The 106,405-nt window shown below is 67.6% G+C and carries 124 protein-coding genes (1 of these 124 only partly in view); 50 read left to right on the plus strand and 74 right to left on the minus strand.

Translation table 11 applies throughout. From position 1 onward, the window contains the following. The first annotated feature begins 136 nt into the window (after nt 1-136). The 3 genes from AC07WJ_RS09325 to plsY all read left to right on the plus strand — a co-directional run bounded on the left by AC07WJ_RS09325 (nt 137) and on the right by plsY (nt 2,651). Nucleotides 137-940 carry an ArsR/SmtB family transcription factor gene (locus AC07WJ_RS09325; protein ID WP_494934279.1) on the plus strand — a complete coding sequence of 268 codons (804 nt, stop codon included), beginning with the start codon at nt 137-139 and terminating at the stop codon, nt 938-940. Beyond that, the gene (locus tag AC07WJ_RS09330; protein WP_494934280.1) at nt 940-1,743 is read left to right on the plus strand and encodes an SRPBCC family protein; all 804 of its coding nucleotides are present in this window, start codon (nt 940-942) and stop codon (nt 1,741-1,743) included. Before AC07WJ_RS09325 ends, AC07WJ_RS09330 begins: the two co-directional genes overlap by 1 nt. A 242-nt stretch (nt 1,744-1,985) precedes the next feature. Next, on the plus strand, nt 1,986-2,651 hold the full coding sequence (plsY, locus tag AC07WJ_RS09335) for a glycerol-3-phosphate 1-O-acyltransferase PlsY (protein WP_494934281.1): 666 nt from the start codon (nt 1,986-1,988) through the stop codon (nt 2,649-2,651). Between the two features lie 83 nt (nt 2,652-2,734). Here plsY and AC07WJ_RS09340 read toward each other — a convergent pair whose 3' ends face one another. Continuing rightward, nucleotides 2,735-3,799, minus strand: coding sequence for a threonine aldolase family protein (locus AC07WJ_RS09340; protein ID WP_494934282.1), 1,065 nt, complete (start codon nt 3,797-3,799; stop codon nt 2,735-2,737). Nucleotides 3,800-4,379: 580 nt separating this feature from the next. On the opposite strand from AC07WJ_RS09340, the gene AC07WJ_RS09345 reads away from it, so the two are divergent. Further along, the gene (locus AC07WJ_RS09345) at nt 4,380-7,661 is read left to right on the plus strand and encodes a caspase family protein (protein WP_494934283.1); all 3,282 of its coding nucleotides are present in this window, start codon (nt 4,380-4,382) and stop codon (nt 7,659-7,661) included. A 48-nt stretch (nt 7,662-7,709) separates the two neighbouring features. Here the strand turns inward: AC07WJ_RS09345 and AC07WJ_RS09350 are convergent, their stop codons facing one another. The 6 genes from AC07WJ_RS09350 to AC07WJ_RS09375 all read right to left on the minus strand — a co-directional run bounded on the left by AC07WJ_RS09350 (nt 7,710) and on the right by AC07WJ_RS09375 (nt 19,856). Beyond that, nucleotides 7,710-10,880, minus strand: coding sequence for a multidrug efflux RND transporter permease subunit (locus tag AC07WJ_RS09350; RefSeq protein ID WP_494934284.1), 3,171 nt, complete (start codon nt 10,878-10,880; stop codon nt 7,710-7,712). Nucleotides 10,881-10,913: 33 nt separating this feature from the next. Then, nucleotides 10,914-12,140 carry an efflux RND transporter periplasmic adaptor subunit gene (locus tag AC07WJ_RS09355; RefSeq protein WP_494934285.1) on the minus strand — a complete coding sequence of 409 codons (1,227 nt, stop codon included), beginning with the start codon at nt 12,138-12,140 and terminating at the stop codon, nt 10,914-10,916. Nucleotides 12,141-12,293: 153 nt separating this feature from the next. Continuing rightward, complete coding sequence (locus AC07WJ_RS09360; protein ID WP_494934286.1) at nt 12,294-12,617, minus strand: hypothetical protein; 324 nt, start codon at nt 12,615-12,617, stop codon at nt 12,294-12,296. Nucleotides 12,618-12,768: 151 nt separating this feature from the next. Beyond that, a complete protein-coding gene (locus AC07WJ_RS09365; protein WP_494934287.1) occupies nt 12,769-13,566 on the minus strand; it encodes an APH(3')-II family aminoglycoside O-phosphotransferase in 798 nt (265 codons plus the stop codon). 6 nt (nt 13,567-13,572) lie between these two features. Then, a complete protein-coding gene (locus tag AC07WJ_RS09370) occupies nt 13,573-17,886 on the minus strand; it encodes a translocation/assembly module TamB domain-containing protein (protein ID WP_494934288.1) in 4,314 nt (1,437 codons plus the stop codon). Beyond that, nucleotides 17,886-19,856 (minus strand): autotransporter assembly complex protein TamA, encoded by a 1,971-nt coding sequence (locus AC07WJ_RS09375; RefSeq protein WP_494934289.1) that lies wholly within the window; start codon nt 19,854-19,856, stop codon nt 17,886-17,888. Before AC07WJ_RS09375 ends, AC07WJ_RS09370 begins: the two co-directional genes overlap by 1 nt. Nucleotides 19,857-20,154: 298 nt before the next feature. Here AC07WJ_RS09375 and AC07WJ_RS09380 point away from each other — a divergent pair, with 298 nt between their 5' ends. The 4 genes from AC07WJ_RS09380 to AC07WJ_RS09395 all read left to right on the plus strand — a co-directional run bounded on the left by AC07WJ_RS09380 (nt 20,155) and on the right by AC07WJ_RS09395 (nt 26,616). Continuing rightward, nucleotides 20,155-21,720, plus strand: coding sequence for an AMP-binding protein (locus AC07WJ_RS09380; protein WP_494934763.1), 1,566 nt, complete (start codon nt 20,155-20,157; stop codon nt 21,718-21,720). 239 nt (nt 21,721-21,959) lie between these two features. Then, on the plus strand, nt 21,960-23,624 hold the full coding sequence (locus AC07WJ_RS09385; protein WP_494934290.1) for a helicase HerA domain-containing protein: 1,665 nt from the start codon (nt 21,960-21,962) through the stop codon (nt 23,622-23,624). A gap of 78 nt (nt 23,625-23,702) precedes the next feature. Next, the gene (gene mdtD / locus AC07WJ_RS09390) at nt 23,703-25,118 is read left to right on the plus strand and encodes a multidrug transporter subunit MdtD (protein ID WP_494934291.1); all 1,416 of its coding nucleotides are present in this window, start codon (nt 23,703-23,705) and stop codon (nt 25,116-25,118) included. 70 nt (nt 25,119-25,188) lie between these two features. Further along, the gene (locus AC07WJ_RS09395; protein ID WP_494934292.1) at nt 25,189-26,616 is read left to right on the plus strand and encodes a DNA-3-methyladenine glycosylase 2 family protein; all 1,428 of its coding nucleotides are present in this window, start codon (nt 25,189-25,191) and stop codon (nt 26,614-26,616) included. 48 nt (nt 26,617-26,664) lie between these two features. Here the strand turns inward: AC07WJ_RS09395 and AC07WJ_RS09400 are convergent, their stop codons facing one another. The 6 genes from AC07WJ_RS09400 to AC07WJ_RS09425 form a co-directional block, all read right to left on the minus strand. Next, nucleotides 26,665-27,075 carry a nuclear transport factor 2 family protein gene (locus tag AC07WJ_RS09400; RefSeq protein WP_494934293.1) on the minus strand — a complete coding sequence of 137 codons (411 nt, stop codon included), beginning with the start codon at nt 27,073-27,075 and terminating at the stop codon, nt 26,665-26,667. Nucleotides 27,076-27,250: 175 nt separating this feature from the next. Beyond that, nucleotides 27,251-28,396 carry an acyl-CoA dehydrogenase family protein gene (locus AC07WJ_RS09405; protein ID WP_494934294.1) on the minus strand — a complete coding sequence of 382 codons (1,146 nt, stop codon included), beginning with the start codon at nt 28,394-28,396 and terminating at the stop codon, nt 27,251-27,253. 38 nt (nt 28,397-28,434) lie between these two features. Further along, nucleotides 28,435-29,046 carry an OsmC family protein gene (locus AC07WJ_RS09410; protein ID WP_494934295.1) on the minus strand — a complete coding sequence of 204 codons (612 nt, stop codon included), beginning with the start codon at nt 29,044-29,046 and terminating at the stop codon, nt 28,435-28,437. 46 nt (nt 29,047-29,092) lie between these two features. Beyond that, entirely contained in the window at nt 29,093-29,887 is a 795-nt protein-coding gene (locus AC07WJ_RS09415; protein ID WP_494934296.1) for an ABC transporter ATP-binding protein, read from the minus strand. Then, complete coding sequence (locus AC07WJ_RS09420; protein ID WP_494934297.1) at nt 29,881-30,885, minus strand: ABC transporter permease; 1,005 nt, start codon at nt 30,883-30,885, stop codon at nt 29,881-29,883. Before AC07WJ_RS09420 ends, AC07WJ_RS09415 begins: the two co-directional genes overlap by 7 nt. A 4-nt stretch (nt 30,886-30,889) precedes the next feature. Beyond that, nucleotides 30,890-32,044, minus strand: coding sequence for an ABC transporter substrate-binding protein (locus AC07WJ_RS09425; protein ID WP_494934298.1), 1,155 nt, complete (start codon nt 32,042-32,044; stop codon nt 30,890-30,892). A 313-nt stretch (nt 32,045-32,357) separates the two neighbouring features. On the opposite strand from AC07WJ_RS09425, the gene AC07WJ_RS09430 reads away from it, so the two are divergent. Together AC07WJ_RS09430 and AC07WJ_RS09435 are read left to right on the plus strand one after the other, a co-directional pair. After that, nucleotides 32,358-33,233, plus strand: a complete 876-nt coding sequence (locus AC07WJ_RS09430) for a dihydrodipicolinate synthase family protein (RefSeq protein ID WP_494934299.1) — start codon at nt 32,358-32,360, stop codon at nt 33,231-33,233. A gap of 171 nt (nt 33,234-33,404) precedes the next feature. Beyond that, nucleotides 33,405-34,424 (plus strand): Bug family tripartite tricarboxylate transporter substrate binding protein, encoded by a 1,020-nt coding sequence (locus tag AC07WJ_RS09435; protein WP_494934300.1) that lies wholly within the window; start codon nt 33,405-33,407, stop codon nt 34,422-34,424. A 500-nt stretch (nt 34,425-34,924) separates the two neighbouring features. Here AC07WJ_RS09435 and AC07WJ_RS09440 read toward each other — a convergent pair whose 3' ends face one another. After that, a complete protein-coding gene (locus tag AC07WJ_RS09440; RefSeq protein WP_494934301.1) occupies nt 34,925-35,953 on the minus strand; it encodes an ABC transporter substrate-binding protein in 1,029 nt (342 codons plus the stop codon). Between the two features lie 49 nt (nt 35,954-36,002). Next, nucleotides 36,003-37,094, minus strand: coding sequence for an LLM class flavin-dependent oxidoreductase (locus AC07WJ_RS09445; RefSeq protein WP_494934302.1), 1,092 nt, complete (start codon nt 37,092-37,094; stop codon nt 36,003-36,005). Nucleotides 37,095-37,365: 271 nt separating this feature from the next. On the opposite strand from AC07WJ_RS09445, the gene AC07WJ_RS09450 reads away from it, so the two are divergent. The 5 genes from AC07WJ_RS09450 to AC07WJ_RS09470 all read left to right on the plus strand — a co-directional run bounded on the left by AC07WJ_RS09450 (nt 37,366) and on the right by AC07WJ_RS09470 (nt 42,860). Further along, the gene (locus tag AC07WJ_RS09450; protein ID WP_494934303.1) at nt 37,366-38,946 is read left to right on the plus strand and encodes a GMC oxidoreductase; all 1,581 of its coding nucleotides are present in this window, start codon (nt 37,366-37,368) and stop codon (nt 38,944-38,946) included. After that, nucleotides 38,943-39,386 (plus strand): hypothetical protein, encoded by a 444-nt coding sequence (locus tag AC07WJ_RS09455; protein WP_494934304.1) that lies wholly within the window; start codon nt 38,943-38,945, stop codon nt 39,384-39,386. Before AC07WJ_RS09450 ends, AC07WJ_RS09455 begins: the two co-directional genes overlap by 4 nt. After that, nucleotides 39,383-40,273: an alpha/beta fold hydrolase gene (locus AC07WJ_RS09460; RefSeq protein ID WP_494934305.1), complete on the plus strand. Its 891-nt coding sequence runs from the start codon at nt 39,383-39,385 to the stop codon at nt 40,271-40,273. Before AC07WJ_RS09455 ends, AC07WJ_RS09460 begins: the two co-directional genes overlap by 4 nt. A 207-nt stretch (nt 40,274-40,480) precedes the next feature. Continuing rightward, nucleotides 40,481-41,344, plus strand: coding sequence for a LysR family transcriptional regulator (locus tag AC07WJ_RS09465; protein WP_494934306.1), 864 nt, complete (start codon nt 40,481-40,483; stop codon nt 41,342-41,344). Nucleotides 41,345-41,513: 169 nt separating this feature from the next. Beyond that, on the plus strand, nt 41,514-42,860 hold the full coding sequence (locus tag AC07WJ_RS09470) for a tetratricopeptide repeat protein (RefSeq protein ID WP_494934307.1): 1,347 nt from the start codon (nt 41,514-41,516) through the stop codon (nt 42,858-42,860). A 31-nt stretch (nt 42,861-42,891) separates the two neighbouring features. Here the strand turns inward: AC07WJ_RS09470 and AC07WJ_RS09475 are convergent, their stop codons facing one another. Next, on the minus strand, nt 42,892-43,182 hold the full coding sequence (locus AC07WJ_RS09475) for a hypothetical protein (protein WP_494934308.1): 291 nt from the start codon (nt 43,180-43,182) through the stop codon (nt 42,892-42,894). A gap of 196 nt (nt 43,183-43,378) precedes the next feature. On the opposite strand from AC07WJ_RS09475, the gene AC07WJ_RS09480 reads away from it, so the two are divergent. Both AC07WJ_RS09480 and AC07WJ_RS09485 read left to right on the plus strand, forming a co-directional pair. Further along, nucleotides 43,379-45,211, plus strand: a complete 1,833-nt coding sequence (locus AC07WJ_RS09480) for a sulfatase family protein (protein ID WP_494934309.1) — start codon at nt 43,379-43,381, stop codon at nt 45,209-45,211. Then, on the plus strand, nt 45,208-45,537 hold the full coding sequence (locus AC07WJ_RS09485; protein ID WP_494934310.1) for a hypothetical protein: 330 nt from the start codon (nt 45,208-45,210) through the stop codon (nt 45,535-45,537). The genes AC07WJ_RS09480 and AC07WJ_RS09485 overlap by 4 nt, the downstream gene beginning before the upstream one ends. Nucleotides 45,538-45,553: 16 nt before the next feature. On the opposite strand, the gene AC07WJ_RS09490 is transcribed toward AC07WJ_RS09485, so the two are convergent. Both AC07WJ_RS09490 and AC07WJ_RS09495 read right to left on the minus strand, forming a co-directional pair. Further along, nucleotides 45,554-46,510 (minus strand): tripartite tricarboxylate transporter substrate-binding protein, encoded by a 957-nt coding sequence (locus tag AC07WJ_RS09490; RefSeq protein ID WP_494934311.1) that lies wholly within the window; start codon nt 46,508-46,510, stop codon nt 45,554-45,556. Between the two features lie 85 nt (nt 46,511-46,595). Continuing rightward, a complete protein-coding gene (locus AC07WJ_RS09495; RefSeq protein ID WP_494934312.1) occupies nt 46,596-47,450 on the minus strand; it encodes a prephenate dehydrogenase/arogenate dehydrogenase family protein in 855 nt (284 codons plus the stop codon). A gap of 332 nt (nt 47,451-47,782) precedes the next feature. On the opposite strand from AC07WJ_RS09495, the gene AC07WJ_RS09500 reads away from it, so the two are divergent. From AC07WJ_RS09500 to AC07WJ_RS09515, 4 genes are all read left to right on the plus strand, one after another. After that, entirely contained in the window at nt 47,783-49,015 is a 1,233-nt protein-coding gene (locus AC07WJ_RS09500) for a hypothetical protein (protein WP_494934313.1), read from the plus strand. Then, nucleotides 49,012-49,608, plus strand: a complete 597-nt coding sequence (locus AC07WJ_RS09505; RefSeq protein ID WP_494934314.1) for a protein-S-isoprenylcysteine O-methyltransferase — start codon at nt 49,012-49,014, stop codon at nt 49,606-49,608. Before AC07WJ_RS09500 ends, AC07WJ_RS09505 begins: the two co-directional genes overlap by 4 nt. Nucleotides 49,609-49,708: 100 nt before the next feature. After that, a complete protein-coding gene (locus AC07WJ_RS09510) occupies nt 49,709-50,437 on the plus strand; it encodes a hypothetical protein (protein ID WP_494934315.1) in 729 nt (242 codons plus the stop codon). A 241-nt stretch (nt 50,438-50,678) separates the two neighbouring features. Beyond that, complete coding sequence (locus AC07WJ_RS09515) at nt 50,679-51,434, plus strand: hypothetical protein (RefSeq protein ID WP_494934316.1); 756 nt, start codon at nt 50,679-50,681, stop codon at nt 51,432-51,434. On the opposite strand, the gene AC07WJ_RS09520 is transcribed toward AC07WJ_RS09515, so the two are convergent. Further along, nucleotides 51,416-53,038, minus strand: coding sequence for a peptide chain release factor 3 (locus tag AC07WJ_RS09520; protein ID WP_494934317.1), 1,623 nt, complete (start codon nt 53,036-53,038; stop codon nt 51,416-51,418). The two genes, AC07WJ_RS09515 and AC07WJ_RS09520, sit on opposite strands and share 19 nt — an antisense overlap. Nucleotides 53,039-53,210: 172 nt before the next feature. Here AC07WJ_RS09520 and AC07WJ_RS09525 point away from each other — a divergent pair, with 172 nt between their 5' ends. From AC07WJ_RS09525 to AC07WJ_RS09535, 3 genes are all read left to right on the plus strand, one after another. Continuing rightward, nucleotides 53,211-54,284, plus strand: coding sequence for a TRAP transporter substrate-binding protein (locus AC07WJ_RS09525; protein WP_494934318.1), 1,074 nt, complete (start codon nt 53,211-53,213; stop codon nt 54,282-54,284). Then, nucleotides 54,284-54,862, plus strand: coding sequence for a HutD/Ves family protein (locus AC07WJ_RS09530; protein ID WP_494934319.1), 579 nt, complete (start codon nt 54,284-54,286; stop codon nt 54,860-54,862). Before AC07WJ_RS09525 ends, AC07WJ_RS09530 begins: the two co-directional genes overlap by 1 nt. Nucleotides 54,863-55,100: 238 nt before the next feature. Next, entirely contained in the window at nt 55,101-56,702 is a 1,602-nt protein-coding gene (locus tag AC07WJ_RS09535) for a glycosyltransferase family 39 protein (RefSeq protein ID WP_494934320.1), read from the plus strand. 67 nt (nt 56,703-56,769) lie between these two features. Here AC07WJ_RS09535 and AC07WJ_RS09540 read toward each other — a convergent pair whose 3' ends face one another. Next, nucleotides 56,770-57,123, minus strand: coding sequence for a DUF1236 domain-containing protein (locus tag AC07WJ_RS09540; RefSeq protein ID WP_494934321.1), 354 nt, complete (start codon nt 57,121-57,123; stop codon nt 56,770-56,772). Between the two features lie 314 nt (nt 57,124-57,437). On the opposite strand from AC07WJ_RS09540, the gene ykgO reads away from it, so the two are divergent. From ykgO to AC07WJ_RS09555, 3 genes are all read left to right on the plus strand, one after another. Beyond that, nucleotides 57,438-57,563, plus strand: coding sequence for a type B 50S ribosomal protein L36 (gene ykgO / locus AC07WJ_RS09545; protein ID WP_136959004.1), 126 nt, complete (start codon nt 57,438-57,440; stop codon nt 57,561-57,563). 97 nt (nt 57,564-57,660) lie between these two features. Then, nucleotides 57,661-58,278 (plus strand): tetratricopeptide repeat protein, encoded by a 618-nt coding sequence (locus AC07WJ_RS09550; RefSeq protein WP_494934322.1) that lies wholly within the window; start codon nt 57,661-57,663, stop codon nt 58,276-58,278. 62 nt (nt 58,279-58,340) lie between these two features. After that, nucleotides 58,341-59,288 carry an alpha/beta fold hydrolase gene (locus AC07WJ_RS09555; RefSeq protein ID WP_494934323.1) on the plus strand — a complete coding sequence of 316 codons (948 nt, stop codon included), beginning with the start codon at nt 58,341-58,343 and terminating at the stop codon, nt 59,286-59,288. Here the strand turns inward: AC07WJ_RS09555 and AC07WJ_RS09560 are convergent. From AC07WJ_RS09560 to AC07WJ_RS09570, 3 genes are all read right to left on the minus strand, one after another. Next, nucleotides 59,285-60,085, minus strand: a complete 801-nt coding sequence (locus AC07WJ_RS09560; protein WP_494934324.1) for an ABC transporter substrate-binding protein — start codon at nt 60,083-60,085, stop codon at nt 59,285-59,287. The two genes, AC07WJ_RS09555 and AC07WJ_RS09560, sit on opposite strands and share 4 nt — an antisense overlap. Before the next feature lie 40 nt (nt 60,086-60,125). Then, nucleotides 60,126-61,565: a pyruvate kinase gene (gene pyk, locus AC07WJ_RS09565; RefSeq protein ID WP_494934325.1), complete on the minus strand. Its 1,440-nt coding sequence runs from the start codon at nt 61,563-61,565 to the stop codon at nt 60,126-60,128. 96 nt (nt 61,566-61,661) lie between these two features. After that, complete coding sequence (locus AC07WJ_RS09570) at nt 61,662-62,663, minus strand: bile acid:sodium symporter family protein (RefSeq protein ID WP_494934326.1); 1,002 nt, start codon at nt 62,661-62,663, stop codon at nt 61,662-61,664. Between the two features lie 109 nt (nt 62,664-62,772). Between AC07WJ_RS09570 and AC07WJ_RS09575 the strand changes: the two genes are divergently transcribed. Beyond that, nucleotides 62,773-63,639 carry a LysR family transcriptional regulator gene (locus tag AC07WJ_RS09575; RefSeq protein ID WP_494934327.1) on the plus strand — a complete coding sequence of 289 codons (867 nt, stop codon included), beginning with the start codon at nt 62,773-62,775 and terminating at the stop codon, nt 63,637-63,639. 129 nt (nt 63,640-63,768) lie between these two features. Beyond that, nucleotides 63,769-64,116: an MmcQ/YjbR family DNA-binding protein gene (locus AC07WJ_RS09580; RefSeq protein WP_494934328.1), complete on the plus strand. Its 348-nt coding sequence runs from the start codon at nt 63,769-63,771 to the stop codon at nt 64,114-64,116. 11 nt (nt 64,117-64,127) lie between these two features. Here the strand turns inward: AC07WJ_RS09580 and AC07WJ_RS09585 are convergent, their stop codons facing one another. Beyond that, nucleotides 64,128-64,748, minus strand: a complete 621-nt coding sequence (locus tag AC07WJ_RS09585; RefSeq protein WP_494934329.1) for a YqgE/AlgH family protein — start codon at nt 64,746-64,748, stop codon at nt 64,128-64,130. 155 nt (nt 64,749-64,903) lie between these two features. Between AC07WJ_RS09585 and AC07WJ_RS09590 the strand changes: the two genes are divergently transcribed. Together AC07WJ_RS09590 and AC07WJ_RS09595 are read left to right on the plus strand one after the other, a co-directional pair. After that, a complete protein-coding gene (locus tag AC07WJ_RS09590; protein ID WP_494934330.1) occupies nt 64,904-65,758 on the plus strand; it encodes a protein-disulfide reductase DsbD domain-containing protein in 855 nt (284 codons plus the stop codon). 125 nt (nt 65,759-65,883) lie between these two features. Then, nucleotides 65,884-66,369, plus strand: a complete 486-nt coding sequence (locus AC07WJ_RS09595; protein ID WP_494934331.1) for a peroxiredoxin — start codon at nt 65,884-65,886, stop codon at nt 66,367-66,369. A gap of 37 nt (nt 66,370-66,406) precedes the next feature. On the opposite strand, the gene AC07WJ_RS09600 is transcribed toward AC07WJ_RS09595, so the two are convergent. The 14 genes from AC07WJ_RS09600 to AC07WJ_RS09665 form a co-directional block, all read right to left on the minus strand. Then, complete coding sequence (locus AC07WJ_RS09600; protein WP_494934332.1) at nt 66,407-66,910, minus strand: cupin domain-containing protein; 504 nt, start codon at nt 66,908-66,910, stop codon at nt 66,407-66,409. Nucleotides 66,911-67,047: 137 nt separating this feature from the next. Then, nucleotides 67,048-68,523: an amidase gene (locus tag AC07WJ_RS09605; RefSeq protein WP_494934333.1), complete on the minus strand. Its 1,476-nt coding sequence runs from the start codon at nt 68,521-68,523 to the stop codon at nt 67,048-67,050. A 43-nt stretch (nt 68,524-68,566) separates the two neighbouring features. After that, a complete protein-coding gene (rnhA, locus tag AC07WJ_RS09610) occupies nt 68,567-69,022 on the minus strand; it encodes a ribonuclease HI (protein ID WP_494934334.1) in 456 nt (151 codons plus the stop codon). Continuing rightward, nucleotides 69,019-69,981, minus strand: coding sequence for a homoserine kinase (locus AC07WJ_RS09615; protein ID WP_494934335.1), 963 nt, complete (start codon nt 69,979-69,981; stop codon nt 69,019-69,021). Before AC07WJ_RS09615 ends, rnhA begins: the two co-directional genes overlap by 4 nt. Nucleotides 69,982-69,994: 13 nt before the next feature. Further along, the gene (gene ispH, locus AC07WJ_RS09620) at nt 69,995-70,957 is read right to left on the minus strand and encodes a 4-hydroxy-3-methylbut-2-enyl diphosphate reductase (RefSeq protein ID WP_494934336.1); all 963 of its coding nucleotides are present in this window, start codon (nt 70,955-70,957) and stop codon (nt 69,995-69,997) included. A gap of 52 nt (nt 70,958-71,009) precedes the next feature. After that, on the minus strand, nt 71,010-71,312 hold the full coding sequence (locus AC07WJ_RS09625) for a DUF4031 domain-containing protein (protein ID WP_494934337.1): 303 nt from the start codon (nt 71,310-71,312) through the stop codon (nt 71,010-71,012). After that, on the minus strand, nt 71,312-71,716 hold the full coding sequence (locus tag AC07WJ_RS09630; protein ID WP_494934338.1) for a bleomycin resistance protein: 405 nt from the start codon (nt 71,714-71,716) through the stop codon (nt 71,312-71,314). Before AC07WJ_RS09630 ends, AC07WJ_RS09625 begins: the two co-directional genes overlap by 1 nt. Before the next feature lie 23 nt (nt 71,717-71,739). Then, nucleotides 71,740-73,104, minus strand: coding sequence for an ABC1 kinase family protein (locus AC07WJ_RS09635; protein ID WP_494934339.1), 1,365 nt, complete (start codon nt 73,102-73,104; stop codon nt 71,740-71,742). A gap of 77 nt (nt 73,105-73,181) precedes the next feature. Further along, on the minus strand, nt 73,182-73,580 hold the full coding sequence (locus tag AC07WJ_RS09640; RefSeq protein WP_494934340.1) for a type II toxin-antitoxin system death-on-curing family toxin: 399 nt from the start codon (nt 73,578-73,580) through the stop codon (nt 73,182-73,184). Continuing rightward, nucleotides 73,577-73,837 (minus strand): AbrB/MazE/SpoVT family DNA-binding domain-containing protein, encoded by a 261-nt coding sequence (locus AC07WJ_RS09645; protein ID WP_494934341.1) that lies wholly within the window; start codon nt 73,835-73,837, stop codon nt 73,577-73,579. Before AC07WJ_RS09645 ends, AC07WJ_RS09640 begins: the two co-directional genes overlap by 4 nt. Before the next feature lie 269 nt (nt 73,838-74,106). After that, the gene (locus tag AC07WJ_RS09650; protein WP_494934342.1) at nt 74,107-74,538 is read right to left on the minus strand and encodes a TMEM70/TMEM186/TMEM223 family protein; all 432 of its coding nucleotides are present in this window, start codon (nt 74,536-74,538) and stop codon (nt 74,107-74,109) included. Nucleotides 74,539-74,653: 115 nt separating this feature from the next. Then, the gene (locus AC07WJ_RS09655) at nt 74,654-75,085 is read right to left on the minus strand and encodes an ester cyclase (RefSeq protein ID WP_494934343.1); all 432 of its coding nucleotides are present in this window, start codon (nt 75,083-75,085) and stop codon (nt 74,654-74,656) included. After that, on the minus strand, nt 75,085-76,929 hold the full coding sequence (locus tag AC07WJ_RS09660) for a M3 family oligoendopeptidase (RefSeq protein WP_494934344.1): 1,845 nt from the start codon (nt 76,927-76,929) through the stop codon (nt 75,085-75,087). Before AC07WJ_RS09660 ends, AC07WJ_RS09655 begins: the two co-directional genes overlap by 1 nt. Nucleotides 76,930-77,076: 147 nt before the next feature. Then, complete coding sequence (locus AC07WJ_RS09665; protein ID WP_494934345.1) at nt 77,077-77,757, minus strand: class I SAM-dependent methyltransferase; 681 nt, start codon at nt 77,755-77,757, stop codon at nt 77,077-77,079. 243 nt (nt 77,758-78,000) lie between these two features. On the opposite strand from AC07WJ_RS09665, the gene AC07WJ_RS09670 reads away from it, so the two are divergent. Then, nucleotides 78,001-78,825 (plus strand): UDP-2,3-diacylglucosamine diphosphatase, encoded by an 825-nt coding sequence (locus AC07WJ_RS09670; protein WP_494934346.1) that lies wholly within the window; start codon nt 78,001-78,003, stop codon nt 78,823-78,825. After that, the gene (locus AC07WJ_RS09675; protein ID WP_494934347.1) at nt 78,822-79,844 is read left to right on the plus strand and encodes a glycosyltransferase family 4 protein; all 1,023 of its coding nucleotides are present in this window, start codon (nt 78,822-78,824) and stop codon (nt 79,842-79,844) included. The genes AC07WJ_RS09670 and AC07WJ_RS09675 overlap by 4 nt, the downstream gene beginning before the upstream one ends. 117 nt (nt 79,845-79,961) lie before the next feature. Here the strand turns inward: AC07WJ_RS09675 and AC07WJ_RS09680 are convergent, their stop codons facing one another. From AC07WJ_RS09680 to AC07WJ_RS09850, 35 genes are all read right to left on the minus strand, one after another. Beyond that, complete coding sequence (locus tag AC07WJ_RS09680) at nt 79,962-80,993, minus strand: site-specific integrase (RefSeq protein ID WP_494934348.1); 1,032 nt, start codon at nt 80,991-80,993, stop codon at nt 79,962-79,964. Next, nucleotides 80,980-81,270, minus strand: a complete 291-nt coding sequence (locus AC07WJ_RS09685) for a hypothetical protein (RefSeq protein ID WP_494934349.1) — start codon at nt 81,268-81,270, stop codon at nt 80,980-80,982. The genes AC07WJ_RS09680 and AC07WJ_RS09685 overlap by 14 nt, the downstream gene beginning before the upstream one ends. Continuing rightward, complete coding sequence (locus tag AC07WJ_RS09690; protein ID WP_494934350.1) at nt 81,267-81,944, minus strand: thermonuclease family protein; 678 nt, start codon at nt 81,942-81,944, stop codon at nt 81,267-81,269. The genes AC07WJ_RS09685 and AC07WJ_RS09690 overlap by 4 nt, the downstream gene beginning before the upstream one ends. Next, nucleotides 81,941-82,123 (minus strand): hypothetical protein, encoded by a 183-nt coding sequence (locus AC07WJ_RS09695; RefSeq protein ID WP_494934351.1) that lies wholly within the window; start codon nt 82,121-82,123, stop codon nt 81,941-81,943. Before AC07WJ_RS09695 ends, AC07WJ_RS09690 begins: the two co-directional genes overlap by 4 nt. Then, nucleotides 82,120-82,350, minus strand: coding sequence for a hypothetical protein (locus AC07WJ_RS09700; RefSeq protein ID WP_494934352.1), 231 nt, complete (start codon nt 82,348-82,350; stop codon nt 82,120-82,122). Before AC07WJ_RS09700 ends, AC07WJ_RS09695 begins: the two co-directional genes overlap by 4 nt. Next, on the minus strand, nt 82,347-82,676 hold the full coding sequence (locus tag AC07WJ_RS09705; RefSeq protein ID WP_494934353.1) for a hypothetical protein: 330 nt from the start codon (nt 82,674-82,676) through the stop codon (nt 82,347-82,349). The genes AC07WJ_RS09700 and AC07WJ_RS09705 overlap by 4 nt, the downstream gene beginning before the upstream one ends. Next, complete coding sequence (locus AC07WJ_RS09710) at nt 82,669-83,142, minus strand: hypothetical protein (RefSeq protein WP_494934354.1); 474 nt, start codon at nt 83,140-83,142, stop codon at nt 82,669-82,671. Before AC07WJ_RS09710 ends, AC07WJ_RS09705 begins: the two co-directional genes overlap by 8 nt. Continuing rightward, nucleotides 83,139-83,480, minus strand: a complete 342-nt coding sequence (locus tag AC07WJ_RS09715; protein WP_494934355.1) for a hypothetical protein — start codon at nt 83,478-83,480, stop codon at nt 83,139-83,141. Before AC07WJ_RS09715 ends, AC07WJ_RS09710 begins: the two co-directional genes overlap by 4 nt. Next, nucleotides 83,473-84,123, minus strand: a complete 651-nt coding sequence (locus tag AC07WJ_RS09720; protein ID WP_494934356.1) for an ead/Ea22-like family protein — start codon at nt 84,121-84,123, stop codon at nt 83,473-83,475. The genes AC07WJ_RS09715 and AC07WJ_RS09720 overlap by 8 nt, the downstream gene beginning before the upstream one ends. Then, complete coding sequence (locus AC07WJ_RS09725; protein ID WP_494934357.1) at nt 84,120-85,064, minus strand: DNA-methyltransferase; 945 nt, start codon at nt 85,062-85,064, stop codon at nt 84,120-84,122. The genes AC07WJ_RS09720 and AC07WJ_RS09725 overlap by 4 nt, the downstream gene beginning before the upstream one ends. 2 nt (nt 85,065-85,066) lie before the next feature. Beyond that, complete coding sequence (locus tag AC07WJ_RS09730; protein ID WP_494934358.1) at nt 85,067-85,252, minus strand: hypothetical protein; 186 nt, start codon at nt 85,250-85,252, stop codon at nt 85,067-85,069. After that, nucleotides 85,249-85,644: a DUF1653 domain-containing protein gene (locus tag AC07WJ_RS09735; protein WP_494934359.1), complete on the minus strand. Its 396-nt coding sequence runs from the start codon at nt 85,642-85,644 to the stop codon at nt 85,249-85,251. Before AC07WJ_RS09735 ends, AC07WJ_RS09730 begins: the two co-directional genes overlap by 4 nt. Further along, nucleotides 85,641-85,937 (minus strand): hypothetical protein, encoded by a 297-nt coding sequence (locus AC07WJ_RS09740; protein ID WP_494934360.1) that lies wholly within the window; start codon nt 85,935-85,937, stop codon nt 85,641-85,643. The genes AC07WJ_RS09735 and AC07WJ_RS09740 overlap by 4 nt, the downstream gene beginning before the upstream one ends. An 8-nt stretch (nt 85,938-85,945) precedes the next feature. Further along, nucleotides 85,946-88,189: a DNA cytosine methyltransferase gene (locus AC07WJ_RS09745; RefSeq protein ID WP_494934361.1), complete on the minus strand. Its 2,244-nt coding sequence runs from the start codon at nt 88,187-88,189 to the stop codon at nt 85,946-85,948. Further along, nucleotides 88,186-88,827: a hypothetical protein gene (locus AC07WJ_RS09750; RefSeq protein WP_494934362.1), complete on the minus strand. Its 642-nt coding sequence runs from the start codon at nt 88,825-88,827 to the stop codon at nt 88,186-88,188. The genes AC07WJ_RS09745 and AC07WJ_RS09750 overlap by 4 nt, the downstream gene beginning before the upstream one ends. Continuing rightward, nucleotides 88,824-89,042, minus strand: a complete 219-nt coding sequence (locus tag AC07WJ_RS09755; protein ID WP_494934363.1) for a hypothetical protein — start codon at nt 89,040-89,042, stop codon at nt 88,824-88,826. Before AC07WJ_RS09755 ends, AC07WJ_RS09750 begins: the two co-directional genes overlap by 4 nt. Next, nucleotides 89,042-89,794: an exonuclease domain-containing protein gene (locus tag AC07WJ_RS09760; RefSeq protein ID WP_494934364.1), complete on the minus strand. Its 753-nt coding sequence runs from the start codon at nt 89,792-89,794 to the stop codon at nt 89,042-89,044. Before AC07WJ_RS09760 ends, AC07WJ_RS09755 begins: the two co-directional genes overlap by 1 nt. Beyond that, nucleotides 89,791-89,988, minus strand: coding sequence for a hypothetical protein (locus tag AC07WJ_RS09765; protein ID WP_494934365.1), 198 nt, complete (start codon nt 89,986-89,988; stop codon nt 89,791-89,793). The genes AC07WJ_RS09760 and AC07WJ_RS09765 overlap by 4 nt, the downstream gene beginning before the upstream one ends. Continuing rightward, the gene (locus AC07WJ_RS09770; RefSeq protein ID WP_494934764.1) at nt 89,985-90,323 is read right to left on the minus strand and encodes an HNH endonuclease; all 339 of its coding nucleotides are present in this window, start codon (nt 90,321-90,323) and stop codon (nt 89,985-89,987) included. The genes AC07WJ_RS09765 and AC07WJ_RS09770 overlap by 4 nt, the downstream gene beginning before the upstream one ends. Beyond that, entirely contained in the window at nt 90,323-90,826 is a 504-nt protein-coding gene (locus AC07WJ_RS09775; RefSeq protein WP_494934366.1) for a hypothetical protein, read from the minus strand. The genes AC07WJ_RS09770 and AC07WJ_RS09775 overlap by 1 nt, the downstream gene beginning before the upstream one ends. Continuing rightward, on the minus strand, nt 90,823-91,221 hold the full coding sequence (locus tag AC07WJ_RS09780) for a recombination protein NinB (RefSeq protein ID WP_494934367.1): 399 nt from the start codon (nt 91,219-91,221) through the stop codon (nt 90,823-90,825). Before AC07WJ_RS09780 ends, AC07WJ_RS09775 begins: the two co-directional genes overlap by 4 nt. After that, nucleotides 91,218-91,847: a lambda exonuclease family protein gene (locus AC07WJ_RS09785; RefSeq protein WP_494934368.1), complete on the minus strand. Its 630-nt coding sequence runs from the start codon at nt 91,845-91,847 to the stop codon at nt 91,218-91,220. The genes AC07WJ_RS09780 and AC07WJ_RS09785 overlap by 4 nt, the downstream gene beginning before the upstream one ends. Next, a complete protein-coding gene (locus tag AC07WJ_RS09790) occupies nt 91,844-92,704 on the minus strand; it encodes an ERF family protein (RefSeq protein WP_494934369.1) in 861 nt (286 codons plus the stop codon). Before AC07WJ_RS09790 ends, AC07WJ_RS09785 begins: the two co-directional genes overlap by 4 nt. Continuing rightward, the gene (locus AC07WJ_RS09795; RefSeq protein ID WP_494934370.1) at nt 92,701-92,961 is read right to left on the minus strand and encodes a hypothetical protein; all 261 of its coding nucleotides are present in this window, start codon (nt 92,959-92,961) and stop codon (nt 92,701-92,703) included. The genes AC07WJ_RS09790 and AC07WJ_RS09795 overlap by 4 nt, the downstream gene beginning before the upstream one ends. Before the next feature lie 9 nt (nt 92,962-92,970). Further along, complete coding sequence (locus AC07WJ_RS09800; RefSeq protein ID WP_494934371.1) at nt 92,971-93,210, minus strand: hypothetical protein; 240 nt, start codon at nt 93,208-93,210, stop codon at nt 92,971-92,973. Then, nucleotides 93,207-93,488, minus strand: coding sequence for a hypothetical protein (locus tag AC07WJ_RS09805; protein WP_494934372.1), 282 nt, complete (start codon nt 93,486-93,488; stop codon nt 93,207-93,209). Before AC07WJ_RS09805 ends, AC07WJ_RS09800 begins: the two co-directional genes overlap by 4 nt. Beyond that, nucleotides 93,485-93,631 (minus strand): hypothetical protein, encoded by a 147-nt coding sequence (locus AC07WJ_RS09810; RefSeq protein ID WP_494934373.1) that lies wholly within the window; start codon nt 93,629-93,631, stop codon nt 93,485-93,487. The genes AC07WJ_RS09805 and AC07WJ_RS09810 overlap by 4 nt, the downstream gene beginning before the upstream one ends. Then, nucleotides 93,628-94,074 (minus strand): hypothetical protein, encoded by a 447-nt coding sequence (locus AC07WJ_RS09815; protein WP_494934374.1) that lies wholly within the window; start codon nt 94,072-94,074, stop codon nt 93,628-93,630. Before AC07WJ_RS09815 ends, AC07WJ_RS09810 begins: the two co-directional genes overlap by 4 nt. A gap of 7 nt (nt 94,075-94,081) precedes the next feature. After that, nucleotides 94,082-94,237: a hypothetical protein gene (locus tag AC07WJ_RS09820; protein WP_494934375.1), complete on the minus strand. Its 156-nt coding sequence runs from the start codon at nt 94,235-94,237 to the stop codon at nt 94,082-94,084. Next, nucleotides 94,234-94,647 (minus strand): hypothetical protein, encoded by a 414-nt coding sequence (locus tag AC07WJ_RS09825; protein ID WP_494934376.1) that lies wholly within the window; start codon nt 94,645-94,647, stop codon nt 94,234-94,236. Before AC07WJ_RS09825 ends, AC07WJ_RS09820 begins: the two co-directional genes overlap by 4 nt. Further along, the gene (locus AC07WJ_RS09830; protein ID WP_494934377.1) at nt 94,647-94,859 is read right to left on the minus strand and encodes a hypothetical protein; all 213 of its coding nucleotides are present in this window, start codon (nt 94,857-94,859) and stop codon (nt 94,647-94,649) included. Before AC07WJ_RS09830 ends, AC07WJ_RS09825 begins: the two co-directional genes overlap by 1 nt. 3 nt (nt 94,860-94,862) lie before the next feature. Then, entirely contained in the window at nt 94,863-95,189 is a 327-nt protein-coding gene (locus tag AC07WJ_RS09835; RefSeq protein WP_494934378.1) for a hypothetical protein, read from the minus strand. 5 nt (nt 95,190-95,194) lie between these two features. Further along, nucleotides 95,195-95,545 (minus strand): hypothetical protein, encoded by a 351-nt coding sequence (locus AC07WJ_RS09840; protein ID WP_494934379.1) that lies wholly within the window; start codon nt 95,543-95,545, stop codon nt 95,195-95,197. A gap of 84 nt (nt 95,546-95,629) precedes the next feature. Continuing rightward, a complete protein-coding gene (locus AC07WJ_RS09845) occupies nt 95,630-95,890 on the minus strand; it encodes a hypothetical protein (protein WP_494934380.1) in 261 nt (86 codons plus the stop codon). Between the two features lie 98 nt (nt 95,891-95,988). Then, entirely contained in the window at nt 95,989-96,570 is a 582-nt protein-coding gene (locus AC07WJ_RS09850) for a helix-turn-helix domain-containing protein (RefSeq protein WP_494934381.1), read from the minus strand. A 93-nt stretch (nt 96,571-96,663) separates the two neighbouring features. Between AC07WJ_RS09850 and AC07WJ_RS09855 the strand changes: the two genes are divergently transcribed. From AC07WJ_RS09855 to AC07WJ_RS09865, 3 genes are read left to right on the plus strand one after another with little or no spacing between them, the layout of a single operon-like run. Next, nucleotides 96,664-96,873, plus strand: coding sequence for a carph-isopro domain-containing protein (locus AC07WJ_RS09855; protein ID WP_494934382.1), 210 nt, complete (start codon nt 96,664-96,666; stop codon nt 96,871-96,873). Continuing rightward, complete coding sequence (locus AC07WJ_RS09860; RefSeq protein ID WP_494934775.1) at nt 96,870-97,235, plus strand: hypothetical protein; 366 nt, start codon at nt 96,870-96,872, stop codon at nt 97,233-97,235. The genes AC07WJ_RS09855 and AC07WJ_RS09860 overlap by 4 nt, the downstream gene beginning before the upstream one ends. Beyond that, nucleotides 97,232-97,357, plus strand: coding sequence for a hypothetical protein (locus tag AC07WJ_RS09865; protein ID WP_494934383.1), 126 nt, complete (start codon nt 97,232-97,234; stop codon nt 97,355-97,357). The genes AC07WJ_RS09860 and AC07WJ_RS09865 overlap by 4 nt, the downstream gene beginning before the upstream one ends. Nucleotides 97,358-97,462: 105 nt before the next feature. Here the strand turns inward: AC07WJ_RS09865 and AC07WJ_RS09870 are convergent, their stop codons facing one another. Then, nucleotides 97,463-97,798 carry a hypothetical protein gene (locus tag AC07WJ_RS09870; RefSeq protein ID WP_494934384.1) on the minus strand — a complete coding sequence of 112 codons (336 nt, stop codon included), beginning with the start codon at nt 97,796-97,798 and terminating at the stop codon, nt 97,463-97,465. Between the two features lie 486 nt (nt 97,799-98,284). Between AC07WJ_RS09870 and AC07WJ_RS09875 the strand changes: the two genes are divergently transcribed. The 14 genes in view from AC07WJ_RS09875 to AC07WJ_RS09940 are tightly spaced (at most 26 nt apart) and all read left to right on the plus strand, a layout consistent with a single transcriptional unit that may run on beyond the window. Next, nucleotides 98,285-98,497: a hypothetical protein gene (locus AC07WJ_RS09875; RefSeq protein WP_494934385.1), complete on the plus strand. Its 213-nt coding sequence runs from the start codon at nt 98,285-98,287 to the stop codon at nt 98,495-98,497. A gap of 26 nt (nt 98,498-98,523) precedes the next feature. Beyond that, complete coding sequence (locus AC07WJ_RS09880; RefSeq protein ID WP_494934386.1) at nt 98,524-99,036, plus strand: hypothetical protein; 513 nt, start codon at nt 98,524-98,526, stop codon at nt 99,034-99,036. 1 nt (nt 99,037) lies between these two features. Further along, nucleotides 99,038-99,583, plus strand: coding sequence for a hypothetical protein (locus AC07WJ_RS09885; RefSeq protein ID WP_494934387.1), 546 nt, complete (start codon nt 99,038-99,040; stop codon nt 99,581-99,583). Beyond that, on the plus strand, nt 99,580-99,930 hold the full coding sequence (locus AC07WJ_RS09890) for a LexA family protein (protein WP_494934388.1): 351 nt from the start codon (nt 99,580-99,582) through the stop codon (nt 99,928-99,930). Before AC07WJ_RS09885 ends, AC07WJ_RS09890 begins: the two co-directional genes overlap by 4 nt. After that, nucleotides 99,930-100,880 carry a GcrA family cell cycle regulator gene (locus AC07WJ_RS09895; protein WP_494934389.1) on the plus strand — a complete coding sequence of 317 codons (951 nt, stop codon included), beginning with the start codon at nt 99,930-99,932 and terminating at the stop codon, nt 100,878-100,880. The genes AC07WJ_RS09890 and AC07WJ_RS09895 overlap by 1 nt, the downstream gene beginning before the upstream one ends. Further along, nucleotides 100,877-101,254, plus strand: a complete 378-nt coding sequence (locus tag AC07WJ_RS09900) for a hypothetical protein (RefSeq protein WP_494934390.1) — start codon at nt 100,877-100,879, stop codon at nt 101,252-101,254. The genes AC07WJ_RS09895 and AC07WJ_RS09900 overlap by 4 nt, the downstream gene beginning before the upstream one ends. Further along, complete coding sequence (locus tag AC07WJ_RS09905; RefSeq protein ID WP_494934391.1) at nt 101,251-101,520, plus strand: hypothetical protein; 270 nt, start codon at nt 101,251-101,253, stop codon at nt 101,518-101,520. The genes AC07WJ_RS09900 and AC07WJ_RS09905 overlap by 4 nt, the downstream gene beginning before the upstream one ends. Continuing rightward, entirely contained in the window at nt 101,517-102,773 is a 1,257-nt protein-coding gene (locus tag AC07WJ_RS09910) for a DNA-methyltransferase (RefSeq protein ID WP_494934392.1), read from the plus strand. Before AC07WJ_RS09905 ends, AC07WJ_RS09910 begins: the two co-directional genes overlap by 4 nt. Next, nucleotides 102,770-102,943, plus strand: a complete 174-nt coding sequence (locus AC07WJ_RS09915; RefSeq protein WP_494934393.1) for a hypothetical protein — start codon at nt 102,770-102,772, stop codon at nt 102,941-102,943. The genes AC07WJ_RS09910 and AC07WJ_RS09915 overlap by 4 nt, the downstream gene beginning before the upstream one ends. Then, complete coding sequence (locus tag AC07WJ_RS09920) at nt 102,940-103,260, plus strand: hypothetical protein (RefSeq protein ID WP_494934394.1); 321 nt, start codon at nt 102,940-102,942, stop codon at nt 103,258-103,260. Before AC07WJ_RS09915 ends, AC07WJ_RS09920 begins: the two co-directional genes overlap by 4 nt. After that, nucleotides 103,257-104,747 carry a replicative DNA helicase gene (locus AC07WJ_RS09925; RefSeq protein WP_494934395.1) on the plus strand — a complete coding sequence of 497 codons (1,491 nt, stop codon included), beginning with the start codon at nt 103,257-103,259 and terminating at the stop codon, nt 104,745-104,747. Before AC07WJ_RS09920 ends, AC07WJ_RS09925 begins: the two co-directional genes overlap by 4 nt. Before the next feature lie 3 nt (nt 104,748-104,750). Then, on the plus strand, nt 104,751-105,530 hold the full coding sequence (locus tag AC07WJ_RS09930) for a hypothetical protein (protein ID WP_494934396.1): 780 nt from the start codon (nt 104,751-104,753) through the stop codon (nt 105,528-105,530). Then, nucleotides 105,530-105,946, plus strand: coding sequence for a hypothetical protein (locus AC07WJ_RS09935; RefSeq protein WP_494934397.1), 417 nt, complete (start codon nt 105,530-105,532; stop codon nt 105,944-105,946). Before AC07WJ_RS09930 ends, AC07WJ_RS09935 begins: the two co-directional genes overlap by 1 nt. Next, nucleotides 105,943-106,405, plus strand: partial view of a hypothetical protein gene (locus AC07WJ_RS09940; protein ID WP_494934398.1) — the 5' portion only. It continues 98 nt past the right edge of the window; 463 of the gene's 561 nt are visible here — the first part of the coding sequence; it begins with the start codon at nt 105,943-105,945; the stop codon falls past the right edge of the window. The genes AC07WJ_RS09935 and AC07WJ_RS09940 overlap by 4 nt, the downstream gene beginning before the upstream one ends.

Consider the following 106,405-nt stretch of genomic DNA (forward strand, 5'->3'; position numbering starts at 1 on the left):
GTTTGAGCCTGCGGCAAGCGGAATTGACGTCTTCGTAACGCGCCGCCGCCGCCCCGCCGAGGACCGCCGGCTCGCTGGAGAACCATGGGCGACTTTGCTCATGGCGCTGTTTTCAGAACGCAGCGGGAGAGCCGGCATGACGACCGGCACTGTCGGCTCGACGGCTTCGCCAGCGCGGTCCGGATGGGCCGGGCGGCCCGAGGCACGGCCTGTCCGGCAATTCCGCTCGCGCATCGCCGCCTGGGCCATCGTGGTCCACCCGGGCTCCGGCGGCTTTGCGCTGTTGACAGACATGTTTGTCAATGGCATTGACGGGAAAATTCGTCAATGTGAGGATGACGTGCTCGATATTGAAGTCATCGATCAGGCAGGCGTGGCGATAACCGCGCTCGAGCCCGTCCGGAGCCAGCTCCTGGCCGAACTGCAGGAACCCGCCTCGGCCGCGACGCTCGCGGCCCGGCTCGGCCTCAAGCGGCAGAAGACGAATTACCACCTGCACGCGCTGGAGGAGCACGGGCTTGTCCAAGTTGCCGACACGCGCAAGTGGGGCGGGTTGACGGAGCGGCTGATGGTGGCGAGCGCCGCCGCCTATGTCGTCTCGCCGAGCGCCCTCGGCCCGATCGGCGTCGATCCGGATCGTAGCGCCGACCGCCTGTCGGCGAGCTACCTCATCGCGCTCGGCGCCCGGCTGGTGCGGGAGATCGGGACATTGCAACGCGCCGCCGCGGATGCCGGCAAGCGCCTGGCGACCTTGGCGATCGACACCGAGATCCGTTTCCGGTCGGCAGCCGACCGTGCCGCGTTCACCCGTGAATTGACCGAGGCCGTCGCGACGCTCGCGGCGCGCTATCATGACGAAACCGCTCCGCAGGGACGGTCCCATCGCCTTGTCGTGGCGGCGCATCCTGCGCCAACCCGTTCGCAAGGGAGGGACTTCTGATGCCGGTCAAGAAGGATGCTGCGGGCAACCGCTCGGTCGAGGCCGAAGTGGATGTCCCCGGGACGCCGGAGGACGTTTGGAACGCGATCGCAACGGGGCCTGGAATCTCTCAATGGTTCGTACCGAGCGAACTCGAAGGCCGTCGCGGTGGAACCGCCGTCTCGCATTTCGCCGCCGATGGAAGCATGGATTCCACCGCCACCATCACCACCTGGGAACCGCTCGGGCGATTTGTCGCTGAAACGCCGGGCCCATCGGGAACGATCGCGACCGAATGGAGCGTCGAGGCAAAGTCCGGTGGGCTTTGCACCGTTCGCGTCGTCCATCGGTGGTTCGCGAGTTCGGATGACTGGGACGATCAGTTCGAGGCGCACAGCCACGGATGGGCCTCCTTCTTCCACCTGCTCCGCCTCTATCTCACGCATTTTCCCGGGCAGCACGGCTCGGCCTTCCAGCTCCTGGTCCCGTCTTCCGATCCCCTGGCCGAAGCCTGGCGAAAGCTTGTCGAACCGCTCGGCCTGGCGAATGGGAGCGAACAACGGCACGTCGCCGCGGCTTCGGGCACGCAAGCATTCGCCGGCGTCGTCGAACGAGCCGGGCCGCAAGACCATCCCGAGCTGGTGGTTCGGCTGGACCAGCCCGCGCCGGGTTTCGCGCATCTCTTCGCCTTGCCGATGGGCGAGAGCATATTCCTGTCGGTGCGGTTTTTCCTCTTTGGCGAAGACGCGGCACGTGTCGCGCGGCGTGAGGAACCAATCTGGCGGACCTGGCTTGAAAGGCAGTTCCCGACACCCGCGGGCTAGGAGCCGGCGCGGGAGGCCGCCGTCCGGTCGAGGTGCGGTTTGCGGGCCAATGCGCCCTGGCTCTTCGTTGGCAGGCGTCTTTGCCTCGGGCGGGGGCTTGCTCTCGTGTCCGGTCGCGGTGGTTCTCAAGCGTCTTCAGTCGGCCGCGTGTTCGTCCTAGGCTTCCGCCCATGGCGTCGGCCGCAACTTTCGCTTTTCGCAAGCGGATGACGGCCTGAAGCGGGAGTGTCGCGGTGGATCCCATGGTTTTCTGGATAGCGAGTGCGGCTGGACTGGCGATCGCCTATCTCTTCGGGTCTATTCCCACGGGCTATCTGGCGGGGAAGCTGCTCAAGGGCATCGATATTCGCGAGCATGGCTCCAAATCGACCGGAGCGACGAATGTGTTGCGGACCCTGGGAAAATGGCCAGCCTTGGCGGTGCTCCTGGTCGATGTGCTGAAAGGTGTGGGCGCGATCGTCTTTGCCCGCTGGTTCTATCCCTGGCTTTCGACACTGTCGTCCGTCGCGCCGCAGCCGCCGGCGCCTGACCTGCAGACCGGGGCGGCTTGGGCTGTTTGCCTGGCCGGACTTGCCGTGTTGCTGGGGCATGGGCGTTCGATCTGGTTGAATTTTACCGGCGGCAAATCCGCGGCAACGGGGCTCGGCGTGTTGCTGGCGATGTCTTGGCCGGTTGGTCTCGGCGCCGCGGCGGCCTTTGGTCTCGTCCTGGCCGTGTCCCGGATTGTTTCCCTTGGCTCGATGCTGGCGGCGTTGACTGCGATCGCACTCGTCTGCGGCATGGAGCAACCGCTGCCCTATCGGTTGCTGGTGATTGCCGGCGGCCTTTACGTCATTCTGCGCCACCTGCCCAATATGCAACGGCTGCTGGCCGGGACGGAACCGCGCCTGGGGCAAAGCATCGGCTGAGGGCCGCTTGCGGCGGCGTTGCGATCTCGTCGGGTGAAAGAGAGGCGATGGCTCCGCATCCGCCCGTTTCGAAGGCTGCCGGGCTAGCGCCGGATGATCCGGCCGATCGCCGCGATGGCCTCCTCGATCATCGGCGCGGAGACGTCGAGATGGGTGCAGGCGCGCATGCGGCCGCCCAGGACGCTTGTCGCGATGCCTTCGGACCGCAGCGCCGCCTGGAGCGCCGTTGCCGTGGTTCCGGCCCTGGCCACGTCGAAGAACACCAGATTGGTGTCGGGCTCCTCGACGTCGACGCCCGGCAGCTGCTTCAAGCCCGCCGCCAGGGCGCGCGCATTGGCATGGTCGTCGGCCAGCCGCTCGACATTGTGGTCGAGCGCATAAAGACAGGCTGCCGCGCAGATCCCGGCTTGCCGCATCGAGCCGCCAAGGCGCTGCTTCCAGCGCCAGGCGCGGCCGATGAAGTCATGTGAACCGGCGAGCACCGCGCCGAGTGGCGCGCCGAGCCCCTTGGTGAAGTCGAGCCAGACGCTGTCGAAGCCCGCGCACATCTCGGCCGGGCCGATGCCGGTGGCGACGCAGGCATTCATCAGGCGTGCGCCGTCCATGTGCGTGGCCCAGCCCTCGCCACGGGCGATCGCGGTCAGTTCGTTGAGCGTCGCCAGCGGCCAGACGGTGCCGCCGCCGATATTGGCGGTCTGCTCGATCTCCAGCAGGGTCTGGGGCGGCGCATAGCGCGTGCGCGCACGGATCGCCGCGCGCAGCGTGTCGGCATCGAACAGGCCGCGCGGTCCGCGCAAGGCATTGATCTGAACGCCGGCGATCGCCGCGTGGCTGCCGCCTTCGCTGGTCAGGATATGGGCGGTCTCGTGCGCCAGCACCTCGTCGCCGGCGCGGCAATGGGTGTTGAGGGCGACGACGTTGCACATGGTGCCGGAGGGCAGAAAGATTGCGGCCTCCTTGCCGAGCAGCGCGGCCATGCGGTCGCAGAGCCGATCCACCGTCGGGTCGTCGCCATGCTGCTCGTCGCCGACCTCGGCCGCCATCATGGCGGCCTTCATGGCCATGGTCGGCCTGGTCTGGGTGTCCGAATAGAGATTGATGCGGACTGCGGGGCTGCCGGCTGCGGCGCGCGCGGGGGCATGGACCATTCTGCTGCTCTCGGATTGCGGAGGTGCGACGGGACGAACCGGCGTGGCGGCGACAGTGATTGTCGGGGCGGGCCGGGCCGTCGTCAATCGCGCCGGCGGCGTCGGTCGCGCGCGGCAGGCATCGGCGCGCCGCAGAGGCGGCGACGAAGTCCTTCGATGTCGTCGCTCACGTGACGGGCATGGTCTCAAATTCCGCCGCCGTGCCGACTTTTCGACGGTACGCGGGGGAACCGATATCGCTTGCGTGGGTTTAATTATCCGGTCGCTGCAACTCTTCATCGCCCCCCTCGTTGTAGCGACCAGGCCGCCCGCCCCCCGGGCGGCCTTTTTTCATCCGGGCTGACGGCCCGGGTCGCCGCCGCCGCCCGGGTGGGAGCGCACCCTGTGCGTGATCGCACAGTCCGATCCCGCGGCTTCCCTTACGTTGCTGGTCTGACCCGCAGATGGTAATCTTGCCGATCGATGGTCATTGGCCGGGAGTAGTCGCGAGATGCTGTGCATCGTCAGCGTCCTTGCTCGCGTTTTGCTGCTCGCCGCGATGCTCGTCGGTGCCTCGATGCCCGCTTTTGCGGAAAAGCGCGTGGCACTGGTCATCGGCAATGCCAATTATTCCAGCACGCCGGCCCTGGCCAATCCGCGCAACGATGCCGAAGACATCGCGGTGCTGCTGCGCGAGCTCGGTTTCGAGGTTCTGCTCGAGCTCGACATCGACAAGCGTGGCATGGACCTCGCCTTCGCGCGGTTTGCCCGCGCCGCCCAGGATGCCGACGCGGCGCTGTTCTATTATGCCGGCCACGGCATCCAGCGCGAGGGCCGCAACTTCCTGATGCCGGTCGATGCCAAGGTCGAGGACGATATCTCGATTCGTTTCGAGATGGTCGGGCTGGATGCGGCGCGCGACGCGCTGGCGGGCGTCAGCGGCCTCAAGATCATGATCATCGATGCCTGCCGCAACAATCCGGTGGCCGAACGGCTGCAGTCCCGCGCGGCCTCGCGCGGGGCCATGTTCAATCTCGGCCTGGCGAACGAGCAGGTGCGCGGCATGGTCGTCGTCTACGCGACCCAGCCGAACAACGTCGCCGCCGATGGCGCGGGGCGGAACAGTCCGTTCACGCTGGCCTTCATGGAGCAGGCGCGCGAGCCGGGCCTGCGTGTCGCCGACATGCTGACCCGCGTCGCCGATTCCGTGGCGCGGGCGACGGCGGGCCGGCAGGTTCCGGAATTCACCGCCTCCGGCGGCGGGCAGTTCGTGCTCAACCAGCGCGAGACCGATACGCAGATCTGGCAGCGGGTGCGTGAGGGCTCGCGCGAGCAGATCGCGGCATTTCTCAGCGACCATCCGCGCAGCGTTCACGCCGATGACGCACGATTGCGGCTCGAGACCATGGACCGGCCGTCGGCCGATCCGGCCGAGCGGCGTGCCAGGAGCGACGCCGACGCGGCGGCCCGTGCGGCGCTTGCCGAGCAGAACGCCCGGCTGGAGCAGTTGCAGCAGCAATTGGCGGCGATGCAGCAGGAAATGGAACGCCGGTCCCGCGAAGCCGGCCAGGCCACCGAAAGGGCGCGGGTCGCGGTCGGGCGGCGGGCGCGCGAACGTGAGCGGGCCGAGCAGGCGACGGCGCGCGTACAGCAGGAGCGGCTGCAGCGCGCCCGCGACGCCGCGACAAGGGAGGCGGAGGCGCGGCTGGCGCGCGAGCGCCGGCTGGCGGAGCGCGCCGAGGCCAGGGAGGCCGACGCCCGCCGTGCCCGTGAGCGCGAGGCGGCCGCCCAGGCGACCATTCGTGAGCTCGAGGAGCGCTTGCGCAGCGAACGCGAGGCGGCTGCCCGGGCTACCGCCCGCCAGGCCGAAGAGCAGTCGCGCCGCGAGCGGGAGGCGGTGGCGCAAGCCGCGGCTCGCCGGGCGGAAGAACAGTCACGCCGCGAACGGGAGGCGGCGGCGCAGGCCGCCCTCCGCGAGACCGAGGAACGCGCCCGGCGCCAGCGCCTGGCCGCGGCGAGCAGTGGCGCCGGCCCCGAAACACGCTCCGGCCCGGGCGTGGCGGGTGCGGCTGCCGGGGCGCCGGTGCTTCCGGCGGAAACCCGGCTGGCCCTGGTTCTGGGGGTCGGCAGCTACCGCACCAATGCGCTGCCGAACGCCCTGAACAATGCCGGGCTGATGGCGCAGACCTTGCGCGATCTCGGCTTCTCGACGACGGAGGGGGCGGATCTGCCGCAGGCGGAGCTCAGGGCGGCGATCGCGGCTTTCATGGCCAGGGCGCGCCAGGCGGGACCGGAGGCGATCGTGCTGATCTATTTCGCCGGCCTTGGCCTGCAGCATGAGGGCGACAGCTATCTCCTGCCGTCGGACGCGGCGATCGAACGCGAATCGGACGTGCCGATCATGGGTATCCGCCTGGTCGACGTAACGCGGGCTCTCGGTTCGGTACAGGGCAGGGCGCGGCTGCTGCTGCTCGACCTGTCGGCCGAGCATCCCTGGGCGGCGCTTGGCCTGCCGGTCCGCCGTGGCATGGGCGTGCTCGATGCCGGACCGGGATTGCTGATCACGTCCGCCGCCGCGCCGGGCGAGGTGGTGGCGCCATTCCCCGGTGCCTATGGCCGTTTCGTGCTGGCGCTCGCCGAGCAGTTGCGCGCGCCCGGCGTGCCGCTGGACGAGGCCGTCGCGCGGGCCAGGCTCAGGGTGCATCAGCAATCGAACGGCCGCGACACGCCCTGGGAAGCCTCCAGGCTGCCGCCGCCGGTGCGGTCGCTGACGCTGCTGGCGGATCCGACGCCGACGGGGACAACCGTGCCGCCGCTCGCCGCGCGCCGCATCGAGGGCTTGCCTGTCGAAGAGGCCTATGCGCTTGCCGTCGCGCGCGACAGCATCGCCGGCTATCAGGAATTTTTACGGGTCTATCCCGCGAGCGCCTTCACGCGGCGCGTGCAGCGCCTCGTGGCGGCGCGGCGCGAGGCGCTGGTCTGGCGCGAGACGCTGCGCATCGGCACGCCGCCGGGCTATTGGACCTATCTCAGGCGGTACCCGCGCGGGCCGCATGCCGAGGAGGCGCGCTGGCGCCTCGGCCGCCTGCAGGCCCCGGCCATACCGTCGCAAGGCTTCGTCGAGGTGGTCTATCAGGACATTCCGGCGCCGTTGCCGGTGACCGAGATCGTCGACGATCCGCTGTTCTGGGCGCCCGCGCCGGCGGCCTTCTACGACGAGGTCGTCCTGGCGCCGGTCACGCTCGGGCCGCCGGTCGCGCCGATCTGGGCCTTGCCGCCGCCACCGGCCTATTCCTGGGGCGTCCTGCCAGTGGCCGCGGCCGCCGCCATCGTCAGCGTCCCCTTCATCCTGCCGCGCGGCTTGCGCCGGCCGGAGATGCCGGTTGTCCTGCGTCCGCCGCCGGGCGGTCCGCGCCTGCTGTCCCGGCCCGGCACGCCGGGGCCGGCCGGCCCGGCTCTGGGCGGTCTTGGAGGTGCCGGGCGGCCGTTGCCCGGTGCCCCCGGTGGTGGCCAATTGCCTCGCCCCCAGGCCGGCGGCCCTGCAGGACCGGGCGGTCCTGGCGGAGCTGGCGCCGGGGCGGGGGCGCCTGGCGGGGCTGGTGGACCCGCCGGCCCGCGACCGGTGATCCACCGTCCGGGCCGCCCCTTCGTCGAGGACCACGGCCGACCGGCCGGCCGGCCCGGCATGCGACGGCCCGGGCGGCCTTTCGGCCCTGCCATGCAGCAATCCCGGCGGCCGGAGTTCCAGGCACGGCCGCGGATCCAGCGGGCCGACATGCGTCCGCCGGGGGCGCCCCGGCCGGCGTTCAATCGCGCCGGGCCGTCACGCCCGGCATTCAGGCCGTCGGGGCCGTCGCGGCCGTTCATGGGGCGGCGGCGCTGAGCTCGCCTGCCGGTGCGCCGCCGCCGCCGTGAGAACAGGCCGCCGGCGTCAGGAGTGAGCCTCCTGCGCCACGGCCGGCGGCGTGGCCGGAGCCGACGGGGCCGCCTCGGGTTTCGCCTTGGCGGGCCGCTTGCGCTGGAACAGCCTGACCACGACCACGAAGAAGACCGGCACGAAGAACACCGCCAGCACGGTGGCCGACAGCATGCCGCCGAGCACGCCGGTGCCGATCGCCTGCTGGCTCTTCGACGCCGCACCCGACGCGATGACCAGGGGAACCACGCCGAAGATGAAGGCGAGCGAGGTCATCACGATGGGGCGGAACCGCAGGACGGCGGCTTGCACGGTTACCTCGACGATCGATCGGCCGGGCTTCCAGAGTTCCCGGGCGAATTCGACGATGAGGATCGCGTTCTTGGCCGAGAGACCGATGATGGTGATCAGCCCGATCTTGAAATAGACGTCGTTGGGCATGCCGCGCAGCGAAACGGCGGCGAGCGCCCCGATCACGCCGAGCGGCACCACCAGCAGGACCGAAACCGGGATCGACCAGCTTTCATAAAGTGCTGCCAGGCACATGAAGACGATCAGGATGGACAGGAACAGGAGCAGGGTCGCCTGCGAGCCGGCCTGCTTTTCCTGCAGCGACTGGCCGGTCCAGGCAAAGCCGAAACCGCGCGGCAATTGCTGCATCAGCCGTTCCATCTCGGCCAGCGCCTCGCCGGTCGTGTAGCCGGGCGCCGGCTCGCCGGTGAAGCGCACCGACTGGTAGCCGTTGAAGCCGATGATCTGGGCCGGCCCGTTGCTCCACTGGATCTCGGCCAGCGAAGACAGCGGCACCATCGTGCCCTGGGCATTCCTCACGCTGTAGTTCAGGAGGTCGGCCGTGTTCAGCCGCTGCAGCTGCTCGGACTGCACGATGACCCGCTGCATCTTGCCGCGATTGGGAAAGTCATTGGTGTAGACCGAGCCGAGATTGACCTGGATCGTGTCCTTGATGTCCTCGAAGCTGACGCCGAGGGCGGCGGCCTTTTCGCGGTCGATCACCAGTTCGGCTTGCGGGGCCGGCGGCAGGCCTTCGACGAAGACCTTCTGCAGCACCGGGCTCTTGCGGGCGAGGCCGAGCAATTGCTCCTGCGCGGCCATCAGGGCGGCATAGCCCTTCTGGGCGCGGTCCTGCAGCCTCAGGCTGAAGCCGGCGCTGTTGCCGAGATTGTCGATCGGCGGCGGCTCCAGGGCCTGGATGATCGCATCCCGGTAGCCGGCGAGCGCGGCATTGGTGCCGGTCACGAGCGCCCCGACCGAGGATGCGGCGTTGCGCTCGCCCCAGGGCTTGAGGGTTACGAAGGCCTGCGAGGTCATCTGGCCCTGGCCGGAGAAGGAGAAGCCGTTGACGATGGTCACCGTCGCCACGCCCGGCTGGGCCAGCAGGTGCTCCTCGACCTTCTTGACCGCCTCGAGCGTCCGGTTGAACGACGAGCCCGGCGGGGTCTGGATGTCGACCGTGAAGAAGCCCTGGTCCTCGACCGGCAGGAAGCCTTCGGGCATGCGCATGAAGGCGAAGCCCATGCCGGCCAGCAGGGCCAGATAGATCGCCATGACGCGGCCGGATTTGGCGATGAAGCCCGCGACGCCGCGGCCGTAGCGGGCGGTTTCGCGATCGACCAGGCGGTTGAACCAGCCGAAGAAGCCGCCCTTGGCATGGCCGTGGCCCTTTTCGATGGGCTTCAGCAGCGTCGCGCAGAGCGCCGGCGTCAGTGACAGGGCCAGGAAGGCCGAAAAGGCGATCGAGGTGACCATGGCGACCGAGAACTGGCGGTAGATGATGCCGACCGAGCCCGGGAAGAAGGCCATGGGGATGAACACCGCGACGAGCACCAGCGTGATGCCGATGATGGCGCCGGTAATCTGCTTCATCGCCTTGCGGGTGGCCGCCCTGGGCGACAGGCCCTCCTCGTTCATGATGCGCTCGACGTTCTCGACCACGACGATCGCATCGTCGACGAGAATGCCGATGGCGAGCACCATGCCGAACATGGTCAGCACGTTGATCGAGAAACCGGCCAGCAGCATCACGGTGCAGGAGCCGAGCAGCGCGATCGGCACGACGATGGTCGGGATCAGCGTGTAGCGGATGTTCTGGAGGAACAGGAACATCACGAAGAAGACCAGCACCACGGCTTCGGCCAGCGTCATCAGCACCTTCTGGATCGACGCTTCGACGGCCGGCGTGATGTCGTAGGGAATGTCCCATTTGACATTGGTCGGGAAGAACTGCGCGAGCTCCTCCATCTTGGCGCGAACCTCGCGCGCGGTCTGCAGCGCGTTGCCGTCGGGCGCCAGCGTCACCGCGATGCCGGCGGCCTGGCCGCCGTTCAGGCGGGTCGTGAACTTGTAGTCCTCGCCGCCCAGTTCGATCCGCGCGACATCGCGCAGGCGCACGTTCGAGCCGTCGGAATTGGCGCGCAGCACGATCGCACCGAACTGCTCGGGTTCGGTGAGCTGGCCGCGCACGATGATGGGAAAGTTGACGGGGTTGGACGACGGGCTCGGCTGCGCGCCGACGGCGCCCGAGGCGATCTGGACGTTCTGGCTCTGGATCGCCCGGGAGACGTCGGAGACGGCAAGACCGAGGCCACGCAGCTTGTCGGGATCGATCCAGACCCGCAGGCTGCGCTCGGTCGAATAGAGCGTGGCGCGGCCGACGCCCGGGATGCGGCGAATCTCGTTGATGACGTTGCGGATCAGGAAGTCGCCGAGCGCGACCTCGTCCATGGTGCCGTCGGTCGAGGCGAGGGTGATGATCTGCAGCGTGGCGGCCGAGGCCTCCTCGACCAGGATGCCCTGCTGGCGGACTTCCGCCGGCAGGCGCGCCTCGACGCGCTTCAGCCGGTTCTGCACCTCGACCGAGGCATAGCCCGGGTCGGTGCCCGGCTTGAACGTCGCCGTGATCTCGATCACGCCGAACGAGTCGGTGGCCGACTCGAAGCTCTGGATATTGGCCGCGCCGTTCAGCTCGTCTTCGATGAGACGGGTGGTGCCGGTGTAGAGGCTCTCCACCGATGCGCCGGGAAAGGCCGTCGACAGTGCGATCGATGGCGGAGCGATGATCGGATATTGCGCGACCGGCATGAAGGGAATCGCGATGATTCCGCCGAGGCAGATGAACAAGGCGATGACCCAGGCGAAAATCGGCCGATCAATGAAAAATCCAGCCATCAGACAGGCTCCCGAACCGGAGAATGGGCGCGCTTAGCGCAGGTGGGTCGCGGTCGGCGCCGTGCCGTCGCGCAAGGCCGAGACGCTGGCCTCGACGGCGCGCGGCGCCTGGTGCACGGGCCGGACCTGCATGCCGGCGGCGATCTTCTGGAAGCCCTCGACGACCACGCGCTCGCCCGGCCGCAGGCCGGCCTGGATCAGCCAGGCCCCGTCGATCACCGCGCCCACCTCCACCGGCTGCCGGGCGACCTTGTCGTCGCCGCCGATGACCCAGACCTCCGCCTTGCCGTCATCGGTGCGCTGGATCGCCTGCTGGGGCAGGGCGATGGCGTCGGCGTCGATGCCCTGGGTTGTGCGTGCCCTGACATACATGCCCGGGAACAGCTCACCGTGCGGGTTCGGAATCTGCACGCGCAAGGTCACCTGGCCGGTGCTCGGATCGGCGGTGACGTCGGAGAACAGCAGGCGGCCGGCATGGGCGTAGACCTGGCCGCCGTCCAGGATGAGCTGGACATTGGCGGCGCCGTTTTCGAGCCGCGAGAGTTCGCCATTGGCGAGATCGCGCCGGAGCCGGTTCAATTCGCCGACCGACTGGGTGATGTCGACATAGATCGGATCGAGTTGCTGGATGGTGGCGAGCGGCGTGCCGCTGGCGGAAGCGACGAGCGCGCCCTCGGTCAGCAAGGCGCGGCCGATATGGCCCGAGATCGGCGCACGGACGTCGGTATAATTGAGCTCCAGCCGGGCCCGGTCGCGCGCGGCCTTGGCGCCGGCGACCTCGGCTTCCGCCTGTTTCTGGGCGGCGTGGGCGGTGTCGTACTGGGCCTGGCTCGCGGTCTGGCGCGACAGCAGTTCGCGCAGGCGCTGAGCCTGCTGGCTGGCGAGCACCAGGGTTGCTTCGGCACGCGCCAGCGTCGCCTCGGCGCTGGCGAGCTCGACCTGAAACGGCGCCGGGTCGATCTTGTAGAGCAGGTCACCGGCTTCGACCCGGCTGCCCTGCTCGAAATTGCGGTCGATCAGAAGACCGGCCACCCGCGACCGCACTTCCGCGATGCGCAGCGGCACGACGCGGCCGGGCAGTTCGCGAACTTGGCGGATGGGCTGGGACGCGGCGGTGACGAAGCCGACTTCGGGCGCTGCCGCGGCCGGCAGGCTCGCGGCCGGTCTTGGATCGTTGCAGGCGGCCAGCAGGACGGCGAGGGCCGAAACGCCGGCGAGCATGGTGAGCGATTTGACGGAGAGGCGGCGACGATCGCGCATGGCTTGGCTCGCTTGTTCGGACAACAGGATTTCTGACGACACACGGGACCCGTGATCGCGGAGGGCAGTGATGAGGGGAGTCGATGGCGCTTCGCGCGGTCAGCGGTCCGGGCTCATGCCGATGTCGGCAGGCTCATGCCGGTGCTGAACCGATCAGGCGCGCGGGGCGTGCCGCGACCACAGATCCGGCGGGCGGTCGAGCGGCAGCGGCCGCCCGGAACGGACCGTCAGCACGGTCGGTCTGCGCTCGGACCGGTAGGGGCGGTTGGAATGACCCGATGCTTTCGGGACGATGACCGAGCCTTGGCAATCCAGGTCCGGCCAGTCCTCGCCGGCAGTCATTTCCTGGAGGGCATCACCGGTCCCGTCCTGTCCGGGTCGGTCGCCATGGATGGATCCGGCCTGGACGACAACGTCGGTCGCGACGGCGTGACGGGTCGCGGCGTGGCCGGCCGAAAAGATCCAGGCCGCCAGCACCAGCGCAATGAATCCTGTCCACTTGCCCGTCATGGGGCAGGCTTAGCGGCCGAAATGATGCGGTGCAATACACGAGGCTGTGCGATGCAAACACGGGGCGGTCAAAACCCTGTGAGGGTTCGGCCCGGCCCGATCGAGGGCGGAGCCGGCTTCAGAAGAATTCGTCGAGCAGCCGGTAATAGGCAAGGCGCGCCGGCTCGGGCTCGACCAGACCATAGTGCCGGAAGAACGGCGCCACCCAGGCCTCACCGAGATTATGGGTGATGCTCCACGCGGCCAGCGCCAGGTCCTGATAGCGGTCGGCGAGGCCGAGCCGGCCACAGTCGATGAAGCCCGTGAAGCGGTCGTCCTCAGCCATGAGGTTGGGCAGGCAGGCATCGCCATGGGTGACGACGAGGGTCTCCGTGCGCGGCCTGTCGGCGAGCAGTCGCCGATAGAGTTCGGCGCTGGTCGTGGCTTCGCGTTCGTCGTCGAAATCGGTCTCGTCGACGAGACCGGCGGTCATCCGGGCCCGGGCCGTGGCGAGCCTGAGGTCGAGCCGGTGGTCGAAAGGGCAGTTCGTGGGATCGAGGCCGTGCAGCCGGCACAGTGCCGCGGCGGCGATCTCGACGCGGCGCTCGGGTGATAATTCCGGCGAGGAGGCGAGGTCGCGGCCGGCAACCGCGGTCATCAGCAGCCACAGCGATCCGGCATGATGCTCGTCGGCGAGCACGCCGGGGCAGGCGATGCCGCGCGCGCCGAGCCAGCGGAGCCGGGCGATCTCGTCGGGCAATTCGGCGAGCGGCGCGGCCTTTTCGGTCTTGACGAACAGCGTCGGCCGGCCCTCGGCCTCGAGCCGGAACACCCCGGCATCGGAACAGCCGATCGTCTGCGGCAGCCATGCATAACCTTGAAGGCGCCCCGTCCAGGCCGGCGGCGGGCTGAGGGACAGGGCGTCGGTTTCCAGCATTCCCCCCTAATATTCGATCTCGGCGCCAATGCCGACCGAGGCGCGGCCGTCGGCGCCGACCTCGCTCTGAAGGCGGAGGCGCCGGGTCAGGTCGATATCGGCGCCGACGGCGGAGTTCTCCGGCCTGGCGCCGGCGCGGACGCCGATGCGGACGCGGTCGTTGATATTGCGGGAAATGCCGACGGTCGGGCCGCCGGCGCCCATGCCGACGTCGAGATCGTTCAGCCCGAGGGCGCGGCGGGTGCGCTCGAAGGCGTCCGGGCCGCCGCCGCTGCCGGCGAGCTGCGCCACGGCCTGGGCGAGCTGCACGGCCTGGAACGGCGACAGGCCGCCGGAAGCACGGGCGAACAGCAGGCGTGACAGGACCTCGTCCTGCGGCAAAGCCGGCGACGATGTCAGCGTGAATTGCGGCTCGGTCGCGCGGCCGGTGATCGCGATGCTGGCGGTGACTTCGGCGGCCCGCGTCTCGGCGACGAAGTCGAGATCGGGGATCACGTCGCCGCCGCCGAAGGTCAGCCGGCCGCGGGTGAAGTCGAGCCTCTGGGTGAGCAGCGAGAAGCGGCCGCGGCGCAGTTCGAAGGAGCCGGCGGCGCGCGGATCATTGCTGGTGCCGGCGAGCCGGACCATGCCGCCGAGCTCGGCATCGATGCCGCGGCCACGGACGAAGACGCGCGACGGCGCGTCGATGCTGAGGTCGAGGGCGGCGTTGAAGGCGGTGCCGCGGCCACGGCGCTGCTGGGCGGCGGCGCGCTGCCGGGCGATCTGCGCCAGGCGGTCGCGGGTCTGGCGCGGCGGCGCCACATGGCGGGCATCGCGCAGCGGCTCGGCCGCGCTCGGCAGCCGGTCCGGCACGCGGATCTCCAGGCTGGTCACATTGATGCGACCGCTCAGCCGGGGCGCCGTCGACAGCGGCCCCGAGATGGTCAGATCGAGGCTGGCGATCAGGTCGGCAATATCGCTCGACACCAGCTGCGCGTCGCGGGCGGAAATCTTGAGGTCGGCGGGGAACCCCCGTTCGGGATCGGCGGCAACCCGGCCGCTGACCGCGATGGTGCCGGCATTCTTGGTGCGCGCCGTCAGCCGCTCGATGACGATGCTGTCGCCCCGGCCGCTGACGCGTCCCTCGATGGCGGTCAGCGCCACGCCCTGGATCGGGTCGCTGAAGGCACCGTTGGTCAGGGTGGCCGTGCCCTGGACGTCCGGCCGCGCGCGGGTGCCGCGCAGGGAGCCGTCAATGGCGACACGTCCGGCGACACGCTGGCCGGTGCCGGCGAGGCTCGCATTGGCGAGGCCGGCGTCGAGCGTTCCGCGCGCCCGCAGGTCGAAAGCGCCCTGCGGCGCGATCGGCGCCGTGCCGTTGACGGTCAAGGCCAGCGCCGATCCACCCGAAATCCTGACGTCGAGACTGGCGCGTTCGCCTTGGGCCTCGCCACGGGCGTTGATGTCGAGGGCCGGCACGCCGGCCGAGCGGGTCTGTGGCGCGCTGAGCCCCTTGATGGTGGCTTCGAACGGCCCGCGCGGCGCGGCCGCGGGTCCCTTGAGGGTCGCGCGCGCATCGAGCGTGCCGCGCAGGCCGGTGCCCGGAGCGACGATGTCGACGGCGGCGAGCGGGACGCGCCGGGCATTGAGCACGACGTCGAGCTGCGAACCAAGCCTGCCCTTGAGCTCGATCTCGCCGCCCTGCACGCCGATGACCAGCCGCTCGGTCACGACCTGGCCGTTCTCCAGCACCAGGGTGGAGGGGGCGGCAAGCGCGATGCGGGCGCCCGAGCGGGCGGCGCTGAAGGATGCGAGGTCGAGCCGTGGCGCTTGCCCGAGGCCGAGCTTGCCGGCGGCGGCGAGGCTGAAACCGCGGGCCAGGGCGGTGAGTGAAATGTCGCTCGCCGCGCCGTTGGGCCGGGCATTGAAGCCGATACGCTCGATCGTCTCACCGCCGGCGACCAGCTGGTCGATCGCGGCCGTGCCGTTCAGCACGGTGCGCCCGGCGATATCCTCGGTGCGCAGGTCGGCCTTCAGCGAATTGAGCGAATTCGTGCCGATCACCAGCCGGCGTCCGTCGGCGGTGACGGCGAGCTGCTGGCGGCCGGCATTGGCGCCGGCGATGACGGTCGCTTCGAGCGCACCGCCGAGCCGCATCAGGGTGAGCGGGGCGATGTCGTCGAGGTCGCGCGCCGAAACCGTGAGGTTGCCGGCCGCGAGGCCCGCCGCATCGAGCGTGCCCCGGCCCTCGGCCCGGACCGAGCCGAGCTGGGCCGCCAATTGGTCGAGCCGCCAGCCATTGCCGGCGGCGCCACCCTTGATATCGACGATCAGCGGCTTGCCGTTGACGTCGCCGCCGGCCGACAAGGTTCCGGCCGGCGCCGTCACCAGCCGGGTGGCGGCGAGCGTCAGGCGAAGGTCGCGGATCGGCCGGTTGAGCGCGCGGATGTCGGGCGCGGTCAGCGTCACGGTGGCGTCGGGATCGTCGCGTGAGCCGGTGATACGGGCATTGAGACGCGCCGCGCCGGCCAACCGCTGATCGGTGCGGGCAAGGTCGGGCAGCGTCAGGTCGCCGGCCAGGTCGAGATTGGTCTTGGCGATCCGGCCGTTCAGGACCGCCTGAATATGCTGGCCCTGGGCCGCCATCTGGTCGAGCGTGATGGCGGCACGGGATGTCCGGGCGGTGCCGGCAAGCGTCAACTGGCGGCCGACCAGCCGGTCGGCGATGGCATCGCCGAGCGACAGCTCGCTGCCGCGCCCGTCGATCCTGGCGGTGACCTGGGACAGAGACGGATCGCCCGACAAGGCCACCTCAAGGGTGGCGCGGCCGGCGAGCCGACGATCGGCCAGGGTCGACAAAGCGGCGAGCCTGGTGATGTCACCCTGGACCTTGCCGTCGACCAGGGTCGAGCCGGCCCGGCCGGTGAAGCCGAGCGCCAGGTTGGGGGTGGCGATGCGGGCTTCGGTGACGTCGGCGACGGTCTTGTCGTCGACGGTGGCGCGCACCACCAGGGTGGCATTGTCGCCGAGCGCCTCGGCGAGCCCACGGTCGGCCGGAGCGACACCGGTGGCGCGGCCGTCCATGGCGATGCGGAAACGTTGCGGGCCGGTCGTGCCGAGCGGCTCCACCGCCAGCGTCGCGGTCAGCGCCTGCAGCTTCAGGCCGGGCGAGGAAAGACCGGCGAGATCAAGCTTGCCGTCGACTCGGGGTCCGGTGACGGGGCCCTTCGCGGTGGCGTCGAAAACCAGGCGCGCCAGGCTCGAGTCGCCGCGCCGGGTGCCGCCAGCGCCTGATGGCAAGGCGCGCGCCGTCACGGTGACGTCGAGGACTTTGGCGGCGTCGAGCCGGCCGGCGATCGCCAGCTCGGCGAGGTCGGAGGCAAGCCGCAGGCGCTCGATGCCGATCGCGCCGTCATCGGCGAAGGTGACGCCGCCGCCGAGCGAGGTGGTACCGGCGAAGATGGTGCCGACCGCGGGCGGCAGGAGACTTTCGATATGCGCGGTCAGGTCGAGGTCGAGCCGCCGGAGCGGACCGTTGCGGCCGAGCCGGGCCTCGCCGCGCGCATCGGTGCCGGCGCCGGCGTCGAAGGCGACCCGGCCACGCCAGTCGTCGAGCACGCCGGCGCCCGAGATGTCGAGTTTCACCGGCGGCAGGCCGGGCAGGTTCATCAGGCGAGCGGCGATGCCGCCCGCCGGCTCGTCATGCTGGAGGTTGAGATCGAGCTGCTGCGAGGCCGGCGTGAAGCGCAGCCTGACGGTCGTCTGGCCGGGAGCATCGAGCCGCCTGACGTCGAGGGTTGCCTGCAGCCCTTCGGAGGGGGCGCCGAGGCTGGCATTGCCGCTTGCCGAAAAACGCGCCGCGACACCGAGGATCGGCTCGCCCAGCGTCAGTTCGCCCAAGGTGAATTTGTCGACCTGCAGCTTGACCGGCAGTTCCGGCAGCAGTGGGCCGTCGGAGGGCGGTGCGCTGTCGTCGCCCTTCGGCTTGCGGGTGAACTCGATCTTGCCGATCTCGAGATTCTGCACCTCGATACGGCCGGCGAGCAGGGCGGCGCGGCGCCAGACCAGGCGAATGGTATCGATCTTGAGGAAAACGCCGTCGGCATCGGCGACCGAGACATTGCGAATGGTGGCGTCCGACGACAGCGGACCCTCGACCGCGCCGACGGTGACCCGCGACGTCGGCGTCGACAGGAGCTTGGAAATGAAGCCGGCGAGAACGCCCTGGTCTTCCTGGGCATGCGGCGCGGAGGCGTGCAGCATCAGGCCCGTGGCGATCAGGGCGAAGCCGAGAGCGAGGCGGCGGAAGCTGAAGCGGTTGGACCCTGGCTTGCGCATCATCAGAAGGCCTGTCCGAGGCTGACATAGATGGCATAGGGGCGCTCGCCGGCGCGGCGCGCGATGGGGACGGCGAAGTCGAGGCGGATCGGACCGATCGAGGTATAATAGCGCAAGCCGAGGCCCGCGCCGATCCGGAGCCGCTCCGAGCCGTCGGGAAAGGACGAGGCGAAGGCCTGGCCGACATCGACAAACGGCACGATGCCGATGGTGTCGGTGATCTTGATGCGCGCCTCGACCGACGCTTCGAACAGGCTCTTGCCGCCGGTGACATTGCCGAAGGCGTCTCGCGGCCCGAGGCTCTTATATTCGTAGCCGCGCACCGAGCCGCCGCCGCCGGCATAAAAACGCATGGGCGCCGGGATATCGGCGAGCGTGCCGCCGGCCACCGAAGCCAAGGCGACACGGACCGCGAGGATGTAGCGGGCGGCGTCGTCGAGCGAATAATAGGTCGAGGCCTGGACCCGGCCGACGGCAAAGAACGACGGGGCGTCGCGGAAGCCGTGATAGGGGGTGACCGAGGCGATGACCCGGAAGCCGCGCGTCGGATCGAGCGGCCGGTCGGTCGAATCATAGGTGACCGACATGGGAAGCCCGATCAGGCCGTAATTGTTGCGGCCGAGCGGATCGATCGACTGGCCGATCTGGCCTTCGATGCCGCCCTGGATCGAGAAGGCGTCGGTGAAGCGGTGGCGGATCGCCACCGTCGCCGAGGCAACGTTGCTCGAATAGAATTCGGTGCGTTCGCGCAGGATCGAGGCATCAATCAGAAGATCGTTGCGGCTGCCGCCGAGAGCCGGCTTGACGAAGGACGCGGCAAGCCGGCCGCCGATATTGTCGGGGGTGAAGCCACCGCGATGGCTGCCGCCGATCCAGTTCTGGTTCGACAGCAGATAGAACAGATCGGCGTCGAGCCGGAGCCGCTCGGCGCCGCCGAAGAGATTGCGATGCGCCCAATAGGCCTTCAGCGCCGGGCCGTCGACGGTCGAATAGCGCACGGAAGCGCCGAGCACGCGCGGCGGGCGCTCGGTCACCTCGACCTCGAGCGGCAGGTTGCCGTCGGGGTCGAGGGCGGTCGCCTCGCGCACCCGCACGCCGCCGATCGCCTCGATACGCGAGACCGATTTGCGAATGTCCGCCAGTGCCTTGGGCGAATAGGGGTCGCCACGCTCGGCATAGATGAACGAGCGCACCACGGCGGGATCGACCTCGCGCGTGCCGGAGACGCCGATGCCGCCGATGCCGGCGACCGCGCCGGGATCGACGGCCAGCACCACATCGACCTGATGGGAGCGATGGTCGATGGTCGGCTGGCGCCGGACCACCTTGACGAAGGGATGGCTGCGGCTGCGGAAATGATCCGACAATTGCGCCGCGGCGCCGAGCAGCCCGGCGGTTCGCGCGGGGTCGCCCGGCTTCAGCGTGAGCACGCGTGTGGGCAGTACGGCCGGGTCGAACGGCCGGCCGCTGCGCTGGTCGATGACCTCGACCCGGCTGAACGTATAGAGCGGGCCGGGGTCGACGACGATCTCGACAGGGACGACGGAACGTCCCTTGAACCGGTCGAGCAGGACCTTCAGGCCGGCGGATGCCGGCCGTTCCAGCGTGATCGCCTGGCCGCCGACGATGATCGAGACCTGTGCGGCATAATAACCCGAGCCCCACATGGCATCGATGACGCGCGGCAGGTCGCTTTCGGCGCGGCGCAACAATTCATCGCCGTCGGCCGGAGGCTCGGAGCGCAACCGGTAGAGTATCGAGACGTCGTTGATCGAAGCGGAGGCATCCTTGTCGCCGTCGAGACCCCGGATACTGACCTGATAGGCCAGGGCATTGGCGACGACTTGCGGCTGATCACTGCCGAATAGCCCAAAAAAACTCTGCGCATAGGCGGAATCGTGGCCAGCAACGCTCAGTATTGCCGAAAAAGCATAGACACATGCTCGGGGTGTGACCCGCCACTGAACCGACATTCACGCAACCTTTCAACGTCGATACAATGGTCCGCATTGGGTTAAATTAAGGCGAACGCCGACTGGCGGTCGCGTTCTTCACCGGCAGGACAACATCCGCGCGTAGCGCACAGGCTTTGTATCAAGCCCCGGGGCCCATGGCTATTCGACCGTCCGGTCAAGGCGTCGGACCTCGGCCGGGCCTCTGCCCTTCGGTGGATGACAGGTCATGAAAATGCTTCTCGCCAGGGTGCTGCCGGACATGCAGAAATCCCGTGGCCGGGCCCGGGCACGGGAGGCCCGGCCACGGGAGAGCCTCATGGAAAGCCTCTATTCGGGGGGAACGGTCGGTAGCCTGATCGCCGGCGCCATCATTCGCCACGGCGATCGGCCGGCCATTTCCGATGGCGCGACTCACTGGACCTATCGCGAACTGGGCCAGGCCATCGGCCGGTTCATCACCGTGTTCAAGTCCATGGGCCTGAAGAAGGGTGACGCGCTCTCGATCCTCGCCGGCAATCGCGCCGAGTCCTGGGCGGCCATGTGCGCCGGCCTGGTGATGGGCATGCGCTACACGCCGCTGCATCCGCTGGCGGCCGAGGACGATCAGGCTTTCATCATCGAGGACGCCGGGATCGACCTCTTGATCGTCGAGGGCGCCAAATTCGGTCCGCGCGGCCAGGCGATCCGCGGCCGCGTGCCGGCGCTCAGGCATTTCCTCTCCTTCGGGCCGATGGAAGGCGTCGGCGACGTGCTCGCCGATGCCGCCGCGGCGGCGCCGGCGCCACTGGTCGACGAAAGCGAAGCCGAGGCGATCGGCTGGCTCGCCTATACCGGCGGCACCACCGGCCGGTCGAAGGGGGTGATGCTGTCGCACCGGGCGATCGTCACGATGACGCTGCTGCTCTACGGCGACTGGGACTGGCCGGCCGAGATCCGTTATCTCGCGGCCACTCCGATCAGCCATGCCGCCGGCGTCACCATCTATCCGGTGATGTATCGCGGCGGTTATGTGCGCCTGACCCAGGGCTTCGAGGCGGAGACCTATTGCCGTGTGGTGGCCGAGGAGCGGATCACCGCGACCTTCCTGGTGCCGACCCTGATCTATGCGCTGATCGACCAGCCGGCCTTGCGGGCCCGCTACGATCTCTCCTCACTCGACATGATCGTCTATGGCGCGGCGCCGATGTCACCGGACCGGTTGCGTGAGGCGATCGGCATTTTCGGCCAGGTCTTCGTCCAGCTCTATGGGCAGACCGAGGCGCCGCAATGCATCACGACGCTGCGCAAGGTGGACCACGACCTCGATCGGCCCGAGCGGCTCGGCTCCTGCGGCCGGCCGAGCCCCTTCGTCGACGTCAAGCTGCTCGACCAGGACATGCGCGAGGTGGCGGTGGGCGAGCCGGGCGAGATCTGCGTGCGCGGCCCGCTGGTCATGAGCGGCTATTGGAAGCGGCCGGAGGCAACCGAAGAGACGCTGCGCGGCGGCTGGCTGCATACCGGCGACGTCGCGGTCCGCGATGCCGAGGGCTATCTCTATATCGTCGACCGGACCAAGGACATGATCATCTCCGGCGGCTTCAACATCTATCCGCGCGAGGTCGAGGATGCGCTGATGGCGCATGGCTCGGTCGCTTCCGCGGCCGTCATCGGCATCCCCGACGAGAAATGGGGCGAGGCGGTCACCGCCTTCGTCGTGCTGAAACCGGGAGCCGCTGCCAGCACCGAGGAGCTGCAGGCTCATGTGAAGGCGCGGCGCGGTGCGCCCTGGGCGCCGAAATCGGTGAATTTCGTCGAGGCCATCCCGGTGACGGGTCTCGGCAAGATCGACCGCAAAGTGCTGCGCGCGCCCTATTGGGAGGGACGCAAACGCGGCGTGGCGTGACCGGTCCGGTCTTATCCACCGTTTCAGTTCGTGATCGCGGCGGGCCGCCGGGTGCCTGCCAGCGCCGCCGGAGCATTGTATGAATGCGTGACGAGAGTGGCGATTCGGCCTTGGCCGCGTGCCGCGCAATGACGACAGAGCATGGCTGAGATCTCCTGTGGAGGGCCGGCCACGGCAACCGCCGCGGCTGCCTGTCGTGATAATCTCCCGGCCGCCAATGGCAGGGCATGCGAGGTGGAATGAAAGTCGGCATCGATCTTGGGACGACATCGGCGGGCGAACCCGCCAAGCTCGACCTGGAAGAGCTGCTTTCCACCCGCTTGCTCGTGCAAGGCAATTCCGGGTCGGGAAAGTCGCATCTCCTGCGCCGGCTGCTGGAACAGAGCGCCGGCTGGGTGCAGCAGGCGATCATCGATCCCGAAGGTGACTTCGTCAGCTTCTCCGAGCGGTTCGGCCATACCATCGTCGATGCCGAACGCAGCCCGGCCGAATTGCAGCGCATCGCCACCCGCATCCGCCAGCACCGCGCCTCGGTCGTGCTCAATCTCGAAGGCCTCGACGCCGAGGAGCAGATGCGTTGCGCCGCGGCCTTCCTGAACGGCCTGTTCGACGCCGACCGGACCGTCTGGTTTCCCATGCTGATCGCGGTCGACGAGGCCCAGCTGTTCGCTCCTGCGATCGCCGGCGAGGTCTCCGACGAAGCCCGCAAGGCCTCGCTCGGCGCCATGACCAACCTGATGTGCCGCGGCCGCAAACGCGGCCTTGCCGGCATCATCGCCACCCAGCGTCTGGCCAAGCTCGCCAAGAACGTCGCGGCGGAAGCTTCGAACTTCCTGATGGGCCGCACCTTCCTCGACATCGACATGGCGCGCGCCGCCGACCTGCTCGGCATGGAGCGCCGCCAGGCCGAGGCCTTCCGCGACCTCGATCCGGGCCAGTTCGTGGCGCTCGGTCCGGCGCTGTCGCGCCGGCCCCTGTCGATCCGGATCGGCGCGGTCGATACCGCCGGCCGCAGCGGGCGCCCCTCGCTGATGCCGCTGCCGGAGACCTCGCGTGACGCGCTCGAAGACCTGATCTTCGACCCGAGCGCCGACGTGCTGCCCATGCCGGCGTCGAACCCATCGCGCTCGATCGCCACCGCCGACCTGATGCGGCGGATCGAGACCTCGAAATCGATCGACATGCCGCCCGAGCCGGAAACCGACCCGCGCACCGAGGAGGAGCGGCAGGAATTGCTCGACGGCATCTATGCCGAGCTGCTGTCGGATCCCGAAGCCGCGTTCCGGCCGGTGCCGCTGCTCTATCAGGATTTCCAGTTCCACTGCCGCCTGCGCAAGCTCGGCGGCTTCGGCCAGGACATGTCGGCGTTTCGCCGCCGGCTGGCGCTGGCGCGCGCCGGCATCAGCGCGGAAAGCGGCGACGAGGCCTGGCAGCAGGTGCTCGAAGTCTCCGAGAGCCTGCCGGAGGAAATGCAGGGGGTGTTCCTGCTGGTAGCGCGCGCCGCGCGCGAACAGGCGGTCTGTCCGTCCGACGAGGCGCTGGCACGGGCCTATGGCAGCCATTCGCCGTCGCGCGGCCGCTGGCTGCTGACCTATATGGGCGAGCAGGGTTTGATCCGTAGCGACGCCGATTTCCGCGGCAACCGCACGGTGACGATTGCCGGCGTCGGCTGGCGCACCTTGCCCGGCGGTCCAAAGGCCATGGGAAAACCAGCCGCCGCCATCTCGAAGCTCGCATCGGCCAAGGCGCTGATGCTGGGCGGCGCGGAGCCGCGCGAACCCACCGAGCCAGCCGAGCTCTTCGAACCGGCCAGCCCCTTCGAAGCGGCCGGGCCTTTCGAAACGGCCGGGCCTTTCGAAACGGCCTTGTCCGACGAGGACTCCAAGCCGGTCGCAGCCGAGTAGGCACAAAGCTGCACTGGACCTTGGCCGGCCCTGCTGCTTGTTATGGTCGAGGGCCGTATGCAACAGGCGGACGTCCGGATGGAACAGCAACAAGCACCGTCGAAGATCTTCCTGTGGATCGTCGCCGTCGGCTTTTTCATGCAGACGCTGGATTCCACCATCGTCAACACCGCCTTGCCGGCGATGGCGCGCAGCTTGGGCGAAAGCCCGCTGAGCATGCAGGCCGTGGTGATCTCCTATGCCCTGACCATGGCGATGCTGATCCCGGCCTCCGGCTGGCTCGCCGACCGTTTCGGCACCCGGCAGGTGTTCATGGCGGCGATCGGCCTGTTCGTCATCGGTTCGGTGTTCTGCGCGATGTCGCGTACTCTCACTGAACTGGTCATCGCCCGGATCATCCAGGGCGCCGGCGGGGCCATGCTGCTGCCGGTCGGCCGGCTTGCGGTCCTGCGCGCGGTGCCGCGTGCCGAGTTCCTGGCGGCGATGAGCTTTGTCGCGGTGCCCGGCCTGATCGGGCCGCTGATCGGCCCGACGCTCGGCGGCTGGCTGGTGCAGATCGCGTCCTGGCATTGGATCTTCCTGATCAATGTGCCGGTCGGCATCATCGGCTGCGTGCTGACCTATACCCACATGCCCGACAGCCGCGGCGCGTCCATGTCGCGCTTCGACTTCGTCGGCTATCTCCTGCTGTCGTTCGGCATGGTGGCCCTGTCCTTCTCGTTCGACGGTCTTGGCGGCCTCGGCATGGAGCACGCCACCGTGCTTCTGCTCCTGGTGTTCAGCATGGCGCTGATCATCGCCTATGGGCTGCATGCGACGCGCAAGCCCGATCCGCTGTTTCCGCTCTATCTGTTCAAGATCCACACCTATTCGGTCGGCCTGCTCGGCAATCTCTTCGCCCGCATCGGCTCGGGCGCCATGCCGTTCCTGATCCCGCTGCTGCTGCAGGTGAATCTCGGCTATTCGCCGATGCAGGCGGGCATGATGATGCTGCCGGTGGCCGCCGCCGGCATGCTGGCCAAGCGCATCACCACGCCGCTGATCAACAGCCAGGGCTACCGGCGCGTGCTGGTCGGCAATACCTTGCTGCTCGGCGCCCTGATGGCGAGCTTCGCGCTGATCTCGCCGGAGCAGCCGCTGTGGATCCGGCTGGTGCAGCTGGCGCTGTTCGGTGCGGTCAATTCGCTGCAGTTCACCGCCATGAACACCATCACGCTGCGTGATCTCGACAGTGACGGCGCCGGCAGCGGCAACAGTCTGTTCTCGATGGTGCAGATGCTGGCCATGAGCCTCGGCGTGACGGTCGCGGGCGCTCTGCTGACGACCTTCATCGGCATACTCGACCATGACAACCCGTCGCAGACCTTGCCGGCCTTCCACGCGACCTTCATCTGCATCGGGCTGATCACCTGTGCCTCGGCCTGGATTTTCTGGCAGCTGTCGCCCGACATTCGCGAAGGCGCGAAACATGGCGATCCGGCGGATGTGAGCTAGGGCCCGGGCGCGCCGCCGGTCATGTCCGAAAACCGCGTGCCTTCGCCCACCGACCTGCCATGATCGGCCGATGACCCTGGACCACGACGCCTGCTACCGGATTTTCCTGGCGCGCGACCGGCGTTTCGACGGGCGTATTTTCATCGGCGTCCGCACCACGGGCATCTATTGCCGGCCGATCTGCCCAGCGCCGCCGCCCAAGCAGCGCAATGTCAGCTTCTACGATTCGGCGGCGGCGGCGGGCGAAGCCGGATTCCGGCCCTGCCTGCGCTGCCGGCCGGAGGTGTCGCCTGAATTCGCGGCCTGGAAGGGCAGCTCGAATACCGTGTCGCGCGCGCTTCGGCTGATCGAGGGCGGGGCGCTGGACCATATGACGGTGGATGCCTTCGCCGAGCGGCTCGGCATCGGCGCCCGGCAGCTCCGGCGCCTGTTCGTCGATCATGTCGGCGCACCGCCGACAGCCTTCGCGCAGACCCGGCGCGTGCACATGGCCAAACAACTGGTCCAGGAGACCGACCTGCCGATCGTCCAGGTGGCGCTCGCCGCCGGCTATCGCAGCCTTCGACGCTTCAATGAAGCCTTCAGCGCCATGTTCGGCCGTCCGCCGGCAAGCCTGCGCAAGGCTTCGGCGAGCGCCGGCGCAGCAACCGACCGCCATCTCACGTTGCACCTGTCCTTCGCGCCGCCCTATGACTGGGCCGCGATGATCCGCACACTGGCCTTGCGGGCCGCGACCGGTGTCGAAGTCGTGACCGGGGACCGTTATCGCCGGACCATCGCCCTTGACGGTGCCCAGGGGACTGTATCGGTGGAGCCCGCGGGCCAGGACCGGCTGCGTGTCGACCTGGCCTTTCCGAAACTCGGCGCCTTGCCCGACATCATCGCGCGGCTGCGCGCCCTCTTCGATCTCGCGGCCGATCCGCAGACCCTGGTCGAGCATCTCGGCCGCGATCCGGATCTTGCGCCGCTGGTTGCGGCGCGACCGGGGTTGCGTGTCGCCGGTTCCTGGGACGGCTTCGAACTGGTGGTCCGCAGCGTGTTCGGCGAGCGCCTGACGCGCCCCGCCGCGCCGGCGCTTCTGGCGGCCTTCGTCCAGGCCTTCGGCGAGCCGCTGGCAAGCCCGGCCGAGGGCCTGACGCATCTGTTTCCCGTGGCGGAGCGGTTGCACAATGCCGATCTGACGGTGGTCGGCATGACCCCGGCGCAGGCCGGCGCGATCGGATCCTATGCCGGTTCGGTGCTGCGCGATCCGGCCCCGATCAAGCTTTACGCGCCGATCGAGGAGACGGTCGAGCGCCTGGCGGCGCTGCCGGGTTTCGACCGGGAGACGGCGGCGGCGATCGCCACGCGTTTCGCCCAGCCGACCGATGACGTCTCCGGCATCGACGCAAGCCTGCTCGGCGCCTATGAACCCCGGCGCCCGTGGCGGGCCTATGCGGCGGTTCATCTGATCGCGGCGAACCGGCTCGCCTTGCCGGACTATGCGGACGCCGCCTGACCGGTGCAGGCGGAGAAGAGGCCGTTGGCGGCCTCTTCCATGGAAAATTCAATCCGGAAACTGGATCAGGGCATCGAACGTCTTGCCCTGCCGCAGCGCCTGTAGCGGGGCGGTGTCGCTGTAGACGATCTCTTCGATGATCCGGCCGTCGCGCAAGGTCAGCTTGTCGACGCCGCGCCAGGTGATGGCCTGGGCGCCGATGCGGTTGGTGCATTCCCATTCGATGACGACGACGTCGCCGCGCGATGTCCAGCCGGCCAGCGACCAGGTCAGGTCGGGTGAGATCTTGCGGGTCAGGTCGTTGAGCTTGCCGATCTCGCTGCCCTTGATGACGCGCTGGGCGAAGGGATAATGCAGCAGCCCCTCGGGGTGCCACAGCGCCAGAAAGGCATCGCCGTCGCGTGCCGCCCAGGCCGCGGCGAAGCGGTTGACGAAGGTCTGTTTCTCGGTGTCGGTCATGGCCGGTCTCCTCCTGCGATGGACGACGCATAGGGGAGGGAGGGTGGCCGGTCTGGCGGCGATCGGACGGGACTAAGGGGAGGGGGGAGGCGTCGCCCACCCTCGCCCAGCGCAGCGAAAAACCCTCTCCCTCTGGGAGAGGGTGGTTTCGTCAGCACTTTTCCCATTGGTGCCGTCAAACCCCGAGCGCGATCTTGCCGGCGCTGGTCAGCACTGAATCGGCCTGCGGTGAGTGGACCCGGGCGCAGAGCACGTCGCGCAGGTGGCGTTCCAGGGGATTGCCGCGGGTCAGGCCAGGATTGCCGGAAACCTCCACCGCCTTCTGCACCGCCGCGATGGAATTGGCGTTGATCGTATATTTGGCGAGGAAGCTCTCATGGGGTGGGGGTGGTGCGCCCTGGTCGACCTTGTCGGCGAGGCTCAGCAGCAGCCGATTGGTCTGCAACAGGGCGTCGATCTCGCCGACCGCTTCCTGCATGCGTGGCAAGGTGGAAAGCGGAGCGCCGAGATTGGCCGGCGCGCGGGTCCTCAGAAAAGTGATGAGCCAGTTGCGGGCGGCCCGCGCCACGCCGTCATAGACGGTGGCGAAGAGGAGGGCGGGCCAGGCGGCGGCCGCCGGATCGGCTTCCGCCCAGGCGGCCGGCAGGCGAATGTCGACGGCATGGTCGTCGGGCACCACGGCATTGTCGAGGATCGCGTCGTGGCTGCCGCTGGCGCGCATGCCGAGATGGTCCCAGGTCTCGACAATGGTCAGGCCGGGCGTGCCGCGCGGCACCAGAAAGGTGCCGACCCGGGGCGTCGCCTCGTCGGTTTTGGCCCAGATGGCGTTCCAGGTGAGCACCGGCGAACCGGTGGAAAAGATCTTGTGGCCGGAGATCGACCAACCGCCGTCGATCTTGCGGGCGAGGGTCGCGGGTATGCCGCCGCGCACCGGCGTGCCGAGGTCGGGCTCGACCCGGAAATTATTGGCGAAGGCGCCGTCGACGACCGCCGAGCGGGCGACCTTGGCGCGCATCGCCTCCGACCAGTGCGGATTGCGCCTCAACTGCGAGTGAAAGAGATATTGCTGGGCCAGTACCAGGGCGGTCGAGGGCTCGCCCTGGGCAATGGTGTTGACCACGGCGAGCGCCTGGGCAAGGCCCGCCTCGCGGCCGCCGAATGCGCGCGCCGTGACGAGCCCGGGCAGATTGGCCTGCCGCAGCCGCTCGATATTGTCGAAGGGAAAGGCGCCGGTCGCGTCGTGATGGGCGGCTGTCCTGGCGAAATCCTGCGCCAGCGCCTGCGTGACATAATCGAGGCCGGCAATGTCACCCATATACATGACGCTCTTCCCTCATCGCTCGCCGGTGCCGGTCCTGCTCAGGCGGCCACGGCCGCGACCGCTTTCGGCTTGGCGGCCTTGGCCGCGCCATTGCCCGGTTTGGCGGGTTTGGCCTTGGCCTGGCCCGGTTTGATCAGGTCGACCGAACCGGAGATCGCCTGCGGCTTCTTCAGGAGATTGAGGATCGGGCAGAAGCGCTCGACCGCCTCTTCCAGGCCGGCGATGACCTTGGCGCTGGCCGGGGAGACGATCCTGACGGTGTAGGCGAGGTCATGCGGATGCACCGGTACCTGCGGGAAGTCCGGGTGCGAGCCGCGGCCGTCAAGGGTGCCGGTGACCTCGACCTCCAGCGTTTCGATCGGCACTTTGTGGATCGCCGCCTGGATCAGGTAGCTGTGGGTGAGGCAGCTGCCGAGAACGCCGAGCTGCAGCTCCGGCGAGCTCGGTCCGAGATTGTAGCCGGCGAAATCCGGCGGGCTGTCGGTGACCACCTGGAAGTCACGGATGCGAATGCGGCGAATGCCGCTGCGCCCCTCGGCGCTGACCTTGGCGGCGATCGGCTGCGGACCGAGCTCGCCTTTCTCGATGCGGGTCTTGCGGGCGAGGACCGCGGCGCGCTTCTCGATCAGGTAGTCGTTCAGATGGGTCATCGGAAAGGTCCTTTCAGGAGGCGGGCGAAGGCAATGAGCAGGGCGGTCACCATGTCGCGTCGAGGCCGAGCAGGCCGAGCACCTGTCGGCGCAGGTCGGCCAGATGCGGGTCGCCGCGATGGCGCGGATAGGGACGGTCGACGGCGATCTCCGCCTTGATGCGCGCCGGACGGTCGGAGAACACCACCACGCGTGTGGCCATGAACAGGGCCTCTTCCACGTCATGGGTGACCAGAAGCGTGGTGAAGCCGGCGCGCTGCCAGAGCGCGACGATCTCGGATTGCATGGACAGCCGCGTCAGGCTGTCGAGCTTGCCGAGCGGCTCGTCCAGAATGAGCAGGCTCGGCTCGTTGACGAGCGCTCGCGCCAGCGCCACGCGTTGCGCCATGCCACCCGACAATTGATGCGGATAGGCCTTGGCGAAGGCCTGGAGGCCGACCAGCCTGAGGGCCTCGTCGATCCGGTGCCGGTGGCTGCGGATCAGGCCCTGCGCTTCCAGTCCGAGGGCGACATTGTCGTAGACGGTGCGCCAGGGAAACAAGGTCGGATCCTGGAACACCACGACGCGGGATGGATCCGGCCGGTCGATCGTCGCGCCGTCGCTGGCGAGGCTGCCCGATGTCGGCGGTTCGAGCCCGGCGACCAGGCGGAGAAGCGTGGACTTGCCGCAGCCGGAGGGGCCGAGCAGGGCGACGAATTCGCCGGGCTCCGCGGTCAGGCTGACGCGGTCGAGCACCGGCAGCGGCTGGCCCTCCAGCGTGAAGCGATGCGAGACGTCGCGGATGTCGAGACGGGCGCCGGCAAGGGTCGTTGCCGGCGCGGCTGCGAGCGCGCTCACCATTTGACGATGCCTTTCTGCCAGCCGAGCAGGTGATCGCGCAGGCGGAACAGGAGCGTGATCAGCGTCGAGCAGATCAGGGTCATGACCAGGAGGGCGGCATACATGTTGCCGTAGGCGGCCCAGCCCTGGGCCCATTGCAGGTACCAGCCGAGGCCGGCCTTGACCCCGAGCATTTCGGCGACCACCAGCACGGCGAAGGACGAGCCGAGCCCCATGAACAGGCCGACGAAGACATGCGGCATGGCGGCGGGAATGGCGACCTTGAAGATCAGGAAGCGCTTGCTGGCGCCGAGCGTGCGCGCCACGTCGTAATAGGCTGTCGGCACCGCCGCGACGCCCGACCAGGTCAGGATGGTGGTCGGGAAGGCGGTGGCCAGCGCCACCAGGAAGACGCTGGCGCTCCAGCTCGACGGGAAGGCGAAGAAGGCGATCGGCAGCCAGGCGGTCGCCGGCAGCGGACCGATGAAGCGCAACACCGGATGGACCCAGTAGCCGATGCGTTGCGACCAGCCGACCGAAATGCCCAGCACGAAGCCGGTGAGCGCGCCGATGAGATAACCCGTGGCATGCAATCTCAGCGAATGCAGGATGCTGATGCCGAGCTTGGCATAGTCGTCGGTGAACACCTCGATCAATGCCTGGGGCGGCGGGAAGAAGGGCTGCGGCAGGATGTCGGTCTTCGCCGCCAGCACCTCCCAGAGCGCCACGAAGAGCGGGAAGACCAGGAGCCAGGGGCCGAGCCGGGTCAGCCGGGCGGAGGCGCGGCCGGTGACGGCGCCGGTCAGCACGGCCGCGAACAGGCCGAGGCCGACCAGCCCGAGGATGACCGCGAGCGGCGTGGTGCGCGACCACTCGCCGACATCCTCGAACCAGAAGGTGATGGCGGCGGTGGCGAGCCATGCCGTGCCGGCGGCGATGCCGGTGGACCAGATCCGCCGCCGCGATCGCGGTACGGTTTCGACGACGGCGTCGAGTGTTGTGCTGTCGATGGCGGTCATGGCGTCAGCTCAGCACGTCGGCATAGACACGATCGGCGAAACGCGCGGAATCGGTGTTCGGCTTGAACACGGAAACCGCCTTCAGCTCGTCGGCATAGAGCCGCAACTGCGCCTTCAGGTCGTTGCCGACCGGATGGTTGCCGTGGGTGTGGTAGCGCACCAGCGCGGTCAGGTCCTCGATCGGCGAATTGGGCGGGGCAAAGCGCGAGAAGATGCGGGCCGATTCCTCCGGGTGGTGCACCAGGTAGTCCTGGGCCTCGAGGGTCGCCGCGGTCAGCGCGCGGGCGACCGCCCGCTCGCCGCGCACCAGGCTGCCGCGAATGCCGAGGATGCAGCAGGTGCGCTCGGCGAATTCGCCGTGCAGGTTGGACGAGATCTCGGTGAGCTTGCCGTCCTTCAGCCAGAGAAAGGTCTTCGGGTCGGCATCGGCCAGCGCGTGAGCCTCGCCCTTCTCCACCGCGGCGCGCAGCAATTCGCCGGGGAACTGGCGCCATTCGACATCGCGTTCGGCGTCGATGCCGAGCTTGTGGAACTGGATGGCGAACAGGTTCTTGGTCGGCGCGGTCATGTCGGCGACCGCAATCGTCTTGCCCTTCAGGTCGCTCAGCGAGCGAATGCCCGAGGCGGTGGGCGCCAGAAGCCGCATGCAGCCGCCATGGGTGCCAGCGGTGATCTTGACGTCGAAGCCCTGCTCCAGGGGCTTCAGCCAGCGCAACGCCATGCCGACGCCGGCATCGGCTTTCGCGGTGGCGATCGCTTCCAGCAACTGGTCGGTCGAGCCGCCGAAATTGATCAGCTCGACGTCGAGATTGTATTTCTCGAAAATCCGCTGCTCGACGCCGACGAGCGGACCGGAGAGGCAAATGGCGCTGGCGTTCCAAGCCACCTTGAGCGAGCGTTTCTCGGCGAGGCGTTCGCGCGGCAGGGCGCCGGCCTGGGCATGGGCGTGGGTCGAAACCGGCGTCGCGCACATCGTCTCGCGCGCCAGCCGGTCGAAGGCCTCGACATCGAAACCGCGTGCCGGCAGGGCCCTGGCGCCGAAGGCGGCCAATGTGCCCATGGCGCCGGCGAGACCAAAGCTCGCGACCAGCCGGCGTCGGGAAAAGCCGGTCGCGGCGGTGTCCGGGAGGGCAGTTGCGGCGGAGAGTTGAGACGGCATGTCGGACATCGCGGGCTTGCTCCAGTCTGTTCCTGCGCGGGGCGGCAAAGGCCAAAGCATCCCCGTTCGCCGACCGGGAGGTCGGCGGCCAAAAGGCTCTCGTTTTCGACATTCGAACCGGCGGCCGAACCCTGGCCGCCCTTGTCCCGCATTGTCGGGGAACGGCTGTTCGGGTCAATAGTTGAGGATTTCGAATTCTATTTGAGAATGAGGAGCTTCATCTCGAAGAACCGGATTAGAAGATGATTTCGCCAATAACCGGGGGGATCAATAGGTCCGCCCGGCCAGTGTCGCTCGATCCGGAGGTCCACCCATGACGTCCTTTCACGGTGTCTATCCCTATCTGGTTTCGCCGGTCGACGCCGATGGGCGGATCAGGACCGCGGTGCTGGAGCGTCTCGCCTCCGACCTCGTCGACAAGGGCGTGCACGGCCTGACGCCGCTCGGCTCGACCGGCGAGTTCGCCTATCTCGACCGGGCGCAGCGATTGACCGTGGTGGAGGCGACGCTGGCCGCCGCGGCCGGCCGCGTACCGGTCATCGCCGGCGTCGCCGCCACCGCGACGGCCGATGCGGTGGCCCAGGCGCGGGCCTATCAGAAGGCCGGCGCGTCGGGCATCCTGGCGATCTGCGAAGCCTATTTCCCGCTGAAGGACGCCGCGATCGAGACCTATTTCCGTGCGATCGCCGATGCCGTCGACATTCCCGTGGTGCTCTACACCAATCCGAATTTCCAACGCTCGGACCTGTCGCTGGAGGTCATCGAGCGCCTGGCCGGCCATCCGCGCATCGTCGCCATCAAGGACGCTTCGACCAATACCGGCCGGCTCCTGTCGATCCTCAACCGCTGCGGCGACGATCTCGCCGTCTTCGCGGCTTCCGCCCATATCCCGGCGGCGGTCATGCTGATCGGTGGGGTCGGCTGGATGGCGGGGCCCGCCTGCCTCATTCCGCGCGAGAGCGTGGTGCTCTACGAGCTCTGCCGGCGCGGCGCCTGGGACGAGGCCATGGCGCGGCAGAGCAGGCTCTGGCGGATCAATGAGATCTTCGCCCGCTTCAATCTCGCCGCCTGCATCAAGGCCGGGCTGGAAGCGCAGGGCTATGCGGTCGGCGATCCCGTGCCGCCGCAACCGGGGCTTTCCACCGAAGACCGCAAGGTCGTCGCGGCCGCGCTCGAAGGTTTGTCCTAACGTAAGGGCGGTCCCGGAGCCGGTTCTGCTTTGCCAGGATCAATCTTTAGTGCCCCATTTCATTGAGGATACGGACGGCATCGAAGATCATCGGCCTTGTCGAAATAGAGGCCGGACTGTCGATCGAACCCGCATGGTTTGCTCGCGGCGGCCGGCTCGAGAGGTCAAGCCGTGGCACACCCATCCCATCCCATCGCCCTCGACCCCGCGCGGGCCATCGGGCGCCGCGCCCTTCTGGCCGGTCTCGGCGCCCTGTTCGCCGCGCATCCGGCGCTGGCTCAGTCCGGCCTGCGGCTGCCCGACGGCAATGCCCGCTTCATCGTGCCTTTCGCGCCGGGCGGCAGCGTCGACGTGCTCGGCCGCGCGGTCGCGAAGGCCGTTTCCGAGACGCCCGGCCTGCAGGTCGTGGTCGAGAATGTCGCGGGTGGGTCGACCAATCTCGGCTCCGAGCGGGTCGCGAAGTCGGCGCCCGATGGCCTGACCGTTCTGGTCGCCAGCGACAGCCTGGCGATCAACAAGAGCCTGTTCCGTGATCTCGGCTTCGATCCGGTGGCCAGTTTCGAGCCGGTAACGCTGGCGATCAGCGCGCCGCAGATCCTGGTGACCCATCCGAAATCGGGCTTCTCCGACATCGCCGGCTTCGTCGCGGCGGTGCGCGCCCGTCCGGGCGGCCTGAATGTCGGACTGCCCGGCCTCGGCGTCATCGGCCATCTGGCCAGCGAAGTGGTCAATCTCCGGCTCGGCGGGCTGAAGGTGAACCACATTCCCTATAATGGCGGCGCGCCGGCGACCCGCGATCTCATCGGCGGTCATCTCGATGCCCTCTACATCACGCTGCCGGCGGTGACCTCGCAGGTGCGCGAAGGATCCCTGGCCGGTCTCGCGGTGACCTCCGCGGCGCGCTCCAGGGCGCTGCCCGAGGTGCCGAGCTTCGCCGAAGCGCTGATCCCCGGCCTCGACCTGGTCAGCTGGCAAGGCTTTCTGCTGCCGGCCGGAACCAGGCGCGAGCTAGTCGAGGGCTGGCACGCCCTGATCGCCGGGGCCCTGAAGAGCCCGGAGGTCGTGCGCACGCTGTCGGGCCTCGGCTTCGACATCATCGCCGAGGGCCCGAAGGCCTTCGGCGCCTTGATCAAGGCCGATGTCGCGCGTTTCGCCGATGTCGTGCGCGAGGCGGGGTTGGCGCGCTCGTGACCTCGCGGACGCGACCTTGCCGGCTTGCCCAGGTGCATGAGCCGGTTGCCGGAACGTCGATCTCCGCCGCCGGCGTGGCCGGCGCCGATCGCCTTGCCGGAACCAATGGAGTGCCGCGGCGTTTCATCGGCAACGCGCTGGCGCGGCGGCGACAGGCCGTCGCAGCCGAAAGCCGGCGTTTCCGCCTGATCGCGCTGTGCGCTGGCGCATGAACCGATCGGGCTTACCGTGCCACTCATTGGTTACGGGCCGCATGGCGCGGCTCCGGTCCCGGAGGGACGGCCATGATCTCGTACAAGCATTCTCAAGATTGCTTCGTCGCATCGGCATCCAACCGGACTTCGGCGACGACCACCCGCGCAGCCAGCCCCCGGCGCGAGCCGCGCTTCATCCGGGCAGACAGGCAGGCCGGCTCGGCCGAGGCCCGTGCTCCGCGCACCAAACGCCTCGCCCAGGGGTGGGTTCGCGCCTTCCTGCGCGAAGGGCTCTGATCGACCAGCCTACCGCGCCGCGCTCTTCAGCGCCCGGTCATAGAGCGCCTGGTCGAACAGCCCGTCGGTCGACGGCGCGGCGGCGAAATCGCCGAGCTCGACCTGATAGGCCAATAGTGCCTCGGTGGCCGCGCGGATGTCCTTGGGATCGTTGACATAGCTGATGGCGGGAGAGGCCAGCGCGCGAGCGATGGTGGCTTCCGCCACCAGACCGCCGCCGAGCACGGCCAGCACATGCGGCGCGGCCTTGGCCGGGTCCTTGGCGACGATTTCGGTTGCCCGGTGGAACAGGCCGACGAAACGTTCGGCCGCCTGGGCCTGGTTCTTCAGGAAGGCGCCGGAGGCCGCGACCACCACGCCCGGGATGTTCGGAAACATGTCGGGTGAATTGACGATGCGCCGGACCCGCGGGTCGCGCTCGATGACCAGCGTCGCGGAAGGTTCGAGCAGTGTGCCGCCGTCGATGGCGCTGGCGAGCATGGCCTGCTGCACCACCTCGATGCCCATATTGGCGATTTCGACATCGGCGCGGTCGACCTTGCCGACCTTCCACAGCCAGTGATGCAAGGCCACCGTCGGCACGCCGCCGGGCGGCAAGGTGCCGAGCTTGGCCTTGCGGCCCTGGGCGGCGCGGAAGGCGGCGAAGGCCCTGGCCGGATCATTGCCGTTGTCGGCGAAGGCCTTGGCCAGGACGGGCCCGGCGCAAAAGGCCGAACCGCCGGTCGCCGCCGCCGAGATCACCTGGGTCTCGAAGCCGCGCGAGCGGGCAACCGCCACCGGCGCCACGCCGATGACCAGGACGTCGATCGTGCCGGAGGCGAAGGCCTGAATGGCATTCGGTCCGGAATCGAATTTGCTCAGCGTCAGGTTCAGGTCGGCGGCGCGCGCCGAGCCGTCGCCGGCCAGCACGAACAGCGCGCTGGCGCCGATGACCGGCACGAAGCCGACACGCACGGCGAGCGCCCCCTGGGCGGCGAGCGGCGCGGCGCCGAGGCCGGCGCCGGCCGCGGCGGCGATGAAGGTCCTGCGATCGATCATGATTGTCCCCGCAACGTGGTGCCGGGGCTCAATAGCACTTTGCGCCGGCTCACGCTGCGGCCGCGCCGGCCTGTTCCGCCCGCCGGGCGGTCAGCTCACGGGTGAGCGGGATCAACGTGCGGCCATAGTCGACGGCATCGGCGAGAGGCTCGAAACCGCGGATCAGGAAGGTGCTGACGCCGAGATCGTAATAGTCGACCAGGGCATCGGCGACCTGTTCGGGCGTGCCGACCAGCGAGGTCGAATTGCCGCGTGCGCCGGTAAGCGCCGCAATGCCGGTCCAGAGCCGCTTGTCGAGGCGCGAACCCTTGGCGGCGGCTTCGAGCAGGCGCAGCGAACCGGAATTGACCGGTTCCCTGGCGCGCGTGAAACCGGTCTTGTCGGCAAGCTCGCGGGCGCGGTCGAGGATCTCGTCGGCGCGTTTCCAGGCCTGTTCCTCGGTATCGGCGAGGATCGGCCGCAGCGACAGGCTGAAGCGCGGCTTGCGGCCGTGCTGAGCCGCTGCGGCGCGGACCCGGCCGGTCAGCTCGCGCACTTGGTCATGGGTCTCGCCCCAGAGCGCATAGATATCGGCATATTGGCCGGCGACCGGAATGGCCGCGTCGGAGGCGCCGCCGAAATAGATGGGTATATGCGGCTTCTGCACCGGCTTGACCGTCGAGAACGCCCGCTCGAAACGGTAGAACCGGCCATGATGGTCGAACGGCTGGTCACTGGTCCAGACCCGGCGCACCACGTCGAGATATTCGCCGGTGCGGGCGTAACGCTCGTCCTTGGTCAGGAAGTCGCCGTCCTGGCGCTGCTCGGCATCGTCGCCGCCCGAGATGATGTGGACCGCGATCCGGCCGCCGGTGAACTGGTCGAGGGTGGCGAACTGGCGGGCCGCCAGCGTCGGCTGGGTGAAGCCCGGGCGATGGGCGATCATCAGACCGAGCCTGGATGTCACCGAGGCTGCGTGTGAAGCCACCAGGATGCTTTCCGGCGAGGTCGAATGAAAGGCGACCAGGGCCCGGTCGAAGCCGGAAGCCTCATGGGCGCGGGCGACCGTCTCGACATGAGCGACGTCGATGACCGGGCCGGTCGGCGGGATGATCTCGGAACTCTCGCGGGTCGCGATATAGCCGATGAATTCGATGCTCATGAGCCCGTCCTTGGTCAAACCGCGCCGCGCCAGGCGCATTCGGCTCATGATGGCGCGGGAATGATGGAGAGTGCTTCCGAATATCGGGCGACGGGGAGAACGAAAGCGATGGGCCGCAAGGCAGCCACGCCGAAATGTTTCTCCGTTGCCCAAACGGCCGCCGGGCGCCAGGATGGAACAGGTCTAATCAATGCCGACGGACGGCATCCGGTCCTCGACGCGGCCGGCACGCCGGACGATCACAATGGGCAGTGCAGGGGGGCCGGGGGGCATGGGCGACAGGCGCGAGCCGGTGGATGTCGTGGTGGTCGGCGCGGGCTTTGGAGGCGCGGCCTTTGCCTGGCGGCTCTCCGAGCAGCGGCCGGATCTGAAGATCGTCGTGCTGGACCGCGGCGGCCCGGCCGATTACGCGGCCATGCCGATGCAGACGGCCGGCTGGCAGCGTGCCTTTCTCGGCTCCTGGGCGCCGTCGCCGAACATGCGGCTGGCCGCCGGCGCCGTGACGCCCTCCGCCGACTATCCGATCGACGACAGCAATTCCGCGTTCAAGCCGCTGATGTGGAATGGTTTCGGCGGCTCGACGATCAATTGGGCGGCGCATTTCCCGCGCCTCCATCCATCGGATTTCCGTACCCGCTCGCTCGACGGCGTCGGCGACGACTGGCCGTTCAGCTATGCCGACCTCGAACCTTATTACGACCTGAACGACCAGCGCATGGGTGTCGCGGGACTGTCGGGGGATCCCGCCTATCCGCCGAAGCCCGAGCGGATCATGCCGCCGGTCGCGCCCGGCCGCATGGGCAATCTCGCCGCGCGGGCCTTCGACAAGCTCGGCTGGCACTGGTGGCCGGTCGATGCCGCCATCAACACGGTGGCCCATGCCGGCCGTCCGGCCTGCAATCATTGCGGCCCGTGCCTGACCGGCTGCACCACCATGGCCAAGGCCTCGGTCGACCAGACCTATCTCGCCGATGCGGTGCGATCAGGCGTCGACCTGCGCGGCCATGCGGTGGTGGTCGAAGTGGAGATCGCGGCGGGCCGGGCGACCGGGGTGCGCTATCGCGACGGCGCGGGCCGCGACGTGGTCCAGCCGGCGGCCGCCGTCGTGGTTGCCGGCAACGGCATCGGCACGGCCCGCCTGCTGCTCGCCTCCGGCGTTTCGTCGCCGGCGCTCGGGCAGAACCTGATGTTTCATGGCGGCGCCTATGTCCGTGGACTGTTCCGCGAGGAGCTGGATGGCCCGGTCGGTCCCGGCGGCTGCGCCATCTACAGCCATGAGTTCTACGAAACCGATCTCAGCCGAGGCTTCACCCGGGGCATCCACCTCCAGGTGACCCGCGAGAACCCGCTGATGACCCAGGCTTCGCGGCTGGCGACGCCCTGGGGCGCCGAATCACAGGCGCTGGTGCGTGACGAGTTCAAGCGCTCCATGGCCGTGCTCGTGCTCAACGAAGACCTGCCCGAGGCCCATAACCGGGTGACCCTGACGGACCGGATCGAGGCCGATGGCCTGCCGGGGGTGAAGCTCGACTACACTGTCTCCGAACACACCCGCAAAGCACTCGATTTCGGCCTGGACCGGGCCGAAGAGGTGTTGCGGGCGGCCGGCGCGGTCTCGACGGTGCGTGTCGACCTCGCCCCGTTCACCGGCTGGCATCTGCTCGGCACCGCCCGGATGGGCTCCGATCCCGCGACCTCGGTGACCGACGGGCATGGCCGTTGCCATGCTGTCGCCAATCTCCTCGTGGCTGATGGCAGCCTGTTTCCAACCGTCGGCGCGGTGAATCCCGGCTCGACCATCGGGGCCCTGGGCTTACGCATCGCCGACGATCTTGCGAGGGATATGGCATGACCGAGACCTTCTCCGACAGCTTTCTCGATGCGGTCATCGATGGCTTGCTGCCGGGTGAGACGGAAGCGGCGCGGGCGCCGGCTTTGCCGGCGGCCAGCCGCGCGGGCCTTGCCGGACGATCCTACGGCGCCCGGCACGCGCCGGTTCTGGCCGCGATCAGCGCGGAGGCGGGCGGCCAGCAGGCCTTCACCGCCGCCGGGCCGGCGCCACGCATGCGCAGCCTCGCGGCCGTCGAGCAGGCGATGTTCGGGCCGTTCCGGGCGCTCGTCCAGGAACTGGTCGCCGACTATCACGAGCAGCCGCAGGTGCTCGCCGCCTATGGCTGGCGGGTCGAGCCGCCGCAGCCGCTCGGGCACCGGATCGAGGCCGCCGACGCCGAGACCTGGGCCGGCCTCGACAAGGTCAAGGCGCGCGGCCGGATCTGGCGGGTGACGCCATGACCCCGTCGGCTTTTCCCCGCTTCCGCCCGTTCGAGGTCGAGGTCGGCCAGGCGCGCATCGCCGGTGTCGTCGGCGGCGAGGGGCCGCCGGTGCTGCTGCTGCACGGCTATCCCCAGACCAGTCTCGCCTGGCGCCATATCGCGCCGGTGCTGGCGCAATATCACACCGTGGTGGCGACCGACCTGCGTGGTTATGGCGACAGCATCGGTCCGGTCGGCGTCTCGGCCGAGGCCTATTCGAAACGGGTGATGGCCCAGGACCAGATCGCCGTGATGGCTCATCTCGGCTTCAATCGCTTCGCGGTGGTCGGTCATGACCGGGGTGCGCGGGTCGGCTACCGCATGGCGCTGGACGCACCGCAGGCGGTTTCGGCCTTCGCCTCGCTGACCGTCATCCCGACCGCCGACATGTGGCGGCGCGCGGATCGGGCCTTCGGGCTCGCCGCCTATCACTGGTTCCTGCTGGCCCAGCCCTACGATTTCCCGGAACGGCTGATCGGCGCCGACCCGGACTATTTCATCGAAGTCACGCTCGAGCGGATGGCCCTGGCGCCCTCCGCCTTCGCCGATGCCCTGGATGCCTACCGCCACGCCTTCCGCAAGCCCGAGGTTCGCCACGCCATGTGCCAGGACTACCGGGCCGGCGCGAGCGTCGACCTGAGCCACGACCAGGCCGATCTCAGCGACGGACGGAAATTGCGTTGTCCGGTGCTGGTGCTCTGGCCGGAACACAAGGCGCCGGCCATCCCGCCGCTCGACAGCTGGCGACCCTGGGTCGGTGCACCGGTGTTCGGCCGGGCGCTCCCCGGTTGTGGCCATCTCCTGCCGGAAGAGGCGCCGGACGCGGTGCTGGCCGACCTGACCCCGTTCCTGGGCGAGGCAAGCTAGCCCAGCCGCGCAGTCTTCATGGCCGGTTGGTTTCGCTGCAGACAAGTCGTGGATATCAGGGACAGGCCCGGTGCCCGGGACACGCCCGGTCCTGGCCAGGTTTGTCCCTGATATCCACGACTTCAACCCCATTGCTCATCGTCACGGTCCATCCGGGGGCGTCAGCCCAATCAGGCCAAGCGATATGAAATCAGGGCCTCGGCAACCATGCCCCATCTTCCCCTCAACGGCCTCAAGGCGTTCGAAGCGGCGGCGCGACACCTGAGCTTCACCAAGGCGGGGATGGAGCTGCGGGTCAGCCAGGCAGCCGTCAGCCATCAGGTGAAGAACCTGGAGGACCGCCTGGGCACGCAGCTGTTCCACCGGCTGCCCCGGGGGCTGGCTCTCACCGACGAAGGGCTGGCCTTGCTGCCGGTGATCGCCGAATCCTTCAGCCGGATGCGCCTGACGATCGATCAGTTCGAAAAGGGGCAGTTTCGCAGCATCGTCACGGTCGGCGCCGTTGGAACCTTTGCGACCGGCTGGCTCTTGCAGCGGCTGCCCGATTTCCACGATGCCAATCCCTTCATCGATCTTCGTCTCCGGACCAATAACAACCTGGTCGACATTGCCGGCGAGGGCCTGGACTATGCGATCCGTTACGGCGACGGCTTCTGGCACGCGACCGAAGCCGTTCCGCTGCTGACCGCCCCCTTGTCGCCGGTCTGCTCGCCGGCCATTGCCGAGCGCCTTAGGGAGCCGGCGGATCTCCGAAACGAAACGCTGCTGCGCTCCTACCGCACCGACGAATGGATCCAGTGGTTTGCCGCCGCCGGCGTCGCCTGCCCGACGATCAAGGGCGCCATCTTCGATTCGTCGCTGACGATGGCCGCGGCCGCCGCCCAGGGCGCCGGCATCGCGCTGTTGCCGGTGGCGATGTTCGAACGCGAGATCGCCCAAGGGCGCCTCGTCCGCCCGTTCGCCATCGACGTCCAGATCGGGCGGTATTGGCTCACGAGCCTGAATTCGAAACGAAAGACCGATGCCATGCGCGCGTTTCAGGCCTGGTTGCTGCGCTGCATCGACGCCTGAGTGCGCTCCGCTTGGCGGACCAGGGCGGCCCCTGCGGCGACCTGGCTCCCCGTCACACGACTGCGTGATGCCGGTAACACCGGCCGGGGCTCCCGCGAACAGGCATCATGAGCCGGCGCGGGTACCGCGGTGCCCGCCGATCGGCCGATCCGACAGCGGGAGCCAGCGCATGATCGTCGATCGTTACCAGGGCGCCCATAGCGCCGGGAGAGCCGCCGTCGCCCGTTTCGAGATCGCGGTGCGGGCGGTGGCGGCGCATCGACCGGAAGCGGCGGCGGCGCTGGCCGATGCCCTGGCACTCGATCCCGACATGATCGCGGCCCATGCCTTGCGCGGCTTTTCGGCGGTCATGCTGGCGCGCCACAGCCATGCCGTGAGTGCCGCGGAAGCGCTGGCTCGCGCCCGCGCGGCGGCGGCGATGCAGGGCGGCACACCAGGGGAAAGGGCCCTGGTGGAGGCGCTGGGCCATGCCGTGCGTGGCGGTTATGGCGCCGCCGCGGCCCGGCTCGAAGCGCATCTCGACGACAGCCCGCGCGACCTGCTCGCGTTCAAGCTGTCCCATGCGCTGCGTTTCATGGGCGGCGACCGGACGGGCATGCTGGCCGCCTCGACCCGGCTCCAAAGCCACTGGAGCGCTGCGACGCCCGGCTTCGGCTTTTTCCTGGGGTGCCATGCCTTCGGCATCGAGGAGACCGGCGACTATGCGACCGCCGAACGGCTCGGCCGCCGGGCAGTCGAGATCGAACCGGACGATGCCTGGGGCATTCACGCCGTCTCGCATGTCCACGAGATGTCCGGACGTATCGGCGATGGGGTGGCCTGGCTGGAATCCTGTCGCGCAACCTGGTCCGGTTGCAGCAATTTCGCCTTCCATGTCGCCTGGCACCTCGGTCTGTTTCATCTCGAGGCCGGCCGTCTGGATGCCGCCCTCGATCTCTATGATCGCGACATCCGGCCGACCGCCAGCGAGGAGTTCCGCGACACGGCCAATGCGATTTCCTTCCTCTGGCGACTGCGCCAGGAAGGCGTGGACGGCGGCGACCGCTGGCGCGAGCTTGCCGATATCGCGCGCCGGCACCGCCGCGACACGACGCTGGTCTTCGCCTCGCTGCATTATCTGCTGGCCCTGCTGGCGGCGGGTGACCTGCCGGGCGCGCGCGACGTCGTGCTGGCGCTCGGGAGCCGCGCCGGCGGCGGCCATGGCGACCAGTCGCGCGTGGCGGCCGAGGTTGGCGCCGATCTCGCCCAGGTCCTGCTCGGGCTCGCAGGCACGGCGAGGGCCGATCTCTCGAACCTGGTGCGGCGCCTGGCGGGCATCGGCGGAAGCAATGCCCAGCGGGACGTGTTCCTGCGTTCGCTGGCGCTGGCCTCGGCCGATCGCGGCGATGATCAGGCGACGCGGATGATCCTTGGAGCCCGCCAGCGGCTGCAACGGGAGGACCGGTTCGCGCGGCTCGCCGCGGCGCGTCTCGGAACGGCCCTCGGCGCGGTGCCGGCCGAGCTTTGCGTCGCCTGATCCGCGGCGACGGGCCCGCGCCAGGCGGGCGTTACCGGCTTGCCGGGCGGCTGATGTCGAGCGGCACGCAGTTGCGGTGGCCAGCCTCCATGCAGGCCAGGATGCGCGACGAGGTATGGAGCTGGTCGAGGACATACCAGGTGGTCAGGCCGACCACGACCACGACGATCGCGGCGGCGATGTTCTGGCGGTCCCGGACCCGCTCGTCCCATTTGTTGAAGCCTGCCGGCGGCGGATGATCGGCGGGGCGCGTGGCATCCGACCAGGTCTGCCAGCTCGGCCCTCGCGGCTTGTCGGATCCCGATCCAACGTCCTGGTTCATCAGCCAACCCTTGCCGTCGTCCCGACACCGGTCCGGAAGCGACGGTCGCCACCAGGATCCACCTCCGCTCCCCAATGGTCAACCGACCATCCGGGGGATCGTTCCGCCGGCGCCGGCGGGGCGACGGCTCCGCGGCCGGCGAACCGTCGCACCCCCGTAGCTTGCCCGACATTGCCTCCGGCCGCATCCGGGAGACATGATCGCACGCATAGGCAGCAGGCGGAGGGCTTTCGGCGAAATGGCGCGCATTCCCTTCCTCAGCCGCCGGGGCGTCGCCATCGGTGGAGCCGCCGTCGCCGTCGTCGCCGGCCTCGCCGCCCGCCGCCTGGCGCGTCCGCGCGAGGCTCCGCCAGTCGCGCCGGGGGTCGTCGATACGGCGGCGCGCCGGCCGAACATCCTGTTCATCCTGAGCGATCAGGAGCGCCACTGGACCGATCTGCCATCCGGCCTCGGGCTTGCGGCCCACGAGATGCTGCTCGAACAGGGCGTCGGCTATCTCAACTACAACATCCACACCACGCCGTGCTCACCGAGCCGCTCGACCCTCTATTTCGGCCAGCACACCCAGCATACCGGCATGACGGTCAATCACGGCGCGCCGCCCTTTCCGGAAATCCGCCGGGGCATGCCGAGCATGGGCCACCTGATGCGCGCCCAAGGCTATTACACGGCCTACAAGGGCAAATGGCATCTGAGCCACATGACCGGCGACTTCAACCTCGGCTATGGGCCGTTTCCCAACACCTCGGCGGCGCTCGAGCCCTTCGGTTTCGCCGACTACAATATCGACGGCGATCCGCATGGCGCGACCTGGACCGGCTTTCGCTTCGACGCGCAGATCGCGGCGGATGCCGCGCTCTGGCTCGCCGACAAGGGCAAGACGCTGGCCGACGAGGGCAAGCCGTGGATGCTCGCCGTCAATTTCGTCAATCCCCATGACGTGATGTATTTCTCGTCCGGCGCGGCCCAGGTCCGCTCGCGCAAGGACCCGAACCTGCTCGCGCCGATCGCGCCGCCGCCGGTCGGCGGGGTCTATGACAAGGCCTGGGACCTGCCCATGCCGGAAAGCTACTACAAGGCCGATATCGCCAGGCGGAACTGGTCGCAGCAGTCCTATGCCGATTTCTGCGACATGATCTACGGCCGCATGGACCCGGCCGACGAGGCGATGTTCCGGCGCTACCAGAGCTATTATTTCAACTGCATCCGCGACGTCGACCGCAATGCGATGACGGTGCTGAAGCAACTGGCCGCCCTTGGCCTCGATCGCAACACCATCGTTGTCTACGGCTCCGATCATGGCGAGATGGCGGGCGCCCAGCGCCTGCGCCAGAAGGGCCCGCACATGTTCAAGGAGAACGTCCGGGTCCCGCTGATCGTGCGCCACCCGGACGTCCGCGGCGGCTTCACCACGGCGGCCCTGGCCTCGCCGGTCGACGTCATTCCGACGCTTCTGTCCTGGGCCGGCGTCGAGCGCCCGCGGCGCGAGGAGCTCTATCCCTATCTCAAGGGTATCGACATCGCCGCGACGGTCGCGAGCCCGTCGGCCCGCACCGAGCGTGACCGGATCGGCATTCTCTACGACTATGGCGTCTCGCATTACTGGGACCCGGTCTTTACCGAGAAGGCGATCGAAAAGCAGTCGCCCATCGACAAGCTGTTCCTGATCCGCAACGCCCTGGCGACCGGCATGTTCTTCCCGAGCCTGAACAATCCGGGCCTGTTCCGGGGCGTGTTCGACGGGCGCTACAAATTCGCCCGCTACTTCAGGCCCTCGCAGCACCACACGCCCGAGGATTTCGAGACGTTGAAGCGGCTGAACCAGCTCGAGCTCTACGATACGCTGGCGGATCCCAACGAACTGGCCAATCTGGCGCTCGATGCGGAGCGCCACCAAGAGGTGATCATGCGGCTCAATGCCATGACCAACGCGCTGGTCGCGCGCGAAGTGGGCGTCGACGACGGGCGCGAACATACCGGTCCGACCAACTGGTATCGGCTCAACAAGCTGTTCGGGACGCCGGCATGATCGCCAAACTCGTGGCCGCGACGCTGCTTCTGATCACCGGAGCGCTGCATCTCTACCAGTTCGTCCTGACGCCGCCGACGCTGCCGGTCATGGTGACCGTCCTGTTCGGCGCCGTCTATGTCGTCCTGGCCCTGGCCGTCGCCTTCGGCGGCCGGCGCGCGTTGATCACCACGCAGGCGATCACCGCCATTGGCGGTTTCATGGCGGTCGCCAGCGTGATCCAGAAGCAGCAGGAGCTGACCTTCTGGATCGTCCTCTTCGTGGCGATCGACCTGGCGATTATCTGGTTCTGCGCCTGGGCCAAGGCGGAACTGGCGGCGCGCTAGAACGGCCGGCGGCAGGTCACGGCGTCGCCAGCAGCTGCCGGTATTTGGCGATTTCGGCCGGCACCAGCTGCGCGACGAAACCGGGCGAGAGCTCGTCCGGACCGGGCGTCGTCGAGGCGAGCTCGGCGAAGCGCTTGCGCAGGGCCTCGCTCGCCACCGCCTCGCGGATCGCCGCGTTCAGGCGCTGGATCACCGCCTCGGGCGTGCCCTTGGGGGCGAACAGGGCGTTCCAGCCCTGGGCCTGGAAGCCGGGCAGGCCGGCCTCCGCCGAGGTCGGGACGTCGGGCAGGCTGGCGAGCCTGGTCGGTGCGGCAACGGCCAGCGCCCGGACCTCGCCGGACTGGACATTGGGCGCGAGCGAGGTCGCCGCGTCGCAGACGCCGTCGATCTGGCCGGCGATCAGGTCATAGAGCGCCAGCGCCGCGCCGCGATAGCTGACCAGCGTCACCTCGATATTGGCGGCATGAACGAAACTGCGGCAGATCAGGTAGTTGGACGAGCCGACGCCGGCATGACCGAGCGTCGCGCGGCCGGGATTGGCCCGGGCATAGGCGATGAATTCGGCGAGCGTCTGTGCCGGATGGGCCTTCTTGATCGCCAGCAGCGGCGAGGTCTTGGCCACCAGGCCGATCGGCGCGAAGGCGTCAGGGGTATATTTGAGCTCGGGATAGATGGTGTAGGCGGCGGCATTGGTGCCGGTATTGCCGATGGCGATGGTATAGCCGTCGGGCTCGGCACGGGCGGCGCGGGCGAGCGCCAGGGTGCCGCCGGCGCCGCCGGCATTCTCGGTGACGATCCGCTGGCCGAGCACCCGGCTCATCTCCTCGGCGACCACGCGGGCGATGACGTCGGACGTGCCGCCGGCGGCGAAAGGCACGATCATGGTGATCGGCCTGGCCGGATAGGTCTCCTGCGCCTGGGCGGCGACGGCACCCGCCAGCAAGCCGATCACTGTGGCAACGAAGCGCTTCATCTGTTGTCGTCCCCCTGGCCGGCCTTCATCACGCGGCCGATTGTCGCAAGCATAGCCATGGCCCCGAGGGTCTGAACAGACCCGGTCATGGCCGCAGGCCATTGCCGGACGGCAATTCGGCGCGCCTCGGCCCCTGATGCGCGGGCCGATCGGCCTGCCGCGATTTTTCGGGCTCCGGCGGCTTGTCCGAAAGCGCGGCGTCGAGCGCCGAGGCAAGGTCGAAGAAGCGCCGGCGGACGTCTCCGGTGTAGGGATTGGAGCGTTCGATCGCCTGGAACACTTCCGGGGCATCGTGGCGCACCATGTTCACCGCCTGCATGAGCAGGTCGAAACTCCTGGTGGTCATGCGGGTCGGCAGCGGCTCCATCTGGACCAGCACCTTGGCGATCAGGTGGGTCAGGCCCTGGACCGTCGCCGCTTCGCGGTCATGAGCTTCCGGTGTCGTCATGATGACGTCCAGGCGCAGCACTTTGCGCAGGAAAGCCGCGACGCGGCGGCCGCTGCCGCCGCGGATCGGACAGACTGCGATCTTCAGCCCGGCGATGCCGTCGCGGGCGCTTTGCGGTCCGAACAGCGGGTGGGTCGCGATGATCTCGACCTGTTCGGGCAGGCCCCGCCGCATGATCTCGGCCGGCATCGCCTTGACCGAACCGACATCGAGCACCAGGGCTCCCCGGCGCAGATGCGGGCCGACCGCCCTGACCGTTTCGTCAAGCCGGTTGACCGGTGTCGCCAGGATGACGACCGGACAAGCCGCTGCGGCCTCGAGACCGGTGAGCATGACGTCGTCCATTCCGGGGAATGGCCCGGACGGGACGGCCGGATCATAGGCGCATAGCCGGAAATGCCGTCGAAGATGCTCGGCCATGAGGCGTCCGAACGCACCAAAGCCGATGATGCCGATGAAAGGGCGGGAGGTGATATCGCTGTCGTCCGACACGGTCTGATCTCTGGCTCGGGCTGCGAGATCAACGGTGTCCTGCCGGATTCAACCACTGACGACGCAGCGGTTGAAGGATGATGACGCCCCCGGCCGCTAAGTGAGCGGCGCGTAATACAGTCCGGAGCTGAACGGGATCGTCATCATGGCGCGATAGGATGTCGCTTCGGCCGCGATGTCAATGACGAAGGGCCGAGACGGCGAGGCGGTGATAGGATTGCAGGTGATCCCGTCGGCGGTCCGTCCGGTTTCCCCAAGGTCTTGGCTTGTGCGGCTGGCCATTCGCGGCCTGCCATGCGATCAGGAACCTTCCCGCAACGCGCCATTGGTCCATGTCCGAGCCCATCCGCACCAGACGCGTCTATCTTCTGACCGGTTACGAGCCTCTCGAACCGGCGGCCCACCACCACCGTTTCGATCGCGAGATCAGGCGGTTCGAGAAGACGTGGTCGCTGCGTGCCGCGGTCGGGCCGATGCGCGTTCATGCCGATCGGCCGGTCGCCTCCTGGCCGGTGACGCTCGAGGGGCCGGATTGGCGCACCGAGACGGATGTGCGCCTGCTGCGCTGGGACGACGTGATCGCCGAGGACGTCGCCCGGCCGATCTGGCTGCGCCTGGCGCTCTATGGCCGCGCGGCGGCGGATCTGTTGTTCACCGGCACATTCTTCCGTTATGTCGCGGCCTATTGGCGCTATTCGCTGTTCGCCGGCTATCCGGCCGTCCTGCTGCTGGTCTTCACGGCCCTGTCGCTCGGCCTTGCCGGGCTATGGGAGCAGCTCGGCGGGCCCTATCCGGTGGTCGCCATGCCGGTGCTGGCGATCGGACTGTTCCTGGCCTTGATGCGGCTGCCCGGCCGGCGCTTCCATATCGATTACATGTTGAACGACTGGATCTTCGCCCGCGACATGATCCGGCGGGCCCGGCCGTCGATCGAGCGGCGCGTGGCCGATTTCGCCGGCGAGATCGCCGAGGGCGTCAAGGCCGGCGATGTCGACGAGGTCGTGATCATCGCCCATAGCCTGGGCGCGGCCTGGATGGTCGAAAGCGTGGCCCTGGCGCTGGCCAGGGATCCCGATCTTGCCGGAGGCAAAGTGCCTCTCGGCCTTGCGGGCGTCGGTTCGTCGACCCTCAAGATCGCGTTGCACCCGGCGGCCGGCTGGCTCCGCGAGGCGGTGAAGCGGATCGCCGACACGCCCGACGTCACCTGGGCCGAATATGACAGCCATGTCGACTTCATCTGCTTCTACAAGCGCAATACCGTCGACGCGCTGAAGCTCGTGACGGCAAGCCGGCCGGTCAGCCATTCGATCCGCCTGTCGCGCATGCTGTCCCCGGAGACATGGGGCCGGTTTCGCGGCAACCTGCTCCGGGTCCACAGGCAATATGTGATGGGCAACGAGCAGCGTTATCGCTACGACTTCCACATGATCGCCTGCGGGCCGTTCCGGTTCGCCCATATCGTCCACGACGGCGAGGCCCTGCCGGAGGCGCTCGGACCCGATGGCTCGCTCGGCCGGGCCGCGCGGCCGGTGACCACCGCAACCATGAAGACCGCCGCCCCATGACCCCCGTTGTCGCCCAGATCATCTTCCTTGCCGGCGTGGTCGGCTGGGCGGCGATCCGTATCCCCCACGAGGTCAAGAACAAGCGCCGCAACCGGATCGACGTCAGTGCCGTCGACCTGCGCGAAAGAGTGCTGCTCATGATTTCGCTCTGCGGTCTGGGCCTGGTGCCGATCGCCTATTGCCTGCTGGCCTCGACCGGCTTCCTGCGCTTCGCCGACTATCCGTTCTCGCCACGCCTGGCCTGGCTCGGCGCCGCGGTCTTCGTCGCGGCGCTGGCGCTGTTCCTGGCGACCCATCGCCAGCTCGGCCGCAACTGGTCGCAGACGCTGGAGCTGCGCGAGAACCACACGCTGGTGACCCATGGCGTCTACCGCCTGGTCCGCCATCCCATGTACTCCGCCTTCTTCCTCTGGGCCGTGGCGCAGGTGCTGCTCCTGCAGAACTGGATCGCCGGTCCCGCCGGCCTCGTCGGCTTCGGCTTGCTCTACGCCTTCCGGGTCGGGCGCGAGGAGGCAATGATGCGCGCGGCCTTCGGGCAGCAATATGTCGATTACATCGCCCGCACGAAACGCGTCATCCCGTTCATTCATTGACAGGATGGTGGTGCTACCGTCCACTGGCTGCTCATGGAGCACCGGCTGGGATAACTGCCTGAGGACGGTTCACCGGCCCAGGTCATCGAAGTGGTTTGGTATGAGTGTATTTGCGCGTGTCGGACCGCTGTCCGTGCTGGTTGGGGCATTGCTGCTCGGCGGTTGTCAGATGTCCGGCCTTGCCGGCCTCGACGCGGCTTTCGCGCCCCGCGACTTCGCCCGGCGCACGGAGGTGCAACCGGCGAGCGCCGCACCCGTCCGTCAACCGATCCGCGCGGGCGCACCCAAGGTCTATCTGATCCGCGGCCTCGCCCAGACCGTCTCGGAGGGCGTCGACCACCTGTCGGTCAAGCTCAATGCGCTCGGCTACCGGACAAGCGTCCATGCCTTTGGCGACTGGCCCGCCATCGTCGAGCAGATCGCCGCCGACCAGAGTGCCTCGGGCGGTCGCCAGAAAGCGGTGATCATCGGCCATTCGCTCGGCGCCAATTCGACCATCGAGGCGGTCAATGCGCTCGCCGCCAGGGGCGCCAGCGCCCAGTTGGCCGTGACTTTCGACCCGACGCGGGATCTGACCGTTGCCGGCGGCGCCCAGCATTTCGTCAATTTCTATCAGTCCAACAACGGCTGGGGCCGCAGGGTGCAGGCGGCACCCGGGCTGGAGGACTTGGTCGACAATGTCGACCTGAAGGCCATGGAACAATTGACCCACTTCACGATTGATCGGGATGCGCAGTTGCATCAACGCATCATCACTTCGATCCGCCAGTCGGTCGGCGCCGGCGATCCGGCGCTCGCGCGCAACAGCCGGAACCGGGCGACGCGCTAGATCCGGGCGCCGCAGGCGGGGTGTTGCGGTGGCGTGGTCATCTGGCTTCCGCAACGCGAGGCATTCCGGCAACACATGGCCGCCAGTTGCCGTTCCGGCGGCCGAAGGGCGGCATCATCCATTGACAGCCCCCGGGGCCGGCAATTGACTTCCGATTAACCATGCTGGGGCAGGGTGGGCCGCACGGATTCGCGCTCGACGCGTTTCGTGCGATCTACTGGAATTTCAGGTGAGGTTGAACATGCGCATGTCGTCGCGGACCGGCGTTCTCAGTGTTCTTCTCGGCGGGCTGCTCCTCGCCGGCTGTCAGACGACGGCGCAGACCAGTGCCGAGGGCGGCGTCGACGCCGGCGCGGTGCAGATGGCGCGTGACGCCGGCCGAGCCGGCGCTCCCGGCACGTCCAGTCTTGCGGCCCATGTCGGCCGGATCCAGCAGATCCCGCCGCATATCTACCTGATCCGCGGGCTTGCCAACGTCTTCTCGCAGGGCATGGACGACCTGGCCGCCAAGCTCGCCCAGCGCGGCTATGTGGCGACCGTGCACGAATATGGCAACTGGGGCGCCATCGCCAACGAGATCCTGGCCAATCAGCGCGCCTCGGGCGGCCGCCACCAGGCGGTGATCATTGGTCATTCGCTCGGCGCCAATGTCGTCACCGACATCGCCAATTTCCTGGCCCAGCACGGCGGCTCGGTGGCGCTGGCGGTCGCGTTCGATCCAACCGTGGCGCGGCCGGTCGTCGGCGGCGCCCGCCGCTTCGTCAATTTCTACCAGTCGAACAATGGCTGGGGCGAGCGGGTCACCGCGGCGGCGAGCTATCGCGGCCGGCTCGAAAACATCGATCTGCGCCAGTCCGGCAATCTGACCCATTTCAACATCGACAAGGATCCGCGCCTGCACGCGCAGGTGATCGGCTGGGTCAGCCAGGCGGTCGGCGCCGGCACGCGGCGGCCGGCGCGCACCGTCCTGTCCAATCCTCAGCGACCGGCGCGCTGATAGTCCTTGATGTCGGAGAAGACGATGCCGGGCGCGCGTTCTTCCTCGTAACGCAGGGAGAAGGCGCTCGACGCCATGTAGACCGGCGCGCCGTCGAGATCCCGCGCCATTGACGAGCCGTGGTTCGCGATGAAGTCGTCGAGCTTGTCTTCGTCGTCCGAGGTGATCCAGCGGCAGACCTGGAACTGGCAGGGATCGAAATCGACCGGCAGTGAATATTCCCCCGCAAGCCGCTCCTTCAGCACGTCGAGCTGCAGCGCGCCGACCACGCCGACGATCGCCGGCGAGCCGTCATTGGGCACGAACAGCTGGACGACGCCTTCCTCGCCCATCTGCTGCAGTGCTTCGCGCAGCTTCTTCGCCTTCATCGCGTCCTTGAGCTTGACCCGGCGCAACTGTTCCGGCGCGAAGCTCGGCACGCCCTTGAACACGATGTCCTCGCCCTCGGTGAGGGTATCGCCGATGCGCAGCGTGCCGTGGTTGGGAATGCCGACGATGTCGCCGGCATAGGCCTCCTCGGCCAATTGGCGATCCTTGGCGAAGAAGAACTGCGGGGCGTTGAGCGGCATGGGCTTGCCGGTGCGCACGAGCTTGGCTTTCATGCCGCGCGTCAGCTTGCCCGAGCAGACCCTGAGGAAGGCGATCCGGTCGCGGTGGTTGGGGTCCATGTTCGCCTGGATCTTGAACACGAAGCCCGCCATGTTCTTTTCATCGGCGGTCACGGTCCGGCCCTCGGCGACCTGGGCGCGCGGCGGCGGCGCGAAGGCGATCAAGGCGTCGATCAGGTCGCGCACGCCGAAATTCCTGAGCGCCGAGCCCCAGAGCACCGGGGTCAAATGGCCCTCGCGGTAGGACGTGAGGTCGAACGGCTTGCAGCCGCCCATGGCCAGTTCAACCTGCTCGCGCCATTCATCGGCGCCCTTCGGCAGCAATTCGTCGAACAGGCCGGCCTCCGGCCCATTGACCTTGGTCGGCTCGTCGTCGCGGTCGAGCCGGCGCACCTGCGAGCGGGCGATGTCATAGGTGCCGGCGAAGTCCCGGCCCGAGCCGATCGGCCAGGTCAGGGGCGTGGTGTCGATCGCCAGCGTCTTTTCGATCTCGTCGAGAAGGTCGAAGGGATCGCGCGCCTCGCGGTCCATCTTGTTGACGAAGGTGACCGTCGGAATGTCGCGCAGGCGGCACACCTCGAACAGTTTGCGGGTCCGGGCCTCGATGCCCTTGGCGGCGTCGATCACCATGACGGCTGAGTCGACGGCGGTCAGTGTCCGGTAGGTATCCTCCGAGAAGTCCTCGTGGCCCGGCGTGTCGAGGAGATTGAAGACGCAGCCGCCATATTCGAAGGTCATCACCGAGGTGACGACGGAGATGCCGCGCGAGCGCTCGATCGCCATCCAGTCCGACGAGGTCTGGCGCCGGCCCTGCTTGGCCTTCACTTCGCCGGCGAGCTGGATCGCGCCGCCGAACAGCAGCAGCTTCTCGGTCAGCGTCGTCTTGCCCGCATCGGGGTGCGAGATGATCGCGAAGGTGCGCCGCCGCGAAGCCGGCGTCGGCGCGGCGGTGGGGGATTGGGCGGTCGACAGGGCGGTGGTCGGCTCGGTGGTCATGGCGCGGGGTTTAGCGTCGTGCATGAGGCAAGGTCAATCGGAAGCAGCGTCCGGCCTTGCGCGGTGGCGCTCCGCATGGCCGCCGCGCGGATGAGAACAGTCGCGAAACCCGGCTCGACCGGCCGGGCACGCCGTCTATAGTGTCGTCCTGACGTCTCGGGGGGAGAGCTGAATGCGTGGTCTGATCAAAGCATCCATTGGAGTGGCGCTGTTGGGGTTGGCGGGACCGGTTTCGGCCCAGAGCCTGCCGCCCGGCCCGCCGGTCGCGATCCAGATGGTGACCCAGCTTTCGCCGGCCATCCCGCAATATACCCGCGTCGACATTCCGATGCTGCGCGAGGGCATCCCGCAGCGTTCCAACGGGCGCATTTCGGTGACGCTGGCAAGCTGGCCCGAGCGCAACCTGAACGGACCGGAGCTGCTGCGCGTGCTGCGTGCCGGCCAGATCGACCTTGCCGGCATCGCGCTGCCGACGGTGGCGGGCGACGTGCCCCTGCTCGACATCATCGATCTCGCGGGCCTGAACGCCTCGCATGAGCAAGGCCGCCGCGTCGCCGATGCGATGTTGCCGACGCTCAACCAAGAGCTCGAGCGTGTCGGCGTGCGCATCGTGGCGTTCTATCCGTTTCCGGCTCAGGTTCTGTTCTGCCGCGATCCGGTCACCAGCCTCGCCGACCTGAAGGGCCGGCGCGTGCGCACGCCCGGCGGCTCGCAGAACGACTTCATTCAGTCGATCGGCGCCCAGCCGGTGGCGATCGGCTTTCCGGAGGTCTATGCGGCGCTCGAACGCGGCGTGGTCGATTGCGCGGTGACGGGCACGGCAACCGGCAACGGCGCGCGCTGGTACGAGGTGACCAAGCACCTCTACACATTGCCGATCCAGTGGGGCGTGGCGGCCTATGGGGTCAATCTCGCCTGGTGGAACCGGCTCGATCCGGCCGTGCGCGGTTTCCTGCAGGAGACGATGAACAATGTGCAGGAGGCCCAGTGGAAGCTCGGCCTGGAGGCGACCGAGGACGGCATCCAGTGCAATGCCGGCATCGCCGCCGGCTGCAAGATCGGCCGGGTGGTCGAGAACCGGCCGATGACCGTCACGCGCGCCAGCCCGGAGGACATGGCCCTGTTGCGCCAGTCGCTGTCGACGGTCGTCCTGCCGGCCTTCGTCAAGCGTTGCGGCGAGCGTTGCGGCGAGGTCTATAATCGCGTCGTGGCGCCCATCAGCGGCGTCCGGTACGAGCCGCGCTGATGATCAGGCTGATCGACCCGGCGACCCATCGCACCGTTCCCTGGAAGAATGGCGGCGGCACCGCGACCGACTATGCGGTCGAACACGACCGCGACGGCGACGTCCTCTGGCGGATCGGCACGGCCGAGATCCTGCAGGACGGGCCGTTCTCGGATTATGCCGGGGTCACACGTGTCTTCACGATCATCCATGGACCCGGGGTGCATCTGGATTTCCCCGGGGAGGGCACGCGGACCCTGGCGCGCGATCAGCCGACACGCTTTGCCGGCGCGCCGGCGCCGTTCTCGCGGCTGCGCGGCGGGCCGGCCACCGCCTTCAACCTGCTGATGCGCAACGACGCCTTTCAGGGCGATGTCGCGATCCGGCCGGGCAGCGGGCGGAGCGAGGCGATCGAGGCGGGGGACCCGGCCGGGACCGTCGTCATCGTGGCGATCGACGGAACCTGGTCGATCACCTGCGGTGCCGAGACCGTCGGTCTCGCGCCGGGCTGGACGGCCTTGCTCGCCGGCGGGGCCGGTTATGCGCTGTCGGCCCGGGTTGATTCCAGGGCGGCTGTCGTCCGCCTCGGGCCGGCCTGAGCGGCACAGCCGATTAAGCTTGCAATTACCTTACAAAATCAAAGATTTGTGGCCTTTGGGGAACATTTGTATCGGATTGTAACCTTCGAGCAATGTGCATGTGCACAATACGCTTGAACGTCTCGCGCGGTGGCTTATGGCTTGCGGTCAGTAACATCTGGTTTCTGACGCCATTGCGCGGGGCCCCAGCGACGCTGGGCCTGAGTCCTTCCGATCCAACGCCCGTCCGAGGCCCTGATTGTCCCTCAACGATAGCTATGCCGCGCCGCGCGACGGTCACACAGCCGCTGCCGCGGTGTCCGCCGCGGCCTCCGCCACGCTCCAGATCGGCAGCCGCCAGATCGGCCAGTTGCTGGTCGACCGCGGCGCGGCCCTGTTCTGGTCGCTGATCGGCCTCCATGCCAGCGTGTCGATCCTGGCTCCCGCCATGGGTTTCATCACGCTGCCGCGCGACACGCTCGAAGGCTTCATCTGGGGGCGGACCTTCCAGTGGGGCTTCTCCAAGCATCCGCCGCTGCAGGCCTGGATCCTTGGACTGACCGAATGGCTGGCGCCCTCGGCCATGTGGCTCGCCTACGCCTATGCGCAAATCTGCGTCGCCGTCACGCTCTGGGCAGTCTGGCAGCTCGGCCGGTCGATCCTGGGCGAGCGGCAAGGCCTGATCGCGGCATTGCTGACGCTGTTCGGCGTGCATTATTACGGCCCGTCCATGGCGACGTTCACGCCGGATACCCTGTCGGCGCCGCTCTGGGCGCTCGCCGGGCTGTTCTGGTGGCGCGCCGTGGTCGAGGAGCGCCCGCGTGCCTGGTACAGTTTCGGCCTGGTCGTCGCGATCTCGATCTATGCCAAATATGTCGTGCTGCTGCTGGTCGGTGTGCTCGGCCTGCTGACGTTGGCGACGCCGCGCGGCCGGGCGGCGCTGATGCGGCGAGATCCGTGGCTGGCCGGGCTCCTCTGCCTCGTGCTGGTGGCGCCGCACCTGAACTGGGTGATGGATACCAGTTTCTCGACGCTCGGCTATGCGTTCTCCCATGGCGAGAAGGCGACCTCGACCCTCATCCGGTTGTATTTCTGCCTGACTTTCCTGGCGGCCCAGATCGTCCAGCACGGCATGCTGATCGTGCTGCTGCTGGTGACGGTCGGCTTCGGCCGGCTCACGCCGAAGACCGAACTGGTGATCGACGGCCGGCGGGTGCCGGCTTTCGAGCGGATGGCGCTTCTGACCATGGCCTTTGCGCCGATCGCCACGGCCCTGGTGGTGAATTTCGTGGTGGGCGGCGAATTCCGGCAGGGCAGGGGGACGGCGCTTTTCGCTTTCTCCGGCATCGCTGCCCTGATGCTGATCGGTCCGCGACTCGCCCTCGGCCGGCTGAAGCTCGCGGCCGTGCTGGGGCTGGTGGTCATCGTCGCCCTGCCGATCGGCAACGCCTTCCACCATCATGTCCGCCTGGCCATGGGCGCGGGCGTGGTGCCGACGCTCTATCCGGCCGAATCGCTGGCCGACCAATTGACCAACCGCTGGCGCGACGACACGGACGAGCCGCTGCGCATCGTCATCGGCGACCGCTGGCATGCCGGCAATGTCGCCTTCTATTCGCTCGACCGGCCGCTGATCCTGCTCGACGGCGACACGCGCCAGGCCCCTTGGGTCACGGACGCGATGCTGGCCCGTTCGGGCGGCATGATCGTCTGGCAGCCGGAGGATCGGGAGGCGATCGCCAAGCTCCAGCTGCGCTTCCCGAATCTCAAGGCACAGGGCTTCGTTTCGGCGCCCAGTCCCTTGTCGTTCGGCCCGGTGACGACGCTCGCCTATGCGATCGTTCCGCCGGAGCTGCGCTGACCGGCCCTTGGCAAGCAGCCGAAAAGAGAGGGCGCCATCCGGCGCCCTCCCTGTTTTTCAGCCGGCCCTATTCCTCGATCACCTGCACGATGGTGCGCGTCGACGGATCGACCAGCACCGGCCTGTCGTTGATGATCGTGTAGCGATAGGCGGTGGGGCCATATTCGCGTGGCACCTCGTAATAGGTCACGCCAGCCTCCGGCAACACGCCGCCGATGACCAGCGGCGATGAATAGACGTAGGACGGATGCTGCCGCTGAATGACGTATTGGCGGAAGCGCGGCTGCTGGTCGGGGCTGATCCGTTGCGGCCGCGTGCTGGCGGTCGGCGAGCTCTGGGCGTCGCCTCCCTGGGCATGGGCCGCGACGGGCAGGGCCAGCACGGACAACAGCGACGCGGTCAGCAGAAATGAACGTTTCATCGGCTCTCTCCCTTTTCCTCGGTGGATAGCAGTCCAACCTGCGGGCGGCCGGGGCGTTCCATGGACGCGCCGAAATCGACGGCCAGGACATCGATTCGGCACGGCCTCGATCGGGGATGGGCGGGCCGCGTCAGGTGGACATCCGGGGGCTTTGCCGGCACAAAGTCTTTCATCGCAGGGAAAAGCGCGCCGAGGCGCGTGAAATCTTGACAGCGGCTCCGGCGCCGGCTATAGCCCGCCTCCTCCGAATATCGTCGCTTTGGCAGTCGGGACGTCCCGATCCTTTGCGTTGTCGTTCACAAGGGATCGAAGCCATGAAGGTCCGTAACTCGCTCAAGTCGCTGCGCACGCGCCATCGCGACAACCAGATCGTGCGCCGCAAAGGCCGCGTCTACATCATCAACAAGACCCAGAAGCGCTTCAAGGCGCGTCAGGGTTGATCGACAGCCCGCGCTCGCGCGCGGAAGCGATCGGCTGAGGGGGGCGGTCACGCCCTCTTTTGTTGACCGCCGGCGTTTCATGGCCCAGGTTCGGGACATGACACGTGCGGCGGTTTTTCTTTGCCTGGTCCTGACGGCGCTGACGGCGAATCCGGCGTGGGCGCAGGTCACCGGCCCTTCCAGCGGTCCGCCGGCGGCGGGCAATCCAGCTGTCCCGGCGCTCGAATCGGAGCGGGCGCGCAGGCTCGACGAATTGTTCTCGCGCCTCAGGGAGGCGCCCGATGCCCGAATCGCGCGGGTGCTGGATCGCGAGATCTCGCTGATCCTGGCCCGGTCCGGGTCGGATACCGCCGATCTCCTGATGGCCAGGGCGACCCAGGCCTTCGAGCGGCAGGACCAGGACCTGTCGCTGTCGCTGCTCGACGCGGTGATCGACCTTTATCCCGACTATGTGGAAGCCTGGAGCCGGCGCGCGACGGTCTATTTCGCCCGCAAGGAACTCGGTCGGGCGGTCGCCGACATCGAGCAGGTGCTGAAGCGCGAGCCGCGCCATTACGGCGCCCTGGCGGGCCTCGGCATGATCCTGCAGCAGCTTGGCGACGACAAGCAGGCGCTCGTCGTGTTTCGCCGCGCCCTGGAGATCCACCCCTATCTCGAACGGCTCCCCGATATCGTCAGGCGGCTGCAGCCCAAGGTCGACGGCACCGAACTCTGAGTTCGTCCCCGGCCGTGCCGGGGCAGCTTTGCTGCACCGCATGATCGGCGCATAATGAGCTTGTGGAACCATTCCTGGCATCGCTTGCGCTTGCTCCCGTCCTGACCGCGTGGACCGCGGCGCGTTCGCGCGCGATCACCCGGGCCTTCCCGCCGCGCGGCCGCTTCATCGCAACCCGGACCGGCCGCCTGCATGTCGTCGATGCCGGCGAAGGGCAGGCACCGGTGGTGTTCCTGCACGGCGCGAGCGGCAATGTCCGCACCTGGGAGCCGGCGCTCGGCGATCGCCTCGGGCGGCTCGGTCGCAGCATTCTGATCGACCGGCCGGGTCACGGTTTCAGCGAGCGCCGGGCCGGGCGCGCGGCGGCGGCGCTCGATCAGCAGGCCGGCGCGGTGGTCGACGTGCTCGACGCGCTCGGCCTGTCGCGCGCGGTGATCGTCGCCCATTCGCTGGCCGGCGCACTCGCCTGCCGGCTGGCGCTCGACCATGGCGACCGGGTTTCGGGCCTTGTGCTGCTGGCCCCCGTCACCCATCCCTGGCCGGGCGGCGTGCATTGGTATTACCGGCTCGCGGCGACGCCGGTGCTCGGTCCGCTCTTCGCCTGGACGCTGGTGCTGCCGCTCGGCGAGCTCTGGATGCGACGAAGCATCCAGGGCGTCTTCATGCCGCAATCGGTCGGCGCCAGCTATTCCCGCGATGCGGCGATCCCTCTCGTGCTCCGGCCCCGCCAGTTCATCGCCAATGCCGAGGATGTCGTCGGGCTGTTGGACGAGGTGGCGACACAGGCGCCGCGCTATCCCGCGATCGATTGCCCGGTCACCGTGATCTCAGGCGACCAGGACAACGTGGTCTGGACCCACCTGCATTCGCTCGGCATGGCCCGGGACGTGGCCCAGACCAAGCTGGTGCTGCTCGACGGCGTTGGCCATGGGCCGCATCACGCGGCGCCCGACCGGGTCATGGACGAGATCGAGGCTGTCCTGCGCGCCGGCGCGCCGACGATGTCCTAGTCGAGCTTTGCCGCCGGCGCGACGGTCGCGTCGGCCTCGCCGCTCGCCCGCAGGGCCCGCTCGACGAAGCCGGAGGCCTTGTGCTCCTCCAGGAAGGCCCTCAGATAGCGCAGGGCGGCGGGGCGGCCCTTCTGGACGACCATGGCCTGCTCGATCGCCATGAAGCGCCCGTCCATCACGCGCAGTTCCGGGTGCAGTCTGGCAAAGGCGACCAGCGGCTGGCGGACGCCGGCGGCCGCGTCGAAATTGCCGGCGCGGAACAGGTCGAGATAGGGGGCGGACGCGGGCTCCTCGACCAGCGTGGCCTGGCGCAACGCGCGCTTCAGGTACAATGCATAGGCGCTGCCGCGGGTGACCAGGATGCGATGGCCTGAACGATCGACCTCCTCCACCTGGCGCAGCGGCGAATTCTCCCGGACGAGATAGGTGCCTTCGATCAGGACATAGGGGGCGGTGAAGTCGATCTCGGCGGCGCGCACCGGATCGATCGCCAGGAAGGCGATGTCCCAGACACCGCTGCGGGCCGCGTCGGTGACCTGGCCGGCCGCTTCATAGGCGACGAGGTCGAGCGGCAGGCCGAGGCGCTCGGCCAAGGCCCGCGCCAGCGCCACCGAGACGCCGCCCGGCGCGCCGCTCGCCGGGTCGCGCTTGGCCAGGACCGGATTGCCGTAATTGATCGCGGCGCGCAGCCGGCCGGTCGGGGCGAGCTCGGCGGTCAGGCCGGGTGGAATGTCATTGGCCATGGCGGACCATCCGGACAGACAGGCGAAAGCGATCGACAGAAAGGTTCTGCGCACGACACGGCTCCTGGCCAGGACAAGCGCGGCCCGGCACCCGCTAGATCTCCGCATTGTCGCTGTCGCTGCCGACAAAGGCGATGCGCAGCATATTGGTCGCGCCGGGCGTGCCGAGCGGCACGCCGGCCACCACGATGATGCGCTGGCCGGGCTTGGCGAAACCATCCTTGAAGGCGAATCGGCAGGCCCGGCTGACCATGTCGTCGAGGTCGCGGGCGTCCTGGGTGACGACGCAATGCACGCCCCAGAGCAGCGCCAGGCGCCGGCCGGTGGCGATGTTCGGGCTCAGCGCGATGGTGATCGGCTTCGGCCGCTCGCGCGCGACGCGGATGGCGGTGGAGCCGGACGAGGTCCAGCAGACGATGGCCGAGAGGTCGAGCGTCTCGGCGATGTCGCGCGCCGCCAGCGCGATGGCGTCGGCGCCGGTTGCCTCCGGCTCGGCGCGCTGGCCCTGGATCACCGAGCGATAGGTCGGGTCGCCTTCGACCTCCTCGGCGATGCGGTTCATCATCGCGACCGCTTCGACCGGGTGGTGGCCGGCGGCGCTCTCCGCCGACAGCATGATGGCGTCGGCGCCCTCGAACACGGCGGTCGCCACGTCGGAGACCTCGGCGCGGGTCGGCACCGGCGCGGTGATCATGCTCTCCAGCATTTGGGTCGCCACCACCACCGGCTTGCCGGTGCGCCGGGCCGAGCGGGTGATCTGCTTCTGGATGCCGGGCACCTTGGCCATCGGCATTTCGACGCCGAGGTCGCCGCGCGCCACCATCAGCGCGTCGGCGATTTCCATGATCTCGGCGAGCCGGGCGACCGCCTGCGGCTTTTCGATCTTGGCCATGACGGACGCCCGGCCGCGGGCGATCTTCTTGACCTCGGCAACATCTTCCGGACGCTGCACGAAGGACACCGCGATCCAGTCGACGCCGGCATTGAGGGCGGCATCGAGATCGGAGCGGTCCTTGTCGGTCAGCGCCGAGACCGGCAAGGTGGTGTCGGGCAGGCTGACGCCCTTGCGGTCGGACAGCTTTCCGCCGACCACCACGCGGCAGATCGCCTTGGCCGGGCTGCACTGCTCGGCGATCAGCGTCACCTTGCCGTCGTCGAGGATCAGCCGGTGGCCGGTTTCGAGCGCCGTCAGGATCTCGGGATGGGGCAGCTGGACACGATGGACATCGCCCGGCTTCTTGTCGGAATCGAGCGTGAAATGCGCGCCGTTGACGAGCATGACCGGCCCGTCCTTGAAGGCGCCGAGACGCAGCTTCGGGCCCTGCAGATCGGCCAGGATGCCGATCGGACGCTGGTGCTCATGCTCGATCGAGCGAATGATCTCGACGAAGTCGCGCAGCTTCTCGTGCGGCGTGTGGCTCATGTTGATGCGGAACACGTCCGCGCCGGCGGCGAACAGCGCGGCTATCGCATCGCGGGTCGACGAGGCCGGTCCGAGGGTTGCGAGGATCTTGGTCCGGCGCTGGCGTCGCATGGGCTGTTCCGTCTCCCTGGGACAGGAGCCTAGCCCGATTTCGCCACACGACGCGAGAGCGGGGCGACGCTTTTTGTCGGCCTCGCGACCGGCGCGTCAGCGCCGTGCGAGACCCGGCGCCGTGGGTGCGGCTTCGCGCGCGGCATAACGCTGGGCCAGCATGGCGCAGGCGAACAGCTGGGCCTGGTGGAACAGCATCAGCGGCAGCACGATCAGGCCGACCGGCTGGCCGGCGAACAGGATATTGGCCATGGAGATGCCGCTCGCCAGGCTCTTCTTCGAACCGCAGAACACGATGGCGATCTCGTCTTCCCGGGCGAAACCGAGCCGGCGGCTGAGCATGGTGGTGATCGCCAGGACCGCGGCCAGCATGACGGCCGACAGCAGGATGACCAGCTCGAGGCCGGTGCGGTCGATCTGCGACCAGATGCCGGCGACCATGCCGGCGCTGAAGGCGGAATAGACGATCAGCAGGATGGAGCCGCGATCGACCAGGGCGGTGACCGTCTGGTGGCGCGCGAGGACCTTGCCGAGCCAGGGGCGGGCGAGCTGGCCGAGCGCAAAGGGCAGCAGGAGCTTCAGCGCGATGCCTTCGAGCGCCTGCACGCTGAAACCGCCGCCGCGGGCATTGAGCAGAAGCCCGACCAGCAGCGGCGTCATCACCATGCCGGCGAGGTTCGACAGCGTCGCGCTGCACAGCGCCGCCGGGACATTGCCGCGCGCGATCGCGGTGAAGGCGATCGAGGACTGCACGGTCGAGGGCAGCACGCTGACGAACATCAGGCCGAGCGCGAGGTCGGGCGAGAGCCAGGGCTTCAGGGCGCTGGTGAGCGCGAGCGCAACGAGCGGGAACAGCACGAAGGTGCTGGCGAAGACGAGCGACTGCAGACGCCAGTGGGCGATGCCCTCGGCCACCGCCCGGGGCGCCAGCCTGGCGCCGTAGAGAAAGAACAAGAGCGCGATCGCCGCCTGGACCGCCTGGTCCAGGACACGGGCGCCGATCCCATGCGCCGGCATCAGGGCGGCGAGCCCAACCGTTGCCGCGAGGGCGACGAGATAGGGGTCGATCGGCAGGCGAGCAAGGATGCGGGAAGCCATGGCCTGATCCTTTCGGGAAGCGCGGGTCTGGTTTCCATTTCTGTCGGTCATTTTGTTTTGAAATGGAAATGATATTAGAATTCGCGTTTCATGATAACCGGGGTGAGCCATGGACCTGCCGCATCCCGCCCTGCTGCGGTCCTTCCTGATGGTGGCGGAAACCAAGAGCTTCACCTTGGCGGCGGCACGCCTGGGTGTCCGGCAGTCGACGGTGAGCCAGCACATCAAGCGGCTCGAGGGCGACATCCAGCGCCTGCTGTTCGCCCGCGACACGCACGCGGTGGCGCTGACACCCGATGGCGACGCCCTGATCGATTTCGCCCGCGGCGTGCTGGAAGCCAATGCCCGCATGGAGCGCTTCGTCTCCGGCTCGGCACTGCGCGGGCGGCTGCGCTTCGGCGCGTCGGAGGACTTCGTCCTGTCGGAACTGCCCGACGTGCTCGCCGAATTCGCCGAGACCCACAGTTCGATCGACCTCGAACTCACCGTCGGCATCAGCGGCATTCTCTACGAACGCTACGATGCCGGCGAACTGGACCTGATCTTCGTCAAGCGGCGGACCGGAGATCCGCGCGGCCAGCCGGCCTGGCGCGAGCAATTGGTGTGGCTCGGGCGGGCCGGTATCCGGCCGGATCCGGAGCGGCCGCTGCCGCTGGTGCTGTTTCCGCCACCGAGCGTCACCCGCGCGCTGGCGCTCGACGCGCTCGACCGGGCCGGCCGGTCCTGGCGGGTCGCCTGCGCCAGCGGCAGCTTCAGCGGGCTTCGGGCGGCGACCATGGCTGGTCTCGGCGTCACCGCCCATTCGGCGCGGCTGATGCCGGCCGGGCTGGTGCCGCTGCCGGCCTCGCGTGATCTGCCGGCGCTCGGCATGATGGAATTCGTGGTCATCGGTCCGGGTCCGCAACATGAAGCCGCGACCGCATTGACCGCGACCATCCTGTCCAATGCCGGCCGGCTGCAAAAGGCGGGACGGTGAGATCAGGGCTTGCCGGCCTGTCGTCGTCCGGATGCCGGCTCGCCGCCATCCCGCGGTGGACAGCCGGGGTCACGCGGCGTGATGCTGGCGCACCGGCCGGGGACGGCGGCCGGGCAGCGAGGTCGTGCCATGTCCGAACAGCCCGCCGCGCGTCTGAGGCTGATCTGCCTGGCGCTTCCCGAGGCGCAGGAAGTGCCGATGAAGCGGGGGCCGACCTACCGTGTCGGCGACAAGATCTTCGCCATGGACCGGCAGATCGACGGCCGCGTCGCCGTCTGGTGCAAAGCCCCCGCGGGTAGCCAGGCGGTACTTGTCGGCGCGGATCCCGGACGGTTCTTCGCGCCGCCCTATTTCGGGCCGAAGGGCTGGGTCGGCATGCGGCTCGACGGCGGGCCCGATTGGGACGAGGTGCTCTGGCTCGTCAGGCGCAGCTATCGGCTTGTCGCGTCCAGCCGGCTTGCCGCGCTTGTCCCTTAAGACCGGGCGCGTCAGGCGTGGCCGGCCTCACGCGACAGCATGGAGGGGTCGATGCCGATCTTGCGCATGGCGCGATCATATTTGGTTTCGAGGTCGGCGCCGAAGATCAGGTCCTGGTCGGCGGGGCAATGCAGCCAGCCATTGGCCTGGATCTCGTTTTCGAGCTGGCCGGCGCCCCAGCCGGCATAACCGAGCGCCAGCACCGCGTTGGCCGGTCCGTCGCCGGTCGCCATCGCCTTCAGAATATCCAGCGTGGCGGTCAGGCAGATGCCTTCGTCGATCGGCAGCGTCGAGTTCTCGATATAGAAGTCCGAGCTGTGCAGGACGAAGCCTCGGCCGGTCTCCACCGGCCCACCGCGCAGAACCCTGACGGCGGACGTGCTGGCCGGCAGCATGATCTTCTGGTCCTCGGGGATGATGTCGAGCTGCACCAGGAGGTCGGGAAAGGCCAGATTGGTCGCCGTCTGGTTCACCACGATGCCCATGGCGCCATCGGAGGAATGAGCGCAGACATAGATGACACTGCGGGCGAAGCGTTCATCGCGCATGGTTGGCATCGCGATGAGCATTTGTCCGTCGAGGTAGCCGCGGGACGTGCCGCGCGGCTTGCGTTTGGTCGGTTGCTGCGCCATGGCGGAAAACTAACCCGGAATGCGTCCGATGGCTACCGGTTGCGAAGACGAGATCCCTGCTTCACGGCCTGTTGACGCTCCTGTGTCAGGATTGTGCGCTGATATCACCGGATCGTCAGTGGTCAGGTGGGGCCCTGCGCACTAGATCCCCTCAAATGGTTGATCGTCGTCTCTTTCTCTCGTCCCTGATGGTCCTGGCCGTGCCAGGCCTCGCCTTGTCCCGTCGGGCATTCGCCGGACAGGCGGCGTCCGACTGGTCGCGCGACAGCCGGTCGGCGATCCGCCTGATCGGCGCCGGCTCGACCGGCGAGGCCGCGGCATTGCGTCACCGGGCCGGCCTGCAGGTGACCCTGTCGCCGGGCACCAAGACCTATTGGCGCACGCCGGGCGATTCGGGCGTACCGCCGATGTTCGACTGGTCGGGTTCCGACAATGCCGCCGACGTGCAGCTGGCCTGGCCCGCGCCGCATCGTTTCGCCGATGGCGGCGGCCAGTCGATCGGCTACAAGATGGATGTGGTGTTTCCGCTGGTGGTCACGCCGCGGGATCCGGCGAAACCGGTCGTGCTCGCGGCCAAGGTGGACTATGCCGTCTGCGACAATATCTGCATTCCGGCCAAGGGCGAGGTCCGTCTGGCGCTGATCGCCGGCGCCGCGTCGGATCCGGCGCTGGCGGGCGAGGTGGCGAAATTCGCCGCGCGCGTGCCGTTGACCGCCCAGGAGGGCATGGCCCTGTCCGTCGTCTCGGTCGACACCGGCGGGGCGCATCCGGTGGCGACGCTGGCGGCGAAGGTCGGATCCGATGCCGGACGCGTCGATCTGTTCGCCGAAGGCCCGGAGGCGACCTGGTCGCTGCCTTTGCCGGAAGCGCTCGACACCGCCGGTCCGGTCCGCCGCTTCAAGCTGACGCTGGACGGCGCGCCGCGCGGGGTCGTGGCGCTCGACCACCCCATCACCTTCACGCTGGTCGCCGGCCCGCGGGCGCTGGAAACCAGGCTGCGTCTGGTCTGACCGGAGGCCGCGCACGCCCATCTTGGTCTAGCCGTCTCGACGCGGCGGGGCGGAGCGACTATTGCTTTCGTCGTCCCTTCACGGCTCGCCTGAACGCGAGCAGTCTCGACGACGAGGAAACCCCGATGACCATCAAGATTGGCGACCGCCTGCCCGACGCGACCTTCCGCCAGATGACCGCCGATGGTCCGGGGGCCAGGACCACGGCCGATATTTTCGCCGGCAAGACGGTGGTCCTGTTCGCCGTGCCCGGCGCCTTCACTCCGACCTGCCACAAGAACCACATGCCCGGCTTCGTCGCCAATGCCGAGGCCTTCAAGGCCAAGGGCGTGGACGCGATCTACGCGACCTCGACCAACGATATCTTCGTGCTCGATGCCTGGCAGAAAGCCTCCGGCGCCGCCGACAAGGTCGGCGTGCTCGCCGACGGCAGCGCCGACTTCGCCAAGGCGATCGGCCTCGACAACGACATGTCGGCCTTCGGCATGGGCATGCGCTCGAAGCGTTACTCCATGCTGGTCAAGGACGGCGTCGTGGCCCAGCTCAATGTCGAGGATGCGCCCGGCAAGGCGGACGTCTCCGGCGCCGAGGCGCTGCTGAAGCAGCTCTGATCCGGGTTTCGGGGCCGGCCGCCCGGCGGCGGCCGGCTCAGAGCACCATGGCGCCGACGAGGACGAAAGGCAGGTTCTCGTTGGCGGCATAGCCTGGAATGCGATGAACGACGCGATCGATCAGGCGGTTCGCCAGGCGGGCCGCCTTTTTCGTGACCTTGAGCGGCAAGGTGATCGCGACCGGCAGGCTGTCGCGGCAGATCGCGTGTTTGCGGACATAATGCGGCACATGCCAGGTGGCCCATGTGCCGGCGCGAAACAGGGCGGCATCGCCCGGCTTCAGCCGGCGCTCCGGGGTGTCGTCGCCCTTGACGATCACTTCGCCCTCGATGATGTGGACGATCTCGTCGCCGCCGAAATACCAACGGAACCGGCCGGCGGTGCAATCCCAGACCATGGCCGAGGTGGTGCCGTCGCTGCTGTCCGACCAGTGCCGGCAGCGCGCCGTCGGCTGGCCCTCCAGGATCCATTCCGGCCGGATCGGCGCGGGGTCGAGTTCGATCTGGTCGAGGCTGGCGGCTTTGATCGAGGTCGTCGGCATGGTCCTGCACTCCTGTCTCATGCAGGGACACTCACGACCCCGCACCGGGGACGATCGCAAAAGCCCTGCCGCGGACCGCGCATGCGCCATTCCGCCGCAGCGACATGGTTAACGGTTCGTGGCTCCCGCGCCGGGCCTCAGAGGCGGGTGACGTGGGTGCGCGGCAGCCGTCCGGCGTTCCATTGGCCGTCGAGCGCCCGCTCGACCTGCGCCGCCAGTTGCAGCAGCAGCCCGTCGCCGGCCTGTTTCGTCTGCGCCTGGATGCCCATGGGCAGGCCGTTCTCCTGCAGGCCGAAGGGCATGGAAATACCGGGAATGCCGCACAGGTTGGCGAGCGGCGTATAGGCGAACAGGCCCCATAGATTGCCGAACCAGTCGTAGACCGAGGGATTGTCGCTGGTGGTGAGATATTCCGTCGTGCCGATCGCCGGGGTGGGTTTCGCCATGGTTGGCGTCAGGATGATGTCCCATTCCTCGAAGAAGCGGCCGAAGCCACGCGACACGGTGTTGAACGCCGCCTGCATGCGGGTCCGTTCCGAGTAGGAAGCGTTGATGCCGGCTTCCCAGATCCGGATGTTCATCGGTTCGACCAGGTCTTCCGGCGGCCGTTCGAGGCCACGCGCCTTGAGCAGCAGGTCGATGGTCTGGGCGAAATTGGTGATGTAGCAGGTTGTCTGCGCTTGATAGGCGGCCGTGAAATCGATCTCCGGCAGCGCCCAGTCGACATGATGACCGAGCCCCTCCAGGAAACGGCCGGCGCGCTCGAGTTCGGCGACGATAGGGGGCGTGGCACGGTTGTCGCCCCACTGGTGCGACAGGGCGATGCGCAGCCGCCCGGGCTCGCGGCGGATCTGATCGGTATAGCTCTCGCCTGCGGTCCAGTAGGGCATGAACTCGCCGGGCGCGCCGCCGCGGCAGATGTCGACGAAGGCGGCGGTGTCGCGAACCGTCCGGCTGATGCAGCCCTGCGCCGAGACGATGCCCATCAGGTCGGAGCCGTTGGGGCCGACGGAGAACACCCCGCGCGACGGCTTGAGGCCGATATTGCCGTTGACGCCGGCGGGGATCCGGATCGAGCCGCCGCCGTCGGTGCCATGGGAGATCGGGGTTGCGCCGGCCGCGACCATGGCGGCCGTGCCCGCCGACGAGCCGCAGGTGGTATGGCCGAGGTCCCAGGGATTGCGCGTCACATAGAGCGCGGGATTTTCCGCCGAGCTGCAGACGCCGAATTCCGGCGTGGTCGAGCGCCCGACAATGTTCAGGCCGGCATTGCGAATGCGCTGGGTCAGATGGCTGTCGGCGGCGGCGACATGGCCGCGCATCAACAGCGAGCCCATTTCCTGAAGCCGGCCTTTCAGGGTCGGGCCGAGATCCTTCATCAGATAGGGGACGCCGGCGAAGGCGCCCTGCGGGTTCATCCCGTCCTTGAGGGGATCGGCCACGACATCGGCGAAGACCTCGACCACCGCGCCGAGCGCCGGATTCATCTTGTCGATGGCCGCGGCCGCCTGGGCGGCGAGCTCGGCTGCGGTAACCTCGCCGCCGCGGACGCGGGCGGCGAGCGCGGTCGCGTCGTGCCGGGCCCATTCGCTCCAGCTCATCGCCAATGTCATGATGCGCGCGCGCCTCCGCTGCCGGTCCGGATCTGGTTCGGGCCTAACCCGCGCCGTTGCGTTTCTTGAACGGTGCCATGCCGGCCCGCGCCAGCTCGTCCGCCCGTTCGTTCTGGTCATGGCCGGCATGGCCCTTGACCCAGTGCCAGGTCACCTCATGGCGGTCGCGGGCGGCGTCGAGCCGCTGCCACAGGTCGGCATTCTTGACCGGCTTCTTGTCGGCGGTGCGCCAGCCATTGCGCTTCCAGCCATGAATCCAGGTCATGATGCCGTTTTTCACATATTGGCTGTCGGTATGCAGGTCGATCGCCGAATGGCGGTTGATCGCTTCCAGCGCGCTGATCGCGGCCAGGAGCTCCATGCGATTGTTGGTGGTCTCGGCCTCGCCGCCGGAGAGCTCCTTGACCTGGTCGCCATAGCGCAGGATGGCGCCCCAGCCGCCCGGGCCGGGATTGCCCGAACAGGCCCCATCGGTGAAGATTTCAACGCTCTTGGTCATGAAAGGCCATATTCCGTGGCTGAGACGACGCGCTGGTGAAAGCGCAGCTTCGAGAGATATTCGATCGGATCCTTGGGCGTGACGACGGCGCCCGCCGGCACGTTCAGCCAGTCGACCAGCCTGGTCAGCAGAAAGCGCAGGGCCGAACCGCGCGCCAGCAGCGGCAGCGCCTGGCGCTCGGCCGCGCTCAAGGGGCGCACCTGCTGATAGGCGGCGAGCATGGCGGTGCCCTTGGCGAAATCGAACTCGTTGTCGGGCGAGAAGCACCAGGCGTTCAGGCAGATGGCGAGGTCATAGGCCAGGATGTCGTTGCAGGCGAAATAGAAGTCGATCAGCCCGGACAGGCGATCGTTCAGGAAGAACACATTGTCGTTGAACAGGTCGGCATGGATCACGCCGGCCGGCAGGCCGCGCGGCCAGGATGCCTCGCAATGGGCGAGTTCATGGGCAATCGTCGCCGCCAGTCCGGGTGCCACCGTGTCGGCGCGGTCGCGGGCGCGCTCGTAGAGCGGCCGCCAGCCGGGCACCGACAAGGCGTTGACGCGGTGGATCGGGAAGCCTTGGCCGGCGAGATGCAGTTCGGCGAGCGCCCGGCCGACGGCGGCGCAATGGCCGACCTGCGGGCGCCGGATCCAGACGCCTTCGAGAAAGGTGACGATCGCCGCCGGCCGGCCGGCCAGTTCGCCGAGCGCGCTGCCATCCCGCATCTTCACCGGCTGCGGGCAAATGAGGCCACGGCTTGCCAGGTGTTCCATCAGGCCAATGAAAAACGGCAGGTCGTTCGGGTCGACCCGCTTTTCATAGAGCGTCAGGATGTAGCTGGCCTTGGTCGTGTGGAGCAGGAAGTTGGAATTCTCCACGCCCTCCGCGATGCCCTTGAACGACAGCAGCGTGCCGATGTCGTAACGCGCGAGATGCGCCGACAGGTCTTCGGCGGTGACATCGGTATAGACGGCCATATCGGGAAAACCTTCAGGCTGCGGCGTCGGGCCGGAGCTGGCGGGGCAGGGGGAAGAAGACGCTCTCGTCGGCCGTCGAGACCGTCTCGACCTGCACGGCGTAGCGGGTCGCGAAAGCCTCGATGATTTCCTCGACCAGCACTTCCGGCGCCGAGGCGCCGGCGGTGATGCCGAGCGAGACGATGTCGCCGAAGCGGTCCCAATCGATGTCGGCGGCGCGCTGGACCAGCTCGGAGATGCGGCAGCCCTCGCGCTCGGCGACCTCGCGCAGGCGTTGCGAATTCGATGAGTTCGGCGCGCCGACCACGATCATCGCCTCGACCAGGGGGGCGACCCGCTTCACCGCCTCCTGCCGGTTGGTGGTGGCGTAGCAGATGTCTTCCTTGTGCGGGCCGACAATGGCCGGGAACCGGCCATTGAGGAATTCGACGATCTCGCGGGTGTCGTCGACCGATAGCGTCGTCTGGGTGACATAGGCGAGCGCACGCTCGTCCTTCGGGATGAAGGCCTTGGCCTGTGCCAGCGTCTCGACCAGGGTCACCGCGCCCGGCGGCAGCTGCCCCATGGTGCCGACCACTTCCGGGTGGCCGGCGTGGCCGACCAGCACCACCTCGCGGCCGCGCCGGAAATGGATCTCGGCCTCGCGATGCACCTTGGTGACCAGCGGACAGGTGGCGTCGATCGCCAGGAAATTGCGCTTCTCGGCTTCCGCCGGCACCGACTTCGCCACGCCATGGGCCGAGAAGATCACCGGGGCGTCGGTGTCGGGGATCTCGGCGAGCTCCTCGACGAAGATGGCGCCTTTCGCCTTCAGGCCGTCGACGACGAAGCGGTTGTGGACGATCTCGTGACGGACATAGACCGGCGGCCCGTAGATCCTCAGCGCCTGTTCGACCGCGTCGATGGCGCGCACCACGCCGGCGCAGAAGCCGCGCGGCGAGCAGAGCAGGATTTTCAGCGGCGGCAATTGGGCCACGAGAAAGTCTCCGGGTGAGGCGGCTTCGGTTTCGGGGGGATCGGCCGGCCTGTCAAGGGATGGCGGCCGCCGGCGGCGGTTTCGGCCGCGCCGGACGTCGAATCTTGACGCGCCGGAACACCGCGACGATTTCCTCGCGCGAGCAGATCCTGGCGCCGGCGGCGATCGCCTTCTTGCGCTCGAAGCCGGTCAGGTCGTAATGCGGCGCGCCGCTCTTGGGCGGCCCCTGGTAGCACAGCCGGTGAATGCCGATCGAGGCCGCGAAGCGATGCAGCTCGTCGACGTCGTCGGCGAGAAGGTGGCACCACTTCAGGCCCTGCCAGGGCCATATGGGCGCGTCGACATAGACTGCCATCAGTGGCTCGCGAACAGGATCAGGTTGCCGTCGGGATCGCGCACGACGAAGTCCCTGACGTTCCAAGGCTGGGTGGTGAGCGGCTGGTGCAACGGGGCGCCGCTGGCCTGATATTCGGCATGCAGCGCATCGATGTCGCTGACCTCGACATAGGCCGACAGGAGATGGTCGGTGGCGCGGACATCGCCGCCGAAGGGCATGGCGTCGACATGGCGCAGGTTGAGCCTGACGCCGTCGCGCGTCACCTGGCCGTAGAACGGCGGGTCGCCATGCAGGAAGCCGATGGCGAAGCCGAGCTTTCGGGTGAAGAAGGCACAGCTGCGCGTCATGTCCGTGGTGAACAGTTGCGGACAGGCCGCGGTCAACCGGGCTGCCGTCGCCGCTGGTCCGGCATGATCGGGCATGGGGTCCGTTCTCCCGTTTCGGCTCAGGCCGCCTTCAGGCCGGCGAGACCAAGGGCCGCATCCTGCCGCTCCGCCACGCGTTCGAGGCTGAAATTGTCGATCTCCTCGTTGTAGAGGCGATAGAAATTGAGCTCGGCCCTGAGATGCAGGAACACACCGCCGAGCCCGATCGCGGCGCGGTCCATCAGCACGAATTCCTGCGGGATGGTCACCGGGCCGCGCTCCCTCAGGGCCTTGTGCACCTGGAAGGCTTCGCGCCGGCCGTAGTCGCCGGGCGCCACCCCATCGGCGATCGAGCGGACGCGATCATCGAGCAGCGGCCCGTAGATGAAGCGGGCCCAGAGGTTGAGGACCTCGATCAGGTCCTTGCGCAGGTTCTTGAATCCCCAGGTCTCGTAGGCATGGACGACGCGCGCCTCGTCGCCGGTTTCCAGGCCCTTGTAGAGGTCGATCACCGCGCCGATGAAGCGCGCCGGGAAGATGCGCACGCAGCCATAGTCGAGCAGATTGATGCCGCCGGGTTCGCCGTCGTGATCGAACACGGTGTAATTGCCGAGATGCGGGTCGCCGTGGATCACGCCGATGGCGGCGAAGGGATGCCACCAAGCCCGGAACATGGCGGTGGCGAGCCGGTTGCGGGCTTCGAGCGGCGCCTCGACATGGCTCAGCATCTTCGTGCCGTCGAGCCAGGACAGGGTCAGCAGCCGGCCGGTGGAGAGTTCCGGCCGCACGGCCGGCACGCGCACCAGCGGCTCGCCCTTCAAGACTTCGGCATAGAGCGCGGCATGTTTGGCCTCGCGGCGATAATCGAGTTCCTCGCGAACCCGCGCGCTGATCTCCTTGATGATCTCGCGGGTGTCGATCGCCGGGTCCATGCGGCGCTGCAGGGCGAACAGGATCTCAAGCTGCGCGATATCGGCCTCGACCGCCGACATCATGTCCGGATATTGCAGCTTGCAGGCGAGCCGCATGCCGTCATGGGCGGTGGCGCGATGCACCTGGCCGAGGGACGCGGCGGCGGCGGGCATCTTGTCGAAGCCGGCGAAGCGCTTTTCCCAGTCGGCGCCAAGCTCGGCCATCATGCGCCGCTTGACGAAGGCGGGCCCCATCGGCGGAGCTTCGGACTGCAATTTCTGCAGTTCGTTGGCATATTCCGGCGGCAGCACCTCGGGGATGGTCGCCAGCAATTGCGCGACCTTCATGATCGGCCCCTTCAGGCCGCCGAGCGCGCGCGTCAGGTCGGCGGCGTTCTTCTCGCGGTCGAGCCCCATGCCGAACAGCCGGGCAGCGGCGATCGAGACGGCCGCGCCGGACACATTGGCGCCGACACGGGCATAACGGGACAACCGGCCGGTCAGGCGGTTGGCTTCATCGTCGCGTTCTGACATGCGGGCTCCGGCTCACGTCTCGGCTGACAGATAGTGCGCGCGGTCGATGGCCGCGAGAGGGCGGCGGCGCGGCAGGCTCAGGCCGGCCAGTTGTCGCGGATCCAGCGGGTCAGGCCGTCCTCGGCGACCTCGCCCGCGGCCAATGCGAGGATGATGGCGGCGAATTCGGCTTCCGGCACGTCGAATTCGATGCCGTTCAGGTCGAGAAAGACGACAAGGGCCAGCAACGCCGCGCGCTTGTTGCCATCGACGAAGGGGTGATTGCGGGCGATGCCGAACGCGTAGGCCGCCGCGAGCTCGGCCAGATCCGGTGCTTCATACATCCATTTGTTGCGGGGTCGGTCGAGAGCCGATTCCAGGCTTCCGGCATCACGCAGGCCCGGCGGCCCGCCGAATTCGCGCAACTGACGATCGTGCATCGCGATCACCAGTTCCGTCGTGAGCCAGACCGGTTCGCGCGAACCTTCTTCGCTCATTTGGCGAGCTCGGCGAGGGCGTTGCGGTACTTCTTGATCGCTCGCTCGGCGCTGGCCATGCCCTTGGCGAAATTCGGATCACGTGGCGTCAAATGAAGTGAACCATCGGGCATCTCGGCGACATAAAGCTTGTCGCCATCGGCGAGTTTGGCGCGGGCCAGCAATTCCTTGGGCAGGATGAGGCCGACTGAATTGCCGATCTTGCGGATCTGCAGAATGAAACCGTCGGCTTCGACCTTGCGCGGTGTTTCGTTCATGGGTCGCCTCCACACGTTGTACAGAATGTACAACGACGGTTGCCGACTTTCAAGGAAAGCGCCGACGAATCAACCCTCTCCCAGAGGGAGAGGGTGGCAGCGTCAGCTGCCGGGTGAGGGGACGTCCCTCTCAGGATGGGGCGCATGCTGCGCGAGCGTCAGCATCAATTCCAAACGCCTACGCCCCTCACCCGGCGCCTGACGGCACCACCCTCTCCCTCTGGGAGATGGTTGATATTGCTGCGCTTTTCCCTGCCCACCCGAGCGAACTAATCTTTGGTCGTGTCGATGATATAGGCCCATTTGCGGGTGAGCACCTTCATCGACGACCAGTTGTTGTCGAGATAGAAGCCGGTGGCGACCAGCGTCGCGCGCGGATCGGTGCGGCGCTCCCGGCCGAAGGAGATGTCGGACAAGGGATAGGTGGCCCGGCTGCGGCCAATGGTCGACAGCGTTTCGACCCCGACCTCGGTCGGCGATTTGAACAGGGCGGTGACGTAGAGCCTCAGATAGAATTCCATGCCCAGCGCGCAGAGCAGCACGATCGGGGTCAGGACCAGCGCGGCCACATGGTTGTTGGTCGGATCGTTGCCGCCGCGCGTCGACCAGGCGAGCCAGGCAAAGCCGATCGTGGCTGCCCAGAAGACGATCTGAAGGAAGCGGACACGCCGCCAGCGGTTGTTGCGGTAGACCTGTTGCATGCGCTGGCCGCCTCCCGTGGCGGCGGGGATTTGAAGAGGACGTTGGTCAGGCGTCCTATCGGCATGGGTTTGCCGGCCCGTGTCGGGAAGTCCGGTGCGATGTTTCCGGGGGGCGTCAGGTGCTGCCGGGACGCCAGGCGGCCTGGTTGGCCTTCAATTGCTCGACCAGTCCGTGGATGTCGCCGAGCACCCAGAGGTCGCGCACCTTGTCGCCGTCGAAGGTGAAGAACGGCGCGCCCTGCCAGGCGACATGCTTGCCGGTCGGCGCGAAGCCGAACAGCTCGGCCTGGTGGAAACCGTGGAAGCGCAGCCGGCCGGCGACCCGGTTGTCCTGTTCGACCAATTCGAGAATATCGCTGGTATAGCTGGCGAGCGCGCCGGTGACGAAATCGACATAACCGGCGAACTGGTCATGCCCGGTCAGCACCGGGCCGAGCGAGCCGCGAAAGGTGAACCCTTCGTGGAAAATGGCCGGGATCAGGCTCTTGTCGGCGTGGTCCCACAGGCCCTTGTAGAACAGCGTGACGATCTCGGTCTGGTGCGACATCAGTCTTCCATCGCCTCCAGCTCGCCGATCATCCGCTCGATCACGCCGAGCCCGCCCTGCCAGAAGGCCGGGTCGCGCGCATCCAGCCCGAAGGGTGCCAGCACCTCGGAATGATGCTTGGTGCCGCCGGCCGCCAGCATGGCGAGATAGCGCTGCGAGAAGCCCTTGTCGGCGGTTTCGTAGACCGCATAGAGCGAGTTCACCAGGCAATCGCCGAAGGCATAGGCATAGACATAGAAAGGCGAGTGGATGAAATGCGGGATATAGGCCCAGAAGGTCTCGTAACCCGGTTTCAGCGCGATCGCCGGCCCGAGGCTTTCGGCCTGCACGCTCATCCAGGCCTCGCAGATCGCTTCGGTGGTCAATTCGCCGTCGCGCCGCGCGATGTGGATCTTGCGCTCATAGGAATAGAAGGCGATCTGGCGCACGACCGTGTTGATCATGTCCTCGACCTTGGAGGCCAGCAGGGCCTTTTTCTGGACGGGATCGGTGGTCGCCTCGAGGATCGCCTTGAAGGTCAGCATTTCGCCGAACACCGAAGCGGTCTCGGCCAGCGTCAGCGGCGTCGGCGCCATCAGCGCGCCGTTCGGGGCCGCCAGCACCTGGTGCACGCCATGGCCGAGCTCGTGAGCGAGCGTCATCACGTCCCGCGGCTTGCCCTGATAGTTGAGCAGGACATAGGGGTGGGCGGAGGGCACGGTCGGATGGGCGAAGGCGCCCGGCGCCTTGCCGGGCCGGACGGGAGCGTCGATCCAGCGCTCGTCGAAGAAGCGCCTGGCGATATTGGCCATCTCGGGCGAGAAGCCCGCATAGGCCGACAGCACCGTGTCACGCGCCTCGCTCCAGGAAATGGTGCGGCTTTCGACCTTCGGCAGCGGCGCGTTGCGATCCCAGTGGTTCAAGGTCTCGCGTCCGAACCAGCGGGCCTTCAGCTTGTAATAGCGATGCGACAGCCTGGGATAGGCCGCGCGCACCGCGGCGACCAGCGCGTCGACCACTTCGCGCTCGACCCGGTTGCCGAGGTGGCGTGAATCCGCGACGTCCTCGAAGCCGCGCCAGCGGTCGGAGATTTCCTTGTCCTTGGCCAGCGTATTGGTGATCAGCGTGAAGGTGCGCAGATTGTCCTTGAAGGTCGCGGTCAGCGCGTCCGAGGCGGCCTTGCGCTTTTCCTCGGCGGTGTCCTGCAGGAAATTCAGCGTCGGCTCCAGCGTCAGCTCCTCGCCGTCGACGGTGAAGCGCAGGCTGGCGATGGTCTCGTCGAACAGCCGGTTCCAGGCGGCCCGGCCGGTCATGCCCTTCTCGTGGAACAATTGCTCGATGCGATCCTCGAGCTGGAACGGCTTGTCCTTGCGGATGTCCTCGATCCAGGGCCGGTAATGGCCGAGTTTCGGCCCGGCCATGGCCCGGTCGATCAGTGCGTCGTCGATCCGGTTCAGTTCCAACGTGAAGAACAGGAGATGCGACGAAATCGCGGTGATCTTCTCCTGGATGTCGCCGTAGAACTTGGCCCGGACCGGATCGGTCGTGTCTCCGGCATAAACGAGGCCGGCGAAGGAGGCGAGGCGCCCCAGCCGGTCTTCGAGCCGCTCATAGCGCACGACCGCCTCGGCGAGCTCGGTTTCCGGGCCGGCGGTTTGCGCGATCGCCTCGAGGCGCCCCTTGAAGGCGGTCTCGAAGGCCAGCGCCTCCTGCTCGGCGGCGTCCAGGTCGCGGCGTACCGCCGGAGCGTCGATCGCGTCATAAAGCGCGCTCAGATCCCATTGGGGCAAGGTGCCGAGGGCCTTGTCGACCTTGGCGCGCGCGGCCGCGCTTCTTTGCGCAGCGGCCTGGAACACTGGGCGCATGGGACGAGCCTCCGTCGGATCGGACACGGACGTCCCGTATGGTCGGAACCGCCGGTGTGATCAATGCGGCGGTTCGCCCAAGGCCGACGGAACCGTCGTGGCGTTGCCCGGAGGCAACGCTTCGGTCCGGGTGTTCGGGCGCCGGATTCAGCCGGCGGCGGCACGCCGCATGTCGACGGCGGCACCGGGCGCCAGCTTGCGGAAGCGGACCAGCGAATAGACACCGAGCGGCCCGACGCGCCGGCGCTCGAGCACTTCCGCGCCGCCGTGGTTGTCGGCCCAGGCCTGCAGGCGCGCGAAGGGGAATTCCGGACGAAGGCCGAAAGTGTGGGCGTGCTTGGAGAACCAGCGCTCGATGGCGGCGGCGACGCCGCGCTCGGAATAGAGGTGGTTGACCAGGATGATCTCGGCCCCGGGCCTGGCCACGCGCGCGCATTCGTCGAGCACGCGCTCGGGCCGCTCGACCAGGGTGATGACGAACTGGGCGACGACGCAATCGAAGCTCTGGTCCGGGAAGGCGAGGTCGTGAGCGTCCATGACCTGGACGTGCTTCACATGCGGGAAGGCGCCACTCGCAATCCTTTCGCGCGCCTTGGCGACCATGGGGCCGGACAGGTCGATGCCGGTGATCTCGGTGGTGGCGTCATAGTCGGAAAACGACAGGCCGGTGCCGACGCCGACCTCCAGAATCTGACCACCGACCTGGCGGGCGGCCTGGGCCGCGGCGCGCCGGCCCTTTTCGAACACCGGCCCGCACACCGCGTCATAGATCGGCGCCCAACGGGCATAGGCTTTCTCCATCGTTTCGCGATCGAGATCTCCTGCCATGGCGCGCTCCTTGGGCTGTGCCGGGTCGACGCGACCCACCGGCGAAAGCCGGCCGGCCGGGATGATCCGACTCGGGCGGTGACGATGGCCGAAGCGCTAGCAAGGCCGTGCGACAGTCTCGCGACAACCCGTCCGGCAGGCCCTCGCGGGCGGCCGCGGGGATGGTCCTGTCGCGCAGTGTCACAAAAGCTCTACGGGAATCTGGTTCCTGGGGCCCGCAGCTTGAAGAGCGGGACCAAGGCAATGACGGAGAAGCGTTACCGGGCGATGTTCATTTCCGACGTGCACCTCGGCGCACGCGGCTCGCAAACCCGCCTCTTGCTCGACTTCCTGCGCTACAACGATGCCGACGTCATCTACCTCGTCGGCGACATCATCGACGGCTGGCAGCTCAGGCGCGGCTGGCATTGGCCGCAATCGCACAACGACGTGGTGCAGAAGCTGCTGCGCAAGGTGCGCAAGGGCTCGCAGATCGTCTACCTGCCGGGCAATCACGACGAGTTCCTGCGCGACTATTTCGGCACCCATTTCGGTGGCATCGAGGTGATGGACGAGACCATCTACACCTCGGCCGACGGCAAGCGGTTCCTGGTCATCCATGGCGACGCCTTCGACGTCGTGGTCATGCATGCGCGCTGGCTCGCCCATCTCGGCGACTGGGCCTATGACGCGGCGATCTACCTGAACCGCTGGTTCAACCTGGTCCGCCGCAAGCTCGGGCTGACCTATTGGTCGCTCTCGGCCTGGGCCAAGCTGAAGGTCAAGAAAGCGGTCAATTTCATTGGCGCCTTCGAGGAGGCGCTGGCCAGCGAAGCCAAGCGCCAGAAGGTCGACGGCGTGATCTGCGGGCACATCCATCACGCCGCGATCCATGACCAGCTCGGCATCCGCTATATGAATTGTGGCGACTGGGTGGAGAGCTGCTCGGCACTGGTCGAGACCTATGACGGTCGCTTCGAGATCATCCGCTGGACCGAGGTCCTGCCCGAGACGGCGCCGGCCGAAGCCGACGAGGCCGAACCCGAACTCGTCCTGCCGCTGCCGGGCGGTCGCAAGGTTGCCGCATGATGCGGCTGGCGATCGCGACCGACGCCTGGAGCCCCCAGATCAACGGCGTCGTGCGTTCGCTCCAGGAGACCGCCGCGGCGCTGCCGGGGCTCGGCATCGCCGCGCATTTCGTGACCCCGGAAGGGCTGCCGAGCCTGCCGCTGCCGACCTATCCGGACATCCGGCTGGCAATCATGGCGGGTCCGGCCATCGGCCGTCGCCTGGACGAGATCCGGCCGGACGCCGTGCATATCGCGACCGAGGGCACGATCGGGCACGCGGTCCGGCGCTGGTGCCTGACGCGGCAATTGCCGTTCACGACCAGCTATCACACCCGCTATCCCGACTATGTCAGGGCCCGGGCGCCGATCCCGGAAGCCTGGACCTATGCCTGGCTCCGGCATTTCCACGGCGCGGCGCGGCGCACCATGGTGCCGACCGAGACCATGCGCGGGGAACTGTCGCGCTGGGGCTTCGCCAACCTGGCGCTCTGGGCGCGCGGCGTCGATACCCAGCTGTTCCGGCCGCGTCCGGCGGTGAAACTCGCCTATCCCGGCCCGATCATGCTCAGCGTCGGCCGGCTGGCGGTCGAAAAGAATCTCGAGGCCTTCCTGGCGCTCAACCTGCCCGGCACCAAGCTGGTGGTCGGCGACGGACCGCAGCGCGCCGAGCTCGAACGGCGCTTTCCGGACGCGGTGTTCCTCGGTGCGCGCACCGGCGAAGCACTGGCGGAGATCTATGCCGGGGCCGACGTCTTCGTGTTCACCAGCCGCACCGATACCTATGGCAATGTCATGCAGGAGGCCCTGGCGAGCGGCCTGCCGGTGGCGGCTTTCCCGGTTGCCGGGCCGATCGACGTGGTCGGAGACCCCGCGATCGCCTGCCTCGACGACGATCTTTCCCGGGCCATCGCGACCGCCCTGACGCTCGATCCGGCGCGCTGCCGCGCGGTTGCCGAAAGCCGGTCCTGGGCGGCGGCGGCCCGGCAATTCGCCGATGCGCTCTGCCCGTTCGGAGCGACCAGCTCGCGGGCGGCATGAACCTGCAATATTCGCACCGTTACTGAGCGTTAACCCGACCTTATGGGCTGGCTGAATTTTCTCGTGATTGGTCAGCTAGTTAGCTGCCTTAGTTTGCAGGTTTCGGCCATGCAGTTTTCAACCTGCATCCAATTTCACCCGCGCGTTGCGGGCCTCCATCTCCTGGTCGATATTGATCGTATAGCGCTTCACCATGGCGACGCTCATCGCGTAGAGAGCGCCGATATCCTCGTGCGTCAGACCCTTCAGGCGGGCATCGCAGGCGGCCATGGCACGCAGACCGTGGGGCAGGATCTCTTCGTCGGATTGGATATCCTCCCGCTTGCCGAGCCACGCCGCCAGGGCGGAGCGGAGCGACCGCGGGGTATGTCGGCTCCCGTCGGCACGTGTAATGAACGGCGTCAGGTCTTCGGCGCCCCAGCCCTTGATGATTGCAAGATCGGCCTTCCCGATTGGCTGGCGGTGCATCTTGTTCCGGAGCTTCTTGATTTTGAACGCGAGGATATCGCCCTTGATGTTCGCCGGGCACATGCTGACGAGATCGGAGATCCGCTGGCCGGTGACCCGCCCCAGGAATGCCATGCGGGACAGGTCCGGAGGTGCATGGTCGACGACGGCCTGCCAGATCTCCCTGGGCCAGGGGAAGGCGTGTTCAATCTCGGTGTCGAGCTGCTCGATGTCGCGGGCGGCGTTGTTGGCGCATTTTCGTTCGTTGATGCCCCATTTCAGAATGGTCCGCAGCACCGTCACGAACATGTTGGCCGAGGTCGGCGCCTTTTCGGCGATGTCGTCGCGCTGCGCGAGCACGCCGGCGACCGTCAAGTCATCAACGGCCATGTCCTTCCAGGCCGCGAGAATGATCTTGATGTAGACGGTATAGGTGGTTCGCGTGCCCTCGGTATGCACATTCGTCCATTGATGCCCGGCCTTGTAGGCGGCGATGAGGTGCCCGAAGGTGCCTTCCTTGGGCCGCGTGTCTTCGCCATTGAGGCGCTTGGCCTCGGTCCAGAACTTCGGGTCCTTCGGGTCGAAGCGGATCGGCGTCAGGGCGCCGCGAAGCTCTTTCGGGCCGGCCCTCCCGGGCTGATGGTAATAATAGACCTTGCCGCTCTTCTTGGTGACCCGGAAGACGTGCTCAGGCAGCGGCACGACGAGCGCCCTTCTTTTCGCGCGCTTCCCTGGCTTTCCTCGCATCGCGAACCCCCTGGACGAAGGGATCAACCTCCGCCATCTCAACCGTGCCGGCAAGGCGGGCTTCGACGGTCGGCCAGTGCCAGCGGAGGATTTGCCCGCGATCCACACAGGGGCGGGGGACGAATCCTGACCGGACCCAGCTGTCCCAGGTGTCGCGGCTGACCTCGCAGAGCCGCGCGGCGGTGTCGCCGGTGACGAAGATCGGGGAGGGGGCTTGGGCCGTATCCCTCAATTGCCCGCCCTCCTCGCCGCGCGCCAGTCCGCCGGCGCCTGAAACTCTCCAGCCCAAATCCCGCGCTTGGCGGTATATGCCTCCGCCTCGGCCGCCAGGAACGCCGCGGCGTGCGGTCGCTGGCGGAGAAACTGGCGCAGCGGCACGGCCTGGCCGAGGCGCAGCATCTCAATGTTGAGATCGACGCCGGTGCTGGTCCGGCAGAGCGCTATGGCCCGGCCGTACCGGTCGCGGGGATCATCCGCCAGCGTCTCGCAGGTCAATTCGTCGCCGGCGATCAATCGCTCGAGCTCGGCGCGGGCCGTAACGCCGCAGGGCACCGGCTGGCCGCCGAGGGTGCAGGTCTGGGCCAGTTCGGGCGCATCGATGCCGGTCAGCCGGATCTGCCGGCAGCCGAGCGCACCCGTGCGGACGGCGGTGCGCGCCGAGGATCCGCAGGCCCCCGGCGCAGTGGCCAAGAAAAAGCTGTCGCCGTCGGACAACTGCGCGACATGGCCGATGATCGTTTCGGCAATCGCCGGGCGCGGATAATGGGCGGAGACGGCCGGCACAGGGGCGACCGCTGACGGCACCGGCGAATGGCCGGCGAGCGCGACGAGGACAGCAGCACCGATCACGGCGGTGCCGGACAGGAGGTCGCTGATCAGGGGCGCGTGCCTGCGGAGGCTGGTCATCGTCCCTCCTTCGCCTGGCCGGCAGGCTCTGGCGGGTCGGACTTGGCGACCCGTAGGATGTTGGCGACAAGATGCTCCGCCAAGAGCATTCGCTCGTCCCTCGGCTGCGAGGGGTAGTAGCCAAGCGTCCCGGCAATGAGGGTGACGATTTCGCGGGCGCGGCCTTCGAGGATGGTCATGGGGTTTCCTTCGCTTGTCGGATGGCGGCTGCGATCTGATCAGGGGTCGCGCCCTGATTGGACTGGGCCCACGCGGTTTTGGCGGCTTCCTCGATCACGTCGCGGAACGCATAGACGATGTGGATGCGCAGGCTGTTCCGCAGATTGCGCTCCAGCCCGTGGCTGTCGTGGAAGGTCTCGACGATCTCCCTCGCCCGCGCCTCCAGGGTAGGGTCAGGGGTGGTCATGTGCGGGGCTCCGTCACATCAGCAGGGTGCGAATAGAGGATGTCGTCACCATCTGGCCGCATGAACGCGACATAGTGCCCACTGCCGCCGATCACCCGAATAGCGGGCAGGCCTCCGACGAGGATAGCGTCGCCTATGCCGGGTGGGTTCGGGACGCGACGCAAGCGCGAGATCTTGAGAAATTCGCCAAAGCCGACATCGCAGAACGACGAATAATCCCGCCAGCAGCGCGCGCGAGCCTGCCCAGGCGAGCGAGCGCTGTAGAGATAAGCCTCGAAGCCGTCGACGCTGACCCGATAGGTTCGGACAGGGCGCATCTCAGACATTCCGGCCGCCCTGTCCTGCGGGGTAGCACGTAGCTACCAGCTCGGCGGCCGCGGCGAACACCTTGCTCGGCGTCGCCAGGGAGCGGGTCGGCCTTGGCCCGTCCTCGTCACAATCGGCGAAGGCCCACCAAACCAGGTCGTACAGCGCCTCCCAGGCTGACTCCTCGCTCCACTCGGGCTCCTCGCCCCCGGACGTCCCGCCGACCATGATCGTGCCAGCGCGCGGATGGCCGGGCGGGTGCATGTAGACCCAACCCCGTCCGTCAGCCGCGCGCCGCTTGATCGAGCCATCGCGGAACGTGTCGCCGTGAGCCGAGCGGCCGCGTTCCCAGTGTTTGCGCGCCCGGATCACGATGCCGATGTAGTTGTCGCCAGCTTCCGCCGGAAACTGTTGCCGCGTGTCGCCCAGGAGCGGAAGGAGCGGGGCCGCGCGGCGCGAGAGCTTCTTGAGGATGCGGAGATTCATTCGCCGCCTCCATGCTCGCTGGCCGGGATCAGGGCCTTGACGGCAGCCCGGGCCGCATCGCGATAGGTTTCGGTGTGCAGGCAGAGCCGAACATAGCCGCCGTCGCCACGGTGACCGTCATCCCCGGTCCCATCGGGCCAAGCTGTGGCGGTCGTGTCATCATCGTCGTGGATCGCCATTGCGAGCGTTTCCACGGTCTCTGGATGATCAGCAGCGGACCGGAGGAATGCGGCGATCGCTGCCGAGACACCGCGCTGCTCTCGCATGGTAGGGCCGATATGACCGGTAGCCTTCGCGAAGGCGGTCCATGCAGCCTCAAGGGGTTCACGATCAGCCATTGAGGCCTCCCTGCGTGGTAAGGCGACGGGCGGCGTCCAGCCGCGCCTCCGCTTCCTCCCGCGAATTTTCGTCGCGGCCATAGCCCGGTGTTTTCAGGGCGTGCTCGAAGAGGTCCGAGAGCCGGCCTAACTCGCCCCGGACCGCATCGAGCTGCCGGCGCAGCCCTGCCGCCTCCGCCTCTGCGGTTGCGGCGCGAACGACGACGCCTGAAAGATCTTGGCAGGTTTGCCTATATTGACGCTCAAAGGTCGTGGCGCGCAGGAGATTGGCCGTCGATTGACTGGCGCAGAGTTTGTGGCCGGCCGATTGAGCATCGGCGATTGCCCGCGCCTCGTCCCGCTCCGCCGTCACGCGCGCCAGGTCGGCCGTCAGCGTCTCGACGGCGGAGAGGAGGGCGAGGACGGTCTGCGGGTTGGCGGCGGCGATGAAGGCCGCGTCGGCTAGGCGCCATGCCGGCACCGGATCGCAGTCGGGCACGGACACGACGTTGTAGAGCCGACCATGATGGCCGTCGGGCTCATTGCGGTAGTGGCCAACGAACTTGCTGAGCACGTAGACGCCGTCATGTTTCCAGGGGCCAGGCGTTGCAGTTTTCGCGGCCTCCGCCAGCGCCTTGAGGGCCGTGGTGTCGGGGAGGGTCATGCTGCTACCTCGACTGTTGTGAGCATGCCGCCGTCGGCATAGATCCGGCGCTCAGCGATGGCTGCATATTCAGGGTTCAGTTCGATCAGGATGGCATCCCGCCCGAGGCGGTCGGCAACCATTGCCGTCGTCCCGGCACCACCGAATGGGTCAAGGACCATCCCGCCATCCGGGCAACTTGCCTTGATGCAGGGCTCGATTAGCGCAGGCGGGAAGGTCGCGAAGTGAGCGCCCGCGAAAGGCAACGTCGCGACGGTCCAAACAGAACGCCGGTTCCTCATCCCGCCGATATCGGTCCACTGCTCATCCTGCCCGCGAGCTGAGCCATCGGCGTTCCGGTAGCTCACGCGAGCGTCGCGCTTGAACCCGTTTCCGCTGGGGTGGTCTGAAACAGATGCTTCCTTGATGGCGTCGGCGTCGTGGAAATAGCGTTCCGATTTGGCCAAATGGAACAGGTATTCGTGGGATCGCGTGCACCGGTCCCTCACCGGGTCAGGCATCGCGTTTGGTTTGGACCAGATGATGTCTTCGCGTAGCCACCAGCCGTCGGCTTGCAGGGCCAGGGCGACACGCCAAGGGATGCCGATCAGATCCTTAGACTTGAGCCCCGTTTGCCGCTTGATCCTGCCGACAGGAGACCCGTGGAGCGAACTCACGTGCTTGCCCCCCGTCGATCCGCCCCACTTCCCATCATTGGCATAACTATCCCCCAAGTTCAGCCACAACGTCCCGTCCTCCCGAAGCACGCGGCGCACGTCGCGGAACACCTTGACCAATTCAGCCACAAAGGCGTCAGGTGTGGCCTCAAGGCCCATCTGCCCGTCGACGCCGTAGTCGCGCAGGCCGAAGTATGGCGGCGAAGTCACGCAGCAATGCACGGAGCAGTCAGGCAGTTCGGCCAAGCGCTTTCGAGCGTCTCCGATCAGAATGCGGACGCTCATGCTCACTCTCCAGGGGTGATGGTGACGGGGATGACGCGCCAGCCCCAGCGAGCCAGATATCTCCAGGTTTCGCGTCTGCGGACCACTGCGAGATCCCGAGCATCCCACTCGGTCCATGCGATGAGGTCCGGCATGATCTCGCCATCGAGGCCGACGGCGGCGAACGCCTTGACAGGTTTCGGGCTCATCCCTCCCTCCCCACGGCTGGTGCGGGAGGGGTGGGGAGAGGCTTGAACCGCCCGTCATTGAACTCGTCTGCCGGTCGCACCCACGTCGTGCCATCACGAGCCTGATAGATCACGACGGGCGCCAGCGTCGCCTCGATCCGGCCCTCTGCGATGACCATGTAAAGGCCACCCTTGCGGTGCCGGTGCGTGGGCCTCCACCCCTCCCGCTCGGACGCGCCGGAGAGCGCGGTGCGGCGAGCGATCTCCCGAAGTTCAGCGCGGACCTGCGCGATGGTTTTCCCATCGCGGTCATTGGCGAGCAGGCTCATGGCCTCAAGCGGCATCCAGGCGCCGAACATCTCGACGATCTCGGCGTGGGTGATCTTCGGCTCGGGGGTAGCAGGGCTCATCATTGGACGGCGTCCTCGGCGTCGATCGGGATGGCGCGGATGGCGGCTGCGATAGTCAGGGCGCCCCCAGGGACCACACCAGCAAAGGCCGCGGCTTTCGCAGCGCACCTGCTCCGCATCTCCTCCGCTCCCGCACGGCGGGCGGCGGTGAGGGCTTCGTTCACGGCTTCCTCGATCCGAGCCACGTCATGGCGCATCGTGGCGTTTCGCTCGTCGATCCATGATGTGACCAAGTCGTCCAGCCAAAATTTCCAGGCAGTCTCGGCCTCGCGCGCGGTATCGGTGCTCGTGGTCATGGCGAACCTCATTCGGCAGCCTCAAGGAAAAGGGGCATCTCGGCCGGCCGGCGGCCCGGGCGCTTGCGCTTGCGCGGGGTGTAGTTGGCGCCGACCAGCGCCTTGGCCTCGCTGGGGCAGACGCTATTGCCGCACATGTAGCCCTGCTGCTCGAGGGTGAACCGAATTGTCGATCCATCCTCCAGGATGCCCCGGTCGATGATGTAATCCGGCCGGAAGCCCTGGGCGTTGAAGCGCTCGCGAGGGGTCAGCATCCGCATCCCGATATCGACGATTGCATAGACCGTGCCGTCGACGGTGACCGTCACCAGGCCGTGCCGGGGCTTGGTCGATACCGTATGCAGCGGCTCGTCCACCGGCTGCGACGGCAAGCCGGTGCCGAAGTATTTCGCCAGGAACGCATAGACCGTCGCCGCGTGGTTGCCTTCCGACGAAATGGTCCGCAGGGGTTCGTCGGCCGGCGCGTCGCGGCGGTCCGATCCGCGCATGTTCAGCATGTGGGCCACGACCACACCTTGCGTGCAGCCCTTGCCGATGATGGTCGACACCGGCTCATCGGCCGCGTGGCCGGGCTCCATGTAATTGTGCTGCGCCAGGAAGGCGGCGACGACCGCTGTCTTCCCGGCCCCTCCGGCGGTGACCGTGCCGGCCGGCTCCTCAACATCGGAGCCGACCGACGCTCCAAATTGACGCTGGAGGTGCACGGCCGCGAGGCTGCCTTCGTTTCCGGTCGGGACGATGACTGGTGCCGGCTCATCAACCGGGCGGGTGCGCGGCTCCTGGCCGGCCCGCTCGCCATATCGCGGAACAAGGAACGGCGACACGACGCAGAGATCGGCCTTGGCGGTCTGCGTCAGAATCGGCTCATCGCCAGGTCGCGGTTCGCTCTGCGCCGCGCGACCGCCGCACCCGACCAGGATGGGCGCAACCACGGCTTGACCGCCTGCCCCCGTGATCGTGCGCGTGGGCTCGTCGATCGGCCAGGTGTTGGGGCTCCGGCCGGTGGTCTGTCCATTGGCGACGTTGACCAGCACCGGGGCCACTACCGCCGAATCGTTCGTCGCCAAGACGGTGGGCAGAGGTTCTTCGGCCGTGTGCTCGCCGCTGCCACGCTTCTTCCCGTTGGCGTCAACGGCCCCGTGAGCGGTCCGAACCAGATATGGCGCGACAATACCCATGGGCGCGGCGCCGCCGCCGTGCGTCTCGCTGGAGTGCGCCGTGATCGTGTGAACTGGCTCATCAAGCGGGTGTCCGGTCGATCCCGATTGAAATTTCGTCACGAACGGCGTGACCAGTGCATCATCGCGTTTGCCGGTCATCGCCGGCAGCGGAGCGTCTAGCCCCCGATCGCGAGGCTCGTCTCGGCCGGTGTGGTTGACCTTGACGAGGTATGGCTTGGCCGAATTGACGACGTAACGCATCGTCCCCTTCGCCACGCGCGCCATGGTGTTCTCTGCCAGCGGCCGGTTCGCGCGAATGCCGAGTTTCGCCTTGATCTCCGCAGAGGTGTCGAAGATCGACGGGCACGGAATGCTGAAATCGATGATATCGGCCGCCGTGCGCCAGACCTTCAACTCGCCATTGGCGATCCGGATGGCGTCGGCCGGGTCATTGGGGTTGCCGTGGGTCGGTTCCGGCCAGACGATCGGCTCCCCGTCGAATCGGATGACCATGTAGAGCCGGTTGCGGATCGTGGCGGCGCCGGATTTCCACGCGCGCCGCCGGCGCCATTCGACGACGGCGCCGAGCGCCTGCCATGCGCGAACGAATTCCTTGAAGATGGCGCCCTTGTGAACCGGGCATCGCTTGCCGTTTTCCAGCAGCGGCCCCCAATCCTCGAATTCTTCGACGTTCTCCAGGAAGACGATGCGCGGGCGCTGCCACTTCGGCAGTTTCTTCACCCAGCTGAAGCACGCCCAGGCGAGGCCGCGAATGTTCTTGTCGCGCGGCTGGCCGCCCTTAGCCTTGCTGTGGTCCTTGCAATCCGGCGACATCCAGATGAAGCCGATCGGGCGGCCGCCGCACATGCTGATCGCGTCGACCAGCACCACGTCCTCGACCAGGTGCAACGTGCCGGGATGATTGATCCGGTGCATGGCCAGGGCATAGCGATCGTGGTTGATCGCGATGTCCGGATCTCGGCCGGTCGCCTCCTTAATCCCCTCCGACGTCCCGCCGCCGCCGGCGAAGCTGTCGATCGAGATTTCGTCCTCAGCCTCGAAGGAATCGGTCGCACCGATCTGGTCCCTCATGCCGCCCTCGCCAGGCTGTCGATGTTGCCGCGCTGGACCGAAAAGCTCACGGCCATGACGAAGGGGTTTGCCGTCCACGCGTCGGGGCCGTTGATGTGGTTCCAAAGCGATCGAAAGCTGAGACGCGCGCTCCCGAATCCAACCCCGTCCGGCGTCGAATAGTCCTGCCAGCCCGTCCCGCCGATCGTCGCGATGCGCTTGACGCCCTCGGCGAGCGCATCCTCTTCGCTGATGTCGGCCAGCCGCTGGACCCGCACGTCCGTGGCGGTCAGCGTCAGGCGCGACGCCCAGCGCGGCATGTGGATGGAGGGGCGCCAGGGCGCAGGATCGCCGTTGTCCGAAGGAGACGAGCCGTCGTCTGCGCGGTAGACGATCTTCTTCCACGCACGGCTATTGCCATCATCGAACCAGTCGTAGCCCCACGTCTCTTTGACCCACAGGCGATCACCGACCGCGAACGACAAGTCTCGTTCCCGCCACGACTGGTTGCCGGGGTCGAGCACGTAGCTGTCCGTCCACGTGCCATCGAACAGGCTGCAATGGCACCGCGGCTTGATCACCCGCCGCATCTGGGTCCGCGTGCCGGCAAGCAGGGCGCGGACCTCGTGCTGGTTCTGTCGAATGGCGCGGTCGGTCACTGCATCGCTCCCTGGTCAAGACGGGTGACGGGCTGCTGCCGGTGCTCGCCGCACCAGTCGGTGTCCTGGGTCAGCGGCCAGACGGCGATTTCGGTGCGGTCGTCGAAACCGGGCGGGTTGCGGCGGCACAGCCCGACCGCGCCGGGCTCGATGTCCGGGACCTCAATCGCGGTGTCCCAGAACCGGCAGGTTTCGCAGGTGGCGCGGTCGGGCATCAGAACGGCATCCCGTCGTCGACCTGCTCCGCAGCACGAAGCTTGTCGCGATAGAACTTGGCCGTGTGCATCACGTCCTCGTCGAAATCCCGATTCAGGATCCAGGTCAGGAAGCCGATCTCGTCGATCTCTGCCCATCGCCGCCCGCGCCACGATCCCATATGGCATTTCGCGAGCAGGGCTGGTTCAGAGGACCATTCGACGAGTTGCGCGACGGTGACGCCAGGTTGGGCAAGCATGTCGCAGAGCAAATGGGCCGTGACATAGGCATCGGGCCCGGCTCGATGCGCGAAGTCGGCGAGCTTCCGGTCAACGTCGAGCCCGCGCCAATATCGCAGCGCCTGGTTGCTGTGGGCCGGAGCATCGGGCCATAGACGCAGCGCACATTTATAGGTGCAGATCCACGGGCGACCGCCGACGACATCATCCGAGATCCATTGCCGCTCGAATTTCGCATTGTGGGCTGCGAAGACGTCGCAAGCGGCATCGCTCGTCAGCAAGGACAGCGCCGCCCCCCAGCCCATCGCTTCAACAACGTCGGCGTCGACAATGTGATGGATGGCCGAGGTCTCTGGCGGAATCGGATGGCCTGGGTTGACCAGGGCGCCACCGGTCGCGCCAACCAGCCATTCACAAGGATCTCCGGCCAGATCCGTCTTGGTCGACACGATATCGACCCAGCCGATATCGCAGACGGCTGCGGGGGGAGTGAAACCAGTCGTCTCCAAATCCGTGACGCGGATGATGGTCATTTCAGGAGGCCTCTCTCTTTCGCGAGCCATTCGGGGCAGTCGACGAGCACGCGCTTGCCGTCGGCCGGCGTGACGGTGATGTATTGGGTGGCGAGCCAGACGCTTCGGTCGGCATCGCCATCGCGGCTGACCAGGATCGCGCGCCCGGTCGTCTGATGAAGGTGAAGGTCAAGCCTGGGCATGGGCGCGGTCATCGGAGCACCACCGATCCGTCGAGCTTCAGCTTCCATTTCGAGCGCTTGGAGCCGGGCATGGGCCGGCGCGAGCGCGCACGGGCGCCGATATGGCCGGCACGCTGTCGCTTGGCTTTCGCGATGCGCGGGGCGTCGCCCGTGGCGGTCTTGGCGCCATGGCATGGGGTGCAAAGCACCTCGCAGTTCCCCAGCACGGGCTCGCCGCCGAGCGCGTCGGGTATGACGTGGTCATAGGCGATCCGGCCGGCCGACAGGCGAGCCGTGCAGTTCTCACAATGGCCGCCGGCGCGCTCGAACGCGGCCACCTTCACCTTGGCGGGGAATTCGCGGCGCATCACGAAGCCCTCGCTGCGGGTTCGTGGAACGTCACGCCGTGCTCGGCGCCCCACGAATGGATCTTCTGGCCGCGCGGGATGCCCTTGCGCTTCGTCACGAGTGGGGTTTTCAGGGCCTCCTCTGGTGACCAGCCATATTTCGTTATCCTCTGATGAGCGGTGGCGTATTTGATCCCGAAGCGTTCGGCCCAAACACAAAGGGCGTTGGTCTCTCCGTCGATCGTGAGGAGCACGTTGCTCCTCTTGTTCAGGTTCTGGACGCGGCGGCTAACCCAGGCGCAATTCGCCTTCGAATAACCCGCGTCATTGTCGACGCGCTCCAGCAAGGCCCCCTTCGGGGCGGGGCCCATGTCGCGGAAGAAGCAATCGAAGTCGAGCCATGCCTCGCAGACACGGATGCCGCGGTCTCCATAGTCCCGGAACGCGGGGTTTTTCGGATTTGAGCAGCGCGCTCGCATCGCGCGCCACACGGCTTTCATCCGTTTCATTTCGGTGTCCATCATGCCGCCAATTCCTTCGGGTCGTGAAAGACGACGCCGTGTTGCGCACCCCAGCAGGCGATGAACTCGATAAGGTCCGTCATCTCCTGCTTGGACAGATCTGAAGACGACTGGCCCCACGGAATAAACGTCTTCTCGTCCAGGCCAGGCAGGAATTGAACCTCCCGGCCGCAGGCGTGCATGAACAGGATCTTCCACTGGTCCGGCGTGTACCGGATGCCCATGTGCGTGACCTGCTGCGCGACGTCGGTGAGCATCGCCCACATCCGATCGTTCTGCGGCATGGTCCGCTTCGGGGCCTTGAATTCGACACGGGTTCCGACCGGCGCCTTCGCGATCCAATTCGTAGCCCGCTGCCGTTCCATCTGGCCGTCGAGAACAATGAGGGCGCGGCTCATGCGGCGGCCCTCCGGGGGAGGTCGCCACGGACGATGGCCACGATCTCGGCCAATTCAGCGACGAACTCGGCCGTCGCTTCGGCCATGCGGGAGATGTATTCCTCGTCCCGGTGCTCGCGCTTGATGAACACCGGAATACCGGGCCAATAGACGCAGATGTCGACCCATTCCCGCTCGGTGACCCAGAGGTTACCCTGGCACTGGGCCCGGTGCTCCTCAGGGAACTCGTCATCCATGATCAGGCCGATCAGGAGATGGGGCAGCTTGGTCTTGAACTCGACAAGCCCGCGGCTGCCGACGAGGCCGTCAGGGCTGGCGCCGGCGATAGCGTTGCGGGCAAACCCGACCTGGACGACATCCTCGCCCGACACCATCTCGTAATGGGCGCGGGCGTCGCTCTCCATCACGTTGCCGCGGTCCATATGACCGTTGCGGCCGGTGTCGGCCGGGTAACCGGTCAGGATTTCCCCGGCCAGCTTGTAGAGATAGGTTCGCCGCGCCGAGCGGACGGCCTTGGTGCGCCCCGGCGCCATGATGACGTCGAACTCCGAAGCAGTCGGGATGCCCAGCCGAGCAGCGGCCCATTCCGGCGAGCCCTGAACGACGTCGAGGAAAGTGCAGGTCATTGCGCTGCCTTTTCCCCGGCGCGACGACGCTGTTCGGCGTGGGCGACGGTATCGAGAAGCTTGCGCTTGACCTCGGCAAAGCGGCGAGCCGGCACATCCCGCAGGAACTCGACGCCGATGCGCTGCAGCAGCCGGGCCGGTTCAATTCCGGTCTGGATCATCAGGTCCTGCAACTCGATGACCTGCTCGTCGGTGACGTTGTCGACGACTGTCGTCGAATTGGCGTCGTCGTCATTCGAGATGGCCAGGCCAAGGGCGAGCTTCAGCGTGTAGCGCTGGAGATAGGTGGCGGCCGACGCTATGGCCTGGAGGCCGTTCTTGTTGCCGGTGTGGTCTTCCGCCGCCTCAAGCGACGTCTCCTCCGAGCAGCCGTCCCGGTGGGAGAGAATGCAGGTGACCTTCAGCTTGTTGCCGTCCTGCGTCGCCCGATGGCGATAGGACAGGCCGTGCCTGAACAGCACCGGATCGACGGTGCTGGCGATTTCGGCGAAGTCCTCGTGCCGGTAATTCGTGCGTCCCTTCTGCGAGGTAAAATCCACGACACGGTTTTTCGTGATCGTCGGGATCTCACCCTTGGCCGCGCTGACGGCAGCATCGAATGCCTTGCGGGCCAGGCCGGCCTCCCAGCGTTCATAGAGGTCCATCAGACCCTTCACGACGTCGAGGCCGGCGCCCTGCGCCACGGCGCGGTTGAGCATGTCCATCGGCGTCGTGACCGCAGGCATCGACGGCGCCGGGTCACGCACGGCCAGCGTCTGCTTTTCGGCCATGTCCTGTGAACGCATGGTGGCGACGGTGTCGACGACGCGATGAACGCTGTCGGCCAAGGGTTTGAATGTGGTGTCGGGCTCGTTCATGGCAGCATGCTCCTCATCCAGTCGGTGCTCTCGTCGAACCCGTTGATCTGCGCGTCGATGAACTGCTCGGCGATGGAAGGTTCGCGCGCCGAGACGCGGCCTCGCTCCACGAGTTTCTTGACCCGAGTTTTGATCTCGTCGGGGACAATCGCCTTCAGGCTGACGCCTTGATGGACCTTCTGCGCGTGGCTGAACCGGCCCAGGGCATTGAAGAATTTGCGGTTGCAGAACGGGCACGGGATGTCGCGGGTGGTCATGGCGAGCCCTCAGAACGGAATTTCGTCGTCATCGGTGTCGCTGGGGCCGGCGCGCAGCGTGACGGTGTCGAACTCGCGCTTGCAGACGGCGCCGACGGCTTCCAGGACGACGAACGTCGTGCCGGGGAACTTCCGCGCGAGGCGTCGGGCCTCGGTCTCGGCTGCGCCACGGGAGGGGTGTTGGTGCGTCGGTGCCCCCATGCCGAGGCCGGCGACCATCCAGAAGGTCTTGGTCGGCAGTGGGTTCACGAGGGCACCGCCTCGGCGCGCTTCGCCAGCACGGCGCGCCCGAAGTGCGTCAGCATGTAGAGGCTGGTCATTTGCGCGATCGGCACGTCGGTGCCGAACAGGTGCATCGTCTTGCCCGTGTTGCGGAGCGGTCCGAACTCGCCGGAGGCCGGCTGCATGACGCCGAGGTCCATCAGCTCGTCGATCATCGGCTTGGCGTTGGAATCGCCCAGCCAGCGGTCGCGCGGCAGCCGGTTGGCTTCGATCCATTCGAACTGCTCGTCGGTGATCGTGCTCATGCCATCCTCCGGATTTCCTCGACCAGCCCGGCGCGCACGGCGAGGAGATCGCTCTGGACGCAGGAATTGGCGGCGGTTGCGATTTCGGTGTCGACGCGGTGCAGGGCCGCGCGCAGTTCGGCGAGGCGTTCGGCCGGGGTCATGTCCGACGCTCCAGCATGGCGAGCAGCGCGCGGCCGGCGGCGGTGGCGACGGCGCGCACGGTCGCAGCATTGTCGATCGTCCAGTGGACCTCATCGACTAGCGCCCGTTTCTTCAGGCGCCGGAACACGCCGGGGGCATCGTTCCAGTCGGCGCCGTTGACGAGCGCGGCATCGGCAAGCCAGCGCAGGGATTTGCGCGACACCGGGAGATTGTCCTCGGCGAAAAGCACGCGCTCGACCGGTGGGTGCGCCGCGCGCCGAGGCTGGCGTAGCAGCGGTGCCGCCGCCTCCAGCACCATGCGAGCCTGTTGCAGGGCGAGGGCCCGCGCCTCCTCGACGGTCATCGGCGCCTTGCGCTGGCGGGACGGCCGCGCATCGGGGGCGAACACCGCTGCGAATGCACCGCGGGCACCGGCTTCAACGGCTTCGTCGGTGATCGTCATGGCGCGCTCAATCATCGCTGCGCTCCTTGTCTTCGCGCGCGGCCGGGTGCGGCGCGGCGGTTCGGCCCATGGTTCGGGGTGTTGGCGGAAGGCTGTCCGGCCCCCATGCCCGCGTGATAAGCCGGGCCTGAAGCTTGACCCGGTCGGCGAGGCTGGAGGTCATGGCGAGGTCGCCTTGCGAAGGGCGGCCTGAATGGTCGCGAGATCGACCCGCACCGGGTGGTCGGCGGGCAATTTCGCCCCGTCTTGCCGCCGGCTTTCGCAGCGCGCGAAGGTGGTTTCGACGTACGTCACCGCGATCTGGAGCGCTTTCACCAGATCGGCGTGAATGTTGATGTCGGGGCGCGAGCGCGCGGCCAGCATCGCGTCAGCGTGCATGTAGGCATTCACCGCCGCCGCCTCTGGATTGGATGACCACGTCCCGCTGGCATCGTGGGCTGAACAGAACCCCGCCAGCGCCTGCCCGGCGAACCAGTCGCGCAGGCTCATGCCGCCGGTCTGGTGATAGTTGCCCCACGGGTCCCGCGTCATCTGCGGAGCCGCCGGGCCGCCGTCGTTGATCTGGTCGGCCATCACAGTTCTCCCGACCGCTCGTAGCGATCCTCATAGGAGCCCTCGTCTTCCTCGGGCTCGGCGTAATCGCTGTAGGGGCACCACTGCGGGCCGGGGCACGTGCCGGGCAGGTCGCTGCCGCACTGGCACGGGTGGAGGGGCTGGAACGCCGGGTGCTGGGCGGTGGCATCGCGGCGCACGTCGTCGTCGATGTCGCGGGTGAAATGGGCCATCGGTCAGGCCTCCGACCGGGCGAGAGCAGCCGGGCGTGCCGGAACAAGCTGGTACTCGTGAAAGCCGGTCAGCTTGACTGAACGGGTTGCGTAGTGGGCCACATCGCGGAGATCGGCCATGCCAGCGTCGACGGCTGCCGCATGGACCGCCGTTTCGATCCGGGCAATGTGGAAGGCCTGCCAATTTAGATCGTTATTGGCCTTCTGGTGCTGCTTCGGCGTGCCGTCTTGCGGGTATCGCTCCTGAATTCGCGCATATTTGCGGTGCTCATCGCGGAGCTGCTTGGCCAAATCAAAAAGGCGCTCGGCTTGCTCAAGGTTAGACAGCATGGCGATCACTCGGCGGCGATGGCGAGCGGGCGCGGGCTTTTGCCCCGGCCAGCATCGCGCGCGTCAGAGGCATGATCCTTGATCGCCGACAGGGTCTCGTCGGTCAGCCATTCGAAGGCGACCTCACGGACGAACCGCGACGCGATCTGATGGCCGGAGCCGTGGTGGTTGATGGTGTTGGCCGTCGCCTCGACCCATTCCGCCATCAGGCGGGAGACCTCGCGGACATGGTCGCCGTAGTTCTCCCACTCGGCGCTGTCAGGGCGCTGCGAGAAGGTCGGCGCCCGCGTCGTCGCCAGCGCGTCGCGCAGGTTCTGCAGGGTGGTCGTGGGCTGAAGGCTTCCGGTCCGAGACATCGTGTCCCTCATCGAGTTGATGAGGAACTGTAGCGCTAATCGCTACGATGTCAATCGTTATGTAGCGATCATCGCTACGTCAATTCAGCGACTGCCGCACGTCGTCTGATGTGCGGCCAGCAGCAGCGACTTGGCCCGCGACCTCATGAGGATAGGCGCCAGCCGCTTGGCGTCGTAGCTCGCATCAGTAAGCATGAACGCGGCCGTGGCGGTTTGCAGCTCTGATGCGCAACTCGCGATGCCCGATTCGGCCCAGGCGTCGGCCGACTGCGTGCAGATCACCGGCGCAACCGCCCGCGTAATACACGCGTCGTAGTGGGCCCGCCCGGTCTGGATCAACTGCACCTGACTATTGTGGCGCTCATCAGACGATCGCTGCCCCACGCACCCAAAGAGCAGGGACGAGCCAATCACTATCGAGGAACAAGCCCGGAGACGCCCATTCATTTCGGCACCATGTTCTTTACCTTGGCCGCCCACACGACCTCGGCGTCAAGGATCGGGTCTTCGGTGTTCGACAGGAGGTGGTAGAGGCTGGGCGTCCGGCTGCGCTGGATTTTTTTCACCAGCATCCGGCCATCAACGAGTTCGAGAACACAAAGCCGCCCTATGAGATCGGGGGTTACCGGCGATCGGATCTCGTCATAGAATACCAGCCACTGGTCAAATATCGATCCCAGGCTATCGCCGCGAATCTCGACCGATACCGTGTCTTTGGTAGACCCGTCGGGGGCTGGCACGCGCTCTAACTCCCCCCCGGGATCCAAATAGTGGGCAACTGCTCCGGCCGAAACATACCCAACAACCGGGACAGTCCGCACGCCCTCTTGATCTGGCACATCCAAGCCTGAAAGCTTGGACAGTTCAATCATTTCATCAGCGGCAAGCTTTCGAGTTCCTTTATAGACCTTGTTGATAGCGGCCCTGTCGATGGATCGGCCAAGCGCCTCCGTCAGCCGGCGGGAGATTTCCGCCTGCGACAGTTCGCTCTGGTCGATTGCTTGCTTTGCCCACTCCTCGAACATGTAGCGATCATCGCAACATATTGAGATTGCGTCTGTTTCTCGTTTCGCTACAGTGGACTTGAAATCGTAGCGAATATCGCTACACTCGGGAGGATGAAACAGCCGACCGAAATCGTCAGAGCCCTCGGCGGACCCTCCAAGGTCGCGACCATGACAGGCGTTCATCGGACCCGCGTTCATTCGTGGATGCGGGATGCGATCCCGGCGAAACATTGGCCGGTGCTGATCGACGAAGCCAGGCGCCGTGGGTTGGATTTCAGCGCCAACGATTTCCTCCCGGCACTTGATCGGGTCGCGTCATGAGCCTGATGTCAGGAAGACCCGTCAGCCAGCCGGCACTGTTCGGATCACCCGTCAAGGCTTGGCTCGATAGAGAAAAGCTGAACAGCGACGCCGCCCAGGATGGGGGCCTCGCCACCGGGCAAGGCCATCCGAGCGGCGTCGTCGATCCTGGTGGCGATCTCACGAACGGTATCAGCCCGACGGGCATCATCGGGAACAAGCTCGTCGATGATGACCAGGACAATGATCGCGAGCGTCTTGGCGAGCGTGTCAGCCGTGACGAGTTCGGCGCCGGGGTTGTCGGCCATGCTGGCGTGGTCCTTCTGTTGCCTGCCGAATTCGTTGGCGATGTCACCCTCTCCGTCAAGCGAGGCGCAGCATGATCGCGCGCCGCCTCCTGATCTTGCGCGAGAGCGCCGCCGACTGGGTCGACGCGCATTTCCCCGTCGCGTTTTCGGTCGTGCTGGCGTTTGAGCTGGCCGCGGCGTTTGTGGTGCTGCGATGACAGGCGCGCTCCTCGCTCTCTGCGCCGTGAGCGCCGGTTGCAGCATCTACGCGGCATGGCGGGTTCACCGCACGGCCCGCAACGTCAACGAATGGCTGGAACAGATCATCCTCCACGCGGAGTGGAAGACTTGAGCCATTCCTTGAACTCTTCTCTGCTCAGGGCGTCGGACGCGATGGCCTCGATATGGCCGCGCGTGGCGCTGAAGTGGTATTCGCAAGTCGCGATGGAGCGTCGACTTGCGCTGATCACGTCGAATGCTTCCTTCAAATTGCGGATGGTCGGAGCCTTCAACTCCGAATGCGGCGATGTTCGCTCGCCGTCCACGCCTTCAATCCGATTTGCCAGTCTAACCACATCCCTTCGCAGCCTCTCTACTTCCATCAGAAGTTTGGCTGCGGTTTCGGCAATTCGCCGAAGAAATTCTCCTTGGTCATCCATTCCAGCCCCCATCGGTCGTTCTGCAACGCTGATGTTGGCTGGGGCCGGGCCGCTGAACAAGCGGCCCGGCAGCCAAGATTCGTCTCTGCCAAATCATCGCGTGGCCCCTGTCCGCCAAGACGTGCCCCGCGATGCTTTCCACCCGCGCCCCTTCGTCCGGGCTCCAGGTGCTGATTTCGATATCAGCACGGGAGCCGTCGGGAATGCGCGACAGATCGTCGTTCCGAGTTTGTTCGCCAGGTGACGCCATGAGCGCCGCTATCGCCACCGAGATGCAGACGCTCGCCAGGAAGGCCGCTGAGCCCATCCCGGCAGGCGAGACCGTCAAGGGTCAACTGCGCCGCGCCGTGTCGCGGCTTCGGCTCCCGGGCTGGCGCGTCCGCGCTGCTTGGTACGGCGAGGCCGGCTGCTGGTCGGGCCAGGCCATCGAAGAATTCCGGGCGCGCGCTGCGCGTCTCGCACCGACTACCGACTGGGAGAGCGCCCGTGCCGAACTCGACAACCTCCGGGCCACCATGGCGCGACTTACTGCGCACCTGGAGCGCGCCGGTCAGGAAGCCCATCGCGGTCGGGCTGCTCTGGCTCGGCCGGACGAACGCCCAATGGCTGGAGCGGGCAGCGCTCTGGATCGCCCCGGAAATGATCGGCCAGCCGGACGCCGCGGATAGCCCGCCGACGCCCGCCTCGCCGCGCGACTGACCTGCAGCAGCGGAGAGGAGAGGCCTATGGCCAACGCATCTGGAAAGACCGAGCGGGTCGTGAGCAAGAAACAGCTCGCGGCTCTCGTCAAGGAATCGAAGACCGTCAAGGAGCGGACATCGTCGATCGCCGGCACGTTCGGCGAGCGGGTCGCGGCGGCAGTCGAAAACGGTCACCTCGACAAGAAGGCATTCGCCGTCGTGGCCAGTCTCGCGAAGATGAAGGACGAGGTCGCGCGCGACCGCGCCGTCCGCAACATCCCACTCTACATCGACATGCTGCGCGAGGAGGGGTTGCTCCCGACCGAGCACGTCGGTGACCTCGACGAAATGGCCAAGAAGGCGGCCGCTGACGGCGGTGATGATGGCGACGCCGACGATGAGGCCGACGCCGACGCCCCGGAGATCACCGGCACCGCCGATGACGCGATCCGGAAGATGGATGCGGTCGCGAAGAAGGGCGTCAGCGGCGAGGAATTCGCCAAGGCCGCTCTCCCCGCCATGGGCGAAGCCCCCGGATCCTACTCGCTGAAGAACTGACATGCTGATCCTGGGTCTCGATTTGGCAACGACGACTGGGTTCTGCCTCGGGCGTGCCGGCGATAAGCCGTCGCGCACCGGGGCGGCTCGCCTGAAGAAGCCGGCCGACGATGTCGGCATGGCCGGGCGCAACCTCGGCTGCCTGATCCGCGACCTGGTCGTCTTCGGCCGGCCCGATCTGATCGTCATTGAAGCCCCGATGCATGCCGCTGCCAAATCCGACAAGGGCAACGGCGGCTTTTCCATCGAGCTGGCCTGGCTGCTGGTCGGCGCCGTCTACGGCTTCTGCGGTCCCCAAGGCATCCCGGTCCGCGAAGCCCATGTCCAGACGGTCCGGAAGCACTTCACCGGAAAGGCTCGGCACGGCGGGCGCGACGATGCGAAGCGCGCCGTCGTCGCCCGCTGCCACCTGCTCGGCCTGATGCCGAAGCACCGCCGGGACGACAACGAGGCCGACGCCATCGCGGTCTGGGACTGGTCCTGCGCCACGTTCGCGCGCCGGTCCGCAGCGCCGGCCGAACTCGTCATGTTCGGAGCCCGGCCATGATGGGCCTGACGCGCCGGCAGACCGATCTGCTGAATTTCATCAAGGCCGAGTTCGTCCGCCGGCAGGGTGTCTATCCGACCCTCGTCGAGATGGCCGCGCATCTAGGCCTGCAATCGAAATCGTCAGCTCATCGGTTGCTCGTCTGCCTTGAAGAGCGTGGCGCGCTCCACCGCCTGCCGAACCGTGCGCGGGCCTTGGACATCGCCAATCCCCGGACCGGCTTCACCACGGTGTCCATCCCCGATTACGCGCATGTCGCCGCGCGGGCCGGCGCCAAGCGCGACGGCATGACCGTCTCCGAATTCATCTCGCGCGCCGTGATGGCCGCCGCCGCAGGGAGCAAATGATGGGCCGCCAGGAACATCACCATTTCAATTGGCATGACGACGCGGTGCGGCTGCTGCGGGAGCGCGTCGCTGCGGGCGATTCAGCGCTGATGATTGCGTCCGCCCTGCACCATCAGAACGGCGTGTCGCCGACGCGCAATGCTGTGCTTGGCAAGGTCCACCGGCTGGGCCTGTCCCTGACCGGTACCGCCGAGGCGGGCAAGATCGCGGTTTTCGCAGCCGAGCCGCCGACGCCGGCGGTCACGATCGCCGAAGCCAAGCGGATGGAGGCCGACGGCGCATCACGCCGCCAGATCATGAAGGATCTCGGCATAGGCTTCAAAGCCTTGGTCCAGCACCTGGGCTACAAGGAAGCGGTCAAGCGGCCCACGGTCCGTGTCGTGCCGACCAGAGCCATTGCTCTCGCCTCAGCACCGACCGGCCGCGTTGCTGCGACGCCGCTGCCGGTCGCCGAGCCCCCGCCGACCGGGTCCGTCGACCTGCGCGACCTCAAGCTGAACCAATGCCGCTGGCCGTATGGCGCCCGGGCGCCGTTCAAGTTCTGCGGCTGTTCGACCCCGGAGGGCAAGCCGTATTGCGCCGGTCACGCCGCCAAGGCCTATCAGGCGTGCGCCGCCCGGCCGCTGCGAGCGCCGGGTGATCGTCACCGCGTCGTCGTGTCGCCCTCGGCTGCGCGGTTTCCGGCGGATTGGGGCCTGACGCGTTCCGAGGCCACCGTGTTAGCGCTGCTCGTCGACGACGGCGGCACGGTCAGTCGCGAGGACATCTGGTCCAAGCTCTACGCCGATCGGTCGGCCGGCCCGGACATGGTCGTCGTTGACAAGTTCGTGGCCCATCTCCGCGCGAAGCTGCGGCCCTACGGCGTCGGCATCTTCAATGACCGCGGCCAGGGTTTCTCGGTCGATGCCGGCTCGCGCGAGCGATTCGAAGCCCAGGCGAGGGCTGCGTGATCCAGGAAGCCCGCATCATCATCGGTCGATATTCGACGGCCGGCCCGGCGAACCACTCCCGCACCATCCCGGGCGCCGTCGTCGTCTGCGCCAACACCGGCACCTTTGCCCGCAATGGCGCCGTCGTCCGCGTCAGGCCCGGAGCACCGCGGTTTGCGCTGATCGCCCTGCTCGGTCGCCAAGGCCATTTCATCTCCGACGCCGAGCTGGTCGACCTGATCTTCAGCGACGACCCCGCCGGCGGTCCGGGGTCCCGCGCCGCTGCCCTGATGATGTCCGAGGTCAAATTGGCCGCCATCGCCCTGGGCTTCCGGGTTGAAGCACATCGCGGCCGGGGCTGGCTGCTCGAAGACGCCGTCGCGAGGGCCGCATGAAGCCGCTGAACATTGCCGATGTCCTGCAGGATCTGGACCTGCCCATGCTGGCCGTCGCGATGGAAGGCGCGGCGCTGAACGAGGCGCTCGCCGTCGAAATGCTGGCTCAATGGCAATGGCGCGATCCGGACCGGCTCAAGGCCGAGACGATGGCCTCTTGCCGGCAGCGCGCCCGCGCCATGGCCGAGGCGCATGCCCTGCTGCTGGCGCTGGTTCCGCATCAGCGAGCACTGAAGATCCTCCTGACGGAAAGGCGCGCGGCATGAGCGTGCGCATCCTCATCGGCGATGTCATGGACGAACTGCGCAAGATGCCGGACCAATCGGTGGATTGCGTCGTGACGTCGCCGCCCTATTGGGGCCTGCGCGACTATGGCGTGGCTGGCCAGATCGGCCTCGAGCCGACGCTTGGCGAACACCTGGCCGTCATGGTCGACGTGTTCCGCGAGGTGCGCCGGGTCCTGAAGCAGCACGGCACGCTCTGGCTCAACTATGGCGACTGCTATGCAGCAGCTCCGAACGGAAAGTCGGCGGCAGAACACAAGGCTGACGGTAGCGATGATCGGACCTTTCGCGACAAGCCGTTCTCGACGGTCGGGCCGATCTACGAGGTTGGCCATTCGCAAACGCGCGGCAACCGTGGCGATGTTTTCCGCCGAAAAACGCTGATCCCACCGACCGGACGCATCGTCGCGGGCGGATATTTGAAACCTAAAGACCTCTGCATGCTGCCCAACAGGCTGGCGATTGCACTGCAGGACGACGGCTGGTGGATCCGGTCGGAGATCATCTGGCACAAGCCGAACCCGATGCCGGAATCGGTCTATGACCGGCCGACTTCGGCGCACGAAAAGATCTGGCTCCTCACCAAGGGCGAGGAATATTTCTACAATCATGAGGCCATTCGCGAAGCCTGTGGACCCAATACCCACGCGCGGAAAGCCGGCCCGAACTCCCGCGCGGTTGTTGACCGCGTTCCTCGATCGAGGAAAGTGAAAGTTCCCGGCGGATGGGATGTCGGTGCTGGCGCACATGGGAGCATCCACAAAGGCGGGCGCTCGGAAGCCACCTATTCCGTGGCGCCGGCCGGCGTGGGGCCACGCTCTGCGCCAGACACCGACGCGTTTAGGAAGGCAAAGGGGTCGTTTCACGCTTCCACCACCGGCCTGACTGAGACACGCAACGCTCGAAACGTCTGGACGATCGCACCGCGCGCTTTTCGCGAGGCCCATTTCGCCACGTTCCCGCCGGCGCTAGCGGAGCGCTGCATCAAGGCTGGAACGCCTCCCACGGTTTGCGCTGCCTGCGGCGCCGTCGACGACTGCGGCGGCCTCTGCTCGGCATTCGGCCGCTCGCCCGGGCACGTGCTGGATCCGTTCGGCGGCGCCGGCACTGTCGGCTTCGTCGCCAAGCAGCTCGGCTTGCGGTGTACGCTCATCGAATTGAACCCGGAATATGCCGCCATTTCCCATCGTCGGATCTTCGGCGCGCCGGCAGCCGTTGGCGAGGCCGCGGCATGACCGAACACACCCGCCTCCTCGCTCTCCAGTTTGCCGCCGACGGCGACGGGCATTCGGTCGCCTATCCAGTCGCTGACACCCTGATCGCCGAGGGCCTGCTCGACGCCAACAAGCGCATCACCGACTCCGGCCGGGCCGCGCTCGCGCGACTGAAGGGCGGTGCGAGATGAGTGCGTCCCGGCTGACCTGCCTTGTCCCGTTCTGCAATCACACTCGTGGCCAACGCAAAGGCGAGGACCCGGTCGAGGCCGGCGAGGAATGGATCTGCGGAGCGCATTGGAAGGGCGTCGCGGCCGTTACCCGCCGCGCTTGGCGGATTGCCGCCCGCGCCTACGGCAAGCATTTCGATCAGCACGGCATTTTCTGGAAATTGAAGCCAGGCTCGCCGGAGCGTTGCGCCGCCGTCGATCTGCGCAATGCTCATGACGAGGCATGGGGCCGCTGCAAGGCCGAGGCGATCGAATCGGCGGCGGGGATCTCCGCATGACCACCGCCCGCCGCCAGGTCCCACCACTGCAGATGGAAGGCGCCCCCCATAGCATCGAGGCGGAGCAGGCGCTGCTCGGCGCCATCCTGATCAACAACGAGGCGTTGAACGTCGTCGGCAAGCTGGCGCCGGCGCATTTCTACGAGCCGCTGCATCAGGAAATATTCCGGGCCTGTCTGGTGGCGGCCGGCGATGGGAAGCGGTTTTCGGCGACAACCCTCGCATCGCAGTTTCGGGACTTCACGGTCGGGGAGATGACCGGGGCGCAATATCTCGGTGCCCTGATGGCCGAGGCCACCACGATCATCAACGCGCCCGACTTCGCCGCCGTCATCATGGATACCGCGACCAGGCGCGCGGTCATCGGCTTTTCGCAACAGCTCGAGCAGACCGCCCGCGCCCCCGACACCGGCGGAACCGCCGAGCAATTGCTTGACGCCGCCGAGGCCAATCTCGGCGCCCTGCGGCTCGCCGACGGACGCGCGGACATCGAAGACCACAGCATAGGAGCCGTCATGAAACGACTCGCCGACAATGCCCATGCCGTCGCTGCCGGGTCGGCGCAACCGATCCCTTCGTCCGGCCTCACGGACCTTGACTTTGCCCTGGGCGGCGGTCTCAGGCCCGGCCGGTTGATCATCATGGCAGGTCGCCCTGGCATGGGCAAAACCCAACTTGCCATGGCGATCAATCGGCGGGTGGCGAAATCAGAGGTCGTGACGTTCCTGCTCACCTCGACTGCCCTCCAAACGACTATCAAGTGGGGCTCGGCATTCTTTAGCTTGGAAATTGATGACGCGGAGATGGGCGCGCGGACGCTCGCCGCCGACCTGGCTGCGTCGGTCATGCCGGGCCTGACCCCGCCCTCCTACGGCGAGATCCTCGCCGGCCGGCTCGACGAGAACGGGCGCGACATGGTCGAACGCGGCGCCGCTCGGTTCGCCGATGTTCCATCCGAGCTCATCTGCCGATCAGATCTGACCGCCGCGGCAATTGTAGCCCGGATCAAACTCATCCAAGCCCAAATGGCAGCCAAGGGCATCACGCTGGGGGTCGTCTTCATAGACTACCTGCAGCTGATCACTCCAAGCGATCGCTACACCGGCAACATGGTCAATGAGCTCGGCGAGACCGTGCTGACCCTGAAGAAGGGCGCTCGACGCCTCGGCGTCTGCATCGTGCTGCTGTCCCAGCTGACCCGCGATGTCGAGAAGCGGGACGACAAGCGGCCGACCATGGGCGATCTGCGCGGCAGCGGCAACATCGAGGAGCACGCCGACGCCGTCGGACTCATCTATCGCCACGCCTATTACGACCAGAAGCACCCGAAATACCGATCCGGCGATCCCGAATTTGTGGCGATCGCCGATGCCCGCGCAAACGACATGGACCTGGACTGGGGCAAAAACCGGCTCGGTCCATCCATCATGAACACGTTCCACTGCGTCATCGGGACGGGACTGATCAACGACAAAAGGGGGTTTTGACCGATGAGCGCTCAAGCTGTCGTCGACATGATGCACAAGATGATCGCCGCCGGCGCCACGCCGGAGGCCATGTTGATCGCGGCGGAATCGATCGCCGCCATCGAAAACGACCGCTTGGCGCGAAAGGCGTCGGCAGCCGCAAGGAAACGCCGGCAGAGAGAGCGTGAATTGAACGAAAAGCGTGACTGTCACGCCGAAACAGCGGGACAGTCGCGTGACAATCCGGGACAGTCACGGGACAAACCCCTTCCCCCCGATGCCCCCCAAGGCAAAGTTTCCCCCACACCCCCTTCAAAACCCAACCCCCCCTTAATCCCCCCATCCTCTGCCAGCAGCAGCGCGGGCGCGCGGCGCGATCTCGAAGCCGAACTCAGGACGATGATGGTTACCGAACCCATTGTTGTAGCGACGGATTTCCGGGAAATCGTCAAGCTGCTCGAGGAGCCCGGCATCACCGAGGCAGATGCGGTGGAGGGCGTACGCGCCGCCATGGCCGAGCAATCGTTTCGGCCGAAATACTGGCGGCAGTTGGTCGGCTGGATCCGCGGCGCCGCCAAGCAGCGGCTGGCGAACGGTGAAAAGGGTCGGCCGACCGTCTCGACATCGACCGAGCCCCGCGTCGAACTCGGTGCCGGCATCAGCTGGCCGGTGAGCAGCGTCGAGCGCGCCGTCGCCGCGTGGCGGAGCAATTCCGGGACGTGGCCATACTCGGCCCTCGGCCCGCAGCCTGGCAGCCCCGGTTGCCGCGTTCCGGCCCGGTTCCTGACTGCCGAGGTGGCCTGATGCTGGCCCGCCGCTCGCTCCTGTCGCTGCTCGGGTTGGCGCCGGTCGCCGCGATGACCGATTCAATTCCGCCGCAACCCTCCACCGGCAGCATCGGCGGGGTTGGCGAGGCGCTCTTTGGCCCCACCACCACCGTTCAATGGGTTTCGAAAGAGCAGCAGGCTGCCAACTGGAATCGGTTGCTGACCGGCCGCGACAGTCGCCACGACGCCTACATGCTGGCCAAGGCGCAGTATCAGGAAGGCCGGTCGTGGGCTTTCCCCGATATCGAGAACAAGCGGTCGTGGTCGCCGGCGTTCAAAGCGCTGCAGACCGAGCGACGCGCGGTGCAAATGATCATCGATCGCGAGCGCTTCGGCGGCCCCTACAATAGGTTCCAAGATTGGCTTTCGCGCCAGGTTCGGGGGGCAGCATGACCAAGAAGCGCCGCGGCCGCCCCCGCAAACCCGGCAAGCGCGTGCCGAGCGGACGCCCGTCCAGGGCCGGCCGGCAGGATGAGATCTTCGCCACGGCGCGCAACCAGCCCCACCGCCGCGGCCTGGCCAACTTTCGGGACGAGCGCGCCGTGGATCCTCTCGGCAGGCTCGCCATGGCCGGCCTCATCGACACGGAGGCCTACGAGGCCGGCAAGGAGTGGCGCGCCCTGGTCGCCGCAATGCGCCGCGCCATCGACGCGCCATCACCGGACCCGCGCGCCGCCGGCGCCGACTATGTCGCCGAGCGCGTCGAATCGGAGGAGCAGGAGCGCCGCCAGATCGATCGTCGAACCGAGGAGGAGCGCGACCGCGCCACCCGCCGGCGCTGGGCCGAGGCGAATGGCGTGCTGCGCGACGAGGGCTACCAGGTGGCCGCCGAGGTCGAGAGCGTGGTGGTCG

It is taken from the genome of Phreatobacter sp. GW821-FHT04C01 (assembly GCF_059420385.1).

Excerpts from the sequence above, each read along its gene's own strand:
- AC07WJ_RS09395 (WP_494934292.1), top strand. The coding sequence starts at position 25,189 with ATGACCCTGGACCACGACGCCTGCTACCGGATTTTCCTGGCGCGCGAC.
- AC07WJ_RS09870 (WP_494934384.1), bottom strand. The coding sequence starts at position 97,798 with ATGGATGACCAAGGAGAATTTCTTCGGCGAATTGCCGAAACCGCAGCC.
- AC07WJ_RS09760 (WP_494934364.1), bottom strand. The coding sequence starts at position 89,794 with ATGACCATCATCCGCGTCACGGATTTGGAGACGACTGGTTTCACTCCC.
- AC07WJ_RS09615 (WP_494934335.1), bottom strand. The coding sequence starts at position 69,981 with ATGGCCGTCTATACCGATGTCACCGCCGAAGACCTGTCGGCGCATCTC.
- AC07WJ_RS09465 (WP_494934306.1), top strand. The coding sequence starts at position 40,481 with ATGCCCCATCTTCCCCTCAACGGCCTCAAGGCGTTCGAAGCGGCGGCG.
- AC07WJ_RS09440 (WP_494934301.1), bottom strand. The coding sequence starts at position 35,953 with ATGATCGATCGCAGGACCTTCATCGCCGCCGCGGCCGGCGCCGGCCTC.
- AC07WJ_RS09525 (WP_494934318.1), top strand. The coding sequence starts at position 53,211 with ATGCGTGGTCTGATCAAAGCATCCATTGGAGTGGCGCTGTTGGGGTTG.
- AC07WJ_RS09515 (WP_494934316.1), top strand. The coding sequence starts at position 50,679 with ATGCGCATGTCGTCGCGGACCGGCGTTCTCAGTGTTCTTCTCGGCGGG.
- AC07WJ_RS09675 (WP_494934347.1), top strand. The coding sequence starts at position 78,822 with ATGATGCGGCTGGCGATCGCGACCGACGCCTGGAGCCCCCAGATCAAC.
- AC07WJ_RS09865 (WP_494934383.1), top strand. The coding sequence starts at position 97,232 with ATGATCGCGCGCCGCCTCCTGATCTTGCGCGAGAGCGCCGCCGACTGG.
- AC07WJ_RS09605 (WP_494934333.1), bottom strand. The coding sequence starts at position 68,523 with ATGACATTGGCGATGAGCTGGAGCGAATGGGCCCGGCACGACGCGACC.
- AC07WJ_RS09595 (WP_494934331.1), top strand. The coding sequence starts at position 65,884 with ATGACCATCAAGATTGGCGACCGCCTGCCCGACGCGACCTTCCGCCAG.
- AC07WJ_RS09930 (WP_494934396.1), top strand. The coding sequence starts at position 104,751 with ATGAGCGCTCAAGCTGTCGTCGACATGATGCACAAGATGATCGCCGCC.
- AC07WJ_RS09725 (WP_494934357.1), bottom strand. The coding sequence starts at position 85,064 with ATGAGCGTCCGCATTCTGATCGGAGACGCTCGAAAGCGCTTGGCCGAA.
- AC07WJ_RS09455 (WP_494934304.1), top strand. The coding sequence starts at position 38,943 with ATGACCGAGACCTTCTCCGACAGCTTTCTCGATGCGGTCATCGATGGC.
- AC07WJ_RS09470 (WP_494934307.1), top strand. The coding sequence starts at position 41,514 with ATGATCGTCGATCGTTACCAGGGCGCCCATAGCGCCGGGAGAGCCGCC.
- ykgO (WP_136959004.1), top strand. The coding sequence starts at position 57,438 with ATGAAGGTCCGTAACTCGCTCAAGTCGCTGCGCACGCGCCATCGCGAC.
- AC07WJ_RS09655 (WP_494934343.1), bottom strand. The coding sequence starts at position 75,085 with ATGTCGCACCAGACCGAGATCGTCACGCTGTTCTACAAGGGCCTGTGG.
- AC07WJ_RS09485 (WP_494934310.1), top strand. The coding sequence starts at position 45,208 with ATGATCGCCAAACTCGTGGCCGCGACGCTGCTTCTGATCACCGGAGCG.
- plsY (WP_494934281.1), top strand. The coding sequence starts at position 1,986 with ATGGTTTTCTGGATAGCGAGTGCGGCTGGACTGGCGATCGCCTATCTC.
- AC07WJ_RS09585 (WP_494934329.1), bottom strand. The coding sequence starts at position 64,748 with ATGGCGCAGCAACCGACCAAACGCAAGCCGCGCGGCACGTCCCGCGGC.
- AC07WJ_RS09460 (WP_494934305.1), top strand. The coding sequence starts at position 39,383 with ATGACCCCGTCGGCTTTTCCCCGCTTCCGCCCGTTCGAGGTCGAGGTC.
- AC07WJ_RS09825 (WP_494934376.1), bottom strand. The coding sequence starts at position 94,647 with ATGGCCGACCAGATCAACGACGGCGGCCCGGCGGCTCCGCAGATGACG.
- AC07WJ_RS09755 (WP_494934363.1), bottom strand. The coding sequence starts at position 89,042 with ATGCCCGACCGCGCCACCTGCGAAACCTGCCGGTTCTGGGACACCGCG.
- AC07WJ_RS09855 (WP_494934382.1), top strand. The coding sequence starts at position 96,664 with ATGAAACAGCCGACCGAAATCGTCAGAGCCCTCGGCGGACCCTCCAAG.
- AC07WJ_RS09420 (WP_494934297.1), bottom strand. The coding sequence starts at position 30,885 with ATGACCGCCATCGACAGCACAACACTCGACGCCGTCGTCGAAACCGTA.
- AC07WJ_RS09670 (WP_494934346.1), top strand. The coding sequence starts at position 78,001 with ATGACGGAGAAGCGTTACCGGGCGATGTTCATTTCCGACGTGCACCTC.
- AC07WJ_RS09325 (WP_494934279.1), top strand. The coding sequence starts at position 137 with ATGACGACCGGCACTGTCGGCTCGACGGCTTCGCCAGCGCGGTCCGGA.
- AC07WJ_RS09570 (WP_494934326.1), bottom strand. The coding sequence starts at position 62,663 with ATGGCTTCCCGCATCCTTGCTCGCCTGCCGATCGACCCCTATCTCGTC.
- AC07WJ_RS09730 (WP_494934358.1), bottom strand. The coding sequence starts at position 85,252 with ATGAGCCCGAAACCTGTCAAGGCGTTCGCCGCCGTCGGCCTCGATGGC.
- AC07WJ_RS09400 (WP_494934293.1), bottom strand. The coding sequence starts at position 27,075 with ATGACCGACACCGAGAAACAGACCTTCGTCAACCGCTTCGCCGCGGCC.
- AC07WJ_RS09835 (WP_494934378.1), bottom strand. The coding sequence starts at position 95,189 with ATGCTGTCTAACCTTGAGCAAGCCGAGCGCCTTTTTGATTTGGCCAAG.
- AC07WJ_RS09450 (WP_494934303.1), top strand. The coding sequence starts at position 37,366 with ATGGGCGACAGGCGCGAGCCGGTGGATGTCGTGGTGGTCGGCGCGGGC.
- AC07WJ_RS09905 (WP_494934391.1), top strand. The coding sequence starts at position 101,251 with ATGAAGCCGCTGAACATTGCCGATGTCCTGCAGGATCTGGACCTGCCC.
- AC07WJ_RS09385 (WP_494934290.1), top strand. The coding sequence starts at position 21,960 with ATGAAAGTCGGCATCGATCTTGGGACGACATCGGCGGGCGAACCCGCC.
- AC07WJ_RS09370 (WP_494934288.1), bottom strand. The coding sequence starts at position 17,886 with ATGATGCGCAAGCCAGGGTCCAACCGCTTCAGCTTCCGCCGCCTCGCT.
- AC07WJ_RS09445 (WP_494934302.1), bottom strand. The coding sequence starts at position 37,094 with ATGAGCATCGAATTCATCGGCTATATCGCGACCCGCGAGAGTTCCGAG.
- AC07WJ_RS09890 (WP_494934388.1), top strand. The coding sequence starts at position 99,580 with ATGATGGGCCTGACGCGCCGGCAGACCGATCTGCTGAATTTCATCAAG.
- AC07WJ_RS09820 (WP_494934375.1), bottom strand. The coding sequence starts at position 94,237 with ATGACCTCCAGCCTCGCCGACCGGGTCAAGCTTCAGGCCCGGCTTATC.
- AC07WJ_RS09815 (WP_494934374.1), bottom strand. The coding sequence starts at position 94,074 with ATGACGATCACCGACGAAGCCGTTGAAGCCGGTGCCCGCGGTGCATTC.
- AC07WJ_RS09550 (WP_494934322.1), top strand. The coding sequence starts at position 57,661 with ATGACACGTGCGGCGGTTTTTCTTTGCCTGGTCCTGACGGCGCTGACG.
- AC07WJ_RS09885 (WP_494934387.1), top strand. The coding sequence starts at position 99,038 with ATGCTGATCCTGGGTCTCGATTTGGCAACGACGACTGGGTTCTGCCTC.
- AC07WJ_RS09350 (WP_494934284.1), bottom strand. The coding sequence starts at position 10,880 with ATGGCTGGATTTTTCATTGATCGGCCGATTTTCGCCTGGGTCATCGCC.
- AC07WJ_RS09830 (WP_494934377.1), bottom strand. The coding sequence starts at position 94,859 with ATGGCCCATTTCACCCGCGACATCGACGACGACGTGCGCCGCGATGCC.
- AC07WJ_RS09790 (WP_494934369.1), bottom strand. The coding sequence starts at position 92,704 with ATGAACGAGCCCGACACCACATTCAAACCCTTGGCCGACAGCGTTCAT.
- AC07WJ_RS09850 (WP_494934381.1), bottom strand. The coding sequence starts at position 96,570 with ATGTTCGAGGAGTGGGCAAAGCAAGCAATCGACCAGAGCGAACTGTCG.
- AC07WJ_RS09710 (WP_494934354.1), bottom strand. The coding sequence starts at position 83,142 with ATGAATCTCCGCATCCTCAAGAAGCTCTCGCGCCGCGCGGCCCCGCTC.
- AC07WJ_RS09580 (WP_494934328.1), top strand. The coding sequence starts at position 63,769 with ATGTCCGAACAGCCCGCCGCGCGTCTGAGGCTGATCTGCCTGGCGCTT.
- AC07WJ_RS09715 (WP_494934355.1), bottom strand. The coding sequence starts at position 83,480 with ATGGCTGATCGTGAACCCCTTGAGGCTGCATGGACCGCCTTCGCGAAG.
- AC07WJ_RS09735 (WP_494934359.1), bottom strand. The coding sequence starts at position 85,644 with ATGATGAGCCCTGCTACCCCCGAGCCGAAGATCACCCACGCCGAGATC.
- AC07WJ_RS09780 (WP_494934367.1), bottom strand. The coding sequence starts at position 91,221 with ATGAGCCGCGCCCTCATTGTTCTCGACGGCCAGATGGAACGGCAGCGG.
- AC07WJ_RS09860 (WP_494934775.1), top strand. The coding sequence starts at position 96,870 with ATGAGCCTGATGTCAGGAAGACCCGTCAGCCAGCCGGCACTGTTCGGA.
- AC07WJ_RS09665 (WP_494934345.1), bottom strand. The coding sequence starts at position 77,757 with ATGGCAGGAGATCTCGATCGCGAAACGATGGAGAAAGCCTATGCCCGT.
- AC07WJ_RS09650 (WP_494934342.1), bottom strand. The coding sequence starts at position 74,538 with ATGCAACAGGTCTACCGCAACAACCGCTGGCGGCGTGTCCGCTTCCTT.
- AC07WJ_RS09910 (WP_494934392.1), top strand. The coding sequence starts at position 101,517 with ATGAGCGTGCGCATCCTCATCGGCGATGTCATGGACGAACTGCGCAAG.
- AC07WJ_RS09340 (WP_494934282.1), bottom strand. The coding sequence starts at position 3,799 with ATGGTCCATGCCCCCGCGCGCGCCGCAGCCGGCAGCCCCGCAGTCCGC.
- AC07WJ_RS09375 (WP_494934289.1), bottom strand. The coding sequence starts at position 19,856 with ATGTCGGTTCAGTGGCGGGTCACACCCCGAGCATGTGTCTATGCTTTT.
- AC07WJ_RS09880 (WP_494934386.1), top strand. The coding sequence starts at position 98,524 with ATGGCCAACGCATCTGGAAAGACCGAGCGGGTCGTGAGCAAGAAACAG.
- AC07WJ_RS09660 (WP_494934344.1), bottom strand. The coding sequence starts at position 76,929 with ATGCGCCCAGTGTTCCAGGCCGCTGCGCAAAGAAGCGCGGCCGCGCGC.
- AC07WJ_RS09895 (WP_494934389.1), top strand. The coding sequence starts at position 99,930 with ATGGGCCGCCAGGAACATCACCATTTCAATTGGCATGACGACGCGGTG.
- AC07WJ_RS09810 (WP_494934373.1), bottom strand. The coding sequence starts at position 93,631 with ATGACCCCGGCCGAACGCCTCGCCGAACTGCGCGCGGCCCTGCACCGC.
- AC07WJ_RS09365 (WP_494934287.1), bottom strand. The coding sequence starts at position 13,566 with ATGCTGGAAACCGACGCCCTGTCCCTCAGCCCGCCGCCGGCCTGGACG.
- AC07WJ_RS09355 (WP_494934285.1), bottom strand. The coding sequence starts at position 12,140 with ATGCGCGATCGTCGCCGCCTCTCCGTCAAATCGCTCACCATGCTCGCC.
- AC07WJ_RS09490 (WP_494934311.1), bottom strand. The coding sequence starts at position 46,510 with ATGAAGCGCTTCGTTGCCACAGTGATCGGCTTGCTGGCGGGTGCCGTC.
- AC07WJ_RS09330 (WP_494934280.1), top strand. The coding sequence starts at position 940 with ATGCCGGTCAAGAAGGATGCTGCGGGCAACCGCTCGGTCGAGGCCGAA.
- AC07WJ_RS09590 (WP_494934330.1), top strand. The coding sequence starts at position 64,904 with ATGGTTGATCGTCGTCTCTTTCTCTCGTCCCTGATGGTCCTGGCCGTG.
- AC07WJ_RS09915 (WP_494934393.1), top strand. The coding sequence starts at position 102,770 with ATGACCGAACACACCCGCCTCCTCGCTCTCCAGTTTGCCGCCGACGGC.
- AC07WJ_RS09840 (WP_494934379.1), bottom strand. The coding sequence starts at position 95,545 with ATGTCTCGGACCGGAAGCCTTCAGCCCACGACCACCCTGCAGAACCTG.
- AC07WJ_RS09920 (WP_494934394.1), top strand. The coding sequence starts at position 102,940 with ATGAGTGCGTCCCGGCTGACCTGCCTTGTCCCGTTCTGCAATCACACT.
- AC07WJ_RS09795 (WP_494934370.1), bottom strand. The coding sequence starts at position 92,961 with ATGACCACCCGCGACATCCCGTGCCCGTTCTGCAACCGCAAATTCTTC.
- AC07WJ_RS09380 (WP_494934763.1), top strand. The coding sequence starts at position 20,155 with ATGGAAAGCCTCTATTCGGGGGGAACGGTCGGTAGCCTGATCGCCGGC.
- AC07WJ_RS09745 (WP_494934361.1), bottom strand. The coding sequence starts at position 88,189 with ATGAGGGACCAGATCGGTGCGACCGATTCCTTCGAGGCTGAGGACGAA.
- AC07WJ_RS09635 (WP_494934339.1), bottom strand. The coding sequence starts at position 73,104 with ATGTCAGAACGCGACGATGAAGCCAACCGCCTGACCGGCCGGTTGTCC.
- AC07WJ_RS09510 (WP_494934315.1), top strand. The coding sequence starts at position 49,709 with ATGAGTGTATTTGCGCGTGTCGGACCGCTGTCCGTGCTGGTTGGGGCA.
- AC07WJ_RS09500 (WP_494934313.1), top strand. The coding sequence starts at position 47,783 with ATGTCCGAGCCCATCCGCACCAGACGCGTCTATCTTCTGACCGGTTAC.
- pyk (WP_494934325.1), bottom strand. The coding sequence starts at position 61,565 with ATGCGACGCCAGCGCCGGACCAAGATCCTCGCAACCCTCGGACCGGCC.
- AC07WJ_RS09770 (WP_494934764.1), bottom strand. The coding sequence starts at position 90,323 with ATGCGCCGCGAATTCCCCGCCAAGGTGAAGGTGGCCGCGTTCGAGCGC.
- AC07WJ_RS09415 (WP_494934296.1), bottom strand. The coding sequence starts at position 29,887 with ATGGTGAGCGCGCTCGCAGCCGCGCCGGCAACGACCCTTGCCGGCGCC.
- AC07WJ_RS09765 (WP_494934365.1), bottom strand. The coding sequence starts at position 89,988 with ATGACCGCGCCCATGCCCAGGCTTGACCTTCACCTTCATCAGACGACC.
- AC07WJ_RS09720 (WP_494934356.1), bottom strand. The coding sequence starts at position 84,123 with ATGACCCTCCCCGACACCACGGCCCTCAAGGCGCTGGCGGAGGCCGCG.
- AC07WJ_RS09625 (WP_494934337.1), bottom strand. The coding sequence starts at position 71,312 with ATGGCAGTCTATGTCGACGCGCCCATATGGCCCTGGCAGGGCCTGAAG.
- AC07WJ_RS09740 (WP_494934360.1), bottom strand. The coding sequence starts at position 85,937 with ATGACCACGAGCACCGATACCGCGCGCGAGGCCGAGACTGCCTGGAAA.
- AC07WJ_RS09430 (WP_494934299.1), top strand. The coding sequence starts at position 32,358 with ATGACGTCCTTTCACGGTGTCTATCCCTATCTGGTTTCGCCGGTCGAC.
- AC07WJ_RS09405 (WP_494934294.1), bottom strand. The coding sequence starts at position 28,396 with ATGTATATGGGTGACATTGCCGGCCTCGATTATGTCACGCAGGCGCTG.
- AC07WJ_RS09630 (WP_494934338.1), bottom strand. The coding sequence starts at position 71,716 with ATGCCCGATCATGCCGGACCAGCGGCGACGGCAGCCCGGTTGACCGCG.
- AC07WJ_RS09645 (WP_494934341.1), bottom strand. The coding sequence starts at position 73,837 with ATGAACGAAACACCGCGCAAGGTCGAAGCCGACGGTTTCATTCTGCAG.
- AC07WJ_RS09425 (WP_494934298.1), bottom strand. The coding sequence starts at position 32,044 with ATGCCGTCTCAACTCTCCGCCGCAACTGCCCTCCCGGACACCGCCGCG.
- rnhA (WP_494934334.1), bottom strand. The coding sequence starts at position 69,022 with ATGACCAAGAGCGTTGAAATCTTCACCGATGGGGCCTGTTCGGGCAAT.
- AC07WJ_RS09785 (WP_494934368.1), bottom strand. The coding sequence starts at position 91,847 with ATGACCTGCACTTTCCTCGACGTCGTTCAGGGCTCGCCGGAATGGGCC.
- AC07WJ_RS09695 (WP_494934351.1), bottom strand. The coding sequence starts at position 82,123 with ATGACCATCCTCGAAGGCCGCGCCCGCGAAATCGTCACCCTCATTGCC.
- AC07WJ_RS09690 (WP_494934350.1), bottom strand. The coding sequence starts at position 81,944 with ATGACCAGCCTCCGCAGGCACGCGCCCCTGATCAGCGACCTCCTGTCC.
- AC07WJ_RS09530 (WP_494934319.1), top strand. The coding sequence starts at position 54,284 with ATGATCAGGCTGATCGACCCGGCGACCCATCGCACCGTTCCCTGGAAG.
- AC07WJ_RS09935 (WP_494934397.1), top strand. The coding sequence starts at position 105,530 with ATGCTGGCCCGCCGCTCGCTCCTGTCGCTGCTCGGGTTGGCGCCGGTC.
- AC07WJ_RS09700 (WP_494934352.1), bottom strand. The coding sequence starts at position 82,350 with ATGACCACCCCTGACCCTACCCTGGAGGCGCGGGCGAGGGAGATCGTC.
- AC07WJ_RS09925 (WP_494934395.1), top strand. The coding sequence starts at position 103,257 with ATGACCACCGCCCGCCGCCAGGTCCCACCACTGCAGATGGAAGGCGCC.
- AC07WJ_RS09575 (WP_494934327.1), top strand. The coding sequence starts at position 62,773 with ATGGACCTGCCGCATCCCGCCCTGCTGCGGTCCTTCCTGATGGTGGCG.
- AC07WJ_RS09410 (WP_494934295.1), bottom strand. The coding sequence starts at position 29,046 with ATGACCCATCTGAACGACTACCTGATCGAGAAGCGCGCCGCGGTCCTC.
- mdtD (WP_494934291.1), top strand. The coding sequence starts at position 23,703 with ATGGAACAGCAACAAGCACCGTCGAAGATCTTCCTGTGGATCGTCGCC.
- AC07WJ_RS09480 (WP_494934309.1), top strand. The coding sequence starts at position 43,379 with ATGATCGCACGCATAGGCAGCAGGCGGAGGGCTTTCGGCGAAATGGCG.
- AC07WJ_RS09505 (WP_494934314.1), top strand. The coding sequence starts at position 49,012 with ATGACCCCCGTTGTCGCCCAGATCATCTTCCTTGCCGGCGTGGTCGGC.
- AC07WJ_RS09640 (WP_494934340.1), bottom strand. The coding sequence starts at position 73,580 with ATGAGCGAAGAAGGTTCGCGCGAACCGGTCTGGCTCACGACGGAACTG.
- AC07WJ_RS09520 (WP_494934317.1), bottom strand. The coding sequence starts at position 53,038 with ATGACCACCGAGCCGACCACCGCCCTGTCGACCGCCCAATCCCCCACC.
- AC07WJ_RS09775 (WP_494934366.1), bottom strand. The coding sequence starts at position 90,826 with ATGATGGACACCGAAATGAAACGGATGAAAGCCGTGTGGCGCGCGATG.
- AC07WJ_RS09705 (WP_494934353.1), bottom strand. The coding sequence starts at position 82,676 with ATGTCTGAGATGCGCCCTGTCCGAACCTATCGGGTCAGCGTCGACGGC.
- AC07WJ_RS09805 (WP_494934372.1), bottom strand. The coding sequence starts at position 93,488 with ATGAGCACGATCACCGACGAGCAGTTCGAATGGATCGAAGCCAACCGG.
- AC07WJ_RS09540 (WP_494934321.1), bottom strand. The coding sequence starts at position 57,123 with ATGAAACGTTCATTTCTGCTGACCGCGTCGCTGTTGTCCGTGCTGGCC.
- AC07WJ_RS09475 (WP_494934308.1), bottom strand. The coding sequence starts at position 43,182 with ATGAACCAGGACGTTGGATCGGGATCCGACAAGCCGCGAGGGCCGAGC.
- AC07WJ_RS09600 (WP_494934332.1), bottom strand. The coding sequence starts at position 66,910 with ATGCCGACGACCTCGATCAAAGCCGCCAGCCTCGACCAGATCGAACTC.